General features: G+C 68.0%; 98 protein-coding genes and 2 pseudogenes (2 of these 100 running past the window's edge). 58 read left to right on the top strand and 42 right to left on the bottom strand.

The genetic code is table 11. The features are described 5' to 3' along the window. The 8 genes from SPHPH_RS0116465 to SPHPH_RS0116500 form a co-directional block, all read left to right on the top strand. Positions 1-301: the 3' portion of an FxDxF family PEP-CTERM protein gene (locus tag SPHPH_RS0116465; RefSeq protein ID WP_028967676.1), read on the top strand. 230 nt of this gene lie to the left of the window's left edge; the window shows 301 of its 531 coding nt (coding positions 231-531); the start codon falls outside the window, past its left edge; its stop codon occupies positions 299-301. 260 nt (positions 302-561) lie between these two features. Next, a complete protein-coding gene (locus SPHPH_RS0116470; RefSeq protein ID WP_028967677.1) occupies positions 562-1,488 on the top strand; it encodes a beta-1,6-N-acetylglucosaminyltransferase in 927 nt (308 codons plus the stop codon). Positions 1,489-1,504: 16 nt separating this feature from the next. Next, positions 1,505-2,275: a metallophosphoesterase gene (locus SPHPH_RS0116475; protein ID WP_051273344.1), complete on the top strand. Its 771-nt coding sequence runs from the start codon at positions 1,505-1,507 to the stop codon at positions 2,273-2,275. Positions 2,276-2,318: 43 nt separating this feature from the next. Continuing rightward, positions 2,319-2,786: a dihydrofolate reductase gene (locus SPHPH_RS0116480; RefSeq protein WP_028967679.1), complete on the top strand. Its 468-nt coding sequence runs from the start codon at positions 2,319-2,321 to the stop codon at positions 2,784-2,786. A 24-nt stretch (positions 2,787-2,810) separates the two neighbouring features. Continuing rightward, on the top strand, positions 2,811-3,737 hold the full coding sequence (locus SPHPH_RS0116485) for a bifunctional riboflavin kinase/FAD synthetase (protein WP_028967680.1): 927 nt from the start codon (positions 2,811-2,813) through the stop codon (positions 3,735-3,737). 24 nt (positions 3,738-3,761) lie between these two features. Continuing rightward, complete coding sequence (ileS, locus tag SPHPH_RS0116490) at positions 3,762-6,641, top strand: isoleucine--tRNA ligase (RefSeq protein WP_028967681.1); 2,880 nt, start codon at positions 3,762-3,764, stop codon at positions 6,639-6,641. After that, positions 6,638-7,141: a signal peptidase II gene (gene lspA / locus SPHPH_RS0116495; RefSeq protein ID WP_037489832.1), complete on the top strand. Its 504-nt coding sequence runs from the start codon at positions 6,638-6,640 to the stop codon at positions 7,139-7,141. Before ileS ends, lspA begins: the two co-directional genes overlap by 4 nt. Beyond that, positions 7,134-7,586 carry a DUF3035 domain-containing protein gene (locus tag SPHPH_RS0116500; protein ID WP_028967683.1) on the top strand — a complete coding sequence of 151 codons (453 nt, stop codon included), beginning with the start codon at positions 7,134-7,136 and terminating at the stop codon, positions 7,584-7,586. Before lspA ends, SPHPH_RS0116500 begins: the two co-directional genes overlap by 8 nt. A gap of 171 nt (positions 7,587-7,757) precedes the next feature. On the opposite strand, the gene SPHPH_RS0116505 is transcribed toward SPHPH_RS0116500, so the two are convergent. The 3 genes from SPHPH_RS0116505 to SPHPH_RS0116515 are packed head-to-tail and all read right to left on the bottom strand — an operon-like array spanning position 7,758 to position 11,082. After that, positions 7,758-9,065, bottom strand: coding sequence for a mechanosensitive ion channel family protein (locus tag SPHPH_RS0116505; protein WP_037488756.1), 1,308 nt, complete (start codon positions 9,063-9,065; stop codon positions 7,758-7,760). Further along, positions 9,044-10,237: a cystathionine beta-lyase gene (gene metC / locus SPHPH_RS0116510; RefSeq protein ID WP_028967685.1), complete on the bottom strand. Its 1,194-nt coding sequence runs from the start codon at positions 10,235-10,237 to the stop codon at positions 9,044-9,046. The genes SPHPH_RS0116505 and metC overlap by 22 nt, the downstream gene beginning before the upstream one ends. Beyond that, entirely contained in the window at positions 10,234-11,082 is an 849-nt protein-coding gene (locus tag SPHPH_RS0116515; protein ID WP_028967686.1) for a sulfurtransferase, read from the bottom strand. The genes metC and SPHPH_RS0116515 overlap by 4 nt, the downstream gene beginning before the upstream one ends. A 75-nt stretch (positions 11,083-11,157) precedes the next feature. Here SPHPH_RS0116515 and queF point away from each other — a divergent pair, with 75 nt between their 5' ends. From queF to SPHPH_RS0116530, 3 genes are all read left to right on the top strand, one after another. Further along, positions 11,158-11,604 (top strand): preQ(1) synthase, encoded by a 447-nt coding sequence (queF, locus tag SPHPH_RS0116520; protein WP_028967687.1) that lies wholly within the window; start codon positions 11,158-11,160, stop codon positions 11,602-11,604. A 126-nt stretch (positions 11,605-11,730) separates the two neighbouring features. Next, entirely contained in the window at positions 11,731-14,004 is a 2,274-nt protein-coding gene (locus SPHPH_RS0116525; protein ID WP_028967688.1) for a glycosyltransferase family 4 protein, read from the top strand. 46 nt (positions 14,005-14,050) lie between these two features. Next, on the top strand, positions 14,051-15,331 hold the full coding sequence (locus tag SPHPH_RS0116530) for a glycoside hydrolase family 130 protein (protein WP_028967689.1): 1,281 nt from the start codon (positions 14,051-14,053) through the stop codon (positions 15,329-15,331). A gap of 270 nt (positions 15,332-15,601) precedes the next feature. On the opposite strand, the gene topA is transcribed toward SPHPH_RS0116530, so the two are convergent. Continuing rightward, positions 15,602-18,172 (bottom strand): type I DNA topoisomerase, encoded by a 2,571-nt coding sequence (topA, locus tag SPHPH_RS0116535; protein ID WP_028967690.1) that lies wholly within the window; start codon positions 18,170-18,172, stop codon positions 15,602-15,604. 125 nt (positions 18,173-18,297) lie between these two features. On the opposite strand from topA, the gene SPHPH_RS0116540 reads away from it, so the two are divergent. After that, positions 18,298-18,801 (top strand): hypothetical protein, encoded by a 504-nt coding sequence (locus SPHPH_RS0116540; protein WP_028967691.1) that lies wholly within the window; start codon positions 18,298-18,300, stop codon positions 18,799-18,801. Between the two features lie 2 nt (positions 18,802-18,803). Here the strand turns inward: SPHPH_RS0116540 and dprA are convergent. Together dprA and plsY are read right to left on the bottom strand one after the other, a co-directional pair. Further along, a pseudogene (dprA, locus tag SPHPH_RS20070) lies at positions 18,804-19,879 on the bottom strand (DNA-processing protein DprA). Further along, a complete protein-coding gene (gene plsY / locus SPHPH_RS0116550; RefSeq protein ID WP_081668671.1) occupies positions 19,872-20,552 on the bottom strand; it encodes a glycerol-3-phosphate 1-O-acyltransferase PlsY in 681 nt (226 codons plus the stop codon). Before plsY ends, dprA begins: the two are co-directional and overlap by 8 nt. A gap of 57 nt (positions 20,553-20,609) precedes the next feature. Here plsY and murI point away from each other — a divergent pair, with 57 nt between their 5' ends. Both murI and hemA read left to right on the top strand, forming a co-directional pair. Beyond that, the gene (gene murI, locus SPHPH_RS0116555; RefSeq protein ID WP_028967693.1) at positions 20,610-21,395 is read left to right on the top strand and encodes a glutamate racemase; all 786 of its coding nucleotides are present in this window, start codon (positions 20,610-20,612) and stop codon (positions 21,393-21,395) included. A 103-nt stretch (positions 21,396-21,498) separates the two neighbouring features. Next, positions 21,499-22,743 carry a 5-aminolevulinate synthase gene (gene hemA, locus SPHPH_RS0116560; RefSeq protein ID WP_028967694.1) on the top strand — a complete coding sequence of 415 codons (1,245 nt, stop codon included), beginning with the start codon at positions 21,499-21,501 and terminating at the stop codon, positions 22,741-22,743. Positions 22,744-22,878: 135 nt separating this feature from the next. On the opposite strand, the gene SPHPH_RS0116565 is transcribed toward hemA, so the two are convergent. From SPHPH_RS0116565 to SPHPH_RS0116575, 3 genes are read right to left on the bottom strand one after another with little or no spacing between them, the layout of a single operon-like run. Next, positions 22,879-23,829 carry a M48 family metallopeptidase gene (locus SPHPH_RS0116565; RefSeq protein ID WP_238303154.1) on the bottom strand — a complete coding sequence of 317 codons (951 nt, stop codon included), beginning with the start codon at positions 23,827-23,829 and terminating at the stop codon, positions 22,879-22,881. Next, entirely contained in the window at positions 23,829-25,160 is a 1,332-nt protein-coding gene (locus SPHPH_RS0116570; protein WP_028967696.1) for a sigma-54-dependent transcriptional regulator, read from the bottom strand. Before SPHPH_RS0116570 ends, SPHPH_RS0116565 begins: the two co-directional genes overlap by 1 nt. Next, positions 25,157-26,878, bottom strand: a complete 1,722-nt coding sequence (locus SPHPH_RS0116575; RefSeq protein WP_028967697.1) for a sensor histidine kinase — start codon at positions 26,876-26,878, stop codon at positions 25,157-25,159. The genes SPHPH_RS0116570 and SPHPH_RS0116575 overlap by 4 nt, the downstream gene beginning before the upstream one ends. A gap of 201 nt (positions 26,879-27,079) precedes the next feature. On the opposite strand from SPHPH_RS0116575, the gene SPHPH_RS0116580 reads away from it, so the two are divergent. The 11 genes from SPHPH_RS0116580 (at position 27,080) to pal (ending at position 38,341) form a co-directional block, all read left to right on the top strand. Continuing rightward, positions 27,080-28,612 (top strand): alginate export family protein, encoded by a 1,533-nt coding sequence (locus SPHPH_RS0116580; RefSeq protein WP_051273075.1) that lies wholly within the window; start codon positions 27,080-27,082, stop codon positions 28,610-28,612. Beyond that, entirely contained in the window at positions 28,545-29,918 is a 1,374-nt protein-coding gene (locus tag SPHPH_RS0116585) for an MFS transporter (protein ID WP_272944249.1), read from the top strand. Before SPHPH_RS0116580 ends, SPHPH_RS0116585 begins: the two co-directional genes overlap by 68 nt. A gap of 194 nt (positions 29,919-30,112) precedes the next feature. After that, complete coding sequence (locus SPHPH_RS0116590) at positions 30,113-32,149, top strand: M3 family metallopeptidase (RefSeq protein ID WP_202900676.1); 2,037 nt, start codon at positions 30,113-30,115, stop codon at positions 32,147-32,149. After that, the gene (locus SPHPH_RS0116595) at positions 32,146-32,631 is read left to right on the top strand and encodes an asparaginase domain-containing protein (protein WP_028967701.1); all 486 of its coding nucleotides are present in this window, start codon (positions 32,146-32,148) and stop codon (positions 32,629-32,631) included. The genes SPHPH_RS0116590 and SPHPH_RS0116595 overlap by 4 nt, the downstream gene beginning before the upstream one ends. Next, positions 32,628-33,677: a PLP-dependent cysteine synthase family protein gene (locus SPHPH_RS0116600; RefSeq protein ID WP_028967702.1), complete on the top strand. Its 1,050-nt coding sequence runs from the start codon at positions 32,628-32,630 to the stop codon at positions 33,675-33,677. Before SPHPH_RS0116595 ends, SPHPH_RS0116600 begins: the two co-directional genes overlap by 4 nt. A 183-nt stretch (positions 33,678-33,860) precedes the next feature. Continuing rightward, positions 33,861-34,322, top strand: a complete 462-nt coding sequence (locus SPHPH_RS0116605) for a YbgC/FadM family acyl-CoA thioesterase (RefSeq protein WP_028967703.1) — start codon at positions 33,861-33,863, stop codon at positions 34,320-34,322. Continuing rightward, the gene (gene tolQ, locus SPHPH_RS0116610) at positions 34,319-35,011 is read left to right on the top strand and encodes a protein TolQ (protein ID WP_028967704.1); all 693 of its coding nucleotides are present in this window, start codon (positions 34,319-34,321) and stop codon (positions 35,009-35,011) included. The genes SPHPH_RS0116605 and tolQ overlap by 4 nt, the downstream gene beginning before the upstream one ends. Further along, positions 35,011-35,442: a protein TolR gene (gene tolR / locus SPHPH_RS0116615; RefSeq protein WP_028967705.1), complete on the top strand. Its 432-nt coding sequence runs from the start codon at positions 35,011-35,013 to the stop codon at positions 35,440-35,442. The genes tolQ and tolR overlap by 1 nt, the downstream gene beginning before the upstream one ends. Before the next feature lies 1 nt (position 35,443). After that, complete coding sequence (locus tag SPHPH_RS0116620) at positions 35,444-36,415, top strand: hypothetical protein (RefSeq protein ID WP_028967706.1); 972 nt, start codon at positions 35,444-35,446, stop codon at positions 36,413-36,415. Next, positions 36,415-37,788, top strand: a complete 1,374-nt coding sequence (gene tolB, locus SPHPH_RS0116625; protein WP_028967707.1) for a Tol-Pal system beta propeller repeat protein TolB — start codon at positions 36,415-36,417, stop codon at positions 37,786-37,788. Before SPHPH_RS0116620 ends, tolB begins: the two co-directional genes overlap by 1 nt. A gap of 31 nt (positions 37,789-37,819) precedes the next feature. Beyond that, a complete protein-coding gene (gene pal / locus SPHPH_RS0116630; RefSeq protein WP_028967708.1) occupies positions 37,820-38,341 on the top strand; it encodes a peptidoglycan-associated lipoprotein Pal in 522 nt (173 codons plus the stop codon). A gap of 128 nt (positions 38,342-38,469) precedes the next feature. Here the strand turns inward: pal and SPHPH_RS0116635 are convergent, their stop codons facing one another. The 5 genes from SPHPH_RS0116635 to SPHPH_RS0116655 form a co-directional block, all read right to left on the bottom strand. Then, a complete protein-coding gene (locus SPHPH_RS0116635; protein WP_037488763.1) occupies positions 38,470-40,179 on the bottom strand; it encodes a long-chain-fatty-acid--CoA ligase in 1,710 nt (569 codons plus the stop codon). Between the two features lie 39 nt (positions 40,180-40,218). Continuing rightward, positions 40,219-40,443: a hypothetical protein gene (locus tag SPHPH_RS0116640; protein ID WP_028967710.1), complete on the bottom strand. Its 225-nt coding sequence runs from the start codon at positions 40,441-40,443 to the stop codon at positions 40,219-40,221. 74 nt (positions 40,444-40,517) lie between these two features. Further along, positions 40,518-42,137, bottom strand: coding sequence for a GGDEF domain-containing protein (locus SPHPH_RS0116645; RefSeq protein ID WP_238303157.1), 1,620 nt, complete (start codon positions 42,135-42,137; stop codon positions 40,518-40,520). Positions 42,138-42,375: 238 nt separating this feature from the next. Beyond that, positions 42,376-44,697, bottom strand: a complete 2,322-nt coding sequence (clpA, locus tag SPHPH_RS0116650; protein ID WP_028967712.1) for an ATP-dependent Clp protease ATP-binding subunit ClpA — start codon at positions 44,695-44,697, stop codon at positions 42,376-42,378. 143 nt (positions 44,698-44,840) lie between these two features. Beyond that, on the bottom strand, positions 44,841-45,038 hold the full coding sequence (locus tag SPHPH_RS0116655; protein WP_028967713.1) for a DUF1192 domain-containing protein: 198 nt from the start codon (positions 45,036-45,038) through the stop codon (positions 44,841-44,843). A gap of 72 nt (positions 45,039-45,110) precedes the next feature. Between SPHPH_RS0116655 and SPHPH_RS0116660 the strand changes: the two genes are divergently transcribed. Further along, entirely contained in the window at positions 45,111-46,112 is a 1,002-nt protein-coding gene (locus SPHPH_RS0116660) for an NAD(P)H-quinone oxidoreductase (protein WP_028967714.1), read from the top strand. A gap of 153 nt (positions 46,113-46,265) precedes the next feature. Here the strand turns inward: SPHPH_RS0116660 and SPHPH_RS0116665 are convergent, their stop codons facing one another. After that, positions 46,266-47,561, bottom strand: a complete 1,296-nt coding sequence (locus tag SPHPH_RS0116665) for an amidohydrolase family protein (protein ID WP_028967715.1) — start codon at positions 47,559-47,561, stop codon at positions 46,266-46,268. Then, a complete protein-coding gene (locus SPHPH_RS0116670) occupies positions 47,558-48,976 on the bottom strand; it encodes an amidohydrolase (RefSeq protein WP_028967716.1) in 1,419 nt (472 codons plus the stop codon). The genes SPHPH_RS0116665 and SPHPH_RS0116670 overlap by 4 nt, the downstream gene beginning before the upstream one ends. Before the next feature lie 224 nt (positions 48,977-49,200). Between SPHPH_RS0116670 and SPHPH_RS0116675 the strand changes: the two genes are divergently transcribed. The 4 genes from SPHPH_RS0116675 (at position 49,201) to SPHPH_RS0116690 (ending at position 52,580) form a co-directional block, all read left to right on the top strand. Continuing rightward, positions 49,201-49,707 carry a Ros/MucR family transcriptional regulator gene (locus SPHPH_RS0116675; RefSeq protein WP_028967717.1) on the top strand — a complete coding sequence of 169 codons (507 nt, stop codon included), beginning with the start codon at positions 49,201-49,203 and terminating at the stop codon, positions 49,705-49,707. A 29-nt stretch (positions 49,708-49,736) separates the two neighbouring features. After that, positions 49,737-50,594, top strand: a complete 858-nt coding sequence (locus SPHPH_RS0116680) for an oxygenase MpaB family protein (protein WP_238303165.1) — start codon at positions 49,737-49,739, stop codon at positions 50,592-50,594. Positions 50,595-50,641: 47 nt separating this feature from the next. Further along, on the top strand, positions 50,642-51,073 hold the full coding sequence (locus SPHPH_RS0116685) for a CoA-binding protein (protein WP_028967719.1): 432 nt from the start codon (positions 50,642-50,644) through the stop codon (positions 51,071-51,073). Between the two features lie 115 nt (positions 51,074-51,188). Next, positions 51,189-52,580: an amino acid permease gene (locus SPHPH_RS0116690; protein WP_037488766.1), complete on the top strand. Its 1,392-nt coding sequence runs from the start codon at positions 51,189-51,191 to the stop codon at positions 52,578-52,580. A 132-nt stretch (positions 52,581-52,712) separates the two neighbouring features. On the opposite strand, the gene SPHPH_RS0116695 is transcribed toward SPHPH_RS0116690, so the two are convergent. Next, positions 52,713-53,009 carry a zinc ribbon domain-containing protein YjdM gene (locus SPHPH_RS0116695; protein WP_028967721.1) on the bottom strand — a complete coding sequence of 99 codons (297 nt, stop codon included), beginning with the start codon at positions 53,007-53,009 and terminating at the stop codon, positions 52,713-52,715. A 73-nt stretch (positions 53,010-53,082) separates the two neighbouring features. After that, on the bottom strand, positions 53,083-55,770 hold the full coding sequence (gene acnA / locus SPHPH_RS0116700) for an aconitate hydratase AcnA (RefSeq protein WP_028967722.1): 2,688 nt from the start codon (positions 55,768-55,770) through the stop codon (positions 53,083-53,085). A 270-nt stretch (positions 55,771-56,040) separates the two neighbouring features. Between acnA and SPHPH_RS0116705 the strand changes: the two genes are divergently transcribed. Together SPHPH_RS0116705 and SPHPH_RS0116710 are read left to right on the top strand one after the other, a co-directional pair. Further along, entirely contained in the window at positions 56,041-56,556 is a 516-nt protein-coding gene (locus SPHPH_RS0116705) for a hypothetical protein (RefSeq protein ID WP_028967723.1), read from the top strand. A 548-nt stretch (positions 56,557-57,104) separates the two neighbouring features. After that, positions 57,105-57,299 (top strand): hypothetical protein, encoded by a 195-nt coding sequence (locus SPHPH_RS0116710; RefSeq protein WP_028967724.1) that lies wholly within the window; start codon positions 57,105-57,107, stop codon positions 57,297-57,299. A gap of 158 nt (positions 57,300-57,457) precedes the next feature. Here the strand turns inward: SPHPH_RS0116710 and SPHPH_RS0116715 are convergent, their stop codons facing one another. Further along, the gene (locus SPHPH_RS0116715; RefSeq protein WP_028967725.1) at positions 57,458-58,579 is read right to left on the bottom strand and encodes a M14 family metallopeptidase; all 1,122 of its coding nucleotides are present in this window, start codon (positions 58,577-58,579) and stop codon (positions 57,458-57,460) included. Further along, positions 58,576-59,178 carry a DUF4136 domain-containing protein gene (locus SPHPH_RS0116720; protein ID WP_037488768.1) on the bottom strand — a complete coding sequence of 201 codons (603 nt, stop codon included), beginning with the start codon at positions 59,176-59,178 and terminating at the stop codon, positions 58,576-58,578. Before SPHPH_RS0116720 ends, SPHPH_RS0116715 begins: the two co-directional genes overlap by 4 nt. Positions 59,179-59,333: 155 nt before the next feature. Here SPHPH_RS0116720 and ykgO point away from each other — a divergent pair, with 155 nt between their 5' ends. The 3 genes from ykgO (at position 59,334) to SPHPH_RS0116735 (ending at position 60,517) form a co-directional block, all read left to right on the top strand. Then, positions 59,334-59,459 (top strand): type B 50S ribosomal protein L36, encoded by a 126-nt coding sequence (gene ykgO, locus SPHPH_RS0116725; RefSeq protein WP_003046794.1) that lies wholly within the window; start codon positions 59,334-59,336, stop codon positions 59,457-59,459. 8 nt (positions 59,460-59,467) lie between these two features. Next, positions 59,468-60,079, top strand: coding sequence for an HAD family hydrolase (locus tag SPHPH_RS0116730; RefSeq protein WP_156026072.1), 612 nt, complete (start codon positions 59,468-59,470; stop codon positions 60,077-60,079). Positions 60,080-60,142: 63 nt separating this feature from the next. Continuing rightward, complete coding sequence (locus tag SPHPH_RS0116735) at positions 60,143-60,517, top strand: hypothetical protein (RefSeq protein WP_028967728.1); 375 nt, start codon at positions 60,143-60,145, stop codon at positions 60,515-60,517. Between the two features lie 65 nt (positions 60,518-60,582). On the opposite strand, the gene SPHPH_RS21255 is transcribed toward SPHPH_RS0116735, so the two are convergent. Together SPHPH_RS21255 and pyk are read right to left on the bottom strand one after the other, a co-directional pair. Further along, entirely contained in the window at positions 60,583-60,840 is a 258-nt protein-coding gene (locus SPHPH_RS21255) for a hypothetical protein (RefSeq protein ID WP_156026074.1), read from the bottom strand. A 211-nt stretch (positions 60,841-61,051) separates the two neighbouring features. Next, positions 61,052-62,530 (bottom strand): pyruvate kinase, encoded by a 1,479-nt coding sequence (gene pyk, locus SPHPH_RS0116745; RefSeq protein WP_037488771.1) that lies wholly within the window; start codon positions 62,528-62,530, stop codon positions 61,052-61,054. A 66-nt stretch (positions 62,531-62,596) separates the two neighbouring features. On the opposite strand from pyk, the gene SPHPH_RS0116750 reads away from it, so the two are divergent. The 3 genes from SPHPH_RS0116750 (at position 62,597) to SPHPH_RS0116760 (ending at position 63,924) form a co-directional block, all read left to right on the top strand. Next, positions 62,597-62,887: a DUF1244 domain-containing protein gene (locus tag SPHPH_RS0116750; protein ID WP_028967730.1), complete on the top strand. Its 291-nt coding sequence runs from the start codon at positions 62,597-62,599 to the stop codon at positions 62,885-62,887. 142 nt (positions 62,888-63,029) lie between these two features. Beyond that, positions 63,030-63,296 carry a DUF2312 domain-containing protein gene (locus SPHPH_RS0116755; RefSeq protein WP_051273076.1) on the top strand — a complete coding sequence of 89 codons (267 nt, stop codon included), beginning with the start codon at positions 63,030-63,032 and terminating at the stop codon, positions 63,294-63,296. A 148-nt stretch (positions 63,297-63,444) separates the two neighbouring features. Beyond that, a complete protein-coding gene (locus SPHPH_RS0116760; RefSeq protein WP_156026076.1) occupies positions 63,445-63,924 on the top strand; it encodes a PilZ domain-containing protein in 480 nt (159 codons plus the stop codon). A 251-nt stretch (positions 63,925-64,175) separates the two neighbouring features. Here the strand turns inward: SPHPH_RS0116760 and SPHPH_RS0116765 are convergent, their stop codons facing one another. Continuing rightward, positions 64,176-65,636, bottom strand: coding sequence for an AAA family ATPase (locus SPHPH_RS0116765; protein ID WP_028967733.1), 1,461 nt, complete (start codon positions 65,634-65,636; stop codon positions 64,176-64,178). A 98-nt stretch (positions 65,637-65,734) separates the two neighbouring features. Between SPHPH_RS0116765 and SPHPH_RS0116770 the strand changes: the two genes are divergently transcribed. From SPHPH_RS0116770 to ruvC, 3 genes are all read left to right on the top strand, one after another. Continuing rightward, positions 65,735-66,277: a DUF1003 domain-containing protein gene (locus SPHPH_RS0116770; RefSeq protein ID WP_028967734.1), complete on the top strand. Its 543-nt coding sequence runs from the start codon at positions 65,735-65,737 to the stop codon at positions 66,275-66,277. Positions 66,278-66,306: 29 nt separating this feature from the next. Further along, entirely contained in the window at positions 66,307-67,050 is a 744-nt protein-coding gene (locus SPHPH_RS0116775) for a YebC/PmpR family DNA-binding transcriptional regulator (RefSeq protein ID WP_028967735.1), read from the top strand. A gap of 206 nt (positions 67,051-67,256) precedes the next feature. Next, the gene (gene ruvC, locus SPHPH_RS0116780) at positions 67,257-67,763 is read left to right on the top strand and encodes a crossover junction endodeoxyribonuclease RuvC (RefSeq protein ID WP_028967736.1); all 507 of its coding nucleotides are present in this window, start codon (positions 67,257-67,259) and stop codon (positions 67,761-67,763) included. Between the two features lie 141 nt (positions 67,764-67,904). On the opposite strand, the gene SPHPH_RS0116785 is transcribed toward ruvC, so the two are convergent. From SPHPH_RS0116785 to SPHPH_RS0116795, 3 genes are all read right to left on the bottom strand, one after another. Next, positions 67,905-68,123 (bottom strand): hypothetical protein, encoded by a 219-nt coding sequence (locus tag SPHPH_RS0116785; RefSeq protein WP_028967737.1) that lies wholly within the window; start codon positions 68,121-68,123, stop codon positions 67,905-67,907. Positions 68,124-68,207: 84 nt separating this feature from the next. Further along, positions 68,208-70,481: an NADP-dependent malic enzyme gene (locus tag SPHPH_RS0116790; protein WP_028967738.1), complete on the bottom strand. Its 2,274-nt coding sequence runs from the start codon at positions 70,479-70,481 to the stop codon at positions 68,208-68,210. Between the two features lie 43 nt (positions 70,482-70,524). Next, complete coding sequence (locus SPHPH_RS0116795; protein WP_028967739.1) at positions 70,525-71,001, bottom strand: methylated-DNA--[protein]-cysteine S-methyltransferase; 477 nt, start codon at positions 70,999-71,001, stop codon at positions 70,525-70,527. A 99-nt stretch (positions 71,002-71,100) separates the two neighbouring features. Here SPHPH_RS0116795 and SPHPH_RS20890 point away from each other — a divergent pair, with 99 nt between their 5' ends. The 7 genes and pseudogenes from SPHPH_RS20890 to SPHPH_RS0116820 all read left to right on the top strand — a co-directional run bounded on the left by SPHPH_RS20890 (position 71,101) and on the right by SPHPH_RS0116820 (position 81,646). Next, complete coding sequence (locus SPHPH_RS20890; protein ID WP_156026078.1) at positions 71,101-71,295, top strand: antitoxin; 195 nt, start codon at positions 71,101-71,103, stop codon at positions 71,293-71,295. Then, a pseudogene (locus tag SPHPH_RS21710) lies at positions 71,282-71,356 on the top strand (hypothetical protein); the annotation flags it as partial. The gene SPHPH_RS20890 and the pseudogene SPHPH_RS21710, both read left to right, overlap by 14 nt. Positions 71,357-71,450: 94 nt before the next feature. After that, on the top strand, positions 71,451-71,555 hold the full coding sequence (locus tag SPHPH_RS21715; protein WP_272944250.1) for a hypothetical protein: 105 nt from the start codon (positions 71,451-71,453) through the stop codon (positions 71,553-71,555). 34 nt (positions 71,556-71,589) lie between these two features. Beyond that, positions 71,590-74,163 carry a DNA mismatch repair protein MutS gene (gene mutS / locus SPHPH_RS0116805; protein WP_028967740.1) on the top strand — a complete coding sequence of 858 codons (2,574 nt, stop codon included), beginning with the start codon at positions 71,590-71,592 and terminating at the stop codon, positions 74,161-74,163. Between the two features lie 97 nt (positions 74,164-74,260). Next, positions 74,261-75,691: a chromate efflux transporter gene (gene chrA / locus SPHPH_RS0116810; RefSeq protein WP_051273079.1), complete on the top strand. Its 1,431-nt coding sequence runs from the start codon at positions 74,261-74,263 to the stop codon at positions 75,689-75,691. A 56-nt stretch (positions 75,692-75,747) separates the two neighbouring features. Continuing rightward, positions 75,748-78,489: a [protein-PII] uridylyltransferase gene (locus SPHPH_RS0116815; protein ID WP_028967742.1), complete on the top strand. Its 2,742-nt coding sequence runs from the start codon at positions 75,748-75,750 to the stop codon at positions 78,487-78,489. Positions 78,490-78,730: 241 nt separating this feature from the next. Continuing rightward, complete coding sequence (locus SPHPH_RS0116820; protein WP_051273081.1) at positions 78,731-81,646, top strand: TonB-dependent receptor; 2,916 nt, start codon at positions 78,731-78,733, stop codon at positions 81,644-81,646. A 95-nt stretch (positions 81,647-81,741) separates the two neighbouring features. On the opposite strand, the gene SPHPH_RS0116825 is transcribed toward SPHPH_RS0116820, so the two are convergent. After that, positions 81,742-82,806, bottom strand: coding sequence for a LacI family DNA-binding transcriptional regulator (locus SPHPH_RS0116825; protein ID WP_051273083.1), 1,065 nt, complete (start codon positions 82,804-82,806; stop codon positions 81,742-81,744). A gap of 271 nt (positions 82,807-83,077) precedes the next feature. Between SPHPH_RS0116825 and SPHPH_RS0116830 the strand changes: the two genes are divergently transcribed. The 3 genes from SPHPH_RS0116830 (at position 83,078) to SPHPH_RS0116840 (ending at position 88,081) form a co-directional block, all read left to right on the top strand. After that, entirely contained in the window at positions 83,078-84,862 is a 1,785-nt protein-coding gene (locus SPHPH_RS0116830) for an alpha-amylase family glycosyl hydrolase (protein WP_051273085.1), read from the top strand. Then, complete coding sequence (locus SPHPH_RS0116835) at positions 84,859-86,433, top strand: alpha-glucosidase family protein (protein ID WP_028967746.1); 1,575 nt, start codon at positions 84,859-84,861, stop codon at positions 86,431-86,433. Before SPHPH_RS0116830 ends, SPHPH_RS0116835 begins: the two co-directional genes overlap by 4 nt. Positions 86,434-86,590: 157 nt before the next feature. Next, entirely contained in the window at positions 86,591-88,081 is a 1,491-nt protein-coding gene (locus SPHPH_RS0116840) for an MFS transporter (RefSeq protein ID WP_028967747.1), read from the top strand. A 109-nt stretch (positions 88,082-88,190) separates the two neighbouring features. Here SPHPH_RS0116840 and SPHPH_RS0116845 read toward each other — a convergent pair whose 3' ends face one another. From SPHPH_RS0116845 to SPHPH_RS0116860, 4 genes are read right to left on the bottom strand one after another with little or no spacing between them, the layout of a single operon-like run. After that, on the bottom strand, positions 88,191-89,132 hold the full coding sequence (locus SPHPH_RS0116845) for a Gfo/Idh/MocA family protein (RefSeq protein ID WP_028967748.1): 942 nt from the start codon (positions 89,130-89,132) through the stop codon (positions 88,191-88,193). Then, positions 89,129-90,124, bottom strand: coding sequence for an AraD1 family protein (araD1, locus tag SPHPH_RS0116850; protein WP_028967749.1), 996 nt, complete (start codon positions 90,122-90,124; stop codon positions 89,129-89,131). Before araD1 ends, SPHPH_RS0116845 begins: the two co-directional genes overlap by 4 nt. Further along, positions 90,121-90,759 (bottom strand): 2-dehydro-3-deoxy-6-phosphogalactonate aldolase, encoded by a 639-nt coding sequence (locus SPHPH_RS0116855; protein WP_028967750.1) that lies wholly within the window; start codon positions 90,757-90,759, stop codon positions 90,121-90,123. Before SPHPH_RS0116855 ends, araD1 begins: the two co-directional genes overlap by 4 nt. Further along, positions 90,756-91,634: a 2-dehydro-3-deoxygalactonokinase gene (locus SPHPH_RS0116860; RefSeq protein ID WP_028967751.1), complete on the bottom strand. Its 879-nt coding sequence runs from the start codon at positions 91,632-91,634 to the stop codon at positions 90,756-90,758. Before SPHPH_RS0116860 ends, SPHPH_RS0116855 begins: the two co-directional genes overlap by 4 nt. Before the next feature lie 110 nt (positions 91,635-91,744). Here SPHPH_RS0116860 and SPHPH_RS0116865 point away from each other — a divergent pair, with 110 nt between their 5' ends. Further along, positions 91,745-92,617, top strand: a complete 873-nt coding sequence (locus SPHPH_RS0116865) for an SMP-30/gluconolactonase/LRE family protein (RefSeq protein ID WP_028967752.1) — start codon at positions 91,745-91,747, stop codon at positions 92,615-92,617. Between the two features lie 136 nt (positions 92,618-92,753). On the opposite strand, the gene SPHPH_RS0116870 is transcribed toward SPHPH_RS0116865, so the two are convergent. Beyond that, a complete protein-coding gene (locus tag SPHPH_RS0116870; RefSeq protein WP_028967753.1) occupies positions 92,754-94,079 on the bottom strand; it encodes a sugar MFS transporter in 1,326 nt (441 codons plus the stop codon). Between the two features lie 169 nt (positions 94,080-94,248). Here SPHPH_RS0116870 and SPHPH_RS0116875 point away from each other — a divergent pair, with 169 nt between their 5' ends. Together SPHPH_RS0116875 and SPHPH_RS0116880 are read left to right on the top strand one after the other, a co-directional pair. Continuing rightward, positions 94,249-95,361 carry an aldose epimerase family protein gene (locus SPHPH_RS0116875; RefSeq protein ID WP_051273087.1) on the top strand — a complete coding sequence of 371 codons (1,113 nt, stop codon included), beginning with the start codon at positions 94,249-94,251 and terminating at the stop codon, positions 95,359-95,361. An 18-nt stretch (positions 95,362-95,379) separates the two neighbouring features. Next, entirely contained in the window at positions 95,380-97,179 is a 1,800-nt protein-coding gene (locus tag SPHPH_RS0116880) for an IlvD/Edd family dehydratase (protein WP_028967755.1), read from the top strand. Positions 97,180-97,839: 660 nt separating this feature from the next. Here the strand turns inward: SPHPH_RS0116880 and maiA are convergent. The 5 genes from maiA to SPHPH_RS0116905 are packed head-to-tail and all read right to left on the bottom strand — an operon-like array spanning position 97,840 to position 101,758. Next, positions 97,840-98,487, bottom strand: a complete 648-nt coding sequence (gene maiA / locus SPHPH_RS0116885) for a maleylacetoacetate isomerase (protein WP_028967756.1) — start codon at positions 98,485-98,487, stop codon at positions 97,840-97,842. Positions 98,488-98,528: 41 nt separating this feature from the next. Continuing rightward, positions 98,529-98,765 carry a hypothetical protein gene (locus SPHPH_RS0116890; protein ID WP_028967757.1) on the bottom strand — a complete coding sequence of 79 codons (237 nt, stop codon included), beginning with the start codon at positions 98,763-98,765 and terminating at the stop codon, positions 98,529-98,531. Between the two features lie 22 nt (positions 98,766-98,787). After that, positions 98,788-100,023 carry an adenosylmethionine--8-amino-7-oxononanoate transaminase gene (locus SPHPH_RS0116895; RefSeq protein WP_028967758.1) on the bottom strand — a complete coding sequence of 412 codons (1,236 nt, stop codon included), beginning with the start codon at positions 100,021-100,023 and terminating at the stop codon, positions 98,788-98,790. Next, entirely contained in the window at positions 100,020-100,643 is a 624-nt protein-coding gene (bioD, locus tag SPHPH_RS0116900) for a dethiobiotin synthase (RefSeq protein WP_028967759.1), read from the bottom strand. The genes SPHPH_RS0116895 and bioD overlap by 4 nt, the downstream gene beginning before the upstream one ends. Then, positions 100,640-101,758, bottom strand: a complete 1,119-nt coding sequence (locus SPHPH_RS0116905; RefSeq protein ID WP_028967760.1) for an 8-amino-7-oxononanoate synthase — start codon at positions 101,756-101,758, stop codon at positions 100,640-100,642. Before SPHPH_RS0116905 ends, bioD begins: the two co-directional genes overlap by 4 nt. Positions 101,759-101,866: 108 nt before the next feature. Between SPHPH_RS0116905 and SPHPH_RS0116910 the strand changes: the two genes are divergently transcribed. Both SPHPH_RS0116910 and SPHPH_RS0116915 read left to right on the top strand, forming a co-directional pair. Continuing rightward, the gene (locus tag SPHPH_RS0116910) at positions 101,867-102,679 is read left to right on the top strand and encodes a DUF4336 domain-containing protein (RefSeq protein WP_028967761.1); all 813 of its coding nucleotides are present in this window, start codon (positions 101,867-101,869) and stop codon (positions 102,677-102,679) included. A gap of 42 nt (positions 102,680-102,721) precedes the next feature. After that, positions 102,722-103,447, top strand: coding sequence for a FadR/GntR family transcriptional regulator (locus SPHPH_RS0116915; protein ID WP_420329294.1), 726 nt, complete (start codon positions 102,722-102,724; stop codon positions 103,445-103,447). Between the two features lie 10 nt (positions 103,448-103,457). Here SPHPH_RS0116915 and SPHPH_RS0116920 read toward each other — a convergent pair whose 3' ends face one another. The 5 genes from SPHPH_RS0116920 to SPHPH_RS20085 all read right to left on the bottom strand — a co-directional run bounded on the left by SPHPH_RS0116920 (position 103,458) and on the right by SPHPH_RS20085 (position 111,234). Further along, complete coding sequence (locus SPHPH_RS0116920; RefSeq protein ID WP_028967763.1) at positions 103,458-104,771, bottom strand: MFS transporter; 1,314 nt, start codon at positions 104,769-104,771, stop codon at positions 103,458-103,460. A 228-nt stretch (positions 104,772-104,999) separates the two neighbouring features. Further along, positions 105,000-106,766, bottom strand: a complete 1,767-nt coding sequence (locus SPHPH_RS20080; protein ID WP_037488776.1) for an alpha-amylase family glycosyl hydrolase — start codon at positions 106,764-106,766, stop codon at positions 105,000-105,002. Positions 106,767-106,921: 155 nt separating this feature from the next. After that, positions 106,922-109,390, bottom strand: a complete 2,469-nt coding sequence (locus tag SPHPH_RS0116930; protein ID WP_028967764.1) for a TonB-dependent receptor domain-containing protein — start codon at positions 109,388-109,390, stop codon at positions 106,922-106,924. Between the two features lie 119 nt (positions 109,391-109,509). After that, positions 109,510-110,487: a LacI family DNA-binding transcriptional regulator gene (locus SPHPH_RS0116935; RefSeq protein ID WP_037489854.1), complete on the bottom strand. Its 978-nt coding sequence runs from the start codon at positions 110,485-110,487 to the stop codon at positions 109,510-109,512. Positions 110,488-110,586: 99 nt separating this feature from the next. Beyond that, positions 110,587-111,234 carry a TetR/AcrR family transcriptional regulator gene (locus SPHPH_RS20085; RefSeq protein WP_081668675.1) on the bottom strand — a complete coding sequence of 216 codons (648 nt, stop codon included), beginning with the start codon at positions 111,232-111,234 and terminating at the stop codon, positions 110,587-110,589. Positions 111,235-111,346: 112 nt separating this feature from the next. Here SPHPH_RS20085 and SPHPH_RS0116945 point away from each other — a divergent pair, with 112 nt between their 5' ends. Both SPHPH_RS0116945 and SPHPH_RS0116950 read left to right on the top strand, forming a co-directional pair. Further along, positions 111,347-112,561: an efflux RND transporter periplasmic adaptor subunit gene (locus tag SPHPH_RS0116945; RefSeq protein ID WP_037488778.1), complete on the top strand. Its 1,215-nt coding sequence runs from the start codon at positions 111,347-111,349 to the stop codon at positions 112,559-112,561. A gap of 6 nt (positions 112,562-112,567) precedes the next feature. Next, positions 112,568-115,343: the 5' portion of an efflux RND transporter permease subunit gene (locus SPHPH_RS0116950; protein ID WP_028967767.1), read on the top strand. The gene runs 413 nt beyond the window's last position; 2,776 of the gene's 3,189 nt are visible here — the first part of the coding sequence; it begins with the start codon at positions 112,568-112,570; the stop codon falls past the right edge of the window.

Below are 115,343 nucleotides of genomic sequence, written 5' to 3' on the forward strand. Positions count from 1 at the left end.
CAACAGCGCGATTCAGCTGACTTCTATCGTCCTGAATGGCATTTCGAAGGCTGCCGTGCTGAGCGCTGACGGTTCGGCCTATCAAGCGGCGATCAACAACATCGTCACGAATGCCACCAACCCGCAGACGCTGCGTGTTAACTACAATGTGACCGGCCGCGGCGGCATTGCTACGGGCACCGTCAGCTGGACGTCGGCGGTTCCGGAGCCGGGCAGCTGGGCGCTCATGATCCTGGGCTTCGGCATCGTCGGTTATGCGATGCGTCGTCGCCCGTCGGTCCGTTTCGCGCAGGCGATCTGATCGCGGCATCGCACCGGCGCTTCGGCGTCGTGGCGGTGACGATATGAAAGCGGCGGCATGCCCGGTCGGGAATGCCGCCGCTTTTCGTTTGCGGCGGAGTCGCGCGAGCGTGGAGCGCCCGCATAACCAATCGACGTGGACGGTAGGGAGCGGTTAGGGTGGAGTCGCTATCCCCCATGCGTGACCCGGAGCCTGCCCCTGCCGAATCGCCCGACCCTTCGCCGTGCGATCATCGATCCGGTGCGACCGGGGCGCCCACGATGACGATCGGCTTCGTCATCCTGTCGCATCGCGATCCCGCGCAATTGCTGCGACTCGTCACCACGCTCAACCGGCTGTACGACGACCCGCCGATCGCCTGTCATCACGACATGGCCCAATCCGCGATCGACGTCGGCGCCTTCCCGGACAACGTCCGCTTCGTCCAGCCGAGCATCCGCACCGGCTGGGCGAAATGGTCGGTGGTCCAGGGATTTTTTGCGGCGTTGCGGTTGCTCTACGACCATGACGCGCCCGACTGGTTCGTGTTGCTGAGCGCAGTGGATTACCCGGTCCGCCGCGCCGCGGCGGTGCGGGCCGACCTGAGTGCGCTGGATGCGGATGCGCTGATCGATTTTCGCCGCCTCGACGACACCGCCGAGAGTGCCGCCGCGCGCTTCGGCCCGCGCAATCCCGAACTCGAACAGTTCGAGTCGGCGATCAACCGCCGCCTGAAGCGCACCCGCTATGAGGGCGCGCAGCTCTGGCTTCCGATGCTGCGCTTCGACGACGGCGGTCGCCGGGTACGACCGGGGCGCCGCACGCTGGATCTTCCGTTCAGGACGCCGTTCCGGCCGTTCTCGCGCGATTTGCGATGCTTCGACGGGGATCATTGGTTTACGGGCAACGCCCGCGTCGCGCGGCTGCTGCTCAACCCGACGGCGCGGCACCTGAGGCTGCAACAATATCTGTCGATGCGCACCAGCCCCGACGAATGCTATTTCCAGACGGTGCTGTGCAACGAGCCCGGTCTGCGGCTCGTGCGCGACAATCGCCGCTATGCCCAGTGGAATGGCGGCGGGGCGCATCCGCAATCGCTGACCGAAGCCGATCTCGGCGCGATCGCGGCCTCGAATGCGCATTTCGCGCGCAAGTTCGCCGCTGGCGCGCCGGTGCTCGACCGGATCGACGCCATGCTGTTCGACTGAATTGCACGCGCGCGCCGTGGGACGTTTCCGTGACCTGATCGGATGGCCGCCGCCGCGCCGCGCCGCGGTGCCGGCCGGGATGCGCGTCTATGCGATCGGCGACGTGCATGGCCGCGCCGATCTGTTGCAGCCGCTGCTCGGCTGGATCGCCGAGGATCATGCGCGCCGCGGCGGCGAGGCGGCGCTGCACATCGTCGCCCTGGGTGACCTGATCGATCGCGGGCAGGCGTCGGCGAAGGTCATCGAGCTGTTCGCTGCGGACACTCGCAGCGATGTGCATTATTCGTTCCTGAGCGGGAATCATGAGGAGATGCTGCTCGCGATCCTCGATGGCGAGGCGGAGGGCGTTCCCGACTGGCTGGATCATGGCGGGGCGGAGACGCTGGAGAGCTATGGCGTCGACCCGGCGCGCTTCTGGGACGATCCGGAGGCGTTGCCGCGCGTGCTGCGTGCCGCGTTGCCGTCGCGGCACATCGCGTTCCTGCGCGCGATGCGCGATCAGGTGCGGATCGGCGACTATCTGTTCGTCCATGCCGGCATTCGTCCGGGCGTGCCGATCGACGAGCAGGAGGGGCGCGACCTGCGGTGGATCCGCAAGGAGTTCCTGACCAGCCACGTCGATCATGGTCCTGTGGTGGTGCACGGGCATACGATCGTGCCGAAGGTCGATTATCGCCGCAATCGGATCGCGATCGACACCGGGGCGTATCGCACCGGGCGATTGACGGCGCTGGGACTGGAGGGAGAGGCGCGCTGGACGCTGACCAGCCGGCTGGACGGGGCATGATGCAGACTTTCCTCGCGCCCGCGTCGCGCCTAGCGCGGCACCTATGATCATCTTCGTTCTCGCACGCGCCGATAATGGCGTCATCGGCGTCGACGGCCGGTTGCCGTGGCGGCTGCCGGCGGACCTCAGGCGATTCAAGGCGCTGACGATGGGCACGCCGATGGTGATGGGGCGCAAGACCTTCGAGAGCTTCCCCGCGCCGCTGCCCGGGCGGCGGCATATCGTCCTGACGCGCGATCGCGGTTGGTCCGCCGAAGGGGCCGAGGTGGCGCATGGGGTCGAGGAAGCGCTCGCGCTTGCGGGCGAGGGTGACGTGACGGTCGTCGGGGGCGCGGAAATCTATGCGCTGCTGCTCGCTCGCGCCGACCGGATCGAGCTGACCGAGGTGCATTGCGCCCCTGAGGGCGATGCGCGGGTGCCGGTCTTCACCGGGTGGCGCGAGGTGGCGCGGGTCGCGCATCCGGCGGAGGGCGAGCGGCCCGGCTATGATTTCGTGACGCTGGTACGGTGACCATGCAGGCGCTAAGGGCGGCCGATGCAGCGGCTTGACGGCGGCGCGGCGGTGCCTGACGCCCTGGCGGGCGCGATCGTCGCGCTGGGCAATTTCGACGGTTTTCACCTGGGGCATCAGGCGGTTGTCGCGCGGGCGGTCGATCGCGCGCGCGCCGAGGGGCGGCCGGCGCTGGTCGCGACCTTCGATCCGCATCCGGTCCGCCACTTCCGCCCCGATACCAAGCCGTTCCGGCTGACCACGCTCGACCAGCGGGCGCGGCTGTTCGCCGCGGCGAGGGCGGACGGCATGGTGGTGTTTCATTTCGACGCCACGCTGGCGGCGCTGCCCGCCGACGTGTTCATCGCCGAGCGGCTGATCGGGGCGTTGCGGGTCGGGGGCGTCGTGACGGGGGAGGATTTCACCTTCGGCCATGCCAAGAGCGGGAATATCGCGACGTTGCGCGCGGCGGGCGAACGGGCGGGCTTCTCGGTCGATACGGTCGGCGCGGTGCTGCTGGATGGCGAGCCGGTGTCGTCGACGCGCATCCGCGCGGCGCTGCGTGGCGGCGATCCGCGCGGCGCGGCGCGGCTGTTGACGCGGCCGTTCGCGATCGAGGGTGTCGTCCAGCATGGCGACAAGCTGGGGCGGACGATCGGCTATCCCACCGCGAACCTCGACATGGGGCCGTATCTGCGCCCCGCGTACGGGATCTACGCGGTACGGGGGCGGCTGGCCGATGGGCGCGTGGTGAAGGGCGCGGCGAATCTGGGCATTCGACCGACGTTCGATCCGCCCAAGGAACTGCTGGAGCCGTATTTCTTCGACTTTTCGGGTGACCTGTACGGACAGGTGATCGAGGTCGAGCTGATCGAGTGGCTGCGCGCCGAGGCGAGGTTCGACAACCTCGACGCGCTGGTCGCGCAGATGGACCTGGACTGCGCGCGTGCGCGTGAGTTGCTGGCGGACTAACCCGTCGTTAAGGCTAAGAGACACATGGCCGACGCACCCGACACTTCGCGCGACTGGCGCGACACCGTATTCCTGCCGCAGACCGGCTTTCCGATGAAAGCGGGGCTCGCGCAGAAGGAGCCCGCAATCCTCGACCGCTGGAAGCGGATCGGGCTGTACCAGCAGCTGCGCCAGCAGCGGCTGGGGCGCGAGCGGTTCATCCTCCACGACGGCCCGCCCTACGCCAATGGCGACATCCACATGGGTCACGCGATGAACAAGGTGCTGAAGGACGTTATCGTCCGCAGCCGCTCGCTGATGGGCTATGACGCGCCTTACGTGCCGGGCTGGGATTGCCACGGGCTGCCGATCGAGTGGAAGGTCGAGGAAGCGTATCGCGCGAAGAAGCTCGACAAGGATCAGGTGCCGGTCGCGCAATTCCGCGCCGAGTGCCGCGCCTATGCCGAAAAATGGGTGGCGGTGCAGCGCGACGAGTTCGAGCGGCTGGGCGTGATGGGCGATTGGGACGATCCCTATCTGACCATGAAGTTCGAGGCCGAGGCGACGATCGCGGGCGAGTTGCTCAAGTTCGCCGAGAGCGGCCAGCTGTATCGCGGCGCGAAGCCGGTGATGTGGAGCCCGGTCGAGAAGACCGCGCTGGCCGAGGCCGAGGTCGAATATGAGGACGTCGTCTCGACGCAGATCGACGTCGGGTTCGAGGTGATCGACTGCCCCGAATATCCGGGGCTGGCCGGCACGCTGGCGGTGATCTGGACGACGACGCCGTGGACGATTCCCGTGAACCAGGCGCTCGCCTATGGGTCGGCGGTCGATTATCTGCAATTCGAGCATGACGGGCGGCGCTATCTGGTCGCCGAGCCGCTGATGCCTGCCTTCACCAAGCGCACCGGCATCCCGATGGGCAAGATCATCGCGCTCATCAAGGGCCCGGTGCTGGAGGGCGCGACCGCGCGGCACCCGATGCACCAGCTGGGCGGCTTCTTCGCGACGCCGCGGCCGTTCTTCGAAGGCGAATTCGTCACCACCGACGCGGGCACCGGGCTCGTCCATATGGCGCCCGATCACGGCGAGGACGACTTCCTGCTGTGCAAGGCGCATGGGATCGAGCCGGTGTTCGCGGTGGATGGCGCGGGGATGTACCGCGCGGACTGGGCGTGGCTCGGCGGGCAGGGCAGCGTCATCAACAAGAAGTTCGTCAGCGCCGAGGGGCCGATCTGTTCGGACCTGCGCGCGGCGGGCGGGCTGCTGTCGGCGAGCGATGACTTCGCGCACAGCTATCCGCATTCGTGGCGATCGAAGGCGAAGGTGATCTTCCGCGCGACGCCGCAGTGGTTCATTCCGATGGATGGCAATGTGAAGCCCTCTCCCCTCGGGGGAGAGGGTTTGGGTAAGGGGCGGGAGCCTCGCAGAGAGGCCGGTCTCGGTGAGACCCCGGCCCCTCACCCAACCCTCTCCCCGGAGGGGAGAGGGCTAAATGGAGCCACCCTCCGCGAACTCGCGCTCGACGCGATCTCCCGCACGCAATGGGTCCCCGCCCGCGCTGAGAACCGTATCCGCGCGATGGTCGAGGGACGCCCAGACTGGGTGATCAGCCGGCAGCGCGCCTGGGGCGTGCCGATCGCGCTCTACGTGCATCGCCCGAGCGGCCAGTATCTCAACGACCCGGCGGTCAACGCGCGGATCATCGACGCCTTCCGCGCGGGCGGTGCCGATGCGTGGTTCACCGCCGACCATCAGGCGCTGCTCGGCGATAGCTACGACCTCGCCGATTACGAGCCGGTCAACGACATTCTCGACGTGTGGTTCGACTCCGGTTCGACGCACGCGTTCGTCGTCGAGGCGCGCTATGGCGAGGGCACGCGTGCGAACCTGTATGTCGAAGGGTCGGACCAGCATCGCGGCTGGTTCCAGTCGTCGCTGCTGGAAAGCTGCGGGACGCGCGGGCGCGCGCCGTATGACGCGGTGCTGACGCACGGCTTCGCGCTCGACGGGCAGGGACGCAAGATGTCCAAGTCGCTCGGCAATGTCGTCGACCCACTCAAGGTGATCGGCGAATCGGGCGGCGACATTCTGCGGCTGTGGGCGGTGTCGACCGATTATTTCGACGACGTGCGGATCGGCAAAGAAGTGCTGGCGACGTCGTCGGACGCATACCGCAAGCTACGCAACACCTTCCGCTATCTGCTCGGCGCGCTCGACGGGTTCGGCGATGACGAGCGGGTGCCGGTCGCCGACATGCCGGAGCTGGAGCGCTACATGCTCCACCTGCTCCATGCGCTCGATCGCGAACTGAAGGAGGCGGCGACCGCCTATGAGTTCAACCGCTACGTCCGGCGGCTGACCGACTTCTGCAACGAGGATCTGTCGGCGTTCTTCTTCGACGTGCGCAAGGACTCGCTCTATTGCGACGCGCCGGGCGACGTGAAGCGCCGTGCGTATCGCACGATGCTCGACGTGCTGTTCCATGCACTGGTCCGCTATGCCGCGCCTGTGCTGGTCTTCACCGCCGAGGAAGTGTGGCAGGCGCGCTTCCCGGCCGACGACAGTTCGGTGCACTTCCTCGAATGGCCGACGCTGCCCGACGAGGCCGGGGAGGATGTCGCGCAGCGCTGGCTGAAGGTCCGCGCGTTGCGAGAGCGGGTCACCGAAGCGATCGAGCCGCTGCGCCGCGAGAAGACGGTGCGCTCCAGCCTTGAGGCGGAAGTGACCGTTCCCGAACTGCCGCTCGATGCGGGCGCGCTGGCGGAGCTGTTCATCGTCGCGAAGGTGAGCGAGGCCGCGACGGTGGATGTGGCGCGCACCGACTATCACAAATGCGGGCGCTGCTGGCGGCATCTGCCCGAGGTGACGAGCGATGGCGATCTGTGCGCGCGCTGTGCCGATGTGACGGGAACGACGGCGTGATTCCGCGCGCCGGATTGCTGCTGGCGGCGGTGGTGTTCGCGGTCGACCAGCTCGTCAAATGGCTGGTAACCGGGCCGCTGCAGATCGATTTTCTTGGCGCGTATCGCACGTTGCTGCCGATCTTCGATCTGCGTTTCACCAAGAACGAGGGCGTGTCGCTCGGCATGTTGCGCGCCGAAACCGACACGACGCGCTGGTTGCTGGTCGCCTTCACTGCCGCGATCGCGATCGCGGTGGCGGTGTGGATGTTCCGCGAGCGCAAGCGTGCCGACCAGCTCGCGCTCGGGCTGGTGCTGGGCGGGGCGATCGGGAATATCGTCGATCGCGTACGGCTGGGCTATGTGGTCGATTTTGCGGATCTGCACTTCGGCGAGTGGCGGCCCTTTCTGGTATTCAACGTCGCCGATGCCGCGATCACGATCGGCGTGCTGATTCTGCTGGTGCGCGCGCTCCTGATCCGCGAGAAGCGCGACGATGTTTCGGAGAATGTCCATGCGTAAGTCTGTGGTGGTGGTGGCCGGGATGGCGGCGCTGGGGCTGCTCGCCGGCTGCGGCAAGCGCGGTTACGACCGCGCCCGCCCCGACGAGTTCGCGGTGGCGCGGCAGGCGCCGCTGATCATCCCGCCCGATTTCGCGCTGGTCCCGCCGCAGCCGGGCGCCGCGCGCACGCAGGGCAACAACCCGCAGGCGCAGGCAATCGAGGCGCTGTTCGGCGGACCGGCGGCGCGCAGCGCGGGTGAAGCGGGCGTGGTCGAGCAGGCCGGCGGCGCGAGCGCGTCGACGCCGGGCATCCGCTCGGGCGTGGGCGATCCGGGGACCAACGTCGTCGACAAGGGGCAGACCACCAGCGACATCGTCGCCGCGCCGCAGGGTGACGGGCAGGATGCGCGGGCGTCGGTGGGTGGCGCGGCTGCCGCTCCGGCACAGCCGCAGCCGCAGCAATAAGCTCCCCGTCGCCCCTGCGGAGGCAGGGGCCAATGGCTGCTTCGTCATTTCGAGCCATCTGACACAGGCGCGTCGTGCCGTGTGTCAGGTGGCTCTTTCGCAATCGACAGACATGGGTCCCTGCCTTCGCAGGGACGACGGTGGTTTTCGTCTGCGCGCTGGGCTTGGGGATCAGGTCCGGGATGACGGATCGGCGGGCGCCTCCGCGCCCGGCCAGCTGCGCACATAGATGTCGCGCTGCGCGAACGGCATGCCGATCCCGGCGTCGCGGAACATGATCCAGAGGCGATTGAGCACGTCCGACCGGACGTTGCCAACCCCGCTCTCGGGATCGCTGATCCACGCGAGGATCTCATGTTCCGCGCCGTCGGTGCCGAAGCCGGTCAGCCAGACGTTCGGCTTGGGCGTGTCGAGCACGCGTGGTGATTCGCGTGCGGCGCGCAGCATCAGCGCCTGCGCCGCCTTCAGGTCGCAGTCATAGGGCACGCGCACGGGGATGCGGACGCGGACGTTGCGGTCGGAATAGGACCAGTTCTCGACCTCGCGGGTCATCAGATCTTCGTTCGGGATCAGATGCTCCTTGCCGTCGCGCGTCACCACCGACACCGCGCGGACGCCGATCTTGTTGACCCAGCCGAAGCTGGTGCCGACCGCGATCACGTCGCCCGGCTTGATCGAGCGATCGAGCAGCAGGATGATCCCGGCGATCAGGTTGCCGATCGTCTTCTGCATCCCGAACCCCACCGCGAGCCCGAACGCGCCCGAGAAGACCGCAAACGCGGTGAGGTCGATCCCGAGCAGGTCGATCCCGAACAGAAAGGCGAAGACCACGACGACGATCCCGGCGATCTTCTGCGCCAGCACCTTCTGCGTCGGGTCGAGCGCGCGGGCGTGGGCGATGGTGTGCGCGGTCAGGCGGTTGGCGACGCGCACCGCCGCCATCAGCGCGACGACGATGACCAGCACCTCGATCAGCGACAGCAGCGACAGGCGGCGGCTGCCGACCCGCACCCCGATCGCGTCGAGCGTGGTGGTGATCGGCTCCAGCCCGCCGACCGCATGGCTGAAAATGCCAGTGAAGACGACCAGCTCGACGATATAGGCCGCCCAGCGCGGGATGCCGACGCCGCGCATCAGCTGGTGCGCGGTCAGCGTCCCGGCCGCTGCCATCGCAAAGCCGATCGCGGCCGCCGCCAGCGGCCCCCAAGGCCAGACGGCGTAGATCAGCGCGAGCAGCAGCACGGCGGCGCCGTGGCGAATGATCGTCGCGATGCGAGGCCCCAGCCCCTCGACATGCGCGCCGACATGCGCGCGCCACCAGGCGGCGGTGCGCGCGCCGATGATGCGCTGCGCCATCACGCCAACCGCCAGCGCCGCCATCACCAGCGCACCGGCCGCCGCCAACTCGATCAGGTCGGCCTGCGCCGGCACCATCTCGAGCAGGGCGCCGACATCGGTCACGCCTGCGCCGCGCGCCATGCGGCCAGCCCGCGTTCGAGGTCGGCGATCAGGTCGTCGGCGTCTTCAAGCCCGATCTGCAACCGCACCAGCGGGCCGGCGAAATCGGGTGTGGTGGCGGTGCGGTGGCGCTGCGGATCGATCGGGACCGCGAGGCTTTCGAACCCGCCCCAGCTATAGCCGATCCCGAACAGGTCGAGCGTGTCGATCAGCGCGCAACGCGCCGCATCGTCGCCGCCCGCCAGCACGAACGCGAACAGCCCCGCCGCGCCCCGGAAGTCGCGCTGCCACAGGTCGTGGCCCGGGCAGGAGGGAAGCGCGGGGTGGAGGACGCGCGCAACCTCGGGGCGGGTCGCCAGCCATTCGGCGATCCGCAGCGCGCTCGCCTCGTGTCGCTCCAGCCGCACCCCCATCGTGCGCAGGCCGCGGCTGGCGAGATAGGCGTCGTCGGCGCTGATCACCTGCCCGAGCTGGAAGCTAGTGTCGCGCAGCGCGGCGAAGCGGCCCGCCCCGGCGGTGACCGAGCCCATCATCACGTCGGAATGGCCGCCGATATATTTGGTGCAGGCGAGGATCGAATAGTCGACCCCCAGTTCGATCACCGGGAACAGCAGCGGCGTCGCCCAGGTGTTGTCGATAACCGTCGCGACCCCGCGCGCTTTCGCGGCGGCGACGATCGCCGGGACGTCCTGCACCTCGAAGGTCAGGCTGCCGGGGCTTTCCATGAAGATCACGCGCGTGCGCTCGCCGATCAGGTCGGCGATGCCCGCGCCGATCAGCGGATCGTAATAGCGCGTCGTGATTCCCATTCGCGCCAGCAGCTTGTCGGCGAGCGCGCGGGTCGGGTCATAGGCGCTGTCGACCAGCAGCAGCTCGTCGCCCGGCGACAGCAGCGTCAGCAGGCACGCCGAGACCGCCGCGACGCCCGACGGATAGAGGAACGTCCCCTCCGCGCCGGGCTCCAGCTCGGTCAGCGCGTCGGCGAGGCTCCACTGGGTCGGCGTGCCGCGGCGGCCGTAGAACAGCCGGTGGTGGGTGTCGCGCGCGCCGGTCGCGCGCAGGTGCGCGACATCGTCGTAGAGGATCGTCGAGGCGCGCCACACCGGCGTGTTGACCACGCCGGCGGTCCATTCCTTGCGGCGTCCGCCGGTGACCAGCCGCGTTGCCGGTCGGATGTCGTCGCGCGCGCTCATGCGTCCCCCGTTGCCTTGGGCGTGGCAGGATTGCCGCCCCATTCGGTCCAGCTGCCGTCATAGACCGCTGCCTCGCGCCCCAGCAGGTGCGCGCCGAACGCGAGCACGCTGGCGGTAATCCCCGAGCCGCAGGTCATCGCCAGCGGACGGTCGAGATCGACCCCGGCCGCGGTAAAGGCGGTGGCGAGCGCGTCACCCTGTTTCCACGTCCCGTCGGCGTTGAAGAGCTGCGGATAGGGCAGGTTGCGCGCGCCTGGCATATGGCCGGGCGCGACGCCGGGGCGCGGATCGGCTTCCGCCCCGGTGAAGCGCGCCGCCGAGCGCGCGTCGACGATCTGTGCGCTGCCGTCCTGCTGAAGCGCGCGCATCGCGGCGAGATCGAGGAGGCCGATGTTAGAGGCAATTACGTCGACGGTGGTCGGTGCGACCGGCGACGCGCCTTGCTCCAGCGGCCGCCCTTCCGCCTTCCACTTCGCCAGCCCGCCGTCGAGTAGCGAGACATCGGTGAAGCCGAACGCGCGCAGCATCACCCAGCTTCGTGCGGCGGTGCGATGCGGCGCGTCGTCATACAGCACGATCCGCGCGTCGCGCCGCAGCCCGAGCCGCCCTGCCAGCGCCGCGAAATGCGCTGGGCCCGGCATCGTGGAGGGGAGCGGCGCACCCGGTTCGGCGAAGGCGGCGAGGTCCATGAAGGTCGCGCCGGGAATGTGCGCCGCTGCGAATTCGGCGGCGGCGTCGCGCGGCGGCTCGCCGGGGAGGCCGACGTGATAGCTGGCGTCGAGGATGCGCAGCCCCGGCGCGGCTACGCGCGCGGCGAGCCATTCGGTGGAGACGAGAGCGGTCATGCCCCTCTCCATAGCGCCAGCGCGACGGCTTGGAACAGGTCGCAATCACTCACATCACGCCTTATGTGCGCGCGCATGACCCCGATGCATCTTGGCCAGACCAGCACGCTGCCCGCTTCCCCGGACGAGGCGGTGCTCGATTACGTCCCCAACCCGCGCCCGGCGCAGACCTATCTGGTGCGCTTCACCCAGCCCGAATTTACCTCTTTATGCCCGGTGACCGGGCAGCCCGACTTCGCACATCTGGTGATCGATTATGCGCCGGGCGAGACGATCGTCGAATCCAAGTCGCTGAAGCTGTTCCTCGGCTCGTTCCGCAACCATGCCGCCTTTCACGAGGATTGTACGGTCGGGATTGGCGAGCGGCTGTTCCGTGAGATGCAGCCGCAATGGTTGCGGATCGGCGGTTATTGGTATCCGCGCGGCGGGATGCCGATCGACGTCTTCTGGCAGTCTGGCGCCGCGCCAGCGGATTTGTGGCTGCCGGATCAGGGCGTCGCACCCTATCGCGGCCGCGGCTGATTAATCGCGATCAACCCGATCGGCTATGCTGCATTGCGGAATTTTGGCAACCTTTCGCCTTAATGACGGTTCATCTTTGCGAACACGCGCGCAATGGGCGGCGTATCCATCGGCAGAGGTAAGGGGATGAAGCAGTCGACCGGAGCGCTGAACGTCGGGCACATCGCGCTGATCGGTAACTTCCTGCCACGAAAGTGCGGGATCGCGACCTTCACCACCGATACCTATCAGGCGCTGCGCGCCCGATTCCCCGAGATGCAGGTCGACGTCTATGCGATGGACGATCATCCCGGCCGGTACGATTATCCCGAAGCCGTCGTTGGCGCGATCCCGCAGCACGACCGCGACGCCTATGTCTCCACCGCGCGCGCGATCGAGAACAGCGGCGCGCAGGTGCTGTGGCTTCAGCACGAATATGGCATCTTTGGCGGAGAAGCGGGCGGGCACATCCTTGCGCTGCTCGACCGCGTGTCGCTGCCGTTGATCGTCACGCTGCATACCGTTCTCGAAAAGCCGAGCGCCGCCGAGCGGACGGTTTTGGAAGGGCTACTGCGTCGCGCCGCCAAGGTGATCGTGATGGCCGAGCGCGGGCGCGAAATCCTGGAGCGTGTCTATGGCGCGAATCCGAAGCAGATCGCGACCATCCCGCACGGCGTTCCCGACCGGCCGTTCGCCGAGCCCGATTCGTTCAAGGCGCGGTTCGGATGGGACGGGCGGCGTGTGATCCTCACGTTCGGACTGCTCGCACCCGGCAAGGGCATCGAGACGATCATCGAGGCGATGCCGTCGGTGGTAGAGCGACATCCCGAGGCGATGTATGTCGTGCTCGGCGCGACCCACCCCAATCTGGTCGCGCATGAGGGCGAAAAATATCGCGACTCACTCAAGGCGCGTGCCGCCGAACTGGGCGTGGGCGACAATGTCGCGTTCATCGATGCGTTCGTCGATCACGACGACCTGATCGATTATCTGCAGGCAGCGGACATCTATGCCACGCCGTACCTCAACCCCGCTCAGATCACCAGCGGCACGCTCAGCTATGCGGTCGGCGTCGGCAAGGCGGTGGTTTCCACGCCGTATGTCCATGCCACCGAAATCCTTGCCGATGGACACGGCGTTCTGGTCGATTTCCGCGACCCGGCCGCGTTCGCACGCGAGATCAACGACCTGCTCGGCAGCGCGCGCAATCTCGCGCGGTTGTCGGCCCGGGCTTATGCGCGGGGCCGGACGATGATCTGGCCACGCGTAGTGGAGAAGGCAATGGACGAACTAATGGCCAGCCTGTCGACCCGCACGCAGCGGCTTCCGCACCCCGGCAAGGCCGACAAACAGGTGTTGGCTCCCGACATCTCGGCCGTCGAGCGGATGAGCGATGCGACCGGGATGCTCCAGCATTCTATCTTCTCGGTGCCCGACCGCCGCCACGGCTATTGCATCGACGACAATGCGCGCGCGCTGATGCTGATGAGCGCGATCGACGATCTCGACGCTGAGACGCGCGACAAGTGGATGACGATCTATGCGTCGTTCGTGCAGTTCGCGTGGAACCCCGAGGCGCGGCGCTTCCGCAACTTCATGAACTTCGACCGGACGTGGTGCGAGGACGTCGGGTCTGAGGATTCGAACGGCCGCGCGCTCTGGGCGCTGGGCGTAACGGCGCGCGATGCGCATGAGCCCAAGCACCGCGACTGGGCGACCGCGATGTTCGACAATACTGCCAGCCTCGCGCTCGACCTCGGCAGCCCGCGCGCGCAGGCGTTCGCGATGCTCGGTGCCGCGGCGATGCTGGAGGCGTCGCCGGGGCACGAGATGGCGTTGCAGGTCCTGCGCCGCTTCCCGGACGAGCATCTGGCGCTGCTCGTCGCCGCGCGGCGGCCCGAATGGTGCTGGTTCGAGATCGTGCTCGCCTATGACAATGCGCGGCTGCCCGAGGCGATGCTGCGCGCCGGGCTGGCGCTTGACCGGGCCGATCTGATCGCGTGCGGGCTGGATACGCTCGACTGGATCGTCGGGCGGCAGACCGCGCCGGAGGGACATTTCCGGGCGGTCGGTTCCGAGAGTTTCGGACGCGTCTATGCCGATCCGCTGCCGTTCGACCAGCAGCCGCTGGAGGCGCAGGCGACGATCGACGCCTGCGCGGCGGCGTTCGACGCCACCGGCGACGTGCGCTGGTATGCCGAGGCGAAGCGGGCCTACGACTGGTATCTGGGCGTCAACGACCTCGATTTGCCGCTGGCGACGCAGCGTGACGGCGGCTGTTTCGACGGGCTGATGCCGACCGGATTGAACCGCAATCAGGGTGCCGAGTCGATCCTGGCGTTACAAATGGCGTCCTGTGCGATTTCGGGGCTTTCAAAGCGCGTCGGAAAAGTGGCAGGGACGGTGCGCGTCTCCGCCTGACGGCGGCGACGTTCGCGTTCGACGTCCCTAAAGACGAGGCTGGTCCTTGGAGCTGTTCAACCACCGGCTGCGTTTGCATGCCGATCCGTCGCGCGTCGTGGTGCGCCCCTTTCACATCGGCTGGATCGCCAATGCCAACGGCGTCAGCCGTTCGCAGCGGCTGATCAGCGAGGTCATGGACATGTCGCCGCAAGAGGCGCGTGACCAGCTCGACCTGGTGCTAAAGGATTTCGAGGCGCGCCACTGGCAGACGCGGCGCGTGTTCATGACCCGCTACGACGAGATCGCGGCGGCGCACGATCTCGACGGCAGCCGCATCTCGGATGAGAAGCGTCAGCTGATCGGTGCGTATTTCTGCCACGAATATAGCTATGCCGCCGCGGCGCTGATGAACCCCAGCGCGGTGCCGCATCCCGATCAGTCGGGGATGGAGGACGGCGCGCAGCGCATCGTCATGTCGTTGCGCGCGGTGGGCGAGGGGCATATTTCCTCGGTTGCGTTCCGCGAGGGGATCATCACCAGCGAGAACGAGCTGAAGCTGGCCCCCGAGCCGCCGTTCGCGACCGCGACCGACGCGACCGGCACTGACGAGGAAGCGCCGCCGAGCGGGCCGGTGACGGTCTATCGCCACCGCGACAGCACGCTGTCGGGCACGGTGATCTTTCCGATCACCGATGCGCAGTCCAAGGGGCTGGAGGATCTACGGCTCGTGCACTTCACGCACGACGACGGGACGCAGGAATGGCTGGGCACCTATACCGCCTATAATGGCGCGACGATCCAGTCCGAGCTGTTGCGGACGCGTGATTTCCGCGCGTTCGACCTGATCCCGATGACCGGCAGCGCGGCGCGCAATAAGGGGATCGCGCTGTTCCCGCGCAAGGTGGGTGGCGAATATCTGTCGATCGGGCGGCAGGATGGGGAGAACCTCTATCTGCTGCGCAGCGACGACCTGACGCATTGGGACGACGGCGAGTTGATCCTCAAGCCGGTGTTTCCGTGGGAGTTCGTGCAGATCGGCAATTGCGGGCCGCCGATCGAGATCGACGAGGGCTGGCTACTGCTGACTCACGGCGTCGGCGCGATGCGGAAATATTCGATCGGCGCGGCGCTGCTCGACAAGGACAATCCGGCGCGGATCATCGGCCGGACGCGCTCGCCGATCCTGGCGGCGGCGGATCAGGATCGCGAGGGCTATGTGCCGAACGTCGTCTATACGTGCGGCGCGATGAAGCATGGCGACAAGCTGTTCATGCCGTACGGGATTGCCGACAGCTCGGTCGGGTTTGCGTTCGTGTCGATCAAGGAACTGCTGGGAAAGATGTGACCGGTCGCCGCCGCGGCCACGTCCGCGGCGGTGCGTGGCCAACGGGCCGCGCAGCGACCGGTCCGGCCGGGGGCCGGCTTGGCCGAACCCGTCCTACGTCATGCCGGCGGCTTGGCCGTCGGCGGTTTTTTATTTCGTCATCAACGCCTTCGTCATCCCGGATCCTTCGACAAGCCCGGGAGAGCCTTGATCCCGGGTCTCGCTCTCTCTGCGGTGGGTGAGAAGAAGCGGGGCCCCGGATCAAGTCCGGGGCGACGGGTGGTAGGCTACTTACGCCTCAGCCGCGGTCTTTTTGGCTGGCGCCTTCTTGGCGGCAGGCGCTTTCTTCGCCGCGGCCGGCTTCTTCGCCGCAGCCTTTTTGGCCGGCGCCTTCTTCTTCGGCTTCGACGGAGCCGCCGCGGCGCGATCGTCGATCAGTTGCGCGGCTTCCTCCAGCGTCAGCTGGTCCGGGGCGATCGTCTTCGGGAGCGTCGCATTAGTCGTGCCGTCCGTGACATAGGGGCCATAGCGGCCCTCCATCAGCTTGATCTCCGCCTCGGTGCGCGGGTGAGCCCCCAGCACCTTTAGCGGGGCGCGGGCCGCACCGCGCGCGGGGCGACCACCGCCCGCCGCTGCCTCGGCCAGCTTGACCACCGCGGCGTTCATGCCGGTTTCGAACACCTCCGATGTTGACGAAAGTCGCGCATATTTGCCGTCGTGCACGAGGTACGGCCCATAGCGGCCGATGGCGGCATTGATGGGCAAACCCGTCTCCGGATGTTGCCCGATGGTGCGTGGAAGGTTCAACAAACGCAGCGCCATCTCAAGGTCGAGTTCGCCGATGTCCTTCGGAATAGAGGCGCGCTTCGCCTCCTTGCCCTCGCCGAGCTGGATGTACGGGCCGAACCGCCCGCTCTTGCGCTCGACCGGCAGCCCGGTCTCGGGGTCCTGCCCGAGCGTCTCCGGCCCGGCATCTTCTGCCGCCGCTTCGCCGCCCTGCGCGAAGCGGCGCGTGAATTTGCACTCGGGATAGTTGCTGCACGCGATGAACGCACCGAACTTGCCGCCGCGCAGCGCGAGCTGTCCGGCCTGGCACGCCGGGCACAGCCGCGGATCGCTGCCATCGGCCTTTTCGGGAAACAGGTATGGCGCGAGGAACTGGTCGAGCGCCGCGGTGACCTCGCTCGGCTTCTGCTCCATGACCTCCGCGGTGCGCGGCTTGAAGTCGCGCCAGAACGCCTCCAGCACCGCCTGCCATTGCGCGCGGCCGCCGGACACGTCGTCCAGCTCTTCTTCCAGCTCGGCGGTGAAGTCGAACCCGACGTATTTCTCGAAGAAGCGCTCGAGGAACGCCGTCACCAGCCGCCCACTCTCCTCAGCGAAGAAGCGGTTCTTCTCGACCCGCACATAGGCGCGGTCCTTGAGCGTCTTGATGATCGAGGCATAGGTCGACGGGCGACCGATCCCTAGCTCTTCCATGCGCTTGACCAGCGACGCCTCGGAGAAGCGCGGCGGCGGCTGGGTGAAATGCTGCTCGGCGACGACGTCCTTCCGCGCCGGGCTGTCGCCCTCGCGCATCCGCGGGAGGCGCTTGGCGTCCTCGTCCTGGCTGTCGTCCTGGCCTTCCTCGTAGAGCGCGAGATAGCCGGGGAACAGCACGACCTGCCCGGTGGCGCGCAGCACGTTGCGCCCGGTGCCGTCGGCCAGCTCGATCGTGGTGCGCTCCATGCGCGCCGAGGCCATCTGCGACGCCAGCGCGCGCTTCCAGACCAGATCGTACAGCCGCGCGTGGTCGCCCGAGCCGACGCGGTCCTTCGAAAAGTCGGTCGGGCGGATCGCCTCGTGCGCTTCCTGCGCGTTCTTGGCCTTGGTCTGGTACTGGCGCGGCTTGTCGGGGACGTAGCCGCCATCATAGCGATCGGCGATCGCGGCGCGTGCCGCGGAGATGGCGCTGCCGTCCATCTGTACGCCGTCGGTCCGCATGTAGGTGATCGCGCCATCCTCGTAGAGCTGCTGCGCGATCCGCATCGTGTGATCGGCGGAGAAGCCGAGCTTGCGCGCCGCCTCCTGCTGGAGCGTAGAGGTGGTGAAGGGCGGCGGCGGGTTGCGCGTTGCGGGCTTGGTCTCGACCGACTGGACCGAGAAATTGCCGGCCTCGACGTCCCCCTTGGCCTTGAGCGCGTCGCCCTCGTTGCCGATCGACAGACGGTCGAGCTTCTTGCCCTGCCATTGCACCAGCCGCGCGGCGAACGGCGTGCCGTCCTGCTCCATGCTGGCCACGACCGACCAATATTCCTGTGCGCGGAACGCCTCGATCTCGCGCTCGCGATCGACGATCAGCCGTAGCGCGACCGACTGGACGCGCCCCGCCGACTTGGCGCCGGGCAGCTTGCGCCACAGCACCGGCGAGAGCGTGAAGCCGACGAGATAGTCGAGCGCGCGGCGCGCACGGTACGCGTCGATCAGGTCGGTATCGAGATCGCGCGGCGCCTGCATCGCCTGCGTCACCGCCTGTTTGGTGATCGCGTTGAAAGTGACGCGCTGGACGTCCTTGGGCAGCGCCTTGCGCTTGGCGAGCACCTCCTGGACGTGCCACGAAATCGCCTCGCCCTCGCGATCGGGGTCGGTGGCGAGGATCAGGCGGTCGGCGGTCTTCGCGAGATCGGCGATTGCCTTGAGCTGCTTGGTCTTGTCGGCGTAGTTTTCCCATTCCATCGCGAACCCCTCGTCGGGATTCACCGAGCCGTCGCGCGGCGGCAGGTCGCGGACGTGGCCGTAGCTGGCGAGGACGCGATAGTCCGAGCCGAGATACTTCTCGATGGTTTTGGCCTTGGCGGGCGATTCGACGATGACGAGCTGCATTGTTGCCTAACTAGGGAGCCTCACACGTACGTGCGAGGGTGAAGGGGAGCGGTGGGGGGCGTCAAGCCGGCGAATGTTGACAGCGAGGCCGTGGCGTGGGCGAGATGATAAAAAGCGGGGGGTTTATGCGGCATCGAGGGACGACGGCAGCGCTGGCGGTGGCGGCATGGTGGATGACGGCGGGACCGGGCGGCGCGTTGGCAGCGCCGGTCGCCTGTTCGATCGGATCGTCGTCCGATGACGAGATCGGGCGGCTGCTTGATGAACGCGGATTTGACTTTGCGGGGTATGATCGCCTGTGTGCCTTTTTGCGCGAGCACGGGATGAAGGTACAGATTACCGCAAGGAACGGGGTGCTGGGTGGACGCGCCTATGGCTGGGCGATCGTGACGTTTGAAGATCGCCGTACCGGGGTGCGATCGGACCGCTACCACACGTCCACCACGATCGACGGAGACGCGGATACCCCGACCGCGCGGCTCGCGATGTGGCAGTCGATCAATCACGCGCTGGCCGACATCGCCGCGCGCCCCGAGTCGATGGCCGAGATGGCAGACGACCTTCGCCGACAAATCACGTTGCTGCGAGCCGCGTTTTCGCCGTCCGCGAGCGCCGCACCGCGGCCATAACCTCAGCAAAGGCTCACCCGGCCGCCGGCTTGGCGTTCGAGGCGGCCGGCGAGTTCGAGTTCCAGCAGGACCATCTGCACCACCGCGGGCGCGCAGCCGGACTGGCGGACCAGTTCGTCGACCGCGACCGGGACCGGGCCGAGCAGCGATTCGATACGCGCACGCTCGGCATCGCTGGCGTCCTCGGGCGGGGGGCGCCCCAGCCGCCGGTGGGCGCGCGGACTGCGGCGCGGGCGTCGATCGGGCTAAGTTGTTCGAGCACGTCGGCGGCGTTCTGGATCAGCGTCGCGCCGTCGCGGATCAGTGCGTTGCAGCCCTGCGCGCGCGGATCGGACGGGTGGCCGGGCACCGCCATCACCTCGCGGCCCTGCTCGCCGGCCAGCCGCGCGGTGATGAGCGAGCCCGATTTGGGCGCGGCCTCGACCACGACGGTGCCGAGCGCGAGCCCGGCGATGATGCGGTTGCGGTGTGGGAAGTGGCGTGCCCGCGGCTCGGTGCCGGGCGGCATCTCGGCGATCAGCAGCGCCTGCGTCGCGATCCGTTCCTGAAGCGCTTCGTTCTCGGGCGGATAGACGACGTCGATCCCGCCCGCGATCACCGCGATCGTCGTCGCGCCGGCGCCCTCGTGCGCGGCGGTGTCGATCCCGCGCGCCAGCCCGGAGACGACGCTCGCGCCCTCGGCGGCGAGGTCCTGCGCCAGCCCGCGCGCGAAGCGGCACGCCGCGGCCGAGGCGTTGCGCGCGCCGACCAGCGCCACCGGCGTGCGCCGCAGCAGCGACAGGTCGCCGCGGACGGTGAGCACCGCGGGGGCGTTGTCGATCTCCGCGAGCAGCGTGGGGTAATCGGGGTCGCCGAGGAACAGCAGTCGCGCGCCGAGTTTCTCGACGAGCTGTCGCTCGCGTTCGACGGCCGCGAGCGGGGGTGGGGCGGGGACCCGGCCGCCACCGCGTCGGGCGAGATCGGGGAGGGCGCCTAGCGCGGCGGCGGCGGTGCCGAAGCGCGCCAGCAATTGCCGATAACTGACCGGCCCGATCGACGGCGTGCGGATCAACCGCAGCCGTGCGGTCGTGTCATCCACCGGCGTCCTCGCTCGCCGCCTCCGCCGGTACGTCCTTGCCGCTGCCGATCCGCGGTTCGGTGCCGTCGACCAGCCGCGCGATGTTCGCGCGGTGCTTCCACAGCACGATCGCGGCCAGCGCGAGCAGCAACGGCACGAGGTCGAAGTCGCCGAGGATCGCGGCGGTGACCGGCGTGCTGATCGCCGCGGCCATCCCGGCCAGCGACGAGACGCGCGTGACCGCGAGCAGCCCGAGCCACAGGATCGCGAACACCAGCCCGAGCGGCCAGCCGAGCCCGAGTGCGACACCCATCAAGGTCGCAACACCCTTGCCGCCGCGGAAGCGCAGCCACACCGGATAGCAATGACCGATCATCGCGCCCGCCGCCGCGAGCGGTTGCTCGCCCGGCCACAACCACGCGACCAGCAGCACCGCGACCAGCCCCTTGGCGAGATCGAGCAGCAACGTCGCCGCCGCCAGCCCCTTGCGCCCGGTGCGCAGCACGTTGGTGGCGCCGATATTGCCCGAGCCGATCTGGCGCAGGTCGCCCGCGCCCGTCATCCGCGTCAGCACGACGCCGAACGGGATCGAGCCGAGCAGATAGCCGATCAGCAAGGCTGCGGCTGGCGCTATCCAGATGATCTCGGTCGGCAGTGTTCGATCCCCCTCGACCGCGAGCTTTAGCCGAAACATTTAGGGTACGCCACCGGCAGCGTTGCCGCAGGTAATCAATCCGGACTAGGTGGCGGTGTGATTGAATCGGCACCGATCCTGTTCTTCGATTCCGGCGTCGGCGGGCTGTCGGTGGTCGCGCCGACGCGCACGCTGCTGCCGTGCGCGCCGATCGTCTACGCCGCCGATTCGGCGGGCTTCCCCTACGGCACGCGGAGCGAGGCGGAGATCGCCGCGCGCGTGCCGGCGCTGTTGGGGCGGCTGGTCGAGCGTTATCGCCCGCGACTGGTGGTGATCGCATGCAACACCGCCTCGACGATCGCGCTGGCGGCGGTGCGCGCCGCGCTCGACGTCGGGGTGGTCGGCACGGTGCCCGCGATCAAGCCGGCGGCGGCGATGAGCCGGTCGCGGGTGATCGGCGTGCTCGGCACCGCGGCGACGGTGCGTCAGCCGTATGTCGACGATCTGGCGGCGCGGTTCGCGAGCGATTGCACGGTGCTGCGCTACGGCTCGGCGGCGCTGGTCGAGATCGCGGAGGCGAAGCTGGCGGGCGACACGCCCGAGCCGGCGGCACTGTCGCGCGAGCTGGACGGGCTGTTCACGCAGCCGGGTGGCGAGCGGATCGACGTGATCGTCAATGCCTGCACGCACTTCCCGCTGCTGGAGACGCAGATGGGGGCGGTCGCGCCGGCGGGGGTGCGGTTCGTCGATGGCGGGCCGGGGATCGCGCGGCGGATCGTGCATCTGACCGAGGGACAGGCGTGGCCGGCGCAGGCGGAGGACGTGCTGGTGTTCACGCGGCTTGGCGAGGCCGAGCGGCGGCTGGCGGCGGCGCTGGGCTTCGTGCGGGTCGAGGCGCTGTAGACGCAAAAGCGTGGGGGTAGGGCAATTTGTCCACCCTTTTCGATTAGTGAGAATGCGGTTCTGCGCTGGCCATCGCCGGTCGGAGGGAGTAATCGCGGGCACCATGAAGACGGAGAGCATCGAAGCGCGCGGCGTCGACTATTCGCGCGTGTTCACCCAGGCGATCGACCGGCTTCATGCCGAAGGTCGGTATCGCGTGTTCATCGACATCCTGCGCAACAAGGGAATGTTCCCCAATGCGCGGTGCTTCGCCGGGCATAACGGGCCGAAGCCGATCACCGTCTGGTGCTCGAACGACTATCTCGCGATGGGGCAGCATCCCAAGGTAATCGCGGCGATGGAGGAGGCGCTCCACGATGTCGGTGCCGGCTCGGGCGGGACGCGCAACATCGGCGGCAACACGCATTACCACATCGATCTCGAGGGCGAGCTGGCCGATCTGCACGGCAAGCAGGCGGCGTTGCTGTTCACCTCCGGCTATGTCTCGAACGAGGCGACGCTGTCGACGCTTGCCAAGGTGCTGCCGGGCTGCATCATCTATTCGGACGAGATGAACCACGCCTCGATGATCGCGGGGATCCGCAATTCGGGGTGCGAGAAGCGTGTGTTCCGACACAACGACCTCGCGCATCTCGAGGAATTGCTGTCCGCCGACGATGCCGCGGCACCGAAGCTGATCGCGTTCGAGAGCGTCTATTCGATGGAGGGCGACGTCGCGCCGATCGCGGCGATCTGCGACCTGGCCGACAAGTATAACGCGCTGACCTATCTCGACGAGGTTCATGCGGTCGGGATGTACGGCGCGCGGGGCGGCGGGATTTCGGAACGCGACGGGGTCGCGGACCGGCTGACGATCATCGAGGGGACGCTGGGCAAGGCGTTCGGGGTGATGGGCGGGTATATCGCGGCCGATCGCACGATCGTCGACGTGATCCGCTCCTATGCGCCGGGGTTCATCTTCACGACCTCTTTGTCGCCGGTGCTGGTCGCGGGCGTGCTGGCGAGCGTGCGGCACCTCAAGCAGTCGAGCGCCGAGCGCGACGGGCAGCAGGCGGCGGCGGCGACGCTGAAGGCGATGCTGCGCGACGCCGGGCTGCCGGTGATGGCGGGCGAGACGCATATCGTGCCGGTGATGGTGGGCGACCCGGTGAAGGCCAAGAAGATCAGCGACATCCTGCTCGCCGAATATGGCGTGTACGTGCAGCCGATCAATTACCCGACCGTGCCGCGCGGCGCGGAGCGGCTGCGCTTCACGCCGGGGCCGGCGCACAGCGAGGCGATGATGCGCGAGCTGACCGATGCGTTGGTCGAGATCTGGGACCGGCTGGAGTTGCGCGCGGCGGCGTGAGGATTGCCGTCATTGCTTCGCTGCGCTCGCAATGACGAATCAATATTCCGTCACCCCGGACTTGGTCCGGGGGGGCGCTTTTTCCGAGGGCCAAGGAAGAAGAAGCGGGGCCCCGGATCAAGTCCGGGGCGACGGTTAGTTGAGGCCTTCGTCCCTTCGCGCCAGCAGCGGCGGTTGGTAGGGCAGCGGGGCGTCCGCAGGCATCGTCGCCAGTTCCCTTTCGATCGCCGCCGCGCGGTCCTTGGCCGACGGGTGGGTGCGGCTGTGGAACATGCCGCCGTCGATCTTGCTGCCGTATTCGCGCCAGAAACGTACCGCGAGTTGCGGATCCCAGCCGGCGTTGCGCAGCAGGTACGCGCCGAGCAGATCGGCCTCGGTTTCGGTCTGGCGGAAGAGTCGCGCGTTGCGGCCGAACTCGGAGAGCAGCCCCCATTTGACCCCCGCCGCCTCCAGCCGGACGCGGTGGCGGAGGATCGCATGCGCCAGTTCGTGCGCGACGACGACCGCGATCTGGTCGTCGCCGAAACGCTCGAACAGCGCGCCGCCGACCTGCACGACATGGCCGTCCGACGACGCGCCGAGCTTGCTGCCGGTCAGCACCTCGAACTCGACCCGGCAACCCGCGCGCGGCTGGACCGTCACTTCGCGGACCGCGCCGTCGCGGCGCAAGGTCAGTGCAATCGGTGCAGCGACTGGCAGTGCCGCGATCCGCGCTTGCGCGGCGTCGCGGGTCGCGCTGGTCATCGCGTCGCCCGTCGTCGCGGGTGGCAGCGGCTGCGCATCGATCGCGGTGACGCCATCGTTGGCGAGCACCCCGGCCTGCGCGGCGGGCGCACCGGGCACGACCAGTTCGACCGCGACCGGCGCGGCGAAGGCGCTGCGCAACTCGGGAGGATATTGGTCGGCGGCGTGGAGCGTCGCGCCGATCACCGGCTGTTGGTCGCGGCACAGGGCTGCGTTGGCGGTGGTCAGCCGCCAGGCAATCGCGGCCAGCCGCTGGTCGACGTCGAGCAGACTGGGTGCGGCGGCGGCGGGCAGCGCGACGAGCGCCAGCAGGAGGGCCACGAAACGGAACAACATACGCATTACTCGGGCTGGCGGGCGGTCGGGCGAAAGGCGGCGGGCTCGATGCCGTGGCGCTGCATTCGGTCGTACAGGCTGCGGCGCGGCAACTGCAACTCCGCCGCCGCCGCGCCGACATCGCCGCGCACCCGCTCCAGCGTGGCGCGGATCGCCGCCGCCTCGAAACGGTCAACGCGTTCCGACAAGGGAAGCTGATCTGCGGGTTGCGCCGCGCCGCCATCGACGCCGAGCACGACGCGCGCCGCGAAATTGCGCAGCTCGCGGACGTTGCCCGCCCAGTCGTCGCTGACCAGCCGCGCCTCGACCGCGGCGTCGATCATCGGCCGCTCGCGCCCGAATCGCTCGGCCGCTTCGCCGAGAAAATAGGCGAAGAGCAGCGGCACGTCGGCGCGGCGCTCGCGCAGCGGCGGGATGCGGAGCCGCACCGTTTCCAGCCGGTAAAGCAGGTCGGCGCGGAAGCGGCCCTCCGCCGCGGCGGTCGACAGGTCGGTCTTCGCGGCGGCGACGACGCGCAGGTTGACGACGCGCGGTGCCGCGCCCGCTTGCGGCAGTTCGCGCTCCTCGACGACGCGGAGCAACTTGCCCTGCAACGCCGGCGACATGCTGTCGATCTCATCGAGGAACAACGTCCCACGATCGGCATCGGCGATCCGTCCGGCTTGCGTGCGGGTGCCGAACAGCGCCTCGTCGGCGATCGCATCGGGCAGCGCCGCGCAATCGACCGCAACGAATTGCCGCGTGCGGCGGTGGCTCCAGCGGTGGAGCAGCAGCGCGACCAGTTCCTTGCCGGTGCCGGTCTCGCCCTCGATCAGCACGTCGACGTCGACGTCTGCCAATTGCCGGATCGTCTCGCGCAGCCGCACCATCACCGGCGTCTCGCCGATCAGCGGATAATGCGTTTCGGCCTCGGCGGCGGCGACGCGCAGCCGGCGATTTTCGAGCACCAGCCGGCGCACGTCGAGCGCGCGGCGTACGCTGGCGATCAGATGGTCGGCGGCGAACGGCTTGGCGATGAAATCCCAGGCGCCCTTCTTGAGCGCCGCGACCGCGGTGGCGATGTCGCCGTGCCCGGTCATCAGGATCACCGGCAAGTCGGGATCGCGCGCGGCGACCGCCTCGGCGAGCGCATGGCCGTCCATGCGCGGCATCCGTATGTCGCTGACGACCACGCCGGGAAAGTCGGCGCCGAGCTGCGTCAGCGCGGCGCGCGCGTCGGCGAAGGGCTCGACCTCGATCCCGGCGATCGCGAAACTGTCCGCGAGCGCGGTACGCAGCCCGTCGTCATCGTCGATCAGCACAACGCGCAGTGCGCCGTTCGGGGAAGGCTCGCTCATGCGCGCTTCACCGAGGCCATGAACGCCGCGCCGCCCAGTGGCGAGGGCACGATCCGCAATGCGCCATCGAACTGCGCCATGATGTCGCGCGCAATGCCGAGCCCGAGCCCGAGCCCATCGGGCTTGCCGGTGACGAAGGGGCTGAACACCTCCTCGCCCAGCGCCGGGTCGATCCCGCTGCCGTTATCGGCCACGATCAGGTCCACGCATGTCTCCCGTTCCTCCACCAGCACGGCGATCCGGGGATCGTCGCGCGCCGCCACCGCATCGACCGCATTGTTGAGCAGGTTGACGAGCACCTGCTCCAGCCGCACCCGCCCGGCGACCACCGCCGGCTGCCCGCGCCTGGGCCAGTCGACGGCCACGTTCGCGCCGCGCAGCCGATCGCCGACCAGCAGCAGGGTGCCGTCGAACACCTCGTCGAGCGCGACCGGCTCGATCCGGCCGCTGCCACGCCGGGCGAAGCGGCGCATCTCCTGCGTGATCGAGCCGATCCGCGCGGTGAGCGCCACCGCGCTGTCCAGCGTTGCGGCGACACGATCGTTCCGCCCGGCGGCGAGATGGTGCTGCGCGTTCTCGGCCAGCGTGCGGATCGTCGCCACCGGCTGGTTGATCTCATGCGCCAGCCCGGCGGTGATCGACCCCAGAGAGGCGAGGCGATTGGCCTGCGCCAGTTCCTCGCGCGCGGCGCGGAAGCGCTGGTCGGCATCGGCGCGTCGCTCCATCTCCGCGCTCAACTCCGCGGTGCGTTCGCTGACCGCGGCCTGCAATTGCGCGCGCACCGTTGCGGCGCGCGCCAGCCGCGTCGTCCGCCACGCGAGCAAGGCGGCGAGCAACAACAGCACCAGCGCGAAAGTGGCGGTCGCGAGCCGCGCCAGCCCCGCCGCTTCGCGCAGCGCGCGGGCGATCGGCACGACGCGCACCAATTGCCAGCCACGGACATCGAGCGGGGTCGCGATCGTCAACTGCGTCGGATCGGTGCCGGGGCGGAGGTGCGTGAGCGGCAGCGGGGCCGACCCGAACTGCCCGCTGGCTCGCACCGCCGCGCGTACCGCAGGGGAGAGCGGGCGGAGCGTGCGCAGCGCCTCGCGCGGGTCGGTGGTGGCGAGCACGATGCCGCGCCCATCGACCAGCAGCGTCGTGCCGGGATCGTTGCTCCACGCGCGCGTCACGGCGTCGAACTCCACCTTGACGACGACCACCCCGGTCGGACCGCGGGGCCCGTCGATGCGGCGGCTGAGGAACAGCCCCGGCCGTCCGCTGACGTTGCCGAGCGCGAAATATTCGGCGCTGCCGTCGCGCATCGCCAGCCGGTAATAGGGGCGGAAGCGATAATCGTGCCCGACGAAGCTGTCGGCGCGCGCGGCGTTCGAGGCGGCGACGGTCATGCCGCGGGCGTCGATCGCGTAGATGACCGCGGCGCCGGTGCGCTCGGCGAGCGGGGCGAGCTTGCGGTCGAGCCGCCGCGCGGCGTCGGCGCTGGTGCCGCCGGAAAGGGCGTCACGCAAATCGCTGTATTCGCTGAGCACGATCGGCAGGAGCCGGTATTTATTCAGTTCGCTGTCGAGCAGCCGTGCCTGTTGGCGCGCGGTGCCGAGCGCCGTTGCGCGGGCTTCGTCGCGCGCGCGTCCGGCAGTCCAGGGTGCGACGGCGAGATAGAAGAGCGTCGCCGCCGCGATCACCGCCAGCGGCACCAGTAGCCGAAGGGGAAGACGCATGCGCGACATACGTGCAGGATATTGCAACGTCGTGCGTGGAGTCACGCGGGATTTCGCCCGCAGTCACTTGATCCATCTTTACCTTTCCAAAAACTTACGAGTGTTTTCATGTTTTTAGCATACGGCCTCGCTGGTTTTTGCGATCGCGCCTGTGCACGGCATGCTGTGCACAAGCCGAGGAACACGGCGAGAGAGGACCGAATGTACAGCAATTTCAATCGCGCAGAGGCGAAGGTGACGCGTGGCGTAACCGTCCGCACGCTGCTGCTCGGCGCCACGGCGCTGCTCGCGACTCCTGCGCTCGCCGATCCCGCCGCACCACCGCAGGTCACCGGGACGAAGGAAGCGCCGGCGACGCCATCGGTGGTCGGCTATCCGGCGATCGGCAATGGCGAGGGCACCGTCTCGGGCAAGTACAACGTGTCGCGCTGGGCCGAGGACTGGCGCTTGATGCGCGACCCGGCGAAGCGCGACGATCCGTTCGACCGGCTCAAGTTCCTGCCGCTGACGCCGCAGGGCGACGTGTATCTGACCTTGTCGGGCGAGTTCCGGTTCCGTGTTCAGGAAACCACCAACCCGGACCTGCGCGAGCGCGAGGCGCAGCGGCAGGACCGGACGCGCGTGTATGTCGGCGCGGACCTGCACCTGGGCGAGCATGTCCGCTTCTACGGCGAGCTGGCGCATGCCGGCGTCAGCGGGGTGAACATCGGCACGCCGGCGGCGAACATCACCAACAGACTGACGCTGCAACAGGGATTCGGCGAGATCATGGGCCGGATCGGCGGGGCCGAGGTCGGCGTGCGCGGTGGCCGCCAGGAATTTTCGGACGGTCCGAATCTGCTGACCTCGGTTCGTGACGACCCGACGCTGCACTTCGTGCTGGACGGCGTGCGCGGCTATGTGCGTGGCAAGCGCGTGCGCGCCGACGTGTTCGACCTGCGCTACGTCAATTACGGCAGCGAGGGGTTGGGCGACGACCGGACCGATCCGTCGCGGCGCTTCAGCGGCGTGACCTTCGGCTATGCGCTGCCGGCCGACTTCCTCGGCACGTCGAAGCTGTTCTTCGATCCGTTCGTGTGGCGGCTGCGCAATCGCGCCGCCGTCTGGGGCCGGCAGACCGCGCGCGAGGAGCGGATGTTCTACGGCCTGCACCTGTACGGTGACGTCGATCGCGCGACGATCGACTGGACGGTCAATTATCAGGGCGGCGACTTCAACGACCGCAAGATCAGCGCGTGGCAGGCGTTCATCGCGCAGACGTGGCGCGTCAGCAAGGCGGCCACCGCGCCGCGGATCGGCGTGCACGTCGACTATGCGAGCGGCGGCGGCGGAGCGAGCGGGCAGGGCGACCTGCGCACGTCGAGCGGGCTGTACGGCAACAACATCTATTACAGCTATCAGCTGTTCCTGACGCCGACCAACCTGCTGGCGATCTCGCCCAACGTGACGGTGCAGCCGGTCAAGAACCTGCGCGTCACCGGCGAATATACGATGGCGTATCGCCCGAACGAGAACGAGGCGGTGTATCGCGCATCGGGCGCGGCGTTCGCCAATACGCAGAACGTCGCGGGCAAGCATATCGCCGACCTGATCCGTATGCAGGCAGTGTGGGCGCTGACGCCGCGCATCTCGCTGACCGGGCGCTACGAGCATATGATGGTCAAGGATGCTTTGGCCAAGGCGGGCTTCAAGAACTCGGATTTCCTGGCCGGCTGGGTCAGTTTCCGGTTCTGACACAACAAGGAGAGACGCGATGGCGGGAACGCCGACGACCGACAATCGACTGAAATCCATTATCGGAGGATCGACCGGCAATCTGGTCGAATGGTTCGATTGGTACGTCTATTCGGCGTTCACGCTGTATTTCGCGCCGCACTTCTTTCCCTCGGGTGACCAGACCGCGCAATTGCTGAGCGCGGCGGCGGTGTTCGCGGTCGGCTTCGTCATGCGTCCGATCGGCGCGTGGATCATGGGGATCTATGCCGACCGCAAGGGGCGCAAGGCCGGGCTGACGCTGTCGGTGACGCTGATGTGCGCGGGATCGCTGATCATCGCGTGTACGCCGGGCTATGAGACAATCGGGCTCGCCGCGCCCGCGCTGCTGGTGCTCGCGCGGTTGATGCAGGGCTTGTCGGTCGGCGGCGAATATGGCGCGAGCGCGACCTATCTGTCGGAGATGGCGGGCAAGGATCGGCGCGGGTTCTATTCGGCGTTCCAGTATGTCACGCTGATCTCCGGGCAGTTGCTGGCGATCATGGTGCTGCTGATCCTGCAATCGGTGATGCCCAAGGCGGAGCTGGAGGCATGGGGCTGGCGGATTCCGTTCGTGGTCGGTGCGTTCCTCGCGGTCGTCGTCTTCTACCTGCGGCGCGGGCTGGCCGAGACGCAGAGCTTCAAGAATGCGCACGCAAAGGAGGCGCCCAAGTCCGGGTTCGGCGCGCTGCTGAAGAACCATCCGCGCGAGACGGCGCTGGTGATGCTGTTGACCGCCGGGGGGACGCTCGCCTTCTACGCTTACTCGATCTACATGCAGAAGTTCCTGGTCAACACCTCGGGCTTCTCGAAGGAAGTCGCGACGCAGATCAACGCCGTCACCCTGTTCGTCTTCATGCTGCTCCAGCCGGTCGCGGGCGGGCTGTCGGACCGGATCGGGCGCAAGCCGCTGATGGTCGCGTTCGGGGTCGCGGGGGTGCTGTTCACCTATCCGATCTTCTCGGCGCTGGAGGCGACGCGGAGCCCGATCACTGCGGGGCTGCTGGTGATGGCGTCGCTGATCATCGTCACCGGCTATACGTCGATCAACGCGGTGGTGAAGGCGGAGCTGTTCCCCGCGCATATCCGCGCTTTGGGCGTCGCACTGCCCTATGCGCTGGCCAATACGCTGTTCGGCGGGACCGCAGAATATGTCGCGCTCAGCTTCAAGAGCCATGGGTGGGAGCAGGGCTTCTACTGGTATGTCACGGTGATGATCGGCATTTCGCTGCTGGTCTACCTGAGGATGCGCGATACCGGGCGGAACAGCCTGATCAGCGAGGATTGAGAGCTAGCCGTCGCCCCTGCGGAGGCAGGGGCCTATGGCTGTCGAATGTCGCGGCGCATCTGACACAGGGTCGTCGTTACTGTGTCAGTCGGGCCGGCGCACGAAACAGACATGGGTCCCTGCCTGCGCAGGGACGACGGTGATCGGAGGGTGGGTGGTTCCCCTTGCCGCACCGGATCGCTACATCGTCGCGCATGACCGATACGCTGCTCGACCCGCTCGTCCTCCCCGATTTCGCCGCGCTGACTCCGGAGGCGATCGCGCCGGCGCTCGACGCCGCGATCGCGCGCCATGCCGAGGCGGTCGAGATCGTCACGCGCGACCGGCCGACGACCTTCGAGCAGGCATGGCTGCCGCTCGAACGCGCCGAGGCGGGGGTGGATGCGCTCTGGTCGGCGGTGTCTCATCTGCGCGGCGTGGCGGACACGCCCGAGCTGCGCGCCGCGCACGCCGCGGGACAGGAGAAGCTGGTTCAGCACTTCATGGCGGTGGCGCAGAACCGCGACCTGTACGACGTGCTGACCGCGCTGGAGGCGTCGCCCGGCTTCGCCGATCTGCCGCAGGCCGATCGCATCGCGGTGGAACATGCGATCCGCGACTTCCGGCTGGCGGGTGTCGCGCTGGACGATGCGGAGCGCGAGCGGTTCGCGGCGGTGTCGGTCGAGCTGTCGGCGCTGTCGACCGAGTTCGGCAGCGCGGTGCTCGACGCCACCGACGCCTGGACCTGCCACATCACCGACGAGGCGCGGCTGGCGGGCATCTCCGCCCCCGACAAGGCGATGTTCGCCGCCGCGGCGCAGGCCAAGGGGCTGGACGGCTGGCTGGTCACGCTCCAGCAGCCGAGCGTCAATGCGGTGCTGACCTTCGCCGAGGATCGCGACCTGCGCGCCGACGTGTACCGCGCCTATGGCACGCGCGCTTCGGATCAGGGACCGAACGCCGGCACGCACGACAATGGCCCGCGGATCGCGCGCATCCTCGAGTTGCGGCGCGAGGCGGCGGCGCTGCTCGGCTTCACCGATCCGGTCGCGCTGTCGCTGGAAACCAAGATGGCGCCGAATGCGGGCGAGGTGCTCGCCTTCCTGCGCGACCTCGGCCAGCGCGCCAAGCCGGCGGCGCAGCGCGATCTGGACGCTCTGCGCGCGTTCGCGGCGGAGGAGCTGGGAATCGCCGATCTCCAGCCGTGGGATGCGGGGTTCGCCGCCAACCGGTTGCGGCAGGCGCGCTATACGGTCGATGAGCAGGAGGTGCGCGGCTACTTCCCGGTCGAGCGCGTTACCGCCGGCTGGCAGGCGCTGCTGGGGCAGTTGTTCGGGCTGCGGCTGACGCGGCGCGACGACGTGCCGCTCTATCATCCCGACGCGCATTATTACGACGTCGCGGACGACAGCGGCACGGTGTTCGCCGGCCTGTATCTCGATCTCCATGCGCGCCCCGGCAAGCGCGGCGGCGCGTGGATGGCGCAAGCGCGGCCGCGGCTGCGCGACGGCAACAACGTGCGGGTGCCGGTCGCCTATCTGGTCTGCAATTTCGCGCCCAAGGGCGAGGGGCAGCCGTCGCTGTTGAGCCACAGCGATGTCGTGACGCTGCTCCATGAGACCGGCCACTGCCTCCACCATCTGTTCACGCGCGTCGACCGGCCGTCGATCGCGGGGACGAGCGGGTTCGAATGGGATGCCGTCGAGCTGCCCAGCCAGTTGATGGAGGATTTCGCCTGGGATCGCGCGGTGTTGACCGCGATGTCGGGTCATTACGAAAGCGGCGCGCCGCTGCCGGCCGACATGTTCGACCGGATGGTCGCGGCGCGGCGCTTCCAGTCGGGGATGTTCATCGTCCGCCAGCTCGAATTCGCACTGTTCGACCTGCTGCTCCACCTCGGCACGATCGGCAGCGATCCGATGGAGGTGATCGAGGCGGTGCGCGATGAGGTGTCGGTGCTGCGCCCGCCCGCATGGCACCGTTTCCCGCACGCGTTCAGCCATATCTTCGCGGGCGGCTATGCCTCGGGCTATTACAGCTATCTGTGGGCCGAGGTGCTCGCCGCCGACGGGTTCGGCAAGTTCGCGGAGAACGGGCTGGTCGATCGTGCGACCGGCACCGCGCTGCGCGAGGAAGTGCTGGCGCGCGGCGCGACGCGCCCGGCGGCGGAGAGCTTCCGTGCGTTCCGCGGGCGCGATGCCGATCCGATCGCGATGCTGGTCCGCCACGGCCTGCTGGAGGACGCGCAGTGAGCGTGCTGATCCTCACCACCGGCGGGACGATCGACAAACTCTATTTCGATGCGCTCAGCGAATATCAGATCGGCGACAGCGTGGTCCACCGGCTGCTGAAGACCGCGCGTGTCGCGTTGCCGTTCCGCGTGCAGGAGCTGCTGCGCAAGGACAGCCTCGAGCTGACCGACGACGATCGCGCGGCGATCGCGCAGGCGGTGGCGGACGCGCCCGAGCGGCGGATCGTCATCACGCATGGCACCGATACGATGACCGACACCGCGAGAGCGCTGGCGGGCAGGACGGACAAGACGATCGTGCTGGTCGGCGCGCTCGCCCCGGCGCGGTTCGCGGAGAGCGACGCCAGCTTCAACCTCGGCATGGCGTTCGCCACCGCGCAGGTCGCCGCGCCGGGCGTGTGGATCGCGATGAACGGGACGATCTTCGACGGGACGAAGGTGCGCAAAGACCGGTCGATCAACAGCTTCGTCGCCGCGGAATGACCCGCGACTGGCTGGCGGAGGCGGTCCGGCGGATCGAGGCGGATTACAACCGCAGCGCCGACACGCATCTGATCCAGGTCGATCTGCCGCATCACGACGGCATCCAGCTGTACCTGAAGGACGAGAGCAGCCACCCGACCGGCAGCCTCAAGCACCGGCTGGCGCGCTCGCTTTTCCTTTATGCCCTGTGCAACGAATGGATCGGTCCCGATACCTGCGTGATCGAGGCGTCGTCGGGGTCGACCGCGGTCAGCGAAGCCTATTTCGCCAAGATGCTCGGGCTTCGCTTCATCGCGGTCTTGCCCGCCGCCACTGCCGCGCCCAAACTCGACGCGATCCGCTTCCATGGTGGCGAAATCCATGCGGTCGATGATCCGCGCGCCGTCTACGACGTTGCGCAGCGGCTCGCGCGCGAAACCGGCGGGCATTATCTTGACCAGTTCACCTACGCCGAGCGTGCAACCGACTGGCGCGGCAACAACAATATCGCCGAAAGCATCTTCGCGCAGATGGCCGAGGAAGAGCATCCGGTCCCCGCGTGGATCGTATGCGGCGCGGGGACCGGCGGCACCTCGGCGACGATCGGGCGCTTCATCCGTTACCGCCGTTACGCGACGCAATTGTGCGTTGCCGATCCGGTGAACTCGATCTTCCACCGTCATTATGCCGATCGTTCGGCGGTGGCGCTGCCCGAGGGGTGCGCGTCGCGGATTGAGGGGATCGGGCGACCGCGCGTCGAGCCGAGCTTCGTGCCCGGCGTGATCGACCGGATGATCGCGGTCGAGGACGGTGACAGCCTGGGTGCGATGCGCGCGCTGGGGCAGGTGCTGGGGCGGCGCGTTGGTGGCTCGACGGGGACGAACCTGTGGGCGTGCGCGCAGCTGATCCGCGAGATGGCGGCACGCGGCGAGCGCGGAAGCATCGTGACGTTGCTGTGCGACGGCGGCGATCGCTACGGCTGTACGTATCACGACCCGGCGTGGCTGGCGGAGAGCGGCTTGGCATGGGAGCGGGCGGAGGCGGAGATGGCGGGACTTCTTACCTAACGCCGTCATTCCCGCGCAGGCGGGAATCCAGAACCTCTGACGTAGCGGCCCTTGCGAAGACCTGCGCGTCTGGATTCCCGCCTTCGCGGGAATGACGGACGGAGGAACTGAAACCTCCGACCCACATCAACCGCGGGGCATTACCGCTTCCCCGCGCCGGCCCCATCGGTTAACAGCCCTGCCATGACGGCGGTGGATCAACCCGCGCAGGGACGTTTCGAGGGGAACAGCCACCTCTTCGCGCTGCGCGTCTATTTCGAGGATACCGACCTGTCGGGCGTGGTCTATCACGCCAATTACCTGCGCTATCTGGAGCGTGCGCGGTCGGACATGCTGCGGGTCGGCGGGATCGACCAGCGCGCAACCTTCGAAAGCGGCGGCGGTGCCTATGCGATCACCGACCTGGCGATCAAATATCGCGCGCCCGCCAAGCTCGACGACGCGCTGCTGATCGAAAGCCGCGTGACCCGCATCCGCGCCGCCAGCGTCGTCATTCATCAGGCAGTCAGGCGCGGGGCGGAAACACTGGCGGACGCCACGGTGACCGCGGCGCTGGTCGGCCCCGACGGCCGCCCGCGTCGCCAGCCCGCCGCCTGGGTCGAGACATTCCGGCGCCTCGCGTCATTGGGGGAAGAGACACCGTGAATCCGATTTTGCAGACCGACGCGGCCACGTTGTCGCCGATCGCGCTGTTCATGGAAGCCGACTGGGTGGTCAAGGCGGTGATGCTGGGGCTGCTGCTCGCCAGCATCTGGACCTGGGCGATCATCATCGGCTTCTGGCTGAAGCTCGGCCGCACGCGTCAGCGCACCGAGGCGTTCGAGCGCGATTTCTGGAAGGCCGAGGATATCGACGCCTTCTACAAGTCGCAGACGCATACCGATTTGCCCTCCGCGCGCGTGCTGAACGCCGGCGTCACCGAGTGGCGGCGCTCGACGCAGGGGCAGAAGATCGACCGCGAGGGCACGCGCGAGCGGCTGGCGACCGTGATGGGCTCGGCGGTGGCGCGCGAGATCGACCAGCTTTCGGACCGGCTCAACGTGCTGGCGACGGTCGGGTCGGTCGCGCCGTTCGTCGGGCTGTTCGGCACCGTTTGGGGGATCATGCGCAGCTTCACCGCGATCGCCAGCCAGCAGAACACCAGCCTGTCGGTCGTCGCCCCCGGCATCGCCGAGGCGCTGTTCGCGACCGCGATCGGGCTGTTCGCGGCGATCCCGGCGGTGATCGCGTACAATCGCTTCAGCCATGCGATCAACCGCATCGAGGCGCGGCTGAACCGCTTCGCCGACGGCTTCCACGCCACGCTGTCGCGGCAGCTCGACGGCGAACGCTGATGGCGATGAACCTGCCTTCCGCGCGGGGGAAGGGCCGCCGCGCGCCGATGGCGGACATCAATGTCACGCCGCTGGTCGACGTGATGCTGGTGCTGCTGATCATCTTCATGGTCACCGCGCCGCTGTTGACGCAGGGCGTGCCGGTGAATCTGCCCGACAGCCGCGCCAAGCCGCTCGACCAGGAGCAGCAGCCGACCGAGATCTCGCTCGACGAACAGGGCCGGATCTTCATCGCCAAGGAGGAGGTCGCCGCCGACGCGCTGCCGGCGCGGCTCGCCGCGATCACGGAGAGCGCCAAGGGCAATGAGCCGCCGCAGGTGTTCCTGCGCGCCGATCGCGGGCTGGATTACGGGCGCGTGATGCGCGTGATGGGCGAGCTGAACCGTGCGGGCCTGAACCGCGTCGCACTGGTGACGGTCGGCGAGGAATAAGGTGGAGCGCGGTGAGAAGATCGGGCTGGGGCTGGCCGTTGCAGGACACGTCCTGCTGTTCGGCGTGCTGTCGGTCGGCTTTCTCGCCACGCCCAACCCGATCAAGCTGAAGCAGAATCCGGTCGAGGTCAGCCTCGTCAAGGACGTCGCGCTGGAGGCCGCCGCGCCGCAGCAGACCGAGGCGCCATCGCAGGCGGTCGCGCCCGATGTCGGCGAGCCCGAGGAAGCGCCGCCGCCCGCCGAGGCACCGCCGCAGCCCGTTCCCGCGCCGGTCCCCGAACCCGCGCCGCAGCCCGAGCCCAAGCCGGTCGCGAAACCCGCACCGCCCAAGCCGGCCCCACCGAAACCTGCCCCCAAGCCCGCGCCCGCGCCGAAGCCGGTTCCCAAGCCGCAGCCGAAGCCCAAGCCGGCGCCGCCCGCTGCGGAGAAGGCACTGGCCAAGCCAGCGCCGACGAAGCAGCAGAGCGCCGCGGCGTCGAGCAAGTCCTCGGCCGCGCCGGCGGCGTCGAAGGGCAAGGGCAAGACCGAGACCGCCAAGGGCGAGAAGCCGCGCGGCAGCCGGCTCGGCAGCGACTTCCTCAAGGGGCTGACCGCCGAGAAGAGCGATGCCAAGCCTAACGATGCGCCGCCGTCGGCCGCGCGCGTCGACGGCAAAGCCTTGGCGGCGATCCAGCAGGCGATCGCTCGGCAGATCCAGCCGTGCGCCGACCGACAGGTCGATCCCGGTCCCGGTGCGAACCAGATCGTCACGACGCTCAACCTGCGGCTCAACCGCGACGGCACGCTGTCGGCGACACCGACCGTGGTGCGCCAGAACGGCGTCGACGACGACAACCGGCGGTATGCGCGGCGGGTCGTCGATCTCGGCATTGCGGCATTCAAGGGCTGTTCGCCGTTGAAATTGCCGGCAGAATATTATTCCACCGCCAATGGGGGGTGGAGCAACATCAACTATAATTGGAAACTGCGGTGATGCGACTCCGGCTGCTCCTCCTCGCCACGCTCGTCTCCAGCCCTGCGCTGGCGCAGCAGGTGCCCGCGCCTGTCGCTCCCGATGCGGCGGCGCCGGGCGGGCAGACCCCGCCGCCGCTGGAGGTCGACGTTACCGGCGGCATCTCCGCGCCGATGCCGATCGCGATCCCGCCGATGCCGACGCAAGCGGTGGTGCAGACCGCGGCCGGCTCGACCGACCAGCTCGGGCGGCAATTGGCGGAGATTGTCAGCAACGACCTGCGCAATTCCGGGCTGTTCACCCCGCTCGCCCCCGGGCGGACGCGTGCGATCGCCTTCCCGGAAGTGACCGCGCCGGCGTTCGATTACTGGGCGGGCTCGGGCGCGCAGGCTTTGGTGCAGGGCTATATCCGCGCCAATGGCGACGGCACGCTGACGGTCGGCTGCTACCTGTACGACGTGTCGGCGCAGACGCAGCTGACGCGACAGGGGTTCGTGGTGCCGCCGTCTGACTGGCGGCGCGCAGGGCACAAATGCGCCGACATGGTCTACACCCGGCTGACCGGCGAGGGCGCGTACTTCGACAGCCGCGTCGTCTATGTCAGCGAGACCGGGCCGAAGGCGAACCGCATCAAGCGACTGGCGATCATGGATCAGGACGGCGCGAACAGCCGCTTCCTGACCACCGGCTCGTCGATCGTGCTGACCCCGCGCTTCGCGCCGAACCAGCAGTCGATCGTGTACATGAGCTATGTCGGCAAGACCCCGGCGATCTATGTCTACGATCTCGGCTCGGGGCGGCAGCGGTTGGTGGTGCAGAATGTCGCGACCACCTTCGCGCCGCGCTTCTCGCCGGATGGCCGCTACATCCTGTTCTCGATGGCGCAGGCCGGCAATACCGACCTCTATCGCGTGGCGGCGTCCGGCGGCACGCCGCAGCGGCTGACGACCTCGCCGGGGATCGACACCGGCGGCAGCTATTCGCCCGACGGATCGAAGATCGTGTTCGAAAGCGACCGGTCGGGCGGGCAGCAGCTCTATGTGATGAACGCCGACGGATCGAACCAGCAGCGGATCAGCTTCGGCGGCGGGCGTTATGCCACGCCAGTGTGGAGCCCGCGCGGCGACCTGATCGCCTTCACCAAGATCCAGGGCGCGTTCCGGATCGGGATCATGAGCCCGGGCGGGCAGGGCGAGAAGCTGCTCACCAACAGCTGGCAGGACGAAGGTCCCTCTTGGAGCCCGAACGGGCGTGTGCTGATGTTCTTCCGTCAGGGGCGTGGCAACGCCGGAAAGGCCGATCTGTGGTCGGTCGACCTGACCGGCGTCAACGAACGCCGCGTTCCCACCCCGCTCGACGGATCGGACCCCGCCTGGGGGCCGTTGCGTCCATAAGTTTCACGAACGACCATAGAGGAGACACCCGATGGCCCGTCTGACCACCACCCTGCTGATGGCGACCGCACTGGTCGCGACCGCCGCCTGTTCCAAGAAGCGCCCCGAAGTGCTGCCGCCCGCGCCGGGCGCCGCGCCGACGCAGGGGGCCCCGACCGGACCGGTCGATCCCAACGGCGGCGTCACGCCCGGTTCGGCGGCCGATTTCAAGCGCTCGACGCAGGGCGATACGGTGCTGTTCGGGCTCGACCAGTATGACATCGACGCCACCGCGCGCGGCATCCTCGATTCGCAGGCCGAGTGGTTGCAGCGCTACAACAACGTGACGATCACGATCGAAGGCCATGCCGACGAGCGCGGGACGCGCGAGTACAATCTCGCACTGGGCGATCGTCGCGCCAACGCCGCGAAGAACTATCTCGCCGCGCGCGGGATCGCGCCGTCGCGGATCAGCGTGATCAGCTATGGCAAGGAACGCCCGGTCGCTTTGGGCTCGGACGAGCAGAGCTGGGCGCAGAACCGCCGCGCGGTGACGGTCGTCGTCGGGGGGTAATGATAATCGAGAGGGGCGGTTGCTCCTCCCGTTCTTCGTCGCCCCGGGCTTGATCCGGGGCCCCGCTTCTACAGCGCTTGCTGCGAAGAAGCGGGATCCCGGGTCAAGCCCGGGATGACGAGTGAAAGTTACGCCGGCGTGATCGGCGGGTTCTCCATCTCGGCCTTGATCTCGGCAATCAGGTCCTTGCGGCTGAGCTTGCCGATCATCGTCTTGGGCATCGTCGCGCGCACCACTACGCGGTCGACGCGCTCGTGCTTGCCCAGTTGCGGGTTGAGCCACGCCGCCAGCGCCGCGCCCTCCACCTCCATGCCCTCGTTGAGCGTGACATAGGCGCGCGGCACCTCGCCGCGGTATTGATCGGGCAGTCCAATCACCAGCGCCTCGCGCACCGCAGGGTGATGATAGAGAATCGCCTCGATCTGGCTGGGGAAGACCTTGAACCCGCCGACCGAGATCATGTCTTTCAACCGGTCGACGATCGCGATGAAGCCGTCGTCGTCGATCGTCCCGACATCACCGGTGCGTAGCCATTTGCGCCCCTCCGCATCGACCGCGAAGGTGGTTTCGTCGGCGTCGGGGCGGTTCCAGTAGCCGGCCATGATCTGCGGCCCAAGCGCGACGATCTCGCCGGGTTGACCCTCGGGTGCCGGGCGCGTCGCATCCTCCTTGTCGACCAGCCGCAGCCGGGTGGCAGGCAAAGGTTGCCCGATCGTTCCGGCCTTCTGCCCGCCCTCATAAGGATTGGTGGTCAGCACGCCGGTGCTCTCCGACAGGCCATAACCCTCGATCAGCGTCGAGTGCGTTGCGGCCTCCCAGCGCGTCTTGAGTTCGGCGTTAAGCGGTGCGCCGCCGGAAATGCAGACGCGCAACGAGGCGAAGTCGGTCTGCGCCAACTTGGGATGATCGAGCAGCGCCTGGTACATGGTCGGAACACCGGGCAGCGAGGTCGGCTTGGTGCGCGTGATCGTCGCCAACGCCTGACCGGCATCGAAGCGCGGCAGCAGCACCATCTCGCCGCCGGTGACGATCGTGCGGTTCATCACGCAGGTATTGGCGAAGACGTGGAACAGCGGCAGCACGCCGAGGATGCGGTCGCACGCCTCCGGGTGCGGATCGAGCTGCGACACCTGCCGGGCGTTGGCGCTGACGTTGGCGTGGGTGAGCATCGCGCCTTTCGGCACGCCGGTGGTGCCGCCGGTGTACTGGATCAGCGCGACGTCGTGCTCCGGGTCGATCGCGGGCGGCGGCAGCGCGCCGTCGTTGGCGATCAGTTTCGAAAAGGCGATGACGCGCGGGTCGTCGGGACGCTGCGTGGTTTCGGCGCGCTTGAACAGGCGATAGGCGATCGACTTGGCGGGGGGCAGGACGCCGGCCACCGATCCGACCACCAGCCGTTCGAGCCCGCTCTTCTCCAGCACCTTCAGCGCGGTCGGCAGCAGCGCGCTGGCCGAGACGGTGAACAGCACGCGCGTGCCCGAATCCTCGACCTGATGGCACAGTTCCTCGACCGAATAGAGCGGCGAGAAATTGACCACCGTCGCGCCGAGCCGCAGCGCACCGTGATAGGCGGCGAGATAATGCGGGACATTGGGGAGAAACAGCCCGACGCGGTCGCCCTTGCCATAGCTCAGCGCGGCCAACCCGGTAGCGACGCGGCAGACACCGTCGGCGAGTTCGGCATAGCTATAACGACGGCCGAGGAAGTCGATCGCCGGGCGCTGGGCATGGCGGGCGGCCGACGCGTCGAACAGGGCCGGCATCGACAGCGGCGGGTAATCGGAATCCCAGGCCACGGGATGGCGATAGGCGGTGCGCCAGGCATGCTCTCCAGTCATTGACATGGTTGTAAGCAACAAACCGCGGCGCGCAAGCGATCAGCGTTGGAACAGCGTCCCGATCGCGGTCGCCGCCTGCCCGACACCGGCGATCGCCAGTGCCACCGGCGGCGTCCAGTCGGCATCGATCTGCGCGCTCTGGCGGTCGATCGAGATCGACAGCGTGCCGATCATCGGCGTGCGGTGACCGCCGCTGACCAGCATCAGCGCGCCCAGCGCGATGACGGCAGCACGGCGGCGGCGATAATCGGGTGATGGCGGCATGATGGCGTCCCTCTCAAAACCGCGTGGATCATAGCATGCGCAACGTCGGGGCGACAGCGGCGGCTGCGGTGCCCTTATGCCGCCTCGGCCCAGCGGAGTCGGTCGCGGCCGGCGCGTTTGGCGGCGAACAACGCGTCGTCGGCGCGGCGATAGAGGTGCTTCCACTCGGCCTCGTCGACGATCGTGCCGCATTCGCTGCCGAGTGATGCGGTGACCGCCAGGTCGAACGGCATCGTCGCGGCGCGGATGCGCGTCAGGATCGTCTCCGGCATCGTGGTCGCGGCGGCGGGCGCGAGCACCGCGAATTCCTCGCCGCCGATCCGCGCGATCAGCGCACCGGGAGGTGCCGCTTGCCGGAGCGCATCCGCGAAAACACGCAGCACCTGATCGCCGCCGTCATGGCCGAGCGTCTCGTTGATCCGCTTGAAATGGTCGATGTCGACCAGCACCAGCACATGGCGGTCGGCGCGGCCGATCGCTTCGCGCAGGAAGCTGCGCCGGTTCATCAGCCCGGTCAGCGGATCGCTGTCGGCCAGCAGCCGCGCCAGCATCTCCTGCTCGCGCGCCTGATCGCGCTCCTCACCCAATTGCTTGATCCGCCACGCGATCGCGAGCGCGCTGCAGCACGCCTCCAGCACCATCGCGATCAGCGTCGAATTGTCGATCCAGAAGTTCCACGGCACGAGCCCGAGCGCCTGCAGCACGCGCGCTGTGGCGGTGAGCAGCGGCAACGCCCAGGCGATCGCGAAGGCGCGCGCATAGCGATCACGCGCGTGCCAGCCGCGCCACAGCAGGGGAAGCGTCAGCAGCAACGTCGCCAGGAAGGTCAGGGTCAGCGCGCGATCGAGCATGCGCGCCTGGATGGGCATGAAGATGACATAGGCCAGCGACGAAGCGAGAACGGCCCCCATGGTCAGGTCCATCGCGGGGCGTAGCCAGCCGCGCGTCACCTGCGGCGCGAAGAAGCGCTGTGCGAAGAGCAGGGCGCTGCATAGGGTGGCGGCGAGCAGCAGCACGTTGAGCCGCAGCCGCAGATTGTTGTCGAGCCCCGTCACCTGCCCGAGCAACCCCGAACTGCTCGCGGCATAGCCGATCAGGAACAGCACCATCGCACAATAGGGCAGATGGAAACGCTGCCGAAGCGCGGCGGCCAAAGCGACGTTGAAGATCAGCAACGCACCCGCGAGTCCGACGAATCCCGCGTAGAAGGCGGTCAGCCGCAGCGTGTAGCGCTGCGAAAGGTCGGGCGAGAGCAATTGCGGCTGAAGCACCAGCCCGCGCATGTTGGCTGCCCCCTGCACGTGCCACAGCAATTGCACCGGACGCGCCGCAGCGGCGGGGAGCGGAAGCTGGAACGCGGCCCCCAGCTCGAGATAGCGCCAGGCGGTCGCGCTGGTGAAGCCGACCGAGCGGATCGAGCCGTCGGCATAGCGGACGTAGAGGGTGACGCGGTCCTGCCACAGACTGCCCGATCGCACCGCGACGCCCGGTTCGACGACGGGCAGGCGCTCCGACCTGACCCAATAATCGCCCGGCGGTGCGTCGCGTTGCGACCGCTGGCAGTCGAAGCCGACGGCCGTGCCGAACAGCCGCTCGGGCCGATCGCCATCCATCGCGGTGCGGAAGCAGGTGCGCAGGAGCATGTCGGTGCGTGCGGAGGCCGCCGGCGCCATCGCCAGCGATATGAGGATCACGGCGCAAATCGCCACGACCCGACGGATGATCCCCCCGGTCATGCTTCGACGCTAAACAGGAATGGCAAACAGAAGGTTAACGCGGCCCCCGAAAACGTAAACGTCGGAAGGGCGTCGCTGTCTTCGACCGCGGCGCAACGGCGGCGGAAAAGCGTGGGAACGGGCAGGTTTTATCCGGTGCGCCACCGGGGTCGAAAGGTTAACGAGCCGGAGACATGGTCCCCGACCCGTTAATGGATCAGTCGGCGGCTGCGGGTGCTGCCTTGTCCTTCTTGCCCGACTTCTTTGGCGCGGCGGGCTCGATCGCGAAGACCAGCGCATTGTCCTTCAGGTTGACCGTGACCTCGCCGCCATGGACCAGCTTGCCGAACAGCAGTTCCTCGGCAAGTGGCTGCTTGATCTTCTCCTGGATCAGCCGGCCCATCGGACGCGCGCCATACAGCTTGTCATAGCCCTTCTCGGTCAGCCACTTCTTCGCCTCGTCGCTCAGCTTGATGTGCACGTCGCGGTCGGCGAGCTGCAGTTCGAGCTGGAGGATGAACTTGTCGACGACGCGCGCCACCACCTCGGTCGGCAGATAACCGAACGGCACGATCGCATCGAGCCGGTTGCGGAACTCCGGCGTGAACATCTTCTGCACCGCCTGCTCGTCCTCGCCCTCGCGGGTGAGCGAACCGAAGCCGACCGTCTCGCGGGCCATGTCCGCCGCGCCCGCATTGGTCGTCATGATGAGGATGACGTTGCGGAAATCGACGGTCTTGCCGTGCTGATCGGTCAGGCGGCCGTTGTCCATCACCTGCAACAGGATGTTGAACAGGTCCGGATGCGCCTTCTCGATCTCGTCGAGCAGCAATACGCAATGCGGGTTCTGGTCGACCGCATCAGTCAACAGCCCGCCCTGATCGAAGCCGACATAGCCCGGAGGCGCACCGATCAGCCGGCTGACCGAATGCCGCTCCATATATTCGCTCATGTCGAACCGCTGGAGCGGGATGCCAAGGATCGTCGAGAGCTGCTTGGCGACCTCGGTCTTGCCGACGCCGGTCGGGCCGGTGAACAGATAATTGCCGATCGGCTTCTCGGGCTCGCGCAGGCCAGCGCGCGCCAGCTTGATCGCCGAGGAGAGCTTCTCGATCGCCGCATTCTGCCCGAAGACGACGCGCTTCAGATCGGTCTCGAGCGTTTCCAACTGCTTCTTGTCGTCGCTCGACACGCTCTTCGGCGGGATGCGCGCCATCGTCGCGATCACGGCCTCGATCTCCTTGGCGGTGATCGTCTTCTTGCGCTTGTTGGGCGCCACCAGCATCTGCATCGCGCCGACCTCGTCGATGACGTCGATCGCCTTGTCGGGCAGCTTGCGGTCGTTGATGTAGCGCGCCGACAGCTCGACCGCCGACTTGATCGCCTCGGGCGTGTACTTGACCGAGTGATGCTCCTCGAATGCCGAGCGCAAGCCAGCGAGGATCTTGATCGTATCCTCGATCGTCGGTTCGTTGACGTCGATCTTCTGGAAGCGCCGCAGCAGCGCGCGGTCCTTTTCGAAGTGGTTGCGGAACTCCTTGTAGGTGGTCGAGCCGATGCAGCGGATCGTACCACCTGACAGCGCCGGCTTGAGCAGGTTCGACGCGTCCATTGCGCCGCCGCTGGTCGCGCCCGCGCCGATTACGGTGTGGATCTCGTCGATGAACAGCACCGCGTCGGGCAGCTTTTCCAGTTCGTTGACGACCGCCTTCAACCGCTCCTCGAAATCGCCGCGATAGCGCGTGCCGGCGAGCAGCGCACCCATGTCGAGCGAGTAGATCACCGCGGGTTTGAGCACGTCGGGCACGTCGCCCTCGACGATCTTGCGCGCCAGCCCCTCGGCGATCGCGGTCTTGCCGACGCCGGGATCACCCACGTACAGCGGGTTGTTCTTCGAGCGGCGGCACAGGATCTGGACGGTGCGATCGACCTCGGCCGAGCGCCCGATCAACGGGTCGACCTTGCCGATCTTGGCCTTTTCGTTGAGGTCGACCGTGAACTGCTTGAGCGCGCTCTCGCCCTTCTTGCCCGGCGCCTCGGCCTTTTCCTTCTTCTCTTCCTCGGGCGCGCCCTTGGCGCTGGTCGCCTCGGGGGTCGCCGCGCCCTTGCCGACGCCGTGGCTGATGAAGCTCACCGCATCCAGCCGGCTCATGTCCTGCTGCTGGAGGAAATAAACCGCATAGCTCTCGCGCTCCGAGAAGAGCGCGACCAGCACGTTGGCGCCGGTCACCTCGTCGCGGCCCGACGACTGGACGTGCAGGATCGCGCGCTGCACGACGCGCTGGAACCCGCTGGTGGGGGAGGGATCGGTCGCGGCATCGACCTTGAGCGCGCCCAGCTCGGTATCGAGATAGTGCGCGACAGTGGTCTTCAGCTCGCCCAGGTCGACGCCGCACGCGGACATCACCTGTCCGGCATGTTCGTCGTCGATCAGCGCGAGCAACAGATGTTCGAGCGTCGCATATTCGTGGCGGCGCGACGACGCGGCCTCGAGTGCCTTGTGCAGCGTGGTCTCGAGAGCGCTGGCAAATGACGGCATCAGGTTACTCCTTGCAGGCCGCGTGAAGCCACGCGACCCTTGCCACGAATGTCGTGACGATGGGGCTCCGCATCAAGCGTTCCCCGTCATCACCCTCTCGACCCTGCACGCATAACCCTGTCACCCGCGGTAAGGTGCCGGCCTTATTTTCTGAATATCGCGTCGGCACTTGCGCGATGGTTAACGGCGCCTTCGATCTTTTTGCGCGTGCGGGCGATCTCGCCCTCCAGCGCGGTCACCCGCCCCTCCAGCTCCGCGACCGACAGGCGATCGAGGTCCTCGCGCAATAGCGCGGTCAGCGGGTCGTCGGGGCGCGCCCCCAGGATGTCGTCCAGGTCCATGGGCAGCATCGTTGACGCTGGGGAACACGGAGTCAATATGGCCCCTGACCGCAAGACAGGGCTCCCGACACGATGACCGACGTCCCCGATACGATGCTCGCGATCGACCCTGCCGAGGCGGGTGGACCCGAGGTGCTGGTGCCGGAGCGCCGTCCCGTTCCGGTGCCGGGCGATGGCGAGGTGCTGGTGCGTGTGGCCGCGGCGGGGGTGAACCGCCCCGATGTGATGCAGCGGCAGGGATCGTACCCGCCGCCGCCCGGCGCCCCCTCGACGTTGGGGCTGGAAATTGCAGGCGAGGTGGTCGCGCTGGGCGAGGGCGTCGACCCCGACATGCTGGGGCAGCGCGTCTGTGCGTTGATCGCGGGCGGGGGCTATGCCGAATATGCGGTTGCGCCGGCCGGGCAATGCCTGCCGGTGCCTGACGCGCTGACGCTGGAAGAGGCGGCGGCGATCCCCGAAACCTTGTTCACCGTGTGGACGAACCTGTTCGAGCGCGCCTTCGCGGTCGAGGGCGACACGGTGCTGGTCCATGGCGGGACCAGCGGGATCGGGACGATGGCGATCACGCTCGGCAATCTGTTCGGGCTGGAGGTGATCGTGACGGTCGGCTCGCCCGAGAAGCAGGCGGCGGCGTTGCGGCTCGGGGCGGATCATGCGATCGACTATAAGCAGGAGGATTTCGTCGCGCGGGTCAAGGAGATCACCAATGGTCGCGGCTGTGCGGCGGTGCTCGACATGGTCGGGGGCGATTACGTGCCGCGCAACCTGCAATGTCTGGCCGAGGATGGCCGCCACGTCTCGATCGCGGTGCAGCGCGGCGCGTCGGCAACGGTGCCGCTGTTCGAGATCATGAAGCGGCGGCTGACGCTGACCGGCTCGACGTTGCGCGCGCGCGACGCGGGGTTCAAGGCGCTGGTCACCGAAGAGATCGTGCGGACGGTGTGGCCCTTCGCGACGGCGGGGAGGCTCAAGCCGGTGATGGATCGCAGCTTCCCCTTCGCGCAGGCGGCGGACGCGCACCGGCGGATGGAAGAGGGCAGCCATGTGGGGAAGATCGTGCTGACGATGGGGTGAGGGGAACGCTCGTCGCGCCGCCTCCCTTCGTCATTCCCGCGCAGGCGAGAATCCAGAACCTCTGACGATCCGCCTCTATCGACGGACCCGCGCGTCTGGATCCCCGTATGTGCGGGAATGACGAGGGGTAGGAGCGTCGTGCAACGACGTTGATCAGCGCCGCTCGTAGGCCTTGGGCAGCGCGCCCTCGGTCGGCGTCAGGTAGCGGTCGCGCAACTCCGTCTGACGCGAGCGCATCGGTTGCGACACGCCGTCGATCCACGTCGCGACGGGCACCGACGACAGCTCCAGCGGATCGCCGTCCCAGATCACTACGTCCGCGCGCCGCCCGGCACGCAGCGAGCCGATCTCGCCGCCCATCCCGATCGCCTCGGCCGGGCCGCTGGTGATCGACGCGAACGCCTGTCCCCAGTCGAGCCCGGTGGCGCCGGGGATGCGGGCGATGGCGACGAGATTGCCCGCGAACTGCCGCAGCACATGGTCGCCGCCCGATGCTCCGGTCGAGGCGAGCGCCACGGGCACCCCGGCGGCGCGCAGCCGCCCGACGTTCGACTCGGTCGCGGCGAGATTCTCGAACTGCGCGGGTAGATCAGCGAGCGCCGCCGCGATCACCGGCACCTTCGCCGCGGCGATCTCGCGCGCGATCAGCCAGCCCTCGGTCACGCCGACCAGCACCAGCCTGAGCTTAGGATAATCGCGCGGCAGCGCCAGCACGTTGCGGATGTCCGCGGCCCGCTCGACATGCACCAGCAGCGGCACCTGCCCATCGAGCACGCGCAGCAGCGCCTCGGCGTCGGCGCGCGTCACCAAGGCGTCGCGCGAACGCCCGTCGAACGCGGCGGGGTTGCGGCGGAAGTCCTGTGCCTGCGCAAAGGCGTCGCGGAGCAGCGCATAGGCCGCCGGCCGGCTGCCTCCCGCCAGCTTGCCGCCGCCTTCGCCCAGCTCGACGAACTGGAACGCGCGCGGGCGCGTCACTGCGTTCGGGTCTGCGCCAAGATCGATGATCGCGCCCTGGCCCGCGAAGATCGAGCTTTCGGCGCTCGGCGTCACGATTGCGCGGGTGACGCCGAACAGCCGCTCGTTTGCAATCTTTACCGCCGCGGGATTGACCCCCAGCGACACATCAATCGCGGCCTTGAACGGTGCGTTGCGCGCACCGGCATCGTTGCTTTCCTGCACGCCGTCGGCGTCGACCAGCGAGATATCGCTCAGCGCCGAGACGACGCCCGCCGACACCCATTTGCCGGCCGCGTCGATCACCTGCGCGCCGGCGGGCACCGCGACGCCGCGCCCGGCGGCGACGATCCGCCCGTTCGCGATCACCACCGTGCCACCCTCGATCGGCGCGGAGCCGTCGCCGATCGCGACCGTGCCGCCGGTGATCGCCACCGTTTGCGCAACGGCAGGCGTCGCCAGCATCGTGGCGAGGAGGAAGAGCGCGCGCTTCACTTGACGTCTCCCGAGCCGGGCTGGCCGAGTTCGAAGTCGCTCACCGGGCGACGTTTGGGATCATTGGCATCGTAGAGCAATGCGCCATCGACCCAAACCTTTTCGGGCCGTGTGTAGACGCTGAACGGATTGCCGTTCCACAGAACTACGTCGGCCATCTTACCGGGCTTAAGGCTGCCGGTCTGCGCATCAATGCCGAGCGCCTTGGCGGGCCCAAGCGACAGCCACTTCCACGCCGCAGCGTCGCTGATCTGGATGCCCGAGTGGCGCGCCGACGACAGCACCTTGGCGACTTCCTGATTGAGCCGCTGGATGCCGTTCTCGTCATCGGAATGGATCATCGCGCACGCGCCGGCATTCTCGAGGATCGCGAGGTTCTCGCCGATCCCATCATAGCTTTCCATCTTGAAGCCGTACCAATCGGCCCACACCGCCGCGCACGTCCCGCTCGCCTTGAGCAGATCGGCGATCTTGTACGCCTCCACCGCGTGGTGGAAGGCGGTGACGTGGTAGCCGAACTCCTTGGCCATGTCGAGGACGATCGCCATCTCGTCGGCGCGGTAGCAATGGTTCTGGACCATGATCTCGCCCGACAGCACGCCGCGCAGCGTGTCCATGCCGATGTCGCGATCGGGGGCGTCGCCGCCTTCGGCCTCGTATTTGTCCCACTTGCGCTTGTAGGCGACCGCCTTCGCCCAGGTCTGGCGATCGACCGCGACATTGCCCATCCGCGTCGAGGGCTCGCGATTCTTGCTGCCGTACACGCGCTTGGGATTTTCACCGCACGCCATCTTCAGGCCATAGGGCGCGCCGGGAAACTTCATCGCCTGCATCGTGCGCGCATAGACGTTCTTGAGCACCACGCTGCGGCCGCCCATCAGGTTTGCCGAGCCGGGCAGGATCTGCAACGTCGTCACCCCGCCGTTCGCCAGCGCGCGGCCGAAGCCGGGGTCCTGCGGCCAGACGCTGTGTTCGGCCCAGACGTCGGCGGTGATCGGTGCGGTCGCCTCGTTGCCGTCCGAATGCGCCTGCACCGATGGGGTCGGATAGTCGCCGAGATGGCTGTGGATGTCGACGACGCCGGGGGTGACGTATTTGCCCTGTCCGTCGATCACCGTCGCGCCAGGCGGGGCGTCGAGCGTCTGTCCGACTGCGACCACCTTGCCGTCGGCGAACAGCACCGCGCCGCCGTCGATCCGATTGCCCTCACCATCGAAGACCGTGACGTTGCGCACAAGCGTCGGCGCGCCGGGGTAGGCACGATAAGTGGAGGGATAAGGATCGCGCGCGTAGCGGACCGGCGGCGCCTTCTTCGCGGCGGTGGCTGGCTTCTCCTTGGTCGTGGCACACGCCGTTAGCGGTAGCGCCAGCAACGCGACCGACAGCAAAGCGCGCCGTGCGCGATCCGAATTCATGGCGGTGCCCCTTTTTATTCATTCTTTGTTGTCCCGATCATGGACGCCGTCTTGCGCTGCGGTCAAGCGACACCGGTGTCATTCGATCGCAAAGCGCAGGCGGAAAAAGGTTCCAGGTCGATATTTGCCGACGCAAATAGATACATGTTGATTTCATTTAACGGGCGCGTTGACCTGTTCCGAAACGCTGTCTAGGGCGAGGCACGTAAATAAGGGAGCTCCCCATGTCCGAAGATACCATCACTGCCAACGCAGTTGAGCTTGCTACCGAACTGACCATCGCGTGGCTCGCCAATCCCAACACCCGCGCCTCGGGCGAGGATGTGCCGGCATTTCTGCGCACGATGCATGATGCGGTGACCAACCTGTCGTCGTCGACTGCGCCGGCCGCGCCGGAAGAGCCCGCCACCGAATATACCCCGGCGGTGTCGGTGCGAAAGTCGCTGGCGTCGAAGGATCACCTGATCTCGCTGATCGACGGGAAGCCTTACAAGACGCTGCGCCGCCATCTGGCCGGTCATGGTCTTACCCCGGACGACTATCGTCAGCGTTATGGCCTGAAGCCCGACTATCCGATGGTCGCCGAGAGCTATTCGGAAGCGCGCCGCGACATGGCCAAGAAGATCGGTCTCGGCCGCAAGCCCGGCGCGCGCCGCACCGAGGCCGCTCCGGCCGCCGAGCCCACGACCAGTGGCCGTGGCCGCCGCAAGGCCGCACAGGCGGAGGGCTGATCGCCCGTACCGCACGGGGCTGCACGCCGATGTCGATCGTCGATCCGATGATCGCACCGGCGGTCGACCGCGCCCGTGCATCGCTCGCGCAGGCCCTGCGCGAGATGGTGGGCAGCGGCGAGCTGGATCTCGCCCGCCCGCCCGGCGATCCCGGGCTGATCGCCGAAACGTCCCCCGCGTGGCGGGTACACGGCGACTTCTCCGCAATGATGATCGGCGGCATCTCCGCCTTGCTGCTCCAGATGCTGCATCCCGGCGCGCTGGCGGGGGTTTGGGATCACAGCGACTTCAGAAATGACCGGCTTGGTCGCTTGCGGCGCACCGCGCAGTTCATCGCCGTCACCACCTATGGCCCGACCGATCTGGCTGAGCGCACGATCGCGCATGTCCGCGCGATTCATGACCGCATTCACGGGCACTTGCCCGACGGCACGCGCTATGATGCCAACGATTCTGCGCTGTTGACCTGGGTGCACGTCGCCGAGACCGACAGCTTCCTGCGCGGCTATCTGCGCTATCGTGACGCAACCTTGTCGCCCGACGATCAGGATCGGTACGTGGCCGATGCCGCGGTGGTCGCCGAACGGCTCGGCGCGCGGGAGGTGCCGCGCTCGCGCGCCGATATCGCCGCTTATTACCGTGTTGTCCGCCCACAATTGCGTGGCGACCATCGCGTGTGCGAAGTCGCCGATGCGCTGCTCGCGCCCAGCCCCGACCGTGCGCAGGCCGCCGGGCTGGCGGTAGCGGCCGCGGCTGCGCTCGACCTGCTTCCCGACTGGGCGGCCGCGCTCCACGATCGCCGCGCGCCGCCGCTCGCGCGGCCCGCGATCCGTGCCGGCGCGGACGGGATGAGCCGCGTGCTGCGCTGGGCCTTGCGCGCGCCCTGAACCGTTCCTGCGGCTGACTCGTTCTGCTGAACGAAGGAGCCGACATTATGCCGCTGACCACCGACGCCGAGATCAGGACCTTGCTGGAAGAGGTGCGCACGATCGCGCTGGTCGGCGCCTCCGATCGGCCTAGCCGCCCGTCGAACGGGGTAATGGCGACGTTGCAAGCGCATGGTTATCGTGTGATCCCGGTCAATCCGCAGATCACCGGTACGCATGTTCACGGCGAATTCGTGTTCCGCGATCTGTCGCAGCTTGGCGATCCGATCGATATGGTCGACATCTTCCGCCGCTCGTCGGAGGCGGGCGCGGTCGTGGACGAGGCGATCGCGATTGGCGCGAAGGCGGTATGGTTGCAATTGGGCGTCGTCGACGAAGCCGCCGCCGCGCGTGCCGAAGCGGCGGGGCTGAAGGTGGTTATGGATCGCTGTCCGGCGATCGACATCCAGCGGCTCGGGGTTCGACCGATCGCCGCATAGCCTCTTCATAACCATAGCGAATGCTGCGGATCACGAGCGACGGCGTTCTTCACGCACTCCCCATAGATCGTCACAACTGTTACATGCCCCTTCAACACCAGAAAAAGGGGAGTGCATGTCCAGTCTGTTCCGGCGCAAGCCGATCGCGATCGATCATGGCGATGGGCACGTCCTCGCGCGCACGCTGTCGTGGCCGCATCTCGTAGCGCTGGGTGTCGGCGCGATCGTCGGGACGGGGATCCTCACGCTGATCGGCGTCGGCGCGGATCGCGCGGGACCGGCCGTGATGCTCAGCTTCGCGATCGCGGGGGCGATCTGCGCCTGCGCCGCGCTGGCCTATGCCGAAATGTCGACGATGATCCCGGCCTCGGGCAGCGCCTATACGTACAGCTATGTCGTGCTGGGTGAGGTGATCGCCTGGGTGATCGGCTGGTCGCTGATCCTCGAATATTCGCTGGTCGTCTCGACCGTGGCGGTTGGCTGGTCCGGCTATGCCTCGGCGCTGCTGACCCCGCTCGGCTTCCCGGCCGCGCTGACTAATGGGCCGGAGCTGGGCGGAATTGTCAATGTGCCCGCGGTGTTCATCATCGCGGTCGTTGCCGGGCTGCTGTGCTTCGGCACGAAGGAGAGCGCGACGCTCAACGCAGTGCTGGTGGCCGTGAAGCTGGTCGCGCTGACCGTGTTCGTGATCGTTGCGCTGCCGCATTTCGACCCCGCCAACCTCCATCCGTTCATGCCGCATGGCTTCACCGCCTCGGTCGATCCGGACGGCAAGGAGCGTGGGGTGATGGCAGCCGCCGCGATCATCTTCTTCGCTTTCTATGGCTTCGACGCGATCTCGACCGCGGCGGAGGAAACCAAGAACCCGGGACGGGACCTGTCGATCGGGATCATCGGATCGATGTTCGGGTGCATCGTCATCTATGTCGGCGTCGCGGTCGCGGCGGTCGGCGCGCTCAGCTACACGCGCTTTGCGGGCTCGCCCGAGCCGCTGGCGCTGATCCTGCGTGACATCGGAAAGCCAGGGTTCGCGACCTTCCTCGCTGCCAGCGCGGTGATCGCGCTGCCGACGGTGCTGCTGGGTTTCCTGTTCGGACAGAGCCGGATCTTCTTCGTAATGGCGCGCGACGGGCTGTTGCCGGCGGGGTTGGCGAAGGTGTCGCGACGTGGCGCGCCGGTGCGGATCACGCTGATGACTGCGGCGCTGGTCGCGGTGATCGCGGGGGTGATGCCGATCGACGCGATCGCCGCGCTCGCCAACGCGGGCACGCTGGCGGCGTTCGTCGCGGTGTGCGTGTGCATGATGGTAATGCGCCGCCGTGCGCCCGATGCCGAGCGGACCTTCCGCGCGCCGCTCGCGCCGGTCGTGGGCACGCTGGGCGTGCTGGGATGCGTGTATCTGTTCTTCAGCCTGCCGTTGAAGACGCAGGAATATTTTCTGTTGTGGAACGTCGCGGGGCTGGTGCTTTACTTCGTTTACGGGCGGAAGCGCGCGGCGGTGGCTTGAGAGTCGGGGAAGGCCTCTCTTCCACTTCCGTCATCCCCGCGCAGACGGGGATCCAGCCGCGCAGGTCTTCGTAGAAGCCGCAACGTTAGAGGTTCTGGATTCCCGCCTTCGCGGGAATGACGGAGGGGACGCTCAGCGCTTCTTCACGAATTCCGCGCGCAAGACCAATCCCTTGATCCCGTCGAAGCGGCAGTCGATTTCCTGCGGATCGCCGGTCAGTCGGATCGACTTGATCGCGGTGCCGCGCTTGAGCGTCTGGCTGGTGCCCTTGACCTTCAGGTCCTTGATAAGCGTGACCGCATCGCCGTCGGCGAGCAGGTTGCCGACCGCATCGCGCACTTCGACGCCCTCCGCCGGCGCGGCGGCGGTTGCTTCACCGGCCTGCACCCATTCGCCGGTCGCTTCGTCGTAGATATATTCGTCGCTCAACTTTTCGTCCCCACAAGCAGTAAGGGAGGACCCAGCGGCCCTCCCTTCCCGAAATCACCCTGATCGTCATCGCTTACGCAGCGAGGTTCCGCAGCACGTACTGCAGGATGCCGCCATTCAGGAAGTATTCCAGCTCGTTCACCGTATCGATCCGGCAACGGGTCTGGAACTGCTCGGTCGACCCATCCTGGCGCTTCAGCGTGACGGTCACGTCCTGACGCGGGCGCAGCTGCGCGACGTGCTGGATGGTGAAGGTCTCGTCGCCGGTCAGCTTGAGCGTTTCGCGGGTCACGCCCTCGGCGAACTGGAGCGGGAGAACGCCCATGCCGACGAGGTTCGAGCGGTGGATGCGCTCGAAGCTCTCGGTGATAACCGCCCGCACGCCCAACAGGTTAGTGCCCTTCGCCGCCCAGTCGCGCGACGAGCCGGTGCCATATTCCTTGCCGGCGATGATGACGAGCGGGGTGCCGTCGGCCTTGTGACGCATTGCGGCGTCGTAGATTGGCATCACCTGACCCTCGTAGCGGCTCATACCGCCCTCAACCCCCGGCACCATCTCGTTTTTGATACGGATGTTGGCGAAGGTGCCGCGCATCATGACCTCGTGATGGCCACGGCGCGCGCCGTAGCTGTTGAAGTCGGCGCGGCTGACCTGATGCTCCTGCAACCACGTCCCCGCCGGGCTGTCGGCCTTGATGCTGCCGGCCGGCGAAATGTGGTCGGTTGTGATCGAATCGCCGAGGATTGCCAACGGCTTGGCCTCGATGATGTCGGTCACCGGCGCCGGGGTCATCTCCATGCCCTCGAAGTACGGCGGGTTGGCGACATAGGTCGAGCCGGCGCGCCATGCGTAGGTGTCCGAGCCGGTCACGTCGATCGCCTGCCACTTCGAGTCGCCGGCATAGACGTTGCCGTAGCGCGCGCGGAACATACCGTCGTCGATGTTGGCGGCCATGAGGTCGGAAACCTCCTGGTTGGTCGGCCAGATGTCGCGCAAGTACACATCCGCGCCATCGGTGCCCTGACCGATCGGCGTCTCGTTCATGTCGGTGGTCACGGTGCCTTTCAGCGCATAAGCGACGACGAGCGGCGGCGAGGCGAGGAAGTTGGCGCGCACGTCGGGCGACACGCGGCCCTCGAAGTTGCGGTTGCCCGACAGCACCGAGGCGGCGACGAGATCGTTCTCGTTGATCGCCTTGCTGATCGGCGCGGCGAGCGGCCCCGAATTGCCGATGCAGGTGGTGCAGCCATAGCCGACGAGGTTGAAGCCGATCGCGTCGAGATCCGCCGACAGCCCGGCCTTGTCGAGATAGTCGGTGACCACCTGCGACCCCGGCGCGAGCGAGGTCTTCACCCACGGCTTCGGCTTGAGCCCGAGCGCGTTCGCCTTGCGTGCGACCAGACCGGCGGCGACCAGCACCGACGGGTTCGAGGTGTTGGTGCAGCTGGTGATCGCGGCGATCACGACGTCGCCGTCGCCGATGTCATGCCCACGCTCGTCAACCGCGACGCGTGCCGGCTTTTCCTTGTGGTACAGCTTGAACAGGTCGCCGTTGAACACCTCGTCGACGGTGTCGAGGCTGACCTTGTCCTGCGGGCGCTTCGGGCCGGCGAGCGACGGCACCACCGTGCCCATGTCCAGCTCCAGCGTGTCGGTGAACACGGGATCGGGGGCGTCGGCGTAGCGCCACATGCCCTGCGCCTTGGCATAGGCCTCGGTCAGCGCGACGACTTCGTCCGGGCGGCCGGTGAGGCGCATGTAATCGAGCGTCTTGTCGTCGACCGGGAAGAAGCCGCAGGTCGCGCCGTATTCGGGCGCCATGTTGGCGATCGTCGCGCGATCGGCGAGCGTCATCTGATCGAGGCCCGGGCCGTAGAATTCGACGAAGCGGCCGACCACGCCCTTGGCGCGCAGCATCTGCGTGACGGTGAGGACGAGGTCGGTGGCGGTGATGCCCTCGCGCAGCGCGCCGGTCAGCTTGAAGCCGACGACCTCGGGGATCAGCATCGACACCGGCTGGCCGAGCATCGCGGCCTCGGCCTCGATCCCGCCGACGCCCCAGCCGAGCACGCCGAGGCCGTTGATCATCGTCGTGTGGCTGTCGGTGCCGACCAAGGTATCCGGGTAAGCCATCGTCGCGCCGTTCTTCGCATGGTCACCGGTTTCCGCCGACGCCCAGACCGCATGGCCGATATATTCGAGGTTCACCTGGTGGCAGATGCCGGTGCCCGGCGGCACGACCTTGAAATTGTCGAGCGCCTTGCTGCCCCACTTCAGGAATTCGTAGCGCTCCGCATTGCGGGCATATTCGAGATCGACGTTGTCCTCGAACGCCTTGGGCGTACCGAATTCGTCGACCATGACCGAGTGATCGATGACGAGGTGGACCGGCACCTGGGGATTGATCTTCGCCGCGTCGCCGCCCAGCTTCGTGATCGCATCGCGCATCGCGGCCAGATCGACCACGCACGGCACGCCGGTGAAATCCTGCATCAGCACGCGCGCGGGGCGATACTGGATCTCGCGGTCCGAACGGCGCTCCTGCTGCCAGTCGATGATCGCCTTCACGTCGGCTTCGGTGACGGTGACGCCGTCCTCGAAGCGCAGCATGTTTTCGAGCAGCACCTTCATCGAGAAGGGCAGGCGGCTGATGTCGCCGAACTTTTCCTCGGCGGTCTTCAGCGAGAAATAGTCGTATGACTTGCCCCCGGCCTGCAGCGTCTGGCGGGCGTTGAGCGTATCCTGGCCGATGGCCGTCATGGGCAAAGTCCTTTCTTCAAGGGCCGACGTCGGGCGGCGAGCGCGCGCGGCGACGGGAGCGAAATTCTCGGTCGCCGCGGGCGATAGCAGCGGTGCCGCATGTGCGAAAGGGGGCGGGGAGCAACGGATGTAAGCGATTGTGGCTGGGGCGGTGCACGGGTGATGGCGGGCGCTGTATTCCCCGCGCGGGAATGGCGGGGAAGGTAGTGAACCACGCGAGCGCCGGGCAGTTGGAACGGCAAACTGCTGCTGGGGCGAAAGAACGAGGCGATGCCGCGCAAGCTGAAAGTTTTCCGCACCCCCGCAGGCTTCCACGACGCTTATGTCGCGGCGCCGAGTCGCAAGGCCGCGTTGGCTGCGTGGGGCGCCACCGCCGATCTGTTCGCGCGCGGTGCGGCGGAAGAGGTGACCGATCCGGCGCTGATGGAAGCGCCGCTCGCCGCGCCAGGTGAGGTCGTGAAGAGGTCGCGTGGGAGCGCGGAGGAGCAGCTTGCCGCCGCGCCGGCACCGCGGCGCGCGGGCAAGCCGGCGGTGTCGAAGAAGAGCGCCGCCAAGCCCGCGCCCCGGCCGAGCCGTGCGGCGCTTGATGACGCGGAGGCGGCGCTCGACACGGCCGCCGCCGCCGAGGAAGCGGAGCGAAAGGAGCTGGCGAAGCGTCGCGCGGCGCTGGAGCGCGAGGAGAAGGCGGCCGAACAGCGGTGGCGCACGGAGCGGCGCGCGCTGGAGGACGCGCGCGATGCGGCGCGCGAGCGGTACGAAGCGGCGCTGGCGAAATGGCGGGGGTGATCGCGGCGGGGTTCTCGCCATGACCGGGATCGTGCGCGCTCCGGTTATGGCGAGCGCCACGCACCGGATTCCTGTCCCCCCTCCGTTACCCCGGACTTGATCCAGGGTCCCGCTTGCGCCGCAACCGTCGAGAAGAAGCGGGGGCCCGGATCAAGTCCGGGGCGACGGCGTGGTTCGGGCTGTCCTACATGCACGCGGTTGCGGTATTTTCTCCATCGGCAGCGTGGGGATCGAAATGAGCGACGGCGGCGAGGCAGCGTTCCGGCATCGGCATGACGGGTGGACGCCGTTGCGGCAGACGACCTTCCTGCGCACGCTGCGCGAAACGGGGTGCGTGCGCTCGGCCTGTCAGCGGGTCGGGCTGAGTTCGACCTCGGCCTATCGCGTCAAGCGGCGCATTCCCGAGTTCGGTGCGGCGTGGGATGCGGCGCTCGCGTATCGATTGCCGGCGCTGGAGCGCGCCGCCTATGCGCGCGCGGTCGAGGGATGGCTGGAGCCGATCGTCTACAAGGGCGAGGTGGTGGCACCGGCGGCGCTATTCGGATGCGATGCTGCGGCTGTTGTTGCAGCGCGAGGATGCGCGTCCGGTGCCGGACGTGGCCAAGGGGAGCGGCGGGCGGCTGGTGACATCGGCGCGGGCGCGGGCCGAGGCGGAGCTGCTCCAGCGGCTGAAAGCGATGGCCAAGCGGCAGCAGGCACGCGGCGAGGGCGAGCCGGGGGCTTCAGGCGCATCAGGCGGCTGAGGCGCGCCATCGCGCGGCCGCGAGCGTCGCGCAGACACGCAGCGGCCCGGGTTCGTCATTGCGAGCGCAGCGAAGCAATCCAGAGCCGGATCAGGACGCCCTGGATTGCTTCGCTGCGCTCGCAATGACGACGTCGGTTCGACTTGATGCCAACGCGCCTACAGCGTTCCGATCATCTCCCTCAGCACCTCGAGGCAGGCCACGCCGAGCGCCTTCGACCGCTCCGCGCTCCAGCCGAATGCCGGATCGGGGTTCGCGTCGTGATCCTTGAACGGCATTTCCAGCGTGACCGATACCGCGCCGAACCGCTCGGCCAGCTGGTTGGTCGACATCGACAGGTTGGCGTTGCCGGGCGCGGACTTCTCATAGCCGAGCTGGGTCTGGAAATCGGGGGTGTGCGCCGCCAGCCGACGGCCGAATTCGGTGAAGCTGTCACCGCGCGCGTTGTTCCACGACGGAATGCCCTCAAACCCGGCGATGAAATTGGCGGCGATCGCCTCGTCGCCGTGAACGTCGATCGCGAAGGTGACGCCGGTCGCGTCCATCTCGCGCAGCACGCACAGCACTTCGGGGCTGCGCTCCGGCGACGGCGCGTGCCATTCGCGGTTGAGGTTCACCCCCGCCGCGTTGGTGCGCAGGTGCCCGCGGCGCGTGCCGTCGGGGTTCATGTTCGGGACGACATGGACGGTCGCTTCGCGGAGCAGCGGCGCGGCGGCGGGGCTGGTCAGCCAGTCGAGCGCGCCCTCCATCCAATATTCGGTCATCGATTCGCCCGGGTGCTGGCGCGCATAGAGCCACACCTGCTTCGCGCCGGTGCCGACCCGGAAATAGTCGATCGCCTGCCCGTCCAGCGTCTCGCCGAGCTGGCGGTGGGTGACGCCGGGGCGCGCCGCGATCCGCGCGACCAGCCGCGCGTGCATCTCCATCGTATAGGGCGCGAAATAGGCGAACCACGCCAGATCGGTCTGCCCGGTCCAGTCGAAGCTGAGCACGCCGCCGTCGTAGCGTGTGTCGATCATCCGCCACTGGTCGAGGTCGGTCGAGGCGCGTGCCTTGTAGCCCGGCCAGCCGAACGGATAGGCCGAGTCGCCCGCGTTGAGGATGCGGAAGGCGACGCGCTTGCCGCTGAGCCCGGCGGCGCGGAAATAGAACCATTGGAAGAAGTCGGACTGGTGATCGCGGACGATCTCCAGATCGCAGCGCCAGTCGTCGCCCGCACCCTCGATGGCGACGAACTTGATGTTGCCGCCATCGAAAGCGGCATTGATGTCCAGCGTCATTTTACCTCGACCGTCCGCCCCGACTCACCGGGGAAATTCTTGAAGAGCGCGCCGGCGAGCCGCGCGGCGACCGAGCCGGCGTCGGCGTCGGGCGCGCTGGTGTCGGTCAGCGATTGCGCCTGGCCTTCCCAGATCGCGTCGGCACCGTGGCGGATGCGCACCGCCAGTTCGGTGACCAGCCCGAGCCGCCCGCCCGAATCGCCGCCTACGGGGAAGCTCACGCCGCCGCCCAGCCCGGTGCCGCCGCGCCACCCTCCCGAATAGCCACCGCCGCCGATCCCGATCTGGATCGGCGAGCGCTTGGGCGGCAAACCGCGTTCGGCGCGCGTGAAGCCGACGGTGGCGATGAAGTCGGGCTTGCTGCCCGGTGCCGCGCTGGTGAAGCCGTTGCGCAGCAGCTCGGCCTCGACCGCGGCGGCATAGGTCTTGTATTCGAGGCTGGCGGACGAGGGACCGGGCAGCGGCTCGACCGCGATCGTCCCGCGCTCCGCCACCGCGTCATAATGGAAGCGCGTCGCCTGAACCGGAAAACGCTGCGGCCCGGTGGTGCAGGCAGCCAGCGGCGCCAGCGAAAGGGCCAGAAGAATCGCGCGACGCATGACACACCCTCGATAAGATCGTTGCGACATAGCAACGCACGCTTGCGGTACAAGCTCCGGGCAACGCACACTTCGGGTGCAAGCTCCCGCTCGGTTGACTTTCGGGCGTGCGCTCTCTAGGCGGCGCGCTTCCCAGTTTTCGAAGAAGCGCAGCCATGAAGATCCGCAACAGCCTGAAGTCGCTCAAGGACCGTCATCGCGACAATCGCGTGATCCGCCGTCGCGGCCGGACCTATGTCATCAACAAGACGAATCGCCGGTTCAAGGCCCGCCAGGGCTGATTTCCGGCGTGAAGCCGACGTCGGTCATCTTCGACGTCGGACACGTCCTGTACGACTGGAACCCTCGGGTTCTGTACGAGCGCCTGTTCGATGACGAACGGGCGCTCGACGTGTTCCTGAACGAGGTCGCCACGCGCGACTGGCATTTCCAGCACGACGCCGGTCGCCCGTTTGCGGAGACCAGCGCGGAGCTTGGCGCGCGCTTTCCGGACCATGCCGCGATGATCGCGCATTGGGGTCCGCGGTTCGGCGAGCAGATCCCGGGGCCGATCCCCGGTATGATCGCGATCGTCGAGGAGCTGGACGCCACCGGCGTGCCGCTGTTCGCGATCACCAACTTCAGCCACGAATTCTTCCCGCCGTTCCGCGCGCGCGAGGCGGCGGTGTTCGATCGCTTCCGCGACATCGTCGTGTCGGGCGAGGAGCGGTTGGTGAAGCCGGATGCGGCGATCTACCGGCTGGCGCTCGACCGATTCGGGCTGCGGGCGGAGGAAGCGTTCTTCATCGACGACAATGAAGCCAATATCGCCGGGGCGCAGGCGCTGGGCATCCACGCGCATCTGTTCACCGACGCCGCGACGCTGCGCCCCGCGCTGGTCGCCGCTGGCCTGCTGCGCTGAGGCGCGGCGGAACGATCGTCCCCACCGCGGCTTTCAGGCTCCGACACCAGATCGGAGAGTGGCATGGAAGACCAGCGCGTGTGGGCGTTCGAGGAAAGCCTGTGGACCGGCGACGCCGATCATTATCGCGAATCGATCGACGAATCGGCGCTGATGGTCGTGCCGCAGCCGCCCTATGTCCTGGAGAGCGAAGCCGCGGTCGAGGCGGTGTCGCAGACGCCGCGCTGGGAGCAGGTGACGTTCAAGGACGGGCGGATCGTGCGCCCGCAGGAGGGGCTGATCGTGATCGCCTATGGCGTCGAGGCGACGAAGGGTGACGAGCGCTATGTGGCGCATTGCACCTCCACCTACCGCCGCGTGGAGCATGAGGTATGGACGGTCGTCCAGCACCAGCAGACCCCGCCGCTGACCGCCGAGGTCCGCGCCGAAAGCGATTGACCGTCATCGTCTAACGGACGCCGCCCGCCGGGCAGGTGGCGGCGTCGCGTTGCGAACGCGGCGGCTCAGCCCATCGGCTGCGACACGTCAAGCCCGGTGACGAAGGGCAGCGAACCACGAAGCAACTGGTCTTCGAGTTCGGTGATATAGTCGCTCAACGTGTTCATCGACAGCGGATCGTTGATCATGCCGCGCGCACGGCGCGCCCTGGCCAGATCACCCCGTAAACGTCTCTCGGCAGCAGCCCGCGGCATCGTCTTCACCCCAAACCCGCGGCGGGCCATGGCGGATGACTCGGCAGCGAGATTGTACATATAGGTCAAGCTACCGCCCGAAAGTTCCAATTTGGCCCTGTTTGCGACGAAGTGTTACTCAATCCGGCGAACCGTGTCCGGCACGTCGCAGCGCGCATTAAGCGGGTGCCGACCATTACCCGGATGGAAATAAAAAGGCCGACACTCCGGGAGCGATCCCGAAAATGCCGGCCCTTTGTGATGGCCGTCGCGCCACCAACGGCGCGACGAATCGGTTGCCTTACTGCGCGCTGGGCCCGCGATAGTCCTTTAGCTCGTCGCCGACGATCTGGACGACGTGCAGCACGTTCGTCGAACCCGGCGTGCGGAACGGCACGCCCGCCATCACGATCACGCGGTCACCGGCCTTGGCGATTCCCTGCCGCAGCGCGATTCGCTTCGCCTTGGCGACCATCTCCTCGAACGACTCGACGTCGCGCGTGTTGACGTTGTGCGTGCCCCACAGCAGCCCGAGCCGCCGTGCGGTATCCGTGCTGGGCGTCAGCACGAGGATCGGCACCGAGGGACGCTCACGCGCGATGCGCCGCGCGGTCGACCCCGACATGGTGAAGCAGATGATCGCCGAGGCCGATACGGTGTCGGCGATGTTCTTCGCCGCCTCGGCCAGCGCGTCGGCGGTGGTCGGATCGGGGCGGGTGACGGTGAAGTGGATGCGGTCGCCGTGCATCGGGTCGCGCTCCACCGCGTCGCCGATCGCATTCATCATTGCGACCGATTCGACCGGCCACTGGCCCGCGGCGCTTTCCGCCGACAGCATGATCGCGTCGGCGCCGTCGTAGATCGCGGTTGCGACGTCCGACACTTCGGCGCGGGTCGGTGACGGGCTCTGGATCATCGATTCGAGCATCTGCGTCGCGACGACGACCGGGCGGCCCATGCGGCGCGCGGTTTCGACGATCCGCTTCTGGAGCGGCGGCACCGACTGCGGCGGCAGCTCGACGCCCAGATCGCCGCGCGCGACCATCACGCCGTCGCAGGCCTCGACGATTTCCTCCAGCCGCTCGATCGCGGCCGGCTTCTCGATCTTGGCGAGCAATGCCGCCTTGCCGCCGATCAGCTTGCGCGCTTCCCAGAGATCTTCGGGACGCTGTACGAACGACAGCGCGATCCAGTCGACCCCCTGATCGATCGCGAAGGCGAGATCGGAACGGTCCTTCTCGGTCAGCGCCGCCATCGGGATGACGACGTCGGGGACGTTGAGCCCCTTGTTGTCCGAAAGCGGCCCGCCGACCTCGACGGTGGTGACGATGCGATTTTCGTCATGGTCGGTGACGCGCAGCACCAGCTTGCCGTCGTCGAGCAGCAGGCGCGCGCCCGGCTCGATCGCGGCGAAGATTTCCTTGTGCGGCAGCCGTACGCGCGAGGCATTGCCCGGCGTCGGATCATGGTCGAGCACGAAGGTGCTGCCATGTTCGAGCGTCACGCGGCCGCCATCGAACTTGCCGACGCGCAGCTTCGGCCCCTGCAGATCGGCGAGGATCGTCGTCGGGCGCTTGAACCGCTCTTCCATCGAGCGGATCGCCTGGATGACCGCGATCTTCGATTGCTGGTCGCCGTGGCTCATGTTGACGCGGAACGCATCCGCGCCCGCCTGGAAAAGGGTGGTGATCATCTCCAGCGTGTTGCTGGCCGGGCCGAGCGTCGCGAGCACGCGAACCTTGCGCGAGCGCGGAGCGATATGATTCGGGTTCAGGGTCATGCGCCTTCCTGCTTTGCCGGCATGGCCTTAGCGAGTAACGCCGCAGGATCAAATGACGGAGACAACATGGATCGGCTCGATACCCTCGACGACGCCGTCGCGGCGGCGGCTTTCCGGCGGCTGGTCAGGCATTTGCGCCACCGCACCGACGCGCAGAACGTCGATCTGATGGGGCTGGCCGGTTTTTGCCGCAACTGCCTGTCCGACTGGGTGGGCGAGGCTGGCGGGCTCGACAAGGACGAGGCGCGCGAGGCGATCTACGGCATGCCCTATGCACAGTGGAAGGCGGAGCATCAGGGCGACGCGACGCCCGAGCAGCTCGCGCGGATGGCCGAGAGCGTGAAGAAGAACGCCTGAGCCGGACCGCGCGCGCCCTTGAGCATCGGCTCGCGCGGGCGTAGACGCGCCGCCGCACCCCATCGGGGTATCCACCACGCCGTCCCCGCCCGCGCGATTCGCGTCGGCGTCGCGGGCGGCGTCATTGTTTTCGGGGAATATCATGGCGGAAGAGCGTGGCGAAGGCATGGGCGGCGGTTCGGTGGCAGCCGACGAACTGCGGCTGTTGATCGAGCGTGCCGAGCGACTCGAAGAAGAAAAGAAGGGCATCGCCGACGACATCAAGGACGTGATGGCCGAGGCAAAGAGCCGCGGCTACGATGCCAAGGCGATCCGCAAGATCTTGCAAATCCGAAAGAAGAAGCGCGAAGAATATCGAGAAGAACAGTCGATCCTCGAAGTCTATATGCAGGCGCTCGGCATGATCTAGATCATAGACGGCTGTCGTAGAGGCGGCCGTTAAGATTATCTTTGCTCCCCGCACCGTATACGTTTGTGGTGATCGACGGTGTTGGGGGTGACGACGGGTGCTAGCGGCTTTACAGACCGGCTTCCGACCGCGGGAGGAGCGGATCACCGTGCTCGTCCCGTCGCGGATGCGGCTGGACTCCAGCTGGCACGATATCGTGATCCACAACGTCTCGTCGCGCGGGCTGATGGCCGGATGCGATCAGCCGCCGGCAATCGGCAGCTATGTCGAAATTCGGCGCGGGACGCTCGTGATCGTCGGGCGCGTGCAATGGAACAAGGGGCGCTTCTTCGGGATGCGCTCGCAGGATCGGCTTTCGGTCAAGGCATTGATCGACGAGCCGCGCCTGGCGGGACGACCGGCGCGCGCCGATGCGAAGCCTGACAGCGACCGCCGCGCCGAACGCCGGCTGGCGCATGAAGCGCAGATGGCGCGCAAGGTGGAACGGTCGCGCAGCTTTGCGTCGATGTTCCAGTTTCTGGTGATCGTAGCGGTCGGCGTGACGCTGGCGGGGATCGCGGCGCATACCGTGTTCACGATGCTCTCCGCGCCGGCTGCGCAAATCGAGGACGCCTTGCAGGTGAAGTGAGGCGGGGCGGGGCGCTGGATTTCTCTCGTCATTGCGAGCGTAGCGACGCAATCCAGGGCCGGATCAGGACGCTCTGGATTGCTTCCCCCGGCCTTCGCCGGGGTCGCAATGACGGGTGGAGTCATGTCACCTCCGTCATCCCGGACTTGATCCGGGATCCCGCTTCTTCGCGGCGAGCGTTGTAGCAGCGGGGCCCCGGATCAAGTCCGGGGCGACGGCAAGTATGCTGTCGGGCAGCGCCCGGCGTGACGCTACGCCGCCTCGGCCGGCGCGGTGGTCCATCCCAGATGCGGGATCGTGATCGAGCGTTTGCCGCCCATGTCGGTGCGCGTCACGAACAGGTCGCGCCCCTCGATATAGCCGATCAGCCGCTTGACCCGCCCGATCGAGCTGGTGCCATAGGTGTTCGCGATCGCGATGTCGGACGGGCAGGGCGCACCGTCGCGCGCCGCCTTGGCGACCAGCAGGAACGCGCCGAGCATGTCGTCGGGCAACCCGCCGGCCAGTGCGAGCACGCTCGCCCATTCCTCGGCATGCGGATCGAAGATGCCGGCGCGCGCGCATGACAGGCGGCGGCTGAACGCGGCGAGATCGAGCGCGGGTTTGGCGATCCCGGCCATCCGGCACCGCACCTGAAAATCCTGAAAGAGCACCGCCGCCGGCCGGCCGCTGCTTTCGTCGTCGGTAACGATCGCGCGCAGCACCTCGGCATAGACCGCCTCGACCTCCTCCTCGTTGCGGTCGGGCAGCGACGGGGCGGGGGTGGCGGGTGCGGGCGCCTCGATGTCGGAGAGCAGTTCGTCTGCGGGCACGCGGCGCGGGCGCGGATCGAAGGTCATCGGCAGCGTCGGCGCCGCCTCCGGCGTGACGTCGAGCAGGGATTGCAGGTCGACCGAATCGGCCTGCGGCAGCGGAACCAGCTTCGGGCTGCCGCTGCGCGCCTGCGTCTCGACCGTGCCGATCCGCACCGTGATCGGGCGTCGCGACACCGCCGGCCCCAGCGCCATGAAGGTGCCGCGCGCCAGATCGCGGATCGATTCGGCCTGTCGCCGCTCCATGCCGAGCAGGTCGGCGGCGCGCGCCATGTCGATGTCGAGGAAGGTGCGCCCCATCAGGAAGTTGCTCGCCTCGGCGGCGACGTTCTTGGCGAGCTTCGCCAGCCGCTGCGTCGCGATCACCCCGGCGAGGCCGCGCTTGCGCCCGCGACACATCAGGTTGGTCATTGCCGACAGCGAGGCGCGGCGGACTTCCTCGGCGACCTCGCCGCCGGTGGTCGGCGCGAACAATTGCGCCTCGTCGACCACCACCAGCGCGGGATACCAATGTTCGCGCGGCGCATCGAACAGTGCATTCAGGAAGCCGGCGGCGCAGCGCATCTGCCCCTCCGCCTCCAGCCCTTCGAGACTCAGCACCACGCTGGCGCGGTGTTCGCGAAGCCGGGCGGCGATTCGCGCCAGTTCGCGCTCGGCATAATCCGCGCCCTCGATCACGACGTGACCGTAGCGTTCGGACAAGGTGACGAAATCGCCCTCCGGGTCGATCACCACCTGTTGTACCTGCCCGGCGCTGCGTTCGAGCAGCCGGCGTAGCAGGTGCGACTTGCCGGACCCGGAATTGCCCTGGACGAGCAATCGGGTGGCGAGCAGTTCTTCGAGGTCCATGGTCACGGGCGCGCCGCGCTCGTCGCTGCCCATGTCTACGCTGACGGTCATGATCGCGCCCCGTTTGGCCGATCATGCCCCGGTTGGGCAAGCGCTTTGCGCGACCGCGGCGTGCGGCTACGGGGGCGCGTCACGAAGGGGAATCGTCCATGGCGCACCGTCCACCGATCGCCGATCTCGCGCTGCGCATCATCGGCAAGCCGCGCCATTCGCTCGATGCCGAGGAACGCCGCGTCCTCGACAGCATCGATGCCGGGACCTTGGTCAGCCGCGATGCCGCCGACGAGGCCGACCTGCGCGCCAGTTTCGGCGACCGGCTGGCCGACAAGGTCGCGGCGATCGGCGGGTCGTGGGGGTTCATTATCGCCTTCACGGTGGTGCTGGTCGGCTGGATGCTGCTCAACACCGACGTGCTGAAATATTTCGGGCTGCAGTTCGACCCTTATCCGTACATCTTCCTCAACCTGATGCTGTCGACGCTCGCCGCGGTGCAGGCGCCCGTCATCATGATGAGCCAGAACCGGCAGGCGGCGAAGGACCGGCTCGCCGCCGGGCTGGATTACGAGACCAATTTGCGCGCCGAGCTGGAGATCCTGCGGCTCCACGAAAAGATCGACGGGCTGGTGATCGAGCGGCTGGCGGCGCTGGAGGCGAAGATAGACGGGTTGGCGAATGCCGTCCGCCGCGCGTAAAGGCACGGGATTATCCGTCAGAGGCGACCATGGCAGGCCATTCCAAGTTCAAGAACATCATGCACCGCAAGGGCGCGCAGGATAAGAAGCGCTCCGGCATGTTCTCCAAGCTCAGCCGCGAAATCACCGTCGCAGCGAAGATGGGGCTGCCCGATCCCGACATGAACCCGCGGCTGCGCGCCGCGATCAACGCCGCCAAGGCGCAGTCGATGCCCAAGGACAATATCCAGCGCGCGATCGACAAGGCGAGCAAGGGCGATACCGAGAATTACGAGGAAATCCGCTACGAGGGCTTCGGTCCCGGCGGCGTGAGCCTGATCATCGAGGCGCTGTCCGACAACCGCAACCGCACCGCGACCAACGTGCGGACCGCGGTGTCGAAGAACGGCGGCAATCTGGGCGCGAGCGGTTCGGTGAGCCACGGCTTCGACCGGATGGGGCTCATCAACTATCCCGCGAGCGCGGGCGACGCCGAAAAGGTGTTCGAGGCGGCGCTGGAGGCCGGGGCCGAGGACGTGACCTCGACCGAGGAAGGTCATGAGATCTGGACCGAGCAGGGCTCGCTCCACGAGGTCGCCAAGGCGCTGGAGCCGGTGCTGGGCGAGGCCGAAGGCGCGAAGCTGGCGTGGCGCCCGCAGACGATGGTCGAGGTGACCGAGGCGGATGCGGCGACCTTGTTCAAGCTGATCGACGCGCTGGACGACGACGACGACGTCCAGACGGTGTGGGGCAATTACGAGGTGTCCGACGAGGTGATGGCGAAGCTGGGGTGATGCTCTGGCGGGTGAGAGGAAGAAGGTTTGTTCGCGCAGAGGGGCGGAGGCGCAGAGAGGTTTCTCATGCCGCGTAGCGGCGCTCATCCCCGCTTGCGTCGGCGCAGCATGTGCGCTGACGGGCGCCGCTCGACCTTGGCGCAACACCTCCGCGCTTCTGCGCCTCTGCGCGAACAAACCTTCTTCTTGAACTGCGCTGTCCGGCCATGATCATCCTCGGCCTTGATCCCGGACTCGGCACGACCGGCTGGGGCGTGATCCGCGCCGAGGGAAACCGGCTGAGCCATGTCGGCAACGGGCAGATCCGCACCGATCCGTCGATGCCGCTGCCGCGCCGGCTCGCGAACCTTTACGCCGCGCTGATCGACGTGATCCGCGCCGAGCGGCCCGACGAGGCGGCGGTCGAGGAGGTGTTGGGCAACACCAACGCGCAATCGACGCTCAAGCTGGGGCAGGCGCGCGGGGTCGTGCTGCTCGCCGCGAGCGGCGCGGGGCTGACGATCGGGGAATATCATCCCTCGACGGTCAAGAAGGCGGTGGTCGGCACCGGCGGCGCGGAGAAAAGGCAGATCCAGGCGATGATGGCGGTGCTGCTGCCCGGCGCGAAGCTGGCCGGACCGGATGCCGCCGACGCGCTGGCGGTCGCGATCTGCCACGCGCATCATGTCGCGAGCGCGCAGGGGATGATGCGGCGGGCGCGGGCGGGGGCCTGACCCCGCCCCATCGTCATTCCCGCGCAGGCGGGAATCCAGACGCGCAGGTCTGTCGATAGAGGCGAACGTCAGAGGTTCTGGATTCCCGCCTGCGCGGGAATGACGGATCTTGGTGGAGAGCAGGCGTGATGCAAAATCTGTTCAGAAGGGCGGATGCTCACCTCGACGCCACGCCGCAGCCCGTCTCAGGCAGTAAGGCCATACCGCCAGAGGGGAGAGCGCGATCAGGCCGAAGACTATAAGCCCGATCAAATCCTTGCCCAAATCCCCGAAGCCGATCGTGAATAAGACCATGAAGGCGACTATGAGCGTGTAGGCGAATGCAGCAGCGATCAGGATTGCGGAAACGAACTTGTTCAATGCGTCCCCCGCGTCAGCCTCTCATTTCGTAACAGGCCAAGTCCGATGTTCGCAATGGGGCCAAATCCCTCCCCCCCCTTCACCTCACCGCGCAATCCCCCCCGCGGCCAGCACCGCCAGCGTCACCAGATCGCCAGCCGTAGACGTCATCGGCGCGATCTGCACCGGCTTTTCCATGCCGACCAGCATCGGGCCGATCATGTCGTCGCCGCCCAGCTCGCGCAGCAGCTTCGCCGAAATGTTCGCCGATTGCAGCCCCGGCATCACCAGCACATTCGCCGGGCCGGACAGCCGCGCGAACGGGAAGTTCTTGAGCTGGCGCGGGTTGAGCGCGACGTCCGGGGCCATTTCGCCCTCGTACTCGAAGCTCACCTTGCGGTCGTCGAGCACCTTTACCGCGCCGCGGATGTTGTCGAGCCACTGGCCGTTCGGGTTGCCGAACGTCGAATAGCTGAGGAACGCGACGCGCGGTTCCTGACCGAGCCGGCGCGCGACCGCGGCGGTCTGCTCGGCGATGTCGGCGAGTTCCTCGGCGGTCGGGCGTTCGTTGACGGTGGTGTCGGCGATGAAGACGGTGTGCGACTGGCCGACCAGCACGTGGATGCCGAACGCGGTGCGGCCGGGCGCGGGATCGATCACGCGCTTGATCTCGCGCATCGACTGCGCGAACGGGCGCGTCACGCCGGTGATCATCGCATCCGCCTCGCCCAGCTGGAGCAGCACCGAGCCGAAGATGTTGCGATCCTGGTTGATCATCCGCTCGACCTCGCGGCGCAGGAAGCCGCGGCGTTGCAGGCGCGCGTAGAGGAAGTCGACCATCTTGGGCACCAGCGGCGAGACGCGGCTGTTGTGCAGCTCATATTCTTCCGGGTTGGCGATGCCGAGCGCGCGAAGCTTGTCGTAGACGTCTTCGCGCCCGACCAGCACCGGCGTGCCATAGCCGCCTTCCTTGAACGCGATCGCCGCGCGCAGCACGACTTCCTCTTCGCCTTCCGCGAACAGCACGCGCTTCGGATTGGCCTTCGCGCCTTCATAGGCGAGGCTGAGCACCGAGGTGGTCGGGTTGAGCCGCGCGCGCAGCGCCGCCGCATAAGCCGCCATGTCGAGGATCGGCTTGGTCGCAACACCCGAGTCCATCGCCGCCTTGGCGACGGCGGCGGGGACGATCTCCATCAGCCGCGGATCGAACGGCGAGGGGATGATGTACTCGGGGCCGAAGCTGTGCTGGACGCCATAGGCGATCGCGACCTCTTCCGGCACACGCTGCCGCGCCAGCTCGGCGATCGCATTGGCGGCGGCGATCTTCATCGCGTCGTTGATCCCGGTTGCGCGCACGTCGAGCGCGCCGCGGAAGATGAACGGGAAGCAGATCACGTTGTTGACCTGGTTCGGATAGTCCGACCGCCCAGTGGCGACGATCGCATCGGGACGTGCCGCCTTGGCGAGTTCGGGGCGGATCTCCGGCTCCGGATTGGCCATCGCGAAGATGATCGGGGCGGGGGCCATGTCGACCACCATCTCGGGCTTGAGTGCGCCCGCCGCCGACAGGCCGAGGAACACGTCGGCGCCGCGCAGCGCCTCCGTCAGCGTGCGGCGATCGGTGTTGGCGGCATGCGCCGACTGCCACTGGTTCACGTCGTCGCGACCCTGATAGATCACGCCGGTCCGGTCGCAGATCAGCACGTTGTCGTGGCGGACGCCCATCGCCTTGATGAGTTCGGTGCAGGCGATCGCCGCCGCGCCCGCGCCGTTGACGACCACCTTGATCTCGGACAGCCGGCGGCCGGTCAGGAGGCAGGCGTTGATGACGCCCGCGGCGCAGATGATCGCGGTGCCGTGCTGGTCGTCATGGAAGACCGGGATGTTCATCCGCTCGCGCAGCGTCTGCTCGATGATGAAGCATTCGGGGGCCTTGATGTCCTCAAGGTTGATGCCGCCGAAGGTCGGCTCCATCAGCTCGACCGCGTCGATGATCCGGTCGACGTCCTCGGTCTTCAGTTCGATGTCGATCGAATCGACGTCGGCGAACCGCTTGAACAGCACCGCCTTGCCTTCCATCACCGGCTTGGAGGCCAGCGCGCCGAGATTGCCCATGCCGAGGATCGCGGTGCCGTTCGAGATGACGGCGACCAGATTGCCCTTGGCGGTATAGTCATAGGCGGTCGAGGGATCGTCGGCGATCGCCTGCACCGGGATCGCGACGCCGGGCGAATAGGCGAGCGCGAGGTCGCGCTGCGACGCCATCGGCTTCGACGGCACGATCTCGATCTTGCCGGGGCGGCCCTCCGAGTGAAACAATAATGCTTCGCGCTCGAACTGGACGTTGCGCTCGTCGGCCTGGGTGCGATCGTCGGTCATGGCGACAGCCCTTACGGAATGCGGGCGCGGTTGGGAATATCTCCTAGCGTTGCTCAAGCGCGAGCAGATGTTGCTTCGCGGCCAGCCCGCCCGCGAAGCCGGTCAGCGCGCCCGAACGGCCGATCACGCGGTGGCACGGCGTGACGATCGAGATCGGGTTGCGCCCGTTCGCCGCGCCGACCGCGCGGGTGGCGGTGGGGCGGCCGATCGCCTGCGCGATGTCGGCATAGCTGCGCGTCTCGCCGTACGGAATGGCGTCCAATGCGCGCCACACGTCGCGCTGGAACGCGGTGCCGCGCGGAGCGAGCGGGAGGTCGAAGCGCGTGCGCGTGCCGGCGAAATATTCGGTGAGCTGCGTCGCGGCGGCGGCGAGTACGGGATGGTCGGGGCGTTCGGCGGTCGCCTCCAGCCGCACGCGACCCGGTTTGTCGTCGGGCCACAGGATTGCGACGAGCGCGGTGTCGTCGGCGACCATCGTCAGCGCGCCGAGCGGGGAGGCGAGGGTGGTGCGGTGGAGCATGGCGGTGCTTGTATCGGCTTCCGCGCGTCGTCGCATCCCGCGGCTTGCGGTCAAAGTGGCGGGTGGTTTTCGGACCGGCACGCAGGTATGATCGTGGCCATGAAGCACGAGCCCGGCATTTTTGAGCAGCGCGATCGTGAAGCCGAGGCCGCGTCGATCGCGCGGGCGCGGGCCGATGTCGCCGCGGGCCGGGTTCATTCGCACGATGTCGTCAAGGAGTGGCTGATGACATGGGGAAAGCCCGGTCGCCTGCCGTTCCATGAATGGCTTGCCGCACGCAATGGCGATAGTTGACTGGACCGACGAGGCGCTGCGCGAAATCGACGAGATCGTCTTCTACATCGAACGTTTCGACCCTGCCGCCGCGACCCGGATTTCGACACGACTGTTCGCGCTCGGCGATAGCCTGAAGGAATTTTCCTCGGCGTGGTCGGCCTGTCGAGGACGGCTTGCGCGCGCTGACCACCGTGCCGCCGTATATCCTGCTCTACGAAACCGGTGGCGAGATCGTGTCGATCATCTCCATCCGCCACGGCGCCCGCCGCCCGGACTGACCTTTCCATGACCACCAGCCCCGCCCCGACGCCGATGATGGCGCAATATCTCGCGCTCAAGGTCGAGTCCGAGGATTGTCTGCTCTTCTACCGAATGGGCGATTTCTTCGAACTGTTCTTCGACGACGCGCGCGTCGCGGCGCAGGTGCTCGACATCGCGCTGACGTCGCGCGGCGAACATGCCGGGGAGAAGATCCCGATGTGCGGCGTGCCGGTCCATGCCGCGACCGCCTATCTGCAACGGCTCATCAAGGCCGGGCACCGCGTCGCGATTGCCGAGCAGACCGAAAGCCCCGAGGCAGCACGCAAGGCGCGCGGATCGAAGGCGTTGGTCAACCGCGCGATCGTCCGCGTCGTCACCGCCGGAACGCTGACCGAGGAGACGTTGCTCGACGCGCGCGCCGCCAATTGGTGCGTCGCGATCGGCGAGGTCGGCAGCGAGGTCGCGGTGGCGGCGGCGGACGTCTCGACCGGGCGGTTCGAGGTGATCGCCTGTGATCGCGCGTCGCTGGGGGCCGAGCTGGCGCGGCTCGGCGCGGCGGAGATCGTTGCGGCGGAGGGCAGCGACGCGCCCGCGACGGTGCTGCGCCCGCGCGCCGAGTTCGACAGCGCGCGCGCCGAGGAGCGGCTGAAGCGGCTGTTCGCGGTCGCGACGCTCGACGGCTTCGGGCAGTTCGGGCGCGCCGGGCTGGCGGCGGCTGGCGGGCTGGTCGCGTATCTCGACCATACCGCCAAGGGGCAGTTGCCGTTCCTGCGCCCGCCGGTGCTCGCCGCCGCACGCGACACGATGGCGATCGATGCCGCGACGCGCGAGAGCCTCGAGATCACCTGCACCGCGCAGGGGCAGCGCAAGGGCAGCCTGCTCGATGCGGTCGACCGGACGGTGACCGGCGCGGGCGCGCGGCTGCTCGCCGCCGATCTCGGCGCGCCGCTGATGGACCGCGCGGAGATCGAGGCGCGTCTCGATCTGGTGCGGCTGTTCCACGACGATGCGGGGTTGCGCGACCGTATCCGCGCGGCGTTGCGTGCATTGCCGGACATCGGCCGCGCGCTGGGGCGGCTCGCGGCGGGGCGGGGGAGCCCGCGCGATCTCGGGCAGTTGCGCGACGGGCTCGACGGCGCATGGGCGATCGGCGACCGGCTCGGCAAACTGGCCGAGACCCCCGCGCTGCTCGCGCAGCTCGCGCCGCGGCTGCGCGGGCATGGCGAACTGATCGACCTGCTCAAGCGCGCGCTCGTCCCGTCGCCGCCGATCGAGGCGAGCGACGGCGGTTATATCGCGGCCGGCTACGACCCGGCGCTCGACGCGCTGCGCGACACCGGCAGCGGCGGGCGGCGCGCGATCGCCGCGCTGGAGGCGACGTTCCGCGCCAAAACCGGGATCGCCGCGCTCAAGATCCGCCACAATGGCGTGCTCGGCTATCATGTCGAGGTGCCGGCGCGCGCCGCCGATCCGCTGATGGCGGCGGACTCCGGGTTCACGCATCGCCAGACGCTGGCGGGTGTCGTCCGCTTCAACGCGCCCGAACTGCACGAGGTCGCCGCGAGCGTCACGCAGGCCGGCGCGCACGCGCTCGCCGCCGAGGCCGCGCATCTGGAGGACCTTACCGCACAGGCGCTGGCCGGGCGGCTGGCGATCGCCGCGACCGCCGATGCGCTGGCACGGCTCGACGTCGCCGGCGCGCTGGCCGAGCGCGCGATCGAGGGCGGCTGGTCGCGTCCCGCCTTCGCCGACCACGCCTGTTTCGAGGTCAGCGGCGGGCGGCATCCGGTGGTCGAGGCGGCGCTGGCGAGGAGCGGCGACCGGTTCGTCGCCAACGACTGCGTTCTGGGCGAGCGGTCGCGGCTGTGGCTGGTCACTGGGCCGAACATGGGCGGCAAGTCGACCTTCCTGCGCCAGAATGCATTGATCGCGGTGCTGGCGCAGGCGGGGGCCTATGTGCCCGCGGCGGCGGCGCGGCTCGGGCTGGTCGACCGTTTGTTCAGCCGCGTCGGCGCATCGGACAATCTCGCGCGCGGGCGCTCGACCTTCATGGTCGAGATGGTCGAGACCGCCGCGATCCTCGCACAGGCGACCGAGCGCAGCTTCGTGATCCTCGACGAGGTCGGGCGCGGCACCTCGACCTATGATGGCCTCGCGATCGCCTGGGCGGTGGTCGAGGCGATCCACGAGGACAATCGCTGCCGCTGCCTGTTCGCGACGCATTACCACGAGCTGACGCGACTGGCGGAGCGCTGCGACGCGCTGTCGCTCCACCACGTCCGCGCGCGCGAGTGGAAGGGCGAGCTGGTGCTGCTCCACGAACTCGCCGACGGGCCGGCGGATCGCAGCTACGGGCTGGCGGTGGCGCGGCTGGCGGGGATGCCACCCGCAACGGTGTCGCGCGCCAAGGCAGTGCTTGCGAAGCTGGAGGCGGGGCGTGCGAAGACCGGCGGGCTGGCGGCGGGGCTCGACGACTTGCCCCTGTTCGCCGCCGCCGCGCAGGCCGAGGAGGACACATGCGACGCGATCCGGGCGGAGGTCGAGGCGCTGGACGTGGATGCGCTGACGCCGCGCGAGGCGCTGGAGACGCTGTATCGGCTGAAGGCGCTGGCGCGGGAGGGGTGAGGGGAGCGGCTCACCGCCCGTTGACAAGCGGCGAACCGGATTCGACGCTGTCGTAAGGGCGTCGTCGTCCGGTCGCGCTGCATGGGGGACCATCGTCATGACCATCGAGTCGACTGATGTGCGTGACGGAAGCGACGCCAGCGCCGGTCGAACAAGCGCGCCGCCGCGCCCTGCGCCTGTCACGCTCGTGCAAGCCTTTTGGGTGTGGTTGCGCATCGCCATGCTGTCGTTCGGTGGACCTGCGGGGCAGATCGCGGTGATGCATCGCATTCTCGTCGACGAGAAGCGCTGGATTGGCGAGCAGCGATTCCTTCATGCGCTGAATTATTGCATGTTGCTGCCCGGGCCAGAGGCGCAACAGCTGGCGACCTATATCGGATGGCTGCTGCATCGCACGAAGGGCGGCATCGTCGCCGGCGTGCTGTTCGTCGTTCCCGGTGCCGTCACGATCATGGCGCTCAGCTGGATCTACGTCCTCTACGGTCGTGTGGGTATCGTCTCGGCGCTGTTCTATGGCCTGAAGGCAGCGGTGCTGGCCGTCGTCGTCCAAGCGGTCGTCCGCATCGGCAGCCGCGCCCTAACGAGCGGCGCCGCGCGCGGGCTTGCCGCCGCCGCGTTCCTGCTGATCTTCTTCGTCGGCGTGCCGTTCCCGCTGATCGTGCTGGCCGCCGGAATCGTCGGATGGTGGTCGGGGCGGCGAGGAAGCGGCGCGTTCCGTAGCGGCGGCCATGGTGGGTCGAAGCACGCGACCGTCGCCGATGCCGACACGCTGCTCGGTGAGGAACTGCCCGCCCACGCCCATCCCAGCCGGGGCGAGACGGCACGCACCGCGCTTATCTGGCTGGCGCTGTGGCTCCTCCCGGTCGCGGTGCTGCTGATCGCGCTAGGCCCGGACAGCGTGTTCAGCCGTATCGCGACGTTCTTCTCGACGATGGCGATGGTCACCTTCGGCGGTGCCTATGCCGTGCTCGCCTATGTCGCACAGCAGGCAGTCGACAGCTATGGCTGGCTGCGCCCCAAGGAAATGCTCGATGGCTTGGGCATGGCGGAGACGACGCCGGGTCCGCTGATCATGGTCCTGCAATTCGTCGGGTTCCTGGGTGCCTTTCGCGATCCCGGTACGCTGTCACCGCTGCTCGCGGGCACGCTGGGCGGGCTGCTGGCGACATGGGTGACGTTCGTGCCGTGCTTCCTGTGGATTTTCCTCGGCGCGCCGTTCATCGAACGCCTGCGCGGCAATGCCGTGGTGGCAAGCGCGCTGTCGGCCATCACGGCGGCAGTGGTCGGCGTCGTCCTCAATCTGGCGATCTGGTTCGCGCTGCACACGCTGTTCCGCACGACGATCACGGTGACGGCGGGGCCGACGCGGTTCGACGCGCCGCTGCTGACCAGCATCGACCCCGCGGCGCTCTTCCTGTCGCTGGGCGCGGCCGCTGCAATCTTCCTGATGCGCGCCGGGGTCATCACGACGCTGCTGCTCACATCGGCGGCGGGCGCCGGGCTTCATGCGGTGGGAGCGATCGGGTGACGCGATCCGGCCGGAAGGGGGCGACCTTTTAACCCCGACCCGCTATCCCGCCCCACATGACCGGCCGTTTCGACCACCTCCCCAACCGCCGCGCGATCGTCGACCGTCGCCTGCTCGCCGAGCAGGTCGCCGCGGCGACCGGCAAGGACACGTCAGCGCTGCGCCATCAGGTCAGCCTGTTGCTCAAGAGCGCGCTCGAGGCGGGGCGCGCCGAGATCGCGCGGCGGCTGATCGCCAATCCCTCGCGCGGCATCGAGGCGGCGAATGCGCAGGCGTATCTGGTCGACCAGTTGCTGCGCGTGCTCGCCGACTTCACGACGCAGCGGCTGTACCCGCTCGCCAACCCGACCACCGGCGAGCGGCTGCTGCTGCTCGCGGTCGGCGGCTATGGGCGTGGCGAGATGGCGCCGTTCTCCGACGTCGATATCGGCTTCCTCACCCCCGGCAAGCAGACGGCCTGGGCCGAGCAGGTCATCGAATCGATGCTCTATGCGCTGTGGGACCTCGGGCTGAAGATCGGCCATTCCAGCCGCTCGCTCGACGAGATGGTGCGACAGGCGAAGGCCGATGTGACGGTGCGCACCGCTTTGCTCGAAGGCCGCTATGTCTGGGGCGACGAGGATCTGTACGACGAGGCGTCGCGGCGCTTCCACGACGACGTGCGGCGCGGCACCGAGCGGCAGTTCGCCGCCGACAAGCTAGCCGAGCGCAACGCGCGCCACGTCCGCATGGGTGACACGCGCTATGTCGTCGAGCCCAACGTCAAGGAGGGCAAGGGCGGCCTGCGCGATCTCCACGCGTTGTTCTGGATCGGCAAATATACTTATCAGGTGCAGCGGTCGAACGAGCTGGTCGCGGTTGGGCTGTTCACCCGCGAGGAATATCGGCTGTTCCAGCGCGCCGACAATTTCCTGTGGGCGGTGCGCTGCCATTTGCATCTGATCGCGGGGCGCGGCGAGGACCGGCTGACCTTCGACTATCAGCGCGAGATCGCGCAGCGGATGAATTACGCCGACCGCCCCGGCAAATCGGCGGTCGAGCGCTTCATGCAATTCTATTTCCTGCAGGCGCGCACGGTCGGGTCGCTGACCGGGCTGTTCCTTGCGCATATGGACGAGCGCTTCTCGCGTCGCCGGCGGCTGGGGCTCAAGATGGCGCGGACGCCGCGCAAGCTTGACGGCTTCGCCAATGACGGCGGCCGCATCGCGCTGCCCTCGGACGATTTCTTTCAGCAGGACCCGCGGCGGCTGGTCGAGATCTTCGCGCTCGCCGCCGAACAGGGGCTGGAGATCCATCCGCTCGCGCTGCGCTGTGCGACGCGCGACGCGCGGCTGGTCACCGCGGTGCGGCGCGACGCGCGCGCCAATGCGCGCTTCCTCGATCTGCTCGCGGGCGCACACGATCCCGAACTGCCGCTGCGCTGGATGAACGAGACCGGCGTGCTCGGGCGGTTCGTGCCGGACTGGGCGCGGATCGTCGCGCAGATGCAGTTCGACATGTATCATCACTATACCGTCGATGAGCATACGATCCGCGCGATCGGGCTGCTCGCGCGGATGGAGGCCGGGGCGCTCGCCGACGACCATCCGCTGCCCAGCGAGATCATGGCGCAGATCGTCTCGCGGCGCGTGCTGTATGTCGCGGTGCTGCTCCACGATATCGCCAAGGGGCGCGGCGGCGACCATTCGATTCTCGGCGCGGAGGTCGCCGAGCGGCTATGCCCGCGCTTTGGGCTGACTCCGGCCGAGACCGAGACGGTCGCATGGTTGGTGCGACACCATCTGCTGATGAGCGCGACCGCGTTCCGCCGCGACCTGACGGATTTCAAGACGATCCTCGACTTCACCGAGGTGGTGCAAAGCCCCGAGCGGTTGCGGCTACTGCTGGTGCTGACCGTCGTCGATATTCGCGCGGTCGGGCCGGGGACGTGGAACGGCTGGAAGGGGCAGTTGCTCGGCGACCTCTACGACCGCGCCGAGGAAGTGCTGCGGCTCGGCCACAAGCAGAAGGGGCGCGGCGAGCGCGTCGTCGCCAAGCAGGAAACGCTGCGCACTGCGCTGCACTGGGATGCCGGCACGCTGGCGGCCTATGTGCGGCGGCTGCCCGAACCCTACTGGATCGCCGAGCCCGACGACGTGCTGGCGCACAATGCCGCGTTCGTCACGCAGACCGGCGACGTGCAGCTCGCGATCGACGCGCAGGTCTATCCCGAGCGCGGCGCGACGCTGGTGACGGTCTATGCCGCCGACCATCCCGGCCTGTTCAGCCGCATCGCCGGGGCGATCCATGTCGCGGGCGGCAACATCATCGACGCGCGTATCCACACGACGCGCGACGGCATGGCGCTCGACAATTTTCTGGTTCAGGACCCACTCGGGCGGCCGTTCGACGAGGCGGGGCAGCTGATCCGCCTCAAGACCGCGATCGAGGATGCGCTGGCGGGACGCGGCAAGCTGACCGACCGGCTGAAGGCCAAGCCGCTGCCGCGCGCGCGCGCCGATGCGTTCCGGATCGAGCCCAACGTGCTGATCGACAACAAGGCGTCGAACCGCTTCACCGTGGTCGAGGTTGCGGCGCGCGATCGCCCGGCGTTGCTCAACCAGCTCGCCTATGCGCTGTTCCTGTCGAAGGTGACGATCCATTCGGCGCATGTCGCCACCTATGGCGAGCGCGCGGTCGACGTTTTCTACCTGACCGATCTGACCGGGGACAAGATCGCGTCCGCCACACGTGTGCGCGCGCTGGAGAAACGACTGCTGGCGGCGGCATCGGGCGCTCCGCAGGAGGAGGCGGCGTAGGTGTCCGTCACCTCACCGTCGCCCCGGACTTGATCCGGGGCCGCGCTTCTTCTTCCCGGGGTAAGGCAAGAAGAAGCGGGATCCCGGCTCAGGGCCGGGATGACGGTTGAGCCGCCAGCATAACGCTGAATACGTATGTGGCTTGCTTGGCGGCAGGGCCGGTGCGGGCCTAGTCGCCACCCATGACACCCGAAGATCGTCCGCATGAACGCGGACGCCGGGAGCAGGGGAGGATTTTCACATGAACGGCCTGTCTCTTACGCCGATCGCGCGCCGCCGCTGGGCCGGCGCCAGCGCGCTCGCGCTGCTGGTCGCCACCCCGGCGCTGGCGCAGGAAGCGACGCCGCAGGCGGATGCGCCGACCGGCAATCCGACCGCCAAGGTCACCGCGACGCAGCCCGCGCCCGCCGCCGACCCGACCCCCGATGCCAACGCCAATCCCGATCCGACCGCGACCGGTGCGGACGAGATCGTCGTCACCGGCATCCGCGCCAGTCTCGCCAAGTCGGCGGACATCAAGCGCCGCTCGACGCTGATCGTCGACTCGGTGTCGGCCGAGGACGTCGGCAAGCTGCCCGACGTGTCGATCGCCGATTCGCTCGCGCGGCTGCCGGGCGTCACCGCGCAGCGCGTCGAAGGGCGTGACCAGAGCCTGTCGATCCGCGGGCTCGGCCCCGATTTCTCGACCACGTTGCTCAACGGTCGCGAGCAGGTGACGGTCGGCGACAACCGTGGCGTCGAGTTCGACCAGTACCCGTCGGAATTCTTCAGCAACGTCAACGTCTACAAGTCCGCCGACGCCTCGCTGATCGCGGCGGGCGTGTCGGGCACGGTCGATCTGCGAATGCTGCGTCCGCTCGACCAGAAGGACCGGCTGTTCATCGTCTCGGCGCGCGGCCAGCTCAACGGGATCGGCAAGCGCAATCCGGATGGCGAGCGCTGGGGCTATCGCGCCACCGCCACCTATGTCGACAAGTTCGCCAACGACACGCTCGGCATCGCGCTGGGCGTCGCGGCGCAGGAATCGCCGACCAATTACGACCGCTACGAGGCATGGGGCTATCCCAACCTCAACAACCTCTCGCAGAATTGCACCGGCGACGCGGCGGGGCCGTGCGTGCTGGGCGGCGCGAAGCCCTATGTGCAGTCGAACATGCTCAAGCGCTACGGCGGGGTGGGCACGATCGAATGGGCGCCGAGCGACGCGTTCCACTCGACCTTCGACGCGCTCTACACGCACTTCACCGAGACGCAGAAGCTGCGCGGGATCGAGTTCCCGCTCGCCTATAACGTCGCGCCGACCGCGGGGACGGTGACCGTCACCGACGGCTTCGTCGACAAAGCGACGTTCAGCCCGCAATATACCGTGCAGCGTAACGACCTCAACGACCGCAAGTCCGACATGTTCTCGCTCGGCTGGAACAACAATGTCCGGCTCAACGACGCGATCCAGCTCAACGTCGACGCCGCCTGGTCGCGCGCGACGCGGCAGGACGAGCTGATCGAGACCTATTCGGGCACCGGCTATGCCGGCTCCGGGCAGCGCGACACGATCACGATCACGCGCCAGAACAATGGCACCTACCAGATCGTCCCGACGCTGGATTACGCCGACACCAACATCATCCGCATCACCGATCCGGGCGGCTGGGGCTATAACGGCACCAACGCGGTCGTGCAGGCCGGCTTCCAGAACCGGCCGAAGTTCAGCGACGACCTGAAGTCGCTGCGCGCGAACCTGATCGGAGATTTCCAGGGCGCGCTGGGCGTCATCAAGGGCTGGGAGATCGGCGGCAATTATACGCATCGCGAGAAGAAGGCGCGCTTCACGTCGTATTTCTACTGCCCGCCCGGCGGCGGCACCAACTGCACCGTCGCGAGCGGCACGACGACTTCGATCGCGGTGCCCAGCGACGTGGTGCTCGACGAGCAGGTGTCGCTCGCCTTCCTCGGCGTACCGCGGATGCTGACGCTCGATCCGCGCGGCGTGCTCGGGCTGCTGACGCCGGTGTTCGACAACCGTCCGGAATCGCTCGCCAAGGTGTGGGGCGTGAAGGAGAAGGTGACGACCGGCTATGCCAAGCTGGTGATCGATGGCGAGGCCGGCGGCAAGGCGGTGAAGGGCTCGATCGGCGTGCAGGTCGTGCATACCGATCAAAGCTCGGACGGCCGGATCGCCGGGCTCAACGGCGGCGTCGTCACGCTGTCCGACGTGTCGGGTGGCGACAAATACACCAACGTCCTGCCCAGCGCGACCTTCTCGGTCGAGCTGATCCCGAACGGCTTCATCAAGATGGGCGCGTCGCAGACGATGGTGCGGCCGCGGCTCGACCAGGAGCGGATCTCGCAGAACGTCGCGATCACTCCCGGCAACGTCGGCGCGGGCTCCGATCCGCTGCGCAGCCCGTTCTCCTCGGACGGCGGCAATGCCGAGCTGCGCCCGTACAAGTCGACCAATATTGACCTGTCGCTGGAAAAGTACTTCCGCGCCGGTGGCTATGTCGCGCTGTCGGGCTATTTCAAGCACCTGACCGACTATGTCGATCCGAACAACAACGTGCTGTACGACTTCTCGCCGTTGCTTTCGTCGCTGACGCCGGCGCAGCAGGCGATCGTGCAGGCGCAGAACGCGCAGTTCGGGCTGTTCAAGAACCCGGCCAACTCGGGGCGTGGCGAGATCATGGGTGCGGAGGCGACCGCGTCGCTGCCGCTGCGCATGGTCACCACCGCGCTCGACGGCTTCGGGCTGTTCGGCAGCGGCAGCTACACGCACTCGGCGGTCCGCTACGACAGTTCGCCCGCAACGGTGCAGACGGTGCCGGGGTTGTCGAAGTGGGTGCTCAACGGCACGGCGTACTTCGAGAAGAATGGTTTCCAGGCGCGCGCGACCTATCGCTATCGCTCGAGCTTCCTCGCCGAAGTGCGCGGGCTGTCGGCGACGCCCGAGCTGAACACCGCCAAGGGCGAGACGATCCTCGACGCGCAGATCGGCTATGAATTCCAGAGCGGTCCGTTGCAGGGGCTGACGATCCTCGCGCAGGCCAAGAACCTGACCGATCAGGAGTTCTTCCAATACACCAACGGCGACCCGCGGCAGGTGCGGCGTTACCAGCGCTACGGGACGGACTATTATCTCGGGCTGACCTACCGGTTCTGATCCCGAGCCGTCATCCCGGACTTGATCCGGGATCCCGCTTCTTCCTTTAACGTCGAGAAAGAAGCGGGGCCCCGGATCAAGTCCGGGGCGACGGGTTATGCCGACGCGCGCACCATCAGCGTCGCGGGGAGCATGACGTTCTCGGTGGTCTCGCCCGCGATCTGGCGGACGAGCGTATCGACCAGCAGCGCCCCGGCGCGCGCATAATCCTGCGCCACCGTCGTCAGTGGCGGGCGCGAGAGGCGCGCGGCGGGGATGTCGTCGAACCCCGCCACTGCCACATCCTCGGGCACGCGTCGCCCCGCCTCGTCGAGCGCCCGCAACGCCCCCAATGCGATCAGATCGGAGGCGGCGAACAGCGCGTCGAAGGGGATGTCGCGCGCGAGCAGCCGGCGGGTCGCGTCATAGCCGACCTGCTCCGACGACAGCGCATCGACATGCAGGCCGGGATCGACCGGCAGCCCCGCGCCGCGCAGCACATCGCACAGGCCGCGGTAGCGGTCGCGGAATTCGGGATAATGGTCGCTCGCCGTCCCGACGAAGGCGACATTCTTCCGCCCGCGGTTCAGCAGATGGCGCGCCACGTCGCGCCCGCCGCCGATATTGTCGCAGCCGAGCACCAGCCCGAGCCCGTTCGGCTCCACCGACCCCCAGCGCACGTAGCGCGTCTTCTGCCCGACCAATTGCTCCAGCCGGACGCGATAGGTTTCCCAGTCGCCATAGCCGAGCAGGATCAGCCCGTCGGCCTTGCGGCTGTCCTCGTAATCCTTGTGCCAGTCCGCCGACAATTGTTGGAACGAGGTGAGCAGATCGTAGCCGCGCAGCGCGCAGGTTTTCAGGATCGAGCCGAGCATCGACAGGAAGAATGGGTTGATCGCGGTCGCGTCGGGCAGCGGGTCCTCGAAGAACAGCAGCGCCAGCGTCTTCGCCTCGCCGCGGCGCAGCGACGAGGCGGCGCGGTCGACCTTGTAGCCGAGCTGCTCAGCGATCGCGGCGATCCGCAGCCGCGTTGCCGCGCTGACCGTGCGGTCGCCACGCAGCGCGCGCGACACCGTTGGCTGCGAGACGCCCGCGGCGGCGGCGATGTCGAAGGAGGTGACGCGGTCGGACAGCGGAGGCGGCTCTTGCGAGGGAAAGGCGCATCCTACCCTGCGGCGCATGGGCTGTGAATACGTATGCTGCGCGCTTGGCAAAGTGGCGACCGGCTGCGCATCACGCCGCGATCGGGAGAGAGACGCCATGAAGAGCATCGTCGCGGGCGCACTAGCCGTCATGGGCGCCAGCATAATTCATCCAGCCGTTCGTGCTGAGGAGAGGCTGAGCGAAGTCGAAGCCTCGTCTCGAAGCATCTGTCCCGGGACACATACCCTTCGAGACGCCGTTTCGACGTCGTTCGACGGCTCCTCAGGGCGAACGGCGGTGGTATGTCCGTTGGCCGCGAACGTCGCACCCAGCGATGATCGCCCCGCCGCAGGACAAGACTATCGCGCGCGCCTGCCGCAGGACGAGGTGATCTATTTCGCGCTTCCCGACCGCTTCGACAACGGCGATCCCGCCAACGATCGCGGCGGGCTGACCGGCGACCGGCTGCGCACCGGCTATGATTCGACGGCGAAGGGCTTCTACCACGGCGGCGACCTCAAGGGGCTGACGCGCCGGCTCGACTATATCGTGGCGCTCGGCGCGACCGCGATCTGGGTCGGGCCGATCTTCCGCAACAAGCCCGTGCAGGGGCCGAAGGGGCAGGAGAGCGCCGGCTATCACGGTTACTGGATCACCGATTTCGAGCATGTCGATCCGCATTTCGGCACCGACGCCGACTTCGCGGCGCTGGTCACGACGGCGCACGCGCGGGGGATGAAGGTCTATATGGACATCATCGTCAACCACACCGCCGACGTGATCCGCTATCGAGAGTGCGGCGACTGCGCGTATCGGTCGCGCGCCGACTATCCGTATCGGCGGCGCGGCGGGGTGAACGGTTCCGCGATCAACCCCGGCTTTGCGGGCGATCAGGTGCAGACCGCGGCCAATTTCGCCAAGCTGACCGATCCGACCTATGCCTACACGCCTTACATTCCGAAAGGTGAGGAGCGCGCCAAGTCGCCGGCGTGGCTCAACGACGTCACGCTCTACCACAATCGCGGCAACACCACGTTCCGCAACGAAAATTCGACGATGGGCGATTTCGTCGGGCTCGACGATCTGATGACCGAGAACCCGCGCGTCGTGGCGGGAATGATCGACATCTTCGGTGGCTGGATCGATCGCTTCGGCGTCGACGGCTTCCGCATCGACACCGCGCGCCACGTCAATCCCGAGTTCTGGCAGGCATTCGTGCCCGCAATGCAGGCGCGCGCCACCGCGCGCGGCATTCCCAACTTCCACATCTTCGGCGAGGTCGCCGCCGATCAGCTCGACGCCGGCCCGCTCGCGGTCCACACCCGCGTCGACAGGCTGCCCGCAGTGCTCGACTTCGCGTTCCGCCGCGCGGTGCTCGACACCGTCGCGGGTACGCGCGGGACCGATGCCTTCGAAACGCTGATCGCGGGCGACGCGCTCTACGAGGGCGGCGCGGCGGCGGCGGAGCGCTTGCCGACCTTCGTCAGCAACCACGACAACGGCCGCTTCGCGTTCTTCGTGCGACAGGCGTTTCCCAAGGCCGATGATGCCGAGGTGCTGAAGCGCACGATGCTCGCCAACGCGATGCTGCTGACGCTGCGCGGCGTGCCGACGATCTATTCGGGCGACGAACAGGGCTTCACCGGCGACGGCGGCGATCAGGATGCGCGCGAGGACATGTTCGCCAGCCACGTCGCCAGCTACAACGACAATCGCCTGCTCGGCACCGACACGACCACCGCCACCGCGCATTTCGGGCGGGACAATCCGCTGTTCCGCCAGATCGCGACGCTGGCGCGGGTGCGGCGTGCGCAACCGGCGCTGACGCGTGGGCGCACGCTGCTGCGCGCGCGGGAGGAAACGCCGGGGCTGCTTGCGGTGTCGCGCATCGATCCGGCGACCGGGCGCGAGATCCTGCTCGCGTTCAACACCGCCACCACCCCGCTCGACCGGTTGGTCGAGGTGACCGGCGCGGGCAAGGCGACGACGCTTGCCGGGGCGGGCTGCGCCGCGCAGACCGCCGTGCCGGGATCGTTGCGCGTCCGCCTTCCTGCTTTAGGCTATGCCGTCTGCGCGATCGGAGAAACCCGATGACCTATCCGTGGTGGCAGGGTGCCGCCGTCTACCAGATCTATCCGCGCAGCTTCGCCGATGCCAACGGCGACGGCGTCGGCGACTTGCGCGGGATCACCGCGCATCTCGATCATGTCGCGTCGCTGGGCGTCGATGCGATCTGGATCTCGCCTTTCTACACCTCGCCGATGGCCGACTTCGGCTATGACGTGGCGGATTATTGCGACGTCGATCCGGTGTTCGGGACGCTCGCCGATTTCGACGCGCTGATCGCGCGCGCGCACGATCTGGGGCTGCGCGTCATCACCGATCAGGTGTGGTCGCACACCTCGGACCGGCACGCGTGGTTCGTGCAGAGCCGCGCCGCGCGCGATGGCGACAAGGCCGACTGGTACGTCTGGGCAGATGCCAAAGCGGACGGATCGCCGCCCAACAACTGGCAGTCGGTATTCGGCGGCCCGGCGTGGACGTGGGACGCGCGCCGCCAGCAATATTACCTCCACACCTTCCTCAAGGAACAGCCGCAGCTCAACGTCCGCAACCCGGCGGTGCAGGACGCTTTGCTCGGCGTCGGGCGCTTCTGGCTCGATCGCGGCGTCGACGGGTTCCGGCTCGACGCGATCAACCATGCGATGGGCGCGGCCGACCTGCGCGACAATCCGCCCGCCGCGCCGTCGAACAAGCCGCGCACGCGCTCGTTCGATTTCCAGCAGAAGACGTACAGCCAGGACCAGCCCGACATGCTGCCGTTCGTCGAACGCATCCGCGCGCTGACCGACGAATATGACGCGCGCTTCTCGGTCGCGGAGATCGGCGGCGACGAAAGCGACTGGGTGCGTAAGGCCTATACGCAGCCGGGGCGGCTGGAGACCGCTTATGGCTTCGACTTCCTCTACGCCGATCACCTGACCCCGGCGGCGGTGCGCGCCGCGTTGTCGCAATGGCCGGGCGCGGAGGGCGAGGGCTGGCCGAGCTGGGCATTCGAGAACCACGACGCGCCGCGCGCGGTGTCGCGCTGGGCGCTGCCCGAGCATCGCGACGCCTTCGCGCGCGCCAAGATGATGCTGCTGGCGGGGCTGCGCGGCAACATCTTCCTGTACCAAGGCGAGGAGCTGGGGCTGACGCAGACCGCGGTGCCGTTCGAGAAATTGCGCGATCCCGAGGCGATCGCCAACTGGCCGCTGACGCTCAGCCGCGACGGCGCGCGGACGCCGATGCCGTGGTCGGCGGAGGCAGCAGGGCATGGCTTTACCAGCGGCGAGCCGTGGCTACCGTTCGGCAGCGATCATGCCGCGATGGCGGTCGACGTGCAGGAGGCGGAGCCCGGGTCGCTGTTGCAGTGGACGCGGCGCGTGCTGGCGGTACGGCGCGCTTTGCCGGCGTTGCGCTGGGGGACGCTGCGGTTTTTGGATGCGCCGCGCGATGTGGTCGCGTTCGAGCGGGTGCATGACGGCGAGCGGTTGCTGTGCGTGGTGAACCTGTCGCCGGAGTCGAGTGAGGTGGCGGTGACGTATGGTGAGGTGCTGCTGGCGTGTGGCGTCGAGGGCTCGCGCTTCGCGGGCTATGGCGCGCTGATTGCGAGGGCGGCGTGACGGCCGCCCCGAACCTGACCCGTCACCCCGGCGGAGGCCGGGGCCCAGGTGGGAGACGTCTCCGCATTTCACGAGCCGCCCGCCACTGGACCCCGGCCTCCGCCGGGGTGACGGGTGGTTGGTGGGGTGACGGCGTGGCCATCAAGGAACGTAGCGCATGACCACCCCCCGCCGCCGCCATCAATCGCTCGCCGGGCTGGCGAACATCTCGTTCGGCTTCTTCGGTATCCAGATCGGCTTCGCGCTCCAGAACGCGAACATGAGCCGCATCTTCCAGTCGCTCGGCACCTCGCTCGACGACCTCCCGGCGCTGTGGGTCGCCGCGCCGCTCACCGGGTTGCTCGTCCAGCCGGTGATCGGGCATTTGAGCGATCGGACGTGGCTCGGCCGCTTTGGGCGGCGGCGGCCATATTTCCTCGCCGGCGCGCTGCTCGCCGCGCTGTCGCTGTTCGTGATGCCGCTCAGCCCGGCGCTGCTCGTCGCGGCGTTGATGCTGTGGGTGCTCGACGCGTCGCTCAACATCTCGATGGAGCCGTTCCGCGCCTTCGTCGGCGACATGCTCGACCGCGACCAGCATGCCGCGGGCTATGGCGTGCAGACCGCGTTCATCGGCGCGGGCGCGGTGTTTGGGTCGATCTTCCCGTGGCTGCTCGAACAGGCCGGCGTCTCGAACGTCGCGCCGCCGGGACAGATTCCCGACTCGGTCAAGTTCGCCTTCTGGTTCGGCGGCGCGGCGCTGCTCGCCAGCGTGCTGTGGACCGTGGTGACGACCCGCGAATATTCGCCCGCCGAGATGGCGGCCTTCGACGGCGCGGCGGAGGCCGACGACGGCAGCACCGCCCGTGTGCTCGCCGCACGGCGCGCGACCGCGCCGCTGTTGTGGATCGCGGCGGGCGCGGCGGTGGTCGTGCTGGTCGCGCTCGCCGGGCTGGAGAAGGAAATGTACCTGCTCGGCGCATTGCTGGCGGGCTATGGCGCGGCGAGCCTCGTCGCGATCCGTGCGGCGCGGGCCGGGCGTTCGCCGGGACTGCTCGGGCATATCGTCGGTGATTTCGCAGGCATGCCGCCGCTGATGAAGCGGCTGGCGGTCGTCCAGTTCTTCAGCTGGTCGGCGCTGTTCATCATGTGGATCAACACCACGCCGGTCGTGACGCAGGTGTTCTTCGCCGCGCCCGACGCGGCGAGCCCGGCGTATCAGCGCGGCGCGAACTGGGTCGACGTGCTGTTCGCGACCTATAACGGCGTCGCGGCGGTCTCGGCGCTGGTGCTGCTGCCGTGGCTGTCGGCGCGGATCGGCAAGGCGCGGACGCATGTCGTCGGCTTGCTGTGCGGGGCGGCGGGGTTCGCGAGCATCTTCGTGATGCCCGACGCGCACTGGCTGATCGTCAGCGAGATCGGGATCGGCATTGCCTGGTCGACGATTCTCGCGATGCCCTATGCGATCCTGGCCTCGGCGCTGCCGCAGCGCAAGCTCGGCATCTACATGGGATTGTTCAATGTCTTCGTCGTGACGCCGCAATTGCTGGTCGCGACGGTGATGGGCTCGATCACCCGCCACTTCTTCCCGACCGAGCCGATCTGGACGATGGCCTTCGCCGCGGTGACGATGGCTGGCGCGGCGGTCGCGATGGTGCGGGTGCGGGAATAGGGCGGGCGTCTTCCCGTTCAGCTCGTCATTGCGAGCGTAGCGAAGCAATCCTGGGCCGGATCAGGACGCCCTGGATTGCTTCGCTACGCTCGCAATGACGGAATAAAGCTTACTCTACGAACGGCTCGACGCTGATGTGCCGGCCGCGCAGGAACACGTCCGCCACCGCGCGCAGCGGCGAGACGTCGACGTCCGACACGCCCGCGCGCACGATCGCGCCGAAGCGGTGGTAGAGCCCCGGATATTCGCCGTGCAGGTCGGCGTCGTGCGCCAGCGCTTCCTTGCCGTCGATCGTCAGCACCGATCCGCCCTTCGACAGCAGCAGCGTGCCGTCGTCGGTTTCGACCTCGATATCCCAATGCTGCGGGCCCTCCTGGCGGAAGTCCAGGTCCATCGCGATCTCGGCCCCGGCGGTGTCGCGGAAGGCGACGCGCGCCGCGATCGGCGCCGCGCGGTTCGACGGCACGTCCAGCTCGGCGGTCTCGACGAAGAACGGTCGCGGCAGGATGCGCGTCGCGATCGACAGCGCGTTGATGCCGGGATCGAACACGCCGAAGCCGCCCGGCTCCCAGATCCAGTCCTGCCCCGGATGCCAGACGCGCACGTCCTCGCGCCAGGTGATCTTGGCGCGCTTCACCTCGCGCTCGGCGAGCCACGCGCGCGCCGGCTCGACCCCGTCGGCGTAGCGCGAGTGCCAGCTCGCGAACAGGCTGACGCCCCTCGCCGCGGCGGCGTCGCGCAGCGCGATCACCTCGGCGAGCGTCGCGCCCGGCGGCTTTTCGAGGAAGACGTGCCAGCCCTGCTCGATGCAGAATTGCGCGATCGCGCGGCGCACCTGCGGCGGGGTGCACAGCGACACCGCGTCCACTTCCAGCCCGCTCTTGGCGAGTTCGTAGACGTCGCGGAAGAACGGCAGGCCGTTCACGCTCTCGCCGCTGCGGCTGACGGTGGCGACGAGGTCGAAGCTCTGGCCGGCAGCGATCGCGGGCAAATGCTGGTCGTGGGCGATCTTGCCCATGCCGACCAGCGCGAGGCGGATCGGCGCGGTCACAGCGCGCGCACCACGACCGGCGCATCGGCCGCATCGGTCAGCGTGTTGCGCAAGGGGAGCGCGAACGGTGCGGCGGCGATCTCGAACACGTCACCGGTCTGCGTCTTCACGCCATCGGCGACCGACAGCGTCGCGGTGCCGAAGAAATGCACGTGGACGTCGCCCGGCCGGCGGAACCCGGCATATTTGAAGTGATGGTGCTCCAGATTGGCGAGGTGGTGCGACATATTGTCCTCGCCGGTCAGGAACGGCTTTTCCCACAACGTCTGACCGTCGCGGACGATCTTGCTGGTGCCGCGGATGTCGGCCGGCGGCGTGCCGAGCAGCAATTCCGCGCCCAGCGACGCCTGCCGCAGCTTCGAATGCGCGAGCCACAGGTAATTGTGCTTCTCGGTCACATGGTCGCTGAACTCGTTGGCGAGCGCGACGCCGAGGCGATACGGCGTGCCGTCGTCACCAATCAGATAAATGCCGGCCAGCTCGGGCTCTTCGCCGCCGTCCTGCGCGAAAGTGGGCGACGCGAACGGCGCTTCCGGCGCGACCAGCGATTGCCCGTCGCCCTTGTAGAACCACTCCGGCTGCTGCCCGACGATTCCCTCTGCGGGCTTGCCGCCCTCGACGCCTTCGAGGAACATCCGCATCGAATCGGTCTGGTGCTCGGCCGACGAGGCCGCCTTGTGCATCGCGTCGCGCCCCGATGCCGAGCCGAGATGCGTCAGCCCGGTGCCCGCCAGCATCAGCCGCGCGCTGTCCTCGTGATCGATCGCGGGCAGCAAATGCCCGGCATTCAGCTCGGCAGCGATGTCGACCGACTCGTCGCTGCGGCGCTGCGCTGCGGCCTCGGCGAGCGTCGTGCCCGCGGCGATCGCCGCCAGTGCCAGCCCGCGGGTCGTCTCGACACCGGTCAGGAAGACCGCGCGGTCGCCCTCGGCGAGAATGACGCGGCGACGCCCGTCGTCACCGCGATGTTGAAGCAGACGGGTATCGGTCATGCGAGGTCCTTGAGCGCGGAAAGATAGCGGCGCGCCTCAGCGGCGACCGCGTCGGCAGACTTGCCGGGACGATAGAGGTTGGAGCCGAGCCCGAAGCCGTCGGCCCCGGCGGCGCGCCATTCGGCGACATTCTCGGGCACGATCCCGCCAACCGCGAGCATCCGCAGCGCCTTGGGCAGCACCGCGCGCTGCGCCTTGAGATAGCCGGGCGTGGTGCCGTCGGCGGGGAACAGCTTCAGCGCGGTCGCGCCGGCCGCCAGCGCGGCGAAGCCCTCGCTGGGCGTGAAATAGCCGGGCATCGAGATCATGCCCCGGGCGGCGGTGGCGGCGATGACGTCGGTGTTGACGTTGGGCGAGACGATCAGCGTGCCGCCGATATCATGAACCCGCGCGACGTCCTCGACGGTCAGCACCGTGCCCGCGCCGATCATCGCGCGGTCGCCGACGCGCTCGATCAGCAGCTTGATGCTGTCGAACGGATCGGGCGAGTTGAGCGGCACCTCGATCAGCGTGAAGCCGGCATCGACCAAAGCATCGCCGACCGCGGGCGCCTCGGCCGGGGTCAACCCGCGCAGGATCGCGACCAGCGGCGCGGCGGTGAAGGCGGCGTCGAAGCGCGTATGTGTCTCGGTCATCGTGTCATTTCCCACAGGCGGTGGATACCGGCGGCAAACGCGCGCTCGCTGTCGAGCGTCACCGGCGTGCCGCCGCATTGCCGGATCGCGGCGGCATAGAGATCGGCGAGCGCGCCACCGGCGAGCAACTGGACGGTGCGCCCCGCAAGATCCTCGCGCGCGCCGACGTCGGCGCCAATCAGCACCCCGCTCGCAAACGCCGCCGCATCGTCGGGGGCGAGCCGCCCGAGCAGCACGCGCGCACGCACCTCGAACAGCGCCACGGTCAGATCGCGCGCGCCGGCGCCACGCGCCAGCCCGTCCTGGAACGCCGCGCCGTCCGCGACCGCGCCGTCGAGCATGCCGGACAGGATGCCATGCCCGCGCAGCAGCGCGAACAGTTCGCCGGTCAGCGCGGTGGCGATATCGGTGACGCGCCCGGCTTCGGTCGCGATCCACTTGTTGTGCGTGCCCGGCTGGCAGAACAACGCGTCGGCGGGGGCGAGCCCGGCGGCGATCGCGCCGAGCACCTGGACCTCCTCGCCGCGCATCACGTCGGCGCGCGCCGCGCCGCGCAACGCGACCCCCGGCACCAGTGTCGCCGCGGCGTCGTCGATCGTCAGACAGCCTGCCGCGAGCGTGTCCAGCCCGGCAGGCGCATCGACATACGGCACCTCGCGCCAGCCGCGGTTCGATCCGACCATCCCGGCCGCGATCACCGGCAGCTCGCCAAGCGTGGCGCGGATCGCGCCGATCTCCGCCGGATAATCCTCCGGCGTCAGCGACAGGATGCCGCGCGCGTCCTTGATCGACGCCTCCGCCACGCCCGCGGCGGACATCCGCCACGCACGCCGGTTCGTCGTTCCCCAATCGATGGCGATGTAGCCGCCCGACACGTCATCCTCCCATTTATTTGTAGGACATAAAGCCTTCCGCGACGAGGTCAAGGCTGTGCGCCGCCCGTGTGATCCTGTAGGCCGACCCATTCGGGACAATGGAGAGACAGATGACCGAAGTGCGGACGTTGTGGCGCGGCGCGGCGATGCTGGGCGAAGGCCCGGCCTGGGATCCGATGCAGAAGGTCCTGTGGTTCGTCGATATCAAGCAGCAGCGCGTGCATCGCTACGATCCGGTTTCCGGCGAGGTCGCGGCCTGGGCGGCACCGGCGCAGGTCGGCTGGGTGCTGCCCGGCGGGGGCGGCGCGTTGCTCGCGGGGTTGCAGACCGGGCTCGCGCGCTTCGATCCCGACACCGGCGAGTTCTCGCACGTTGCCGACGTCGAGCCGGACCTGCCGGGCAATCGCCTCAACGATGCGACGGTCGCGCAGGACGGGTCGGTCTATTTCGGGTCAATGGACGACGGCGAAAGCGCGATCACCGGGCGCGTCCATCGTTGGGACGGGCAGCAGGTGACCACCACCGCGATCGATCCGGTCGCGATCACCAACGGCCCTGCGCTGTCGCCCGACGGGGCGACGTTGTACCACGTCGATACGCTGGGCGGCGTGATCCATGCCGTCGCGCTGTCGCCCGACGGCACGACCGGCGCGGCGCGCGTGTTCGCGACGATCGACCCGGCCGATGGTCACCCGGACGGCGTGACGGTCGATTCGGGTGGCAACGTCTGGGTGGGGCTGTGGGGCGGCTGGTGCGCGCGCTGCTACGCGCCCGACGGGTCTTTGCGCCAGGAGGTGAAGCTGCCCGCCGCCAACATCACCAAGATCGCGCTCGGCGGCCCGGATCTGAAGACGGCGTTCGCGACCAGCGCGCGCAAGGGCCTCGACGACGCCGCACTGGCGGACCAGCCCGACGCGGGCGGGTTGTTCGCGTTCGACGTCGAGGTAGCGGGCCAGCCGCTCGCACCGGCGCGGTTCGGCTGACACGAAAAGGCCGGCGGCTCGCGGGAGCCGCCGGCCTTCCTTTTACCCGTCATCCCGGACTTGATCCGGGATCCCGCTTCTTCCTTCTTTGGCCAAGAAGAAGCGGGGCCGCGGATCAAGTCCGGGGCGACGAAGCTCAGTGCACCGTCTCGTCCACCGGCACGTCGGGCAGCGCGTTGGTCGCCTTGGCGCCCCACAATGCATAGAACAGAATGTACAGCTCACACGCCGCGGTCAGCAGGAACGACGGCTGCAGGCCGTAAGCATCGGCCAGCTTGCCCTGCACCACCACCAGCGCACCGCCGGCGATCGCCATGATCAGCAGCCCCGAACCTTCCTCGGTCAGCGGCCCCAGCCCCTTGATGCCGAGCGTGAAGATCGTCGGGAACATGATCGAGTGGAACAGCCCGACCGAAATCAGCGCCCACATCGCGACCGGCCCGGTCGTGAAGACGGTGATGAGCATGACGACGAACGCGCCGATCGAGAAGGCGGCGAGCACCGTCTCCGCCGGGATGCGCTGCATGATCGCGGAGCCCGCGAAGCGCCCGATCATCATCCCGCCCCACAGGAAGGTCAGGTAACGCCCGGCCTGTTCGGCGGTGATGTTGGCGATCTGCGGCTGGCTGACGAAGTTCACGAACAGGTTGGCGACGCCGATCTCGGCGATCAGATAGATGAAGATCGCCGGGATGCCGAACACCAGATTGCGGTGCTTCCACAGCGAGTGGTTCTTGCGATCCTCCTTGGCGACGCGGCTCGTCGAGGAGCCCATCGCCGGCAGCGGGAAGCGCGCGATGACGACGGCGAGCACGACCAGCACGATCGCGACCAGCACATAGGGCAGGACCACCGACTGCGCATCGGCCAGCCGCTCCGCCTCGGTCAGCACCGTGCCCGTCGCGGCGGTGCCGCCCTTCGAACGGCCGAGGATCAGATACGCACCGAACAGCGGCGCGAGCATCGTCCCCGCCGAGTTGAGCGCCTGCACCAGATTGAGGCGCGACGAGGCGGTCTCGGCCGGGCCGATCACCGCGACGTATGGATTGGCGGCGACCTGCAACAGCGTGATGCCGCTGGCGATCACGAACAGCATGACCAGTGTCACGCCATAGCTCGGCAGGCTGGCGGCGAGCACCATGCCCAAAGCGCCCGCGGCCATGATGAGCAGGCCGACGACCAGCGACTTCTGGTAACCGATCCGCTCGATCAGCTTGGCGGCGGGGATCGAGGCGAAGAAATAGGCGATGAACCAGACGCTTTCGATCAGCGTCGTCTGCGTGTAGTTCAGGTCGAACACGCTGCGCAGGTGGGGCAGCAGCGTGTTGTTGATGACGGTGATGAACCCCCACATGAAGAACAGGCTGGCCAGCAGCGTCAGCGCGCGGCCATAGCCGGGCATTGCGCCGCCTGTGCTGCCACCCGCGCGCGCCGCGCCCGGTGAAATGGGGGGTCCGGCCATCATCCTCTCCTCAACCTGATCATGTTCGCGCGGCGGGGTTGCGCCGCATAGATATGTCTGACTATATTCGCCGCGAAGAAGCGGTCAATGCGGCAAACGCTGTTGGCTGGCAAGTGCGGGAGGGGTGTCGGTGAGCATTTCAGTGACGCGTTGGAGTGTGGGCGCAGGCATGGCGCTGGCGGGTGTTTTGGCGGCCTCTTCGGCCTCGGCGGCGACCGCCGAGCGCGCCGCGTTTGGAACCTTGCCCGATGGCACCGCGATCGAGGCGGTAACGCTCAAGGGCAGCAACGGCGTCAGCGCGCGGATCATGACGCTCGGCGCGACGCTCCAGTCGTTCAACGCGCCCGACCGCAACGGCAAGGTCGCCGACATCACGCTCGGCTATGACGATGCCGCCAGCTACGTCACCAACCCCAATTTCTGGGGCCAGACCGTCGGCCGCTACGCCAACCGCATCGCAGGCGGCAAGTTCACGATCGACGGCAAGGCGTATCAGCTGCCGCTGAACGACAAGACCAACTCGCTGCACGGCGGGACCAAGGGCTTCGACAAATATATCTGGCGGATCGCGTCGGTGAAGTCGGGCGCGCAGGCGAGCGTGACGATGGTGATCACCAGCCCGGCGGGCGATCAGGGCTATCCTGGCACGCTTCAGGTCTCGGCGACCTACAGCCTCGACGATAACGGCGCGCTGACGATCGACCTGGATGCGAAGACCGATGCCGCGACGGTCGTCAACCTGACCAACCACGCGCTGTTCGATCTGGCGGGCGAGGGCTCGGCGGCGGGCATCTATCCGCAGAAGCTGACGATCCCGGCGGCGCGCTACACGCCGGTCAACGCGGCGCTGATCCCGACCGGTGAACTGGCGCCGGTGGCCGGCACGGTGTTCGACTTCACCAAACCGCGCGCGATCGGCCAGAGCGTCCGCGATGGCAGCGATCCGCAGATCGTGGTCGGCCGCGGCTACGACCACAATTTCGTGCTCGACAAGGGCGCGACCAAGGAGCCGGGGCTGGCGGCGCGCGTCGAGGATCCGGCGTCGGGCCGCGTGCTCGAAGTGCTGACCACCGAGCCGGGCGTGCAATTCTATTCCGGCAATTTCATCGACGGCAGCTTCGTCGGCAAGCAGCGCCATGTGTATCGCATGGGTGACGGCTTCGCGCTGGAACCGCAGAAATTCCCGAACACCCCCAACCAGCCGTCGTTCGGCTCGGCGCGGGTCGATCCGGGCAAGCCCTATCATCACCGCATGGTGTACCGCGTCTCGGTGGCGCGCTGATCCCCGGAGTTTGTTGACATGACCGCCCCCCACGATCCGACGAAGCTGCGCAGCCGTGCGTGGTTCGACAATCCGGCGAACATCGACATGACGGCGCTGTATCTGGAGCGCTATCTGAACTTCGGGCTGACGCTGGAGGAATTGCAGTCGGGTCGCCCGATCATCGGCATCGCGCAGACCGGCTCGGACCTNNNGCCCTGCAANCGCCACCATCTGGTGCTGGCGGAGCGGGTGCGCGAGGGCGTGCGCGAGATGGGCGGGATCGTGCTGGAATTCCCGGTGCATCCGATCCAGGAAACCGGCAAGCGCCCGACCGCCGGGCTCGACCGCAACCTGGCGTATCTCGGGCTGGTCGAGGTGCTGTACGGCTATCCGCTCGACGGTGTGGTGCTGACGATCGGCTGCGACAAGACCACCCCGGCGTGCCTGATGGCGGCGGCGACCGTCAACATTCCGGCGATCGCGCTGTCGGTCGGGCCGATGCTCAACGGCTGGCACAAGGGCGAGCGGACCGGCTCGGGCACGATTGTCTGGAAGGCGCGGCAATTGCTCGCGGCGGGCGAGATCGACGATGCCGAGTTCATCCGGCTGGTCGCGTCGTCGGCGCCGTCGACCGGCTATTGCAACACGATGGGCACCGCGACGACGATGAATTCGCTGGCCGAAGCGCTCGGCATGTCGCTGCCCGGCTCGGCGGCGATCCCGGCACCGTACCGCGACCGGCAGGAGGTCGCGTACCTGACCGGCAAGCGGATCGTCGAGATGGTCGCCGAGGACCTCAAGCCCTCCGACATCCTGACCAGGGACGCGTTCCACAACGCGATCAAGGTCAATTCGGCGATCGGCGGGTCGACCAACGCGCCGATCCACCTCGCCGCGCTGGCGCGCCACGTCGGGGTCGAGCTGCCAATCAAGGATTGGGAGGAGCAGGGCCACAAGGTGCCGCTGCTGGTCAATCTGCAGCCGGCCGGCGAGTATCTGGGCGAGGATTATTACCGCGCGGGCGGCGTCCCGGCGGTGGTCAACCAGCTGATGGAGCAGGGGCTGGTCGCCGAGGGCGCGCTGACCGTCAACGGCAAGACGATGGGCGACAATTGCCGCGGGGTCGCGATCGAGGACGAGAAGGTCATCCGTCCGTACGACGCGCCGCTGGTCGAGGAGGCCGGGTTCATCGTGCTGTCGGGTAATCTGTTCGACGCCGCGGTGATGAAGACCAGCGTCATTTCCCCTGAGTTCCGCGACCGTTACCTGTCGAACCCCAACGACCCCGAGGCGTTCGAGGGGCCGGCGGTGGTGTTCGACGGGCCGGAGGATTATCACGCGCGCATCGACGATCCGGCGACCGGCATCACGCCCGAGACGCTCTTGTTCATGCGCGGCGCGGGGCCGATCGGCTATCCGGGTGCGGCCGAGGTCGTCAACATGCGTCCGCCGGCGTATCTGATCACCGAGGGCGTCCACGCGCTGCCGTGCATCGGCGATGGGCGGCAATCGGGGACGAGCGGCTCGCCGTCGATCCTCAACGCCAGCCCCGAGGCGGCGGCGATGGGTGGGCTCGCGCTGCTCAAGACCGGCGACCGGGTGCGCGTCGATCTGGGCAAAGGGACGGCCAACGTGCTGATCTCCGACGACGAACTGGCCGAGCGCCGCGCGGCGCTGGAGGCGGCGGGGGGCTATGCCTATCCGGCCTCGCAAACGCCGTGGCAGGAGATCCAGCGCGCCGTGGTCGGGCAGATGAGCACCGGTGCAATCCTCGAAGGTGCGGAGAAGTATCAGCGCATCGCGCAGACCAAGGGGCTGCCGCGCGACAACCACTGACGGATCGGTTCACGCGGAGGCGCGAAGGCGCGGAGGGTCTTCTCTCCGCGCCTTTTTTTCGCGCAGAGCACGCAGAGGACGCAGAGCGGTCACGCCGCAGGCATGGCTCTCGGCCGCAACCGGGATGACGATGGTTGCTGCCGCGGACCGTGGCACAGCGCACCGCCTCTCCGCGTGCTCTGCGTGCTCTGCGCGAACTCAAGATTTCTCACGCGGAGGCGCGGAGGCGCGGAGGGTTGCTCGAGGAGTCTCTCCCGGCTGCGCCAGCAGCCCTTCGCATCCTTGTAAGGAGCTGCACGATGCGTAGCTCACGACCTCTCTGCGCCTCTGCGTCTCTGCGCGCATAAGACTGCTGCACGCGCAGCCGCGAGGACGCGGGGCAAGTGGCACGGTGTCGCCTGCTGGACATCTTCATGTTCGCGGCGTCCTGCGGATTGATCGCGCGCAGAGACGCGGAGGCGCAGAGAGGGCGCGACTGCCGCGCCCGCCGGACATCATTTTCGTCATTGCGAGCGAAGCGAAGCAATCCAGGGCGTCCTGATCCGGCTCTGGATTGCTTCGCTGCGCTCGCAATGACGGATCCGCCTTCGTTTCTGAACATGCCTGCGGCGCCGGGCGGAACACCTCCGCGGCTCCGCGCCTCCGCGTGAACCAATAAAGTCAATCCGCGTCCGGCTGTCGCTCCGGTGCCGCGTCCGCGAATGCCGGCAGCGCCAGACACGCCGCCTCGATCGCCAGCAAGCGCGGCCACGCCAGCGCGACCCCGAAGCGCCGCGCATTCACCAGCTGCGGCACGAGGCACAGATCGGCGAGCGTCACCGTCTTGCCGAAACAATACGGCCCATGCCCATCCGCAATCAGCGCATCGCACGCTGCCAGCCCCTCGGCGATCGTGTCGCGCGCCCACGCATTGACCGCCGCCTCGTCGAGCCCGGCGCCGCGCAGCCGTTGCAGCACGCGCAGATTCTGCACCGGATGCGTGTCGCATGCGATCACCTGCGCGAACGCCCGGACCCGCGCACGCGCAACCGGATCGGCGGGCAGCAATGGCGGTTCAGGCACGCGCTCGTCGAGATAGTCGCAGATCGCGAGGCTCTGCGTCAGCACCGCGCCATCCCATTCGAGCGCCGGCACCAGCCCCTGCGGGTTGAGGCGCAGGTAATCGGGCGACCGCTGCTCGCCGTGGCGCAGATGGTGGAAGGCATCGCGCCACGCCACGCGCTTGAGGTTGAGCGCGATCCGCACGCGATAGGCGGCGGTCGAGCGGAAATAGCCGTGGAGCACCGGCCTGTCGGACGTCGCGGTCATGGATCCTCCCCTGATGTCAGGGGTAAACTAGGCGTGCCGCATCAGTTGCGCAGCAACGGAATGATCCCTTTGCGCCGCCCCGCGCCGTCGGCCACCGCGCGTAGCGCCGCGGCCTCCATCGCCAGCCGCTGCGCCTCCCCTAGCGACAGCGCGTCGCGCGCCCTGGCCTCCAGCGCCGCCGCCCGCTCGCGTGCGATCGCCCGGTGGTCCGACCACCAGCCACGCCAGCGACGCCACAGGATCGACGCGACGGAGCGATGGCGGGAAGGAGCGGTCATTCTCCCCCAACGCACATCCGCGTCATCGGTGGCGTGCCAGTACCTCCGAAATCGCGAAATAGATGCGGTCGAGATCGTCGTCGCCGATGCAATAGGGCGGCATGATGTAGAGCGTGTCGCCGAGCGGGCGCAGCAACACGTCGCGTTCGCGGAACGCCGCCATCAGGCGTGGCGCGAGGTCGGAGAGATAGCCCTCGCCCGCACCGATCTCGAACGCCGCAATCGTGCCGAGCACGCGCGGGTCGCGAATTCCGTCGAGTGTCGCCAGCCGCGCCGCCTGCGCGTTGCCCAGCCGCGCGACACGCTCCAGCACCGGTTCCTCGCGCCAGATCGCCAGATTGGCGGCGGCGGCGGCGCAGGCGATCGGATTGGCGGTGTAGCTCGACGAGTGGAAGAACATCCTCGCCCGATCGGTCGACCAATGCGCCGCGAAGATCGGCTCGCTCGCCATCGTCACCGCCAGCGGCAGCGCGCCGCCGGTCAACCCCTTGGACAGACACAGGATATCCGGCTCGATCCCCGCCTGCTCGCACGCCAGCAACGTGCCGGTGCGGCCCCAGCCGGTCATCACCTCGTCGGCGATGAACAGCACGCCGTGCCGCGCGCAGACGTCGCGCATCTGGCGCAGCATGTCGGGCGAATAGAACAGCATCCCGCCCGCGCCGAGCACCAAGGGCTCGACGATGAACGCCGCGGCACCGCCGGCACAGGCGCGGTCGAGCGCGTCGAGCGTCGCCTGCTCCGCGCCAGTCGCCGCGTAGGGGATCGTCTCGACGTCGAACAGCAGCGGCGCATAGGCGCGGTTGAACACGCCGCGCTGCCCGACCGACATCGCGCCGATCGTGTCGCCGTGATAGCCATGTTCCATGACGAGGATGCGGTGGCGCGCGTCGCCCCGCGCCAGCCAGTAACCGAGCGCCATCTTCAGCGCGACCTCGACGCTGGTCGACCCCGAATCCGAGAAGAACACCCGCGTCAGCGAGTCAGGCATCATCGCGCGCAGCCCGGCGGCGACCGCCTCGGCGGGCTCGTGCGTCCAGCCGGCGAAGATCATCTGGTCGAGCCGTTCGGCCTGCGCGCGGATCGCGGCGGCGATCTTCGGGTGCGCATGGCCGTGCGTGGTCACCCACCACGACGAGATCGCATCGATCACGCGCCGCCCGTCGGCGGTGTGCAGCACCGCGCCCTCGCCGCGCACGACGCACGGGATCGGCTCCTGAAGCCCGTGCTGGGTAAAGGGGTGCCAGACCGAACTCACCGGAAATCCTCGACATCGAACTGCGCGGCGAAGGCGGCGGCGAGCGTCGCGGCGTTCAGGTCGGGGAGGTGCGGCAACCGCCCTAGCCGGGGGACCTTGCCGATCTCCGCGATCACCGCCTCGCTGTCCTCGACCGCGTCGCCGATGAACGCGACACCGAGCAACGGCACGCCGCGCGAACGTAGCGCCTCGATCGACAACAGGCTGTGGTTGATCGTGCCGAGGGCGGTGCGCGCGACCAGCACCACCGGCTGCCCCCATGCCGCCGCCTGATCCGCAAACGACCACGTTCGGGTCAGCGGCACCAGCACCCCGCCCGCGCCCTCCACCACCAACGGCCCGTCACCCGCCGGCAGCGCAAGCCGCACGGGGTCGATCGTCACCCCGTCGATCTCGGCGGCGCGGTGCGGCGAGCAGGGCGTGTTCAGCCGATACGCCTCGGGCAACACCTTCGCCGCGTCGACGCCGAGCCGCACGACGCTGCCCGCATCGCTGCCGTCCGCCAGCCCGGCCTGTACCGGCTTCCAGTAACGCGCGCCGAGCGCGACGGTCAGCGCGGCGGCGAACACGGTCTTGCCGACATCGGTGTCGGTCCCGGTGACGACGATCGTCCCGCTCATGGCAGTACCTCCTTCAGCACGTTTGCCAGCGCGGCGATCTCCGTCTCGGTGACGTGGAGGGTCAGCGCGATCCGCAGCCGGGCGGTGCCCGCCGGAACGGTCGGCGGGCGGATGCCGCGCACGTCGAACCCCGCCGCCTGCACCGCCGTCGCGACGCGCATCGCCTCGCGATCGTCGCCGATCACCAGCGGCACGATCTGCGACTCGACACGCGCGCCGAGCGGGGCGAGGTATCGCCGCGCCGCGTCGATCAGCGCGTGGAGCTTCGCCCGTCGATTGGGCTCGTCGGCAACGACGCGCAGGCTCTCGCGCGCCACCGCCGCGCTCAGCGGCGACGGCGCGGTCGAAAAGATGAACGGCCGCGCGCGCGCCACCAGAAAGTCGCGGATGATCGCCGGCCCGCACAGCACCGCCCCCTCGCAGCCCAGCGCCTTGCCGAAGGTGTTAAGCGTCACGAGGTTTTCGCGCCCATGCCACGCCTCCGCCACGCCGCGCCCGCCCCCGCCCCACACGCCGGTCGCGTGCGCCTCGTCGACGACCAGCATCGCGTCATGCCGGTCGGCGACCGCCAGATAGGCGGCGACATCGGTCAGGTCGCCGTCCATGCTGTAGAGGCTTTCGACCGCGATCCACGGCGTGCCGGTGCCGCCGGCCTTGCGCCACGCCGCGATCGCGTCGTTGGCGGCTTGCGCGTCGCCATGCGCCGCCGCGACGCAGGTCGCGCGGCCAAGCCGCATCCCGTCGTGCATACTCGCATGGACCAGCGCATCGTAAACGATCAGGTCGCCGGGCTGCGGCACCGACGACAGCAAGGCGGTGTTCGCGGCATAGCCCGAGCCGAACGACAGCGCCGCCTCCGCGCCGAAGAACGCCGCCGCCTCGGCCTCCAGCGCCTCATGCTCGGCGTCGTTGCCGCGCAACAGCCGCGACCCGCCCGAGCCGAGCGCGACACCCTGCGCCAGCGCCGCCTGCGCCGCCGCCACCAGCCGTGGCGTGGTCGACAGCGCGAGATAATCGTTTGAGGACAGGTCGACGCCGCGCCGCGGCGCGAGCGTGCGCAGGCGTCCGGCATCGGCGAGCGCGGAGAGATGGGCGCGTTGGGCGACAAGCTGCATCGCCGCGCGTATGCCGCCGCCGGTGCCGCTTGGCCAGTATCCGTGCCACCGATCGCCGCGCTCGGGCGTTGGCAGCGCTCGATCGACGGATGCAGAGGGAGCTGACGCATGGACCGCAACACGAAGCTCGCGCTGGGTGGCGCGGCGGTCGCCGCCGGCGCGGTCGCCTGGCTGGCGGCGCGCGAACGGCGCAGCGACGCCCCCGCCAGTTACCCGCCGCTCGACGTACCCAAACCGTTCGGCAAGGACGTGTGGATCGTCGACAGCGGGCCGATGATCGCCTCCGGCCTGTCGCTGCCGATCCGCATGACGGTGCTGCGGCTGCCCGACCGCTCGTTGATGCTGCACTCGCCGACGCGCTTCACCCCGGCGCTGGCGGCGGCGCTCGCCGAACTGGGCGTGGTGCGGCATCTGATCGCGCCGAACATCGCGCACTGGACGCGGCTGCCGGCGTGGCAGCGCGCCTATCCCAAGGCGCTGCTCTGGGCGGCACCGGGGCTCGGCGAGCGCGGGCAGGTGCAGCGCAGCGGATTGCGGATCGACCGCGAGCTGGGCGCGGTGCCGCCCGCCGAATGGGCCGAGGCGGTCGACCAGGGGCTGATCGCGGGCGCGGCGGGGTTCAACGAAGTGTGGTTCCACCACCGCGCGTCGCGCACGCTCGTGCTCACCGACGTCGTCCAGCACATGGAGCCCGAGCGACTGCCCCCGATCACCGCCTTCATCGCGCGGCTGAGCGGCGGGGCGTGGGGGACCACGCCGCGCTACCTCCGCCCGGTGCTGCGCTTCGGCGGGCGCGACCTGCGCGCGGCGGTGGCGACATTGGTCGCGCTCGCGCCCGAGCGGGTGGTGTTCGCGCATGGCCGGCCTTTCACCGAAGACGCTGCCGGGCAATTGCGCCGCGCGCTCGCCTGGGCCGAATAACCGCGCCTTGCTCCTGCCGCGCGCATCCGCCTAAGCTGCGGCATGATAGCGGGGGGCAGCGTGGAGAGAAGCGAGCGGCGCGGGCCGGCGCATGTGACGATCGCGCATGATCTGGGCGTCGCGATCGTCACCGGACGACACCCGGCCAGCGTCACGCTGCCCGGCGAGCTGGAGCTGGCCGAACAATTCGGCGTCTCGCGCAGCGTGATCCGCGAATCGCTCAGGATGCTCAGCGCCAAGGGGCTGGTGGAGAGCCGGCCCAAGGCAGGGACGCGGGTGCGCGACCGCGCACACTGGAATCTTCTCGATCCCGATATGCTGGCGTGGATGTTCGAGGGCGCGCCATCGCTCGATTTCGTCCGCAGCCTGTTCCAGCTGCGGCTGATCGTCGAGCCCGCCGCCGCCGAGCTGGCCGCGCTCCAGCGCAGCGCCGCCGAACTGTCGCGGATGGGGCATGCGCTGGAGATCATGGCGATCCACGGCCTGCGCACGCAGGAGGGGCAGAGCGCCGATCAGCGCTTCCACGCGACCATCCTTCACGCCACGCGCAACGAGCTGCTGGTCAGCCTGTCGAGCAGCATCGCCGCCGCGGTGCGCTGGACGACGTTCTTCAAATACCGCACGCCCGCGCAATATCAGGACCCGATCCCGCTCCACCGCGCCTTGTTCGAGGCGATCGCCAACGGCGACGGCGCGGGCGCGCGCACGGTGACCGAGCGGCTGATCCGGCAAGCGCAGCGCGATACCGAGGTCGCGCTGGCGGCGTGAGGGCAGGGCGCTACGCCACCACCCGCGCGCGCGCCCCGCGCCCGACCATCACGGTCGCCACCGCACCGGCCAGCATCAGCACCCCGCCGAGCACGATCACCCCGCGCGCGTCGCCGCCCAGCAGGCTTCGATAGAATAGCGGGATCGACAGGCTCTCGATCATCATCGGAATGACGATGAACATGTTGAAGATGCCCATGTAAACCCCGTTGCGCTCGGGCGGGATCATGCCGGTCAGCATGATGTACGGATTGCCCATCATCCCCGCCCAGCCGACGCCGATGCCGATCATCGCGACGAACAGCCACCCCTCGGAGGGCAGCGCCGGGATCGCCAGCATCGCCGCGCCCGAGGCGGCGAGGCAGCAGGCATGGACCGCCTTCGCGCCATATCGCTTCGCCAGCGGCATCAGCGCCAGCGCCGCGACGAACGCGACGGCATTGTAGAAGGCACCCAATTGCCCGACGGTCAGCACGGTGTCGCGGAACGCGGCGCTCCCGGTTTCGACGGTGCCGTGCAGCGAGCGCGCCAGCGCGAAGGTGATGAACTGCCAATAGGCGAACATCGCATACCATTGGCACAGCATCGCCAGCGCGAGCTGCCGCATCGGCTTCGGCATCTCGACCAAGGCCGCCTTCAGATCGGCGAGCGTCGCGCGCAGCGTCAGCGGCTCGGCCGCCAGCCGCGCCTGCTCCTCGGGCGGCAGCGGCAATTCCGGCACCCGCCACACCGACCACAGGATCGTCGACAGCGACAACACCGCGCCGATCAGGAACGCGATCCGCGTGATATCGGGAATGCCGTTGGCGTCGACCGCATCCTTGTCGAACCCGATCCATACCAGCAGCGACGGCGCGAGATACGACAGCGTCTGCGCCAGCCCGGTGAACGCCGATTGCGTCAGGAACCCGGTCGCGCGCTGGTCCTCCGCCAGCCGGTCGCCGACATAGGCGCGATACGGCTCCATCGTGACGTTGTTGGCGGCGTCGAGAATCCACAACAGGCTGGCCGCGATCCACAGCGCGCGGCTGTACGGCATCGCGAACAGACACAGGCTGCACAGCACCGCACCGATCAGGAAATAGGGCGTACGCCGCCCGAGCCGCGTATTGGTCCGATCGCTCATCGCCCCGATCAGCGGCTGGACCAGCAACCCGGTGACCGGCCCGGCGAGCCACAGCAGCGGCAGGCTGGCCTCGTCCGCGCCGAGATAGCCATAGATCGGCGCCATATTGGCCTGTTGCAGCCCGAACGAGAATTGTAGCCCGAGGAAGCCGAGGTTCATCTCGACGATCCGGGCCAGCGACAGGCGCGGCTTGCTCATCTCATGGCTCCTGTCTCACTGCTTCGTCATTCCCGCGAAGGCGAAACCTCTGCGAAAGCCCCCTTCTTGTACCCCGGCGAAGGCCGGGGCCCAGTTGGGAGACGCTTGTAAGCATCAGAACGTCCTCCCCAACTGGACCCCGGCCTTCGCCGGGGAACGGCTTACGAAGGATATGGTCCGCACTTTCGCAGAACTCCCGCCTGCGCAGGAATGACGGATCGCTGGTCATCATGCGCCGCCCTCCAGCCACACCACCCCCCAAGCCGGCACCGCCTCGACCGCCGCGCCGCTCAACCGATCGCGACCCGCCTCCGGCACCGCCACCTCGCGATCACCAAAGTTGAGGAACACTCGGTCGCCCCCGCACGCAATGCCCAGCAGCGCCGCATCCCCGGTCTCGATCAAACCCGGCGCGCCCGCCCCCCCGCTCGCGATCCGCGCATCGCGCAGCGCGGTAAGATCGCCGCTGATCCGCAGCGCCGCCGGCGTCTCCAGCGCCCACCAGTCCATCGCCGGGCGGTGAATCCAGCGCCCCTCGTGCGCCAGCTCGGGATCGCCGGCATAATCGTAATCGTTCAGCAGCCCGGCCTCGTCGCCCATATAGGTCGTGGCGAGCCCGCCACTCGCGATCGACAGCGCGTTGAGCAAAGCGATCCGCCGCAACGCCATCTCGCGCGCGTCATCGTCCCGCGTCGCCTCCAGCCCGGCCAGCGAGGCGAGCGTGCCGTTGGTGCCGTGCAGCGCCGCACCGTCGGACTGGAACGGCACCCCGCGCGCCCAGCTGTCGCCCGCACCGTGCAGGAAGGCGGCGGCGGCGCGCAACCGCGCTTCGGGCTCTGGATCGATCGCACGCAGGTCGCCGAGCACCGCGCCCCAGCCGATATCGTCGTGGCAGCGCGCATAGCTCAGCCAGTTCGCCCCCGACGGCAGTCCGCCGCTTGCCGCGACGATCGCTGCGGGCAGCTGCGCGGATCGTTCGGCGAGCCCGACCCAGCCCGCGACCATCAGCGAATTGTTGTAGACCAGATGGCATTCGGGCTCGAACCCGGCTCCCTCGTCCATCCCGAAATAGGGCGGGACGAACGCGGTCGGGACGATCGCCTCCGCCTTGAGCAAGGTCGCGGGCGCGACGATGTCGAGCGCGGCGCGCAGCCCCCGGACGATGTAATGCGCTTCCGGCAGGTTGCGGCACGTCGTGCCCGGCTGCTTCCACAGGAAGGCGGTGCTGTCGAGCCGGAACGCCTCGAACCCGTGATTGGCGAGCCGCAGCGCGGCGTCGAGGATCGCGACGAACACCTGCGGGTTGCGCCAGTTCAGATCCCACTGAAACGGATAGAAGGTCGTCCAGACGTTGCCGCCCATCTCCGGCACGTGGGTGAAATTGCCCGGCGCGGTGGTCGGGAACACCTCCGGCAGCTCGGCATCGCGCGCCGCCGCCTCGGCATCGTCGACGACGATGTAAAAGTCGCGGTAGAAGGGGTCGCCCGCGCGCGCCGCCTTCGCCCATTCATGATCGTCGGCGGTGTGGTTGAGCGCCAGGTCGACGCACAGGCTAATCTTCGCCGCGCGCAGCCGCTCGGTCAGCTGCTCGACGTCCGCCATCGTGCCCAGCAACGGCTCGATGCTCAGATAATCCGCGACCGCGAACCCGCCGTCGCTGTCGCCCGCCCGCGCCTTGAGCAGCGCGAGGACGTGCAGGTAGCGAACCCCCAGCGCCTCAAGATGATCGACATGCGCGGCGAGCCCCTCCACCGTGCCGCCGAAGCGATCGACATAGGTCGAATAGCCGAGCATGTCGGGCCGTACGAACCAGTCGGGATCAGCGACCCGCGCGCTGTCGAGCGCCTGCATCGCGGCGGGACGCTCCGCGGCGCGGGCGTGGAGCAGCGCCTCGACCGTCGCCCACAGCGCCTCACCATCGTGATCGGGATAGAGCCGCGCCAACTGGCGACGCAGTCGTGGTGCGATCGCCTCTAGGCGCTGCTGCATGGTCATGATCCGCGATATCCCGTGTCGTCCATCATCTTACCCGTTCGTCCTGAGAAAACAGCGCCCCTCCGTCATTGCGAGCGTAGCGAAGCAATCCAGGGCGTCCTGGTCCGGCTCTGGATTGCTTCGCTCCGCTCGCAATGACGGAATGACGTCAGCCCTCAGAAATCGAACCGCACCGACGCCGCGATCGTCCGCCCGTTGATCGACCGCGCCCGCACCAGCTGGTTCGACGGGATCGCGGCATCTTCCGCCTCGGTGATGCCCTTCACGTTGAAGATGTTGTTGGCGTTCAGGTTGAAGCTGACGTTATCCGCCGCGCGGACCAGCACGAAGCCGTTGACCTGCGTATAGGCCGGCATCTTCAGCTGGTTGACCGGCTGCGTATAGCTCGACGTCGTCCCGATCACGTTCGCACCGAAGCTGACGCGCCCGAAATCGAGCTGCGGGGTCGCCTGATAGACGAACGCCGCCTGCCGCTGCGGCCGGTTGCCGTCCAGCGTCGCGTCGGTCGCGTCGCTGGTGATCTTCGCATCGGTATAGGTGCCCGCGGCGGTCAGCGAGAACGGCCCGCGGCGGAAGCGGCCTTCCAGCTCGACGCCGGTCGCATCGTAGCGGCGGCTGGTGAATTGCTGCTGCGACAGCAGATAGTTGGTTTCCTGCGTCTTGGCGTTGAACACCGTGGCGTAGAGCGCCACCGGCCCGGACGAGAATTTCACCCCGCCCTCGGCCTGCTTGACGAAGTCGTACGGCTTGGAGCCGTTGACCAGCCCGCCGGTCGTGGTGTCGATCGTCGGCCCGAACAGCAACCGGTCGGCGTTGACCCGTCCGCCGCGGCTGTAGCGCGCGAACGCCGCCAGCGTATCGCTCAGCCGGTAATTCACGCCCGCCGAATACGACAAATAGCTGTAGTCATAGTCGATCCCGGTGCGGTTGTTCGGGATGAAGCCGACGGTCTGCTCGGCGACCGAGAGGACACCGTCGCCGTTGATGTCCTGCGCGCGCGTCGTCACCGCGCCGGGCAGGTCGCCCGCGATGCTGCCCTTGGCGGAGCCGAAGTCGTAGCGCAGGCTGCCGTCGATGTTCAGCCGCCCGACCTCGAAGCCGAGCTGCGCGAACGGCGCATTGGTGGTGTAGCGCATGTCGTAGCTGCGGCGGCAGCAATTGCCGAAGAACGACGCCGAATACAGCGTGCCTCCCGCGGTCTGCGATACGCCCGCGGCGTTGCGGACGTCGACCAGCACCGACCGGCCATCGCCCTGCACGGTCTGGAAGAACGACGTCCACAGCCAGTCGGTCTTCACGTCCTGCCGCGAATTGTAGATGCCTGCCGCGATCGACAGCGCGCCGCCGCCCAACTCGACCTTACCGTTGATGCGCAGGTCATTGGTGATGTTGTTGAGGCTCTTCAAGTCGACGTCGAACAGCACGACGCTGGCCAGCAGGCCGTTGCCGCCGACCGTACCCGGATTGGCGATCCGCTGCCCCGACAGCGGGCCGCTGGCGTAATAGAGCTGCGCGCCCGCACCGGCAAAGCCGTTGGCGGTGGTCTGCGCATCGCCGACCGCGGCGGGGAAGGGGGAGACGAAGTCGCCGCTGATATCCGAATAGCGGAACCGCTCGGTCACGTTCCAGCCATCGGCGATCTCATACTTGCCCTCGAACCCGACCGACTTGACGACCGGGTGCATCCCGTCGCCGATGTTGCGGCGGACGGGATTGTTGTTGCCGTCCAGCGTCAGCACCGATCCGATGTAGCGGCTGTGCAGCGTATCCTCGTTGATCGAGAAGCCCGGAATGTTCTGGTACGTAGGGTCGCCGTCGCTGCCGGTCACGCGGACCGGATTGGGCAGATAGGCGATGCTGCGATCGTCGAGATATTTGCCGTACACGCGGACATAACCGCGGTCGAACTCGCGGGTGATGTTGGCCTTGATCTGGCCGCCGCGCATCGCGTCATAGCCGACATCGCGCGGACCGTCACCGAGGCGGTAGAAACCGCTCAATTCGTAGCGAGTCTGCGCATCGATGTGTCCGCCATACGCAAAGTCGGCCCTATATTCGCGATAGTCGATGCCCGAGGACAGCTGGAACGAGCCCCCGTCCTGCTCGCCGGTCTTCGAAATGAAGTTGATGATGCCACCGGGCGAGTTGCTGGCGAACGTCGACGCCGATCCACCGCGCACCGACTCGATCCGGGCGAGCGACAGATCGTTACGGATGAAGATGTCGGCGTTGCCGAAGATGATGTCGCCAAACTCGAGAACCGGCAGGCCATCTTCCTGCAATTGCAGGAACTTGGAACCGCCAGACGCGACGGGCAGGCCGCGCACCGAGATATTGGCATTGCCCTCGCCACCCGACGCCTCGACGCGGACGCCGGGCAGATTGCGCAGGATTTCCGCGGTGTTGCGCGGCGGGATCTTGGCGGTCAGGTCGGCATCGAGCGAGCTGACCGACACCGATGTATCCAGCCGGTTCCGCCCCTGCGCCACGCCGGTGACGACAATGTCTTCAGAAACAGTCGCTTCGGCCGGATCAGCCGCCGCGGCCTGCGGAACTTGCGCGTGCGCCGCACCGGCGATCAGCAGCGCGGGGATCGAGGCGAGCAGGCGGAAACGCAGCGTCATCACGGAAAACCTCTCCTGAGCAGCCGTCCTTTCCGAACAGCCTGATGTCAGCTACATATCGGCACTGCAATCGATTGCAAAGAAGTTTCTGCAAACGATTGCATATGGAGTCCGGCGTATCAGGCGGAGGCGCGTAGGATCAGTTCGGGGGGGACGATCGCACTGGTCGCGGGCTCTCCCGCGATCCGTCGGAGCAGCGTTTCGACCATCAGCCGCGTGCCGGTCACTAGATCCTGCCGGATCGTCGTCAGCGGCGGCGACGTATGCGCGGCCAGCGTCACATCATCATAACCAACCACCGCAACATCGCCCGGCACGTCGAGGCCCGCCTCGGTCAGCGCGCGTAACGCACTCATCGCGGCCACGTCCGAGGCAGCGAAGATCGCGTCGGGCGCGTCACCCTGCGCCAGCCGTGCGCCCACCGCGGCATGGACCGCATCGGGGTCCATCTCGCACGACAGCACCTCGACCGCCGTCGTTCCGGCCGCATCCCGGAACCCCGCCAGCCGATCCGCAAATTCGGGGGGTGCGGGATCGCCGAGGAACAACAGCCGGTTGCGCCCCAGCCCGAGCAGATGCGTCGCTGCGATCCGCCCGCCCAGGATATTGTCCGACCCGATCGTCAGATGCTTTTGCTCCGGGCGATTGACCCCCCATACGACCAGCGGCGCATAGCGCGCGGCGACGCGCTCGATCGTGTCATATTGGTCCGACTGCCCGACCAGCAGCACGCCATCGACACGTCCGCTGTCGACCAGCCGGTCGAGCCACTCGTCATTCTCCGGCAGCACGCGCGACAACAGGATGTCGTAGCCGCGATCCACCAGCAGATCGGCGAGAAAGCCCAGCAAGCTGAGGAAGAACGGATCGGTCAGATGCTGGGTGCGCGCATGGCCCAGCGGCATGGCGAGCGCGATCGCGCCGGTGCTGCGCATCCGCAGATTGCGCGCCAGCTGGTTGGGGCGCACGCCGTGTTCGCGGGCGAGCGCGCGGATGCGCTCCTGCGTGGTCTTGCTGACGGATGGGTGTCCCGACAGCGCACGCGACACGGTCGCCGTCGAAACCCCCGCCATCGCTGCCAGATCGGCCAGCTTCATCGCCGTCGCCACCGCGTCATGTCCCCGCTTTGTTCGGATGCTTCATAGTCGGTCGGTGGCGCGTCGCAATGTGGGTCATGGTCGCGGTTCCCGCGCGGTTCAGCCCTGATCGCGCTCGATCGCGGCGATCTCGCCGTCGATGAAGTCCATCAGCAGCTTTAACACCTCGGGATCGGTGCAGCGCGCGTTCATCAGCCGCCGCTGGCACATCCCGCCCGCCATGATGAGGATCGACTCGCCTAGCCGTGCGATGCGGCCTTCGTCGGTGGCCCCCGGCGCGATGATCTTCAGCGCGCGCACCAATTGCCCGCGCAGCCGATCGTCCATCGTGTCGAAGATTTCGGCGATCCGCTGGTTGCGGTTGGCCTCGGCCATGATCTCGGCGATCAGCCGCGTGTCGTTGAGTTCGTTGCACGCGATGAAGCGTGCGATCCAATCGCGCACCATCGTCCGATCGGCCGTACAGCGCGCCGCACACAGTTCGTCACCGGCCAGAAACTCGTCCAGATCATGTTCGACCAGCGCGGCGACAATCGCCTCCTTGTTGGCGAAGTCGCGATAGATCTGGCCGACCAGCACCCCCGATCGCTCTGACAATTTCGCCATGCTCGTGGCGTGGAAGCCGTGCTCTGCAAAAAGTTCCCGAGCCGCCTGAACAATTTTCGCACGACGTGCGTTTGCTTTCCCGCTCCGGTCGCGGGGGAAGACGGCGTCGGGTTCGGGACATCCTTGGTTACACCGCTGCATCAATTTACGCCGACCATCTTCTTCCCAGCTTGACGGTGCCACCTGTTCGCAGTAGCAGCATTCGTGAGTGAGCGATCACTCACACACTTCATAAGAGATGTCCATGCCGAAAATGGGGCCGAAAACGGGGTTCGCGGTCGCCGCGATGATGCTGGTGCCGCTCGCGGCCTGCGGAGGCGGGAACGACGCCGAAAAGCAGCAGCAACAACAGCAGGCGCAGGCCGGGCCGCCGCAAGTGAGCGTGGTGACGGTGCAGCCGCAGTCGGTGACGCTGACCTCGACGTTGCCGGGGCGGACCACCGCATTCGAAACGTCGGAGGTGCGCCCGCAGGTCAACGGCCTCGTCACCGCGCGCCTCTTCACCGAGGGCGACCTCGTCCGTGCCGGCCAGCCGCTCTACCGCATCGACTCGCAGCCGTATCAGGCGCAGGTCGCCAGCGCGCGTGCCGCCGTGGCGCGTGCGCGTGCCGCGATCGCGTCGAGCGCCGCGCTCCAGCGCCGTTACGGCGAACTGGTCAAGATCAACGCGATCGCGCGGCAGGATTATGAGAATGCCGTCACCACCGCCGCGCAGGCGCAGGCGGATGTCGCCGCGCAGCAGGCGGCGCTGCGCTCGGCGCAGATCGACCTCGCGCGCACCACGATCCGCGCGCCCATCTCGGGGCGGATCGGCCGGTCGGTGACGACCACCGGCGCGCTGGTGAGCGCGGCGCAGACGACCCCGCTGACCACGATCCAGCGGCTCGACCCGATCTACGTCGACGTCTCGCAGTCGAGTGCCGATCTGCTCAAGCTGCGCCAGCAGATCGCCGCGGGCGATCTGGCGCGCGGCGGCACCGCGGCGCGGGTCCGGCTGCGGCTGGAGGACGGCTCGGTCTATCCGATCGAGGGCAAGCTGCAGTTCGCCGACGTCAGCGTCGATCCGAACACCGGCACGCAGACGATCCGCGCGCTGTTCCCGAACCCGAAGGGGCTGTTGCTGCCGGGCATGTATGTCCGTGCCGAGCTGGTCGAGGGCACGAAGAGCAACGCGATCCTGGTACCGCAGCGCGCGGTGACACGCGACGAGCGCGGCAATCCCACCGCGCTGGTCGTCGGGGCCGACGGCAAGCTCCAGCCGCGCCAGCTGACCGCGCCACGCACGATCGGCGAGAACTGGCTGGTCACCGCCGGGCTAAACCCGGGCGACAAGGTGGTAATGGAAGGCGCGATGATGCTGCGTCCCGGCATGCCGGTGAAGGCCGTGCCCTACAATCCGAACGCCGCGCCCGCGCAACCCGGTGCGCCGGGCGGCGCGGCGCAGGGCCAGCAGGCCCAGGGAAAGTAACGCCGCATGTCGCGCTTTTTCATCGACCGACCCATCTTCGCATGGGTCATCGCCGTGGGACTCATGCTGGCGGGGATCATCGCGATCCGCAGCCTGCCGATCGCCCAATTCCCCGAGATCGCGCCGCCGGCGGTCGCGATCGCCGCCACCTATCCGGGCGCCGACGCCGAAACGCTCGAGCGCACCACCACGCAGATCATCGAGCAGCAGCTGCGCGGCATCGATAACCTGCGCTATTTCTCATCGTCCTCCTCGTCGGCGGGCGTGGTCACGATCACGCTGACCTTCGAACAGGGCACCGATCCTGACATCGCGCAGGTGCAGGTCCAGAACAAGTTGCAGGCGGCAACCCCGCTGCTGCCGCAGGAAGTGCAGCGGCAGGGCATCCAGGTGACCAAGTCGGCGGCCAGCTTCCTCGCGGTCGTCGGGCTCGTCTCCACCGACGGCTCGCACAGCAACAACGATCTGGCCGACATGGTCGTGTCGAAGTTCCAGGACCCGATCAGCCGCATCAACGGCGTCGGCGAGTTGCAGGTGTTCGGCTCGCAATATGCGATGCGCATCTGGATCGATCCGCTCAAGCTCAACAATTACGCGCTGACGGTCGCCGACGTGACGTCGGCGGTGCAGGCGCAGAACGCGCAGGTTTCCGCCGGTCAGATCGGCGCGCAGCCCGCACCCAAGGAGCAGATGCTCAACGCGACCGTCTCGGTGCAGTCGCGGCTCCAGACCCCCGAGCAGTTCGGCAACATCCGACTGAAGACCGGCGTCGACGGCTCGGTGGTCCGCCTCCGCGACGTCGCGCGGATCGAGATCGGCGCCGAGAATTACGGCTTCGACGTTCAGTATAACGGCAAGCCGGCATCGGGCTTCGGCGTCCGGCTGGCCGCGGGGGCGAACGCGCTCGACACCGTCGACCTGCTCAAGGCGCGCGTCGCCGAGATCGGCAAGACGCTGCCCGCCGACGTGAAGGTCATCTACCCTTACGACATCACGCCGTTCGTGCGGCTGTCGGTGGAGCAGGTGATCCACACGCTGATCGAGGCGGTGGTGCTCGTCTTCCTCGTCATGTTCCTGTTCCTTCAGAACTGGCGCGCGACGCTGATCCCGACGATCGCGGTGCCGGTCGTGCTGCTCGGCACTTTCGCGGTGATGGCGCTGGCCGGCTACACGATCAACACGCTGACCTTGTTTGGCATGGTGCTGGCGATCGGCCTGCTCGTCGACGACGCGATCGTTGTCGTCGAGAACGTCGAACGCCTGATCGTCACCGAGCATCTCTCCCCGAAGGAAGCCGCGCGCAAGTCGATGGACGAGATCAGCAGCGCGCTGGTCGGCATCGGCCTCGTGCTGTCGGCGGTGTTCCTGCCGATGGCGTTCTTCGGCGGGTCGACCGGCGTGATCTATCGCCAGTTCTCGATCACGATCGTCTCGGCGATGGTGCTCTCGGTGCTGGTCGCCCTGATCCTGACGCCCGCGCTCTGCGCGACGATCCTTAAGCCGCATGACCCGGACAAGCAGGAAGGCAGGGGGCCGCTGGCGCGCTTCTTCCGCTGGTTCAACGACAAGTTCGACCGTGCGCAGCATCGCTACGAGGGCGGGGTGAAGAGCACGGCGCGTCACTGGAAGCGCTCGCTGTTCGTCTATCTGCTGATCGTCGCAGGGATGGCGCTGATCTTCATCCGGCTGCCCTCGGGCTTCCTGCCGGACGAGGACCAGGGCTTCGTGATCGCGCTGGTGCAGGGCCCGGCCGGCGCGAGCACCGCCCGCACCGAAAAGGGGCTGGCGATCACGCGCGACCACTTCCTCAAGCAGGAAGGCAAGAACGTCCAGGGCGTCTTCACGATCAACGGTTTCAGCTTCGCGGGTCAGGGCCAGAACACCGGCCTCGTCTTCGTCAACCTGAAGCCGTGGGAAGACCGTTCGGGTGGCGACAATCGCGCGCAAGCGATCGTCGGCCGAGCGATGAGGGCGCTTTCGCAATATAAGGACGGGCTGATCTTCGCGCTGATCCCGCCGGCGGTGCAGGAGCTGGGCAATGCCACCGGCTTCGACGTCCAGCTGGTCGACACCGGCGGTGTCGGGCACGAGAAGCTGACGCAGATCCGCAACATGATGCTCGGCATGGCCGCGCAGGATCCGCGGCTGGCACAGGTCCGCCCGCTCAGCCTCGAGGACGCGCCGCAGCTCAAGGTCAAGATTGACGAGGACAAGGCGCGCGCGCTCGGCCTCGATCTGTCGGCGGTCAATTCGACGATCGCGACCGCGTGGGGCGGCGGGTACATCAACGACTTCATCGACCGCGGTCGTGTGAAGCGCGTCTATGTCCAGAACGACGCGCCGTATCGCATGTCGCCCGAGGATGTCGGGGAACTCTACGTCCGCGGTGCGAACGGGCAGATGGCGCCGTTCACCGCCTTCTCGACGCTGGAATGGGCCAATGCGCCGGTCTCGCTGACCCGCTACAACGGGCAGCCGGCGATGCAGCTGCAAGGCTCGCCGGGACCGGGGCAGAGCACCGGCGCCGCGATGGAAGCGTTGCAGGAGATCCATGCGAAGCTGCCCCCGGGCACGACGCTGGAATGGACCGGCCTGTCCTATGAGGAACGGCTGTCGGGCGGCCAGGCACCGGCGCTCTACGGGCTGTCGCTGCTGATCGTCTTCCTCTGCCTCGCCGCACTCTACGAAAGCTGGTCGGTGCCGATCTCGGTGCTGCTGGTCGTCCCGCTCGGCATCATCGGTGCGGTGCTGGCGGCGTGGCTGACGGGTCTGAACAAGGACA

Source organism: Sphingomonas phyllosphaerae FA2 (assembly GCF_000427645.1).
GTDB classification, from domain to species: domain Bacteria; phylum Pseudomonadota; class Alphaproteobacteria; order Sphingomonadales; family Sphingomonadaceae; genus Sphingomonas; species Sphingomonas phyllosphaerae.

Coding starts and splice junctions, on each gene's coding strand:
- pal (WP_028967708.1), top strand. CDS start 37,820: ATGGCCCGTCTGACCACCACCCTGCTGATGGCGACCGCACTGGTCGCG.
- SPHPH_RS0116890 (WP_028967757.1), bottom strand. CDS start 98,765: ATGACCGCTCCTTCCCGCCATCGCTCCGTCGCGTCGATCCTGTGGCGT.
- SPHPH_RS0116540 (WP_028967691.1), top strand. CDS start 18,298: ATGCGGCATCGAGGGACGACGGCAGCGCTGGCGGTGGCGGCATGGTGG.
- SPHPH_RS20085 (WP_081668675.1), bottom strand. CDS start 111,234: ATGCAGCGGTGTAACCAAGGATGTCCCGAACCCGACGCCGTCTTCCCC.
- SPHPH_RS0116875 (WP_051273087.1), top strand. CDS start 94,249: ATGGCGCTGGCGGGTGTTTTGGCGGCCTCTTCGGCCTCGGCGGCGACC.
- SPHPH_RS0116820 (WP_051273081.1), top strand. CDS start 78,731: ATGAACGGCCTGTCTCTTACGCCGATCGCGCGCCGCCGCTGGGCCGGC.
- SPHPH_RS0116865 (WP_028967752.1), top strand. CDS start 91,745: ATGACCGAAGTGCGGACGTTGTGGCGCGGCGCGGCGATGCTGGGCGAA.
- metC (WP_028967685.1), bottom strand. CDS start 10,237: ATGAGCGCGCGCGACGACATCCGACCGGCAACGCGGCTGGTCACCGGC.
- SPHPH_RS0116505 (WP_037488756.1), bottom strand. CDS start 9,065: ATGGCGCGCGGCGCAGGCGTGACCGATGTCGGCGCCCTGCTCGAGATG.
- SPHPH_RS0116470 (WP_028967677.1), top strand. CDS start 562: ATGACGATCGGCTTCGTCATCCTGTCGCATCGCGATCCCGCGCAATTG.
- SPHPH_RS0116585 (WP_272944249.1), top strand. CDS start 28,545: ATGCTTTGGCCAAGGCGGGCTTCAAGAACTCGGATTTCCTGGCCGGCT.
- SPHPH_RS0116605 (WP_028967703.1), top strand. CDS start 33,861: ATGACGGCGGTGGATCAACCCGCGCAGGGACGTTTCGAGGGGAACAGC.
- SPHPH_RS0116905 (WP_028967760.1), bottom strand. CDS start 101,758: ATGCAGCTTGTCGCCCAACGCGCCCATCTCTCCGCGCTCGCCGATGCC.
- hemA (WP_028967694.1), top strand. CDS start 21,499: ATGAAGACGGAGAGCATCGAAGCGCGCGGCGTCGACTATTCGCGCGTG.
- SPHPH_RS0116930 (WP_028967764.1), bottom strand. CDS start 109,390: ATGACGCTGCGTTTCCGCCTGCTCGCCTCGATCCCCGCGCTGCTGATC.
- SPHPH_RS0116795 (WP_028967739.1), bottom strand. CDS start 71,001: ATGCTCCACCGCACCACCCTCGCCTCCCCGCTCGGCGCGCTGACGATG.
- SPHPH_RS0116915 (WP_420329294.1), top strand. CDS start 102,722: ATGATAGCGGGGGGCAGCGTGGAGAGAAGCGAGCGGCGCGGGCCGGCG.
- chrA (WP_051273079.1), top strand. CDS start 74,261: ATGACCATCGAGTCGACTGATGTGCGTGACGGAAGCGACGCCAGCGCC.
- SPHPH_RS0116705 (WP_028967723.1), top strand. CDS start 56,041: ATGCCGCGCAAGCTGAAAGTTTTCCGCACCCCCGCAGGCTTCCACGAC.
- SPHPH_RS0116920 (WP_028967763.1), bottom strand. CDS start 104,771: ATGAGCAAGCCGCGCCTGTCGCTGGCCCGGATCGTCGAGATGAACCTC.
- SPHPH_RS0116840 (WP_028967747.1), top strand. CDS start 86,591: ATGACCACCCCCCGCCGCCGCCATCAATCGCTCGCCGGGCTGGCGAAC.
- SPHPH_RS0116660 (WP_028967714.1), top strand. CDS start 45,111: ATGACCGACGTCCCCGATACGATGCTCGCGATCGACCCTGCCGAGGCG.
- SPHPH_RS0116600 (WP_028967702.1), top strand. CDS start 32,628: ATGACCCGCGACTGGCTGGCGGAGGCGGTCCGGCGGATCGAGGCGGAT.
- tolB (WP_028967707.1), top strand. CDS start 36,415: ATGCGACTCCGGCTGCTCCTCCTCGCCACGCTCGTCTCCAGCCCTGCG.
- mutS (WP_028967740.1), top strand. CDS start 71,590: ATGATGGCGCAATATCTCGCGCTCAAGGTCGAGTCCGAGGATTGTCTG.
- SPHPH_RS0116750 (WP_028967730.1), top strand. CDS start 62,597: ATGGATCGGCTCGATACCCTCGACGACGCCGTCGCGGCGGCGGCTTTC.
- SPHPH_RS0116480 (WP_028967679.1), top strand. CDS start 2,319: ATGATCATCTTCGTTCTCGCACGCGCCGATAATGGCGTCATCGGCGTC.
- SPHPH_RS0116500 (WP_028967683.1), top strand. CDS start 7,134: ATGCGTAAGTCTGTGGTGGTGGTGGCCGGGATGGCGGCGCTGGGGCTG.
- SPHPH_RS0116670 (WP_028967716.1), bottom strand. CDS start 48,976: ATGAATTCGGATCGCGCACGGCGCGCTTTGCTGTCGGTCGCGTTGCTG.
- bioD (WP_028967759.1), bottom strand. CDS start 100,643: ATGAGCGGGACGATCGTCGTCACCGGGACCGACACCGATGTCGGCAAG.
- SPHPH_RS0116765 (WP_028967733.1), bottom strand. CDS start 65,636: ATGACCGTCAGCGTAGACATGGGCAGCGACGAGCGCGGCGCGCCCGTG.
- SPHPH_RS0116720 (WP_037488768.1), bottom strand. CDS start 59,178: ATGCGTCGCGCGATTCTTCTGGCCCTTTCGCTGGCGCCGCTGGCTGCC.
- SPHPH_RS0116655 (WP_028967713.1), bottom strand. CDS start 45,038: ATGGACCTGGACGACATCCTGGGGGCGCGCCCCGACGACCCGCTGACC.
- SPHPH_RS0116825 (WP_051273083.1), bottom strand. CDS start 82,806: ATGCGCCGCAGGGTAGGATGCGCCTTTCCCTCGCAAGAGCCGCCTCCG.
- SPHPH_RS0116635 (WP_037488763.1), bottom strand. CDS start 40,179: ATGACTGGAGAGCATGCCTGGCGCACCGCCTATCGCCATCCCGTGGCC.
- maiA (WP_028967756.1), bottom strand. CDS start 98,487: ATGACCGCGACGTCCGACAGGCCGGTGCTCCACGGCTATTTCCGCTCG.
- ruvC (WP_028967736.1), top strand. CDS start 67,257: ATGATCATCCTCGGCCTTGATCCCGGACTCGGCACGACCGGCTGGGGC.
- SPHPH_RS0116485 (WP_028967680.1), top strand. CDS start 2,811: ATGCAGCGGCTTGACGGCGGCGCGGCGGTGCCTGACGCCCTGGCGGGC.
- queF (WP_028967687.1), top strand. CDS start 11,158: ATGACCCCGATGCATCTTGGCCAGACCAGCACGCTGCCCGCTTCCCCG.
- SPHPH_RS0116565 (WP_238303154.1), bottom strand. CDS start 23,829: ATGCGTATGTTGTTCCGTTTCGTGGCCCTCCTGCTGGCGCTCGTCGCG.
- SPHPH_RS0116675 (WP_028967717.1), top strand. CDS start 49,201: ATGTCCGAAGATACCATCACTGCCAACGCAGTTGAGCTTGCTACCGAA.
- ileS (WP_028967681.1), top strand. CDS start 3,762: ATGGCCGACGCACCCGACACTTCGCGCGACTGGCGCGACACCGTATTC.
- tolR (WP_028967705.1), top strand. CDS start 35,011: ATGGCGATGAACCTGCCTTCCGCGCGGGGGAAGGGCCGCCGCGCGCCG.
- SPHPH_RS0116710 (WP_028967724.1), top strand. CDS start 57,105: ATGCTGCGGCTGTTGTTGCAGCGCGAGGATGCGCGTCCGGTGCCGGAC.
- SPHPH_RS0116685 (WP_028967719.1), top strand. CDS start 50,642: ATGCCGCTGACCACCGACGCCGAGATCAGGACCTTGCTGGAAGAGGTG.
- SPHPH_RS20890 (WP_156026078.1), top strand. CDS start 71,101: ATGAAGCACGAGCCCGGCATTTTTGAGCAGCGCGATCGTGAAGCCGAG.
- SPHPH_RS0116815 (WP_028967742.1), top strand. CDS start 75,748: ATGACCGGCCGTTTCGACCACCTCCCCAACCGCCGCGCGATCGTCGAC.
- pyk (WP_037488771.1), bottom strand. CDS start 62,530: ATGACCCTGAACCCGAATCATATCGCTCCGCGCTCGCGCAAGGTTCGC.
- clpA (WP_028967712.1), bottom strand. CDS start 44,697: ATGCCGTCATTTGCCAGCGCTCTCGAGACCACGCTGCACAAGGCACTC.
- SPHPH_RS0116580 (WP_051273075.1), top strand. CDS start 27,080: ATGTACAGCAATTTCAATCGCGCAGAGGCGAAGGTGACGCGTGGCGTA.
- SPHPH_RS0116935 (WP_037489854.1), bottom strand. CDS start 110,487: ATGAAGCTGGCCGATCTGGCAGCGATGGCGGGGGTTTCGACGGCGACC.
- plsY (WP_081668671.1), bottom strand. CDS start 20,552: ATGTTTCGGCTAAAGCTCGCGGTCGAGGGGGATCGAACACTGCCGACC.
- SPHPH_RS0116855 (WP_028967750.1), bottom strand. CDS start 90,759: ATGACCGAGACACATACGCGCTTCGACGCCGCCTTCACCGCCGCGCCG.
- SPHPH_RS20080 (WP_037488776.1), bottom strand. CDS start 106,766: ATGACCATGCAGCAGCGCCTAGAGGCGATCGCACCACGACTGCGTCGC.
- araD1 (WP_028967749.1), bottom strand. CDS start 90,124: ATGACCGATACCCGTCTGCTTCAACATCGCGGTGACGACGGGCGTCGC.
- SPHPH_RS0116755 (WP_051273076.1), top strand. CDS start 63,030: ATGGCGGAAGAGCGTGGCGAAGGCATGGGCGGCGGTTCGGTGGCAGCC.
- SPHPH_RS0116870 (WP_028967753.1), bottom strand. CDS start 94,079: ATGGCCGGACCCCCCATTTCACCGGGCGCGGCGCGCGCGGGTGGCAGC.
- SPHPH_RS0116640 (WP_028967710.1), bottom strand. CDS start 40,443: ATGCCGCCATCACCCGATTATCGCCGCCGCCGTGCTGCCGTCATCGCG.
- SPHPH_RS0116835 (WP_028967746.1), top strand. CDS start 84,859: ATGACCTATCCGTGGTGGCAGGGTGCCGCCGTCTACCAGATCTATCCG.
- SPHPH_RS0116525 (WP_028967688.1), top strand. CDS start 11,731: ATGAAGCAGTCGACCGGAGCGCTGAACGTCGGGCACATCGCGCTGATC.
- ykgO (WP_003046794.1), top strand. CDS start 59,334: ATGAAGATCCGCAACAGCCTGAAGTCGCTCAAGGACCGTCATCGCGAC.
- SPHPH_RS0116715 (WP_028967725.1), bottom strand. CDS start 58,579: ATGACGCTGGACATCAATGCCGCTTTCGATGGCGGCAACATCAAGTTC.
- SPHPH_RS0116570 (WP_028967696.1), bottom strand. CDS start 25,160: ATGAGCGAGCCTTCCCCGAACGGCGCACTGCGCGTTGTGCTGATCGAC.
- SPHPH_RS0116575 (WP_028967697.1), bottom strand. CDS start 26,878: ATGCGTCTTCCCCTTCGGCTACTGGTGCCGCTGGCGGTGATCGCGGCG.
- SPHPH_RS0116735 (WP_028967728.1), top strand. CDS start 60,143: ATGGAAGACCAGCGCGTGTGGGCGTTCGAGGAAAGCCTGTGGACCGGC.
- topA (WP_028967690.1), bottom strand. CDS start 18,172: ATGCAGCTCGTCATCGTCGAATCGCCCGCCAAGGCCAAAACCATCGAG.
- SPHPH_RS0116680 (WP_238303165.1), top strand. CDS start 49,737: ATGTCGATCGTCGATCCGATGATCGCACCGGCGGTCGACCGCGCCCGT.
- SPHPH_RS0116945 (WP_037488778.1), top strand. CDS start 111,347: ATGGGGCCGAAAACGGGGTTCGCGGTCGCCGCGATGATGCTGGTGCCG.
- SPHPH_RS0116775 (WP_028967735.1), top strand. CDS start 66,307: ATGGCAGGCCATTCCAAGTTCAAGAACATCATGCACCGCAAGGGCGCG.
- acnA (WP_028967722.1), bottom strand. CDS start 55,770: ATGACGGCCATCGGCCAGGATACGCTCAACGCCCGCCAGACGCTGCAG.
- SPHPH_RS0116910 (WP_028967761.1), top strand. CDS start 101,867: ATGGACCGCAACACGAAGCTCGCGCTGGGTGGCGCGGCGGTCGCCGCC.
- SPHPH_RS0116790 (WP_028967738.1), bottom strand. CDS start 70,481: ATGACCGACGATCGCACCCAGGCCGACGAGCGCAACGTCCAGTTCGAG.
- SPHPH_RS0116515 (WP_028967686.1), bottom strand. CDS start 11,082: ATGACCGCTCTCGTCTCCACCGAATGGCTCGCCGCGCGCGTAGCCGCG.
- SPHPH_RS0116770 (WP_028967734.1), top strand. CDS start 65,735: ATGGCGCACCGTCCACCGATCGCCGATCTCGCGCTGCGCATCATCGGC.
- SPHPH_RS0116590 (WP_202900676.1), top strand. CDS start 30,113: ATGACCGATACGCTGCTCGACCCGCTCGTCCTCCCCGATTTCGCCGCG.
- SPHPH_RS0116690 (WP_037488766.1), top strand. CDS start 51,189: ATGTCCAGTCTGTTCCGGCGCAAGCCGATCGCGATCGATCATGGCGAT.